We start from the raw sequence: 115,343 nt of genomic DNA, 5'->3' as shown, positions 1-115,343 counted from the left end.
GAACCTGCACCCGCCGGTGCTGCGCGCTCTCGGCATGAAGCGCAAGCTGCGGCTGGGCCCGTGGTTCCGGGTGGTCTTCCGGGTGCTGCGGTCGATGCGGTTCCTGCGCGGCACCCCGTTCGACCCGTTCGGCCGGGCGCACGTGCGCCGGGTCGAACGGGAGCTGGCGCGGGAGTACCTCGCGGTGCTGGACGAGCTGGAGGCGCGGCTGGACGCCGGGTCGCTCGGGCCGGCGGCGCACGTGGCGGGACTGCCCGACATCGTGCGCGGCTACGAGGACGTCAAGCTGGGCAACGTCGAGCGGTACCGCGCCGAGCTGGCGGCGGCGATGACGGCGTTCAGACGGCCTTGATCAGGTTGTCGCCCATCGAGAACGCGATCTGCCCGATGCGGGCGTGGTCGTGCAGGCGGCGGGTCACGTAGGCGACGGCGTGGTCGTTGCTGAACGACCAGTAGCCCGCGGAGCCGCCGAGGCCGCCCATGCCGATGAAGTTCTCGGTGCGGAACATGCCGAGCGTCCAGTTCACCCGCTCCTGGACCGTCTGGTCGACGTCGGTGACCTGGGTGGTGACGAACTCGGCGTGCAGCTTCTCGCCGAGCAGCTCGCGCAGCGGGCCGTCGGGGTCGGTCACCGTGGCGTAGAAGCCGGCCAGCGCCCGCGCCGACGTGTGCAGGTTGATGGCGCCGAACGTCGACTGCCGGAACGCCGTCGAGTTGATCCGCTCCATGTCCATCGCGCCGTGCGGCCGGGACAGCGTGCGGTCGTAGGTGGGGCAGACGTCCGTCAGCATCTGCGCGGCGCCGCCGGGCAGGCCGTGTTCCAGCTCGGCCACCCGCGGCAGCTCGCTCGTGGGGACGCCGAACCAGGCGTCCATGCCCAGCGCCGGCCGGGCGACGTCGTTGAACCAGTGCCCGAGCGGCCGGCCGGTGGCGGCGCGCAGCACGCCGTCGAGCAGGTGGCCGTAGGTGAGGGCGTGCTCGGCCAGCACGGTGCCGGGCGGCGTCTCGGGCGGTGCCGCGGCGAGGGTCTCGCGCAAGACGTCCTCGTCGATCAGGTCGACGGTCTCGGCGGCGGGCGGGAAGGCCGGCTGGCCGGCCCGGTGCGTCAGCACGTCGCGCAGCGTCGTCCGGTCCTTGCCGGAGCGGCCGTACTCGGGCCAGTAGGCCGCGACCGGACGGTCCAGCTCCAGCGCGCCCGTGGCCGCGGCCGTCAGCGTGGCCAGGGCGGCGAACGGCTTCGAGGTCGAGTAGGTGTGCGCCAGGGTCTCCGGGGACCACGGCCGGGTCCGGCCGGCGTCGCTCCAGCCGGCGGTGAGGTTGACGACCTCGGTGCCGCCCGACCAGATCGACAGGCCCGCGCCGGTCTCCTGCCCTTCGGCGACGAACCTGGTCAGCAGCTCGGTGACGCCGTTGTAGCCGTCGCCGGCGAATCCCTGGACCGACATGTGCCCCTCCTCGCTGGCCGTGTAATCAAATTACAGTCTGGCACCTCTGGTGCCGCCCCGCCAGCCTATGTAATCTGATTACAAGGACTCGTTCGACCGGAAGGGGAAGGCACGTGCAGAACCAGGCAGCCGGGCAGGCCGACGACGTGGAGCAGCTGCTGAAGCTGCACCGCGACTGGTACTTCTCCAACTTCGAGATCAACATCCCGCTGATGCGGACGCTCTTCCCGCCGAAGCGCGACCAGTTCCTCATGCTCAACCTCAACGCCCACCCGTACTTCGGGGTCGACGACCTCGACGCGCTGTGGTCCTTCTATGCCCGCACCGACCGCTGGGGCCTCTGCGAGGACCACGTCATGCGCGTCGACGTCGCCGGCGACATGGGCTACGTCGTGTCGGAAGGCATCTACCCGTCCTGGGTGATCAAGGACGACGACGGCAACCCGCTGGCCGAGGAGGTCGACGTGACCTTCCGGTACCGCTCCACCGAGATCTACAAGCGCGACGACGGCGAGGGCGGGCGCGAGTGGAAGATGTGGCACTTCCACTGCTCGACCCGGCCCGAGGACGACGCCGTCCCGGACGCGAAGACCGCCGAGGACACCTCGCGCCGGCGCGGGCTCGGCAACACGCCCTACAGTCAGGGAACCCTCGTCGAGTACTGAGCCGTGTCCGACGCGACGGAGTGCGACCTGCTGCTGACCGGCGGCACCGTCGTCACCATGGACCCCGCGACCGGCGTGGTCGAGGACGGCGCCGTGGCCGTCCTCGGGGACCGGGTGACCGCCGTCGGGACGGCCGCCGAGCTGGCCGGGCTGCGGCCGGTGCGCACCGTCGACTGCCGCGGCACGGCGGTGCTGCCGGGCCTCGTCGACACCCACACGCACCTCTACCAGGGCCTGGCCCGCAGCCTCGGCGAGGGCATGCCGCTGTGGTCCTGGCTGGCCGACTTCATGTGGCCCTACGCCGCGGCGCTGACCAGGGAGGACGCCCGGGTGGCGGCGCTGCTGGGCGCGGTGGAGGCGGCCCGGGCCGGGACGACGGCGCTGCTGGACCACCACTACGCCCCGGCCGACCCGGAGACCGTGCTCGCCGTCGCCGCGGCCGTCGAGGAGGTCGGGCTGCGGGGTGTGGTCGCCCGCGGGATGGCGGGCAGTCCGAGCGCGGTGGCCCGGGAGAACGGGCTGGCCGGCGGCCTGTTCGCGCACACCACCGGTGCGGAGGTCGAGCTGACGCGCGAGTGCGTCACCGCCCGGCCGCCGGGCAGCCGCGTCGGGGTGTGGCCCGGCCCGCACAACGTCACCTATGCCGATCAGGAGCTGTTGCGCGGGTCCGCCGAGCTGGCCCGCGAGCTGGGGACGGGCTGGCACGCGCACTGTGCGTCGACGCCGCGCGACCCCGAGGTGTACCGCGGCGCCTACGGCACGACGCCGGTCGCCTGGCTGCACGAGCAGGGCCTGCTCGGACCGCGCACGACGCTCGCGCACGGCATCCACCTGAGCGACGCCGAGGTGCGGATGGCGGGCGAGACCGGCACCGCGGTGGCGCACTGCCCGGTGTCGAACCAGTACGGCGCCGACGGCGTCCTGCGGCTGCGCGAGCTGCGTGCGGCCGGCGCGGTCGTCGGACTGGGCACCGACGGCGCGGCCTACAACCACCGTCAGGACCTGTTCGAGTGCATGAAGCAGGCGGTCCTGGTGCAGCGCTTGCACCGGCTGGACCCCGACGCGTCGCACAGCGGCGAGGCACTGGCGCTCGCGACCAGCGAGGGCGCGCGGCTGCTCGGCGTCGACGCGGGCGTCCTGGCGCCCGGGCGGCTGGCCGACGTCACCGTGGTCGGGCTCGGCGCGCCGCACCTGACGCCGCACCATGACGTCCCGGCGGCGCTCGTGTACGCGGCCCGCGGGTCGGACGTGCGCATGACGATCGTGGGCGGCGAGGTGGTGGTCGAGGACGGCCGCTGCGTCCGCGTGGACGAGGACGCGATCGTCGCGGAGGCGCTGGACCGCGCCCGGGCTGTGGTGCGCCGCGCCGGGATCGCCTGAGAAGGGACCGGACATGAGCCCAGCCGACGCCGTCCGCGCGATGATCGCGGACCGCCGCGACCTGCACGCCCACGCCGAGCCCGGGTGGTGCGAGGTGCGGACCGCGTCGCTGGTGGCCCGCCGGCTGGCCGGCCTCGGCTACGCCCTGCGGGTCGGGCGCGAGGTGGTGGCCGCGGACCGGCCGGGCCTGCCGTCCGCCGCCGAGCTGACCGCGGCCTACGACCGCGCGCTCGCCGCCGGGGCCGACCCGGAGTACGCCGCGCTCGTCCGCGACGGGTTCACCGGCGTGGTGGCGACGCTGGCGACCGGGCGCCCCGGACCCGTCGTGGCGCTGCGGTTCGACATCGACGCGAACTACGGGCACGAGTCGGCCGACCCCGCGCACACCGCCGAACGCGGCGGCTACCGCTCCCGCACCGACGGCGTGCACCACAGCTGCGGCCACGACGCGCACACCGCCATCGGCCTCGCGGTGGCGCGCGAGCTGGCCGACGCCGTCGCCGCCGGCCGGCTGTCCGGAGAGATCCGGCTGATCTTCCAGCCCGCGGAGGAAGGGCTGCGCGGCGGCCCGGCGATGGTGGCCGCCGGTGTCGCCGACGGCATCGACGTCCTGCTCGGCTGCCACATCGGGGTGCAGGCCCGCGCGACCGGCGAGGTGGTCGCCGGCTACCGGCGCATCCTCGCCAGCCACAAGTTCGACGTGCGCTTCCGCGGCCGCAACGCGCATGCGGGCATCTCCCCGCACGAGGGCCGCAACGCCGTCCAGGCCGCAGCTATCGCCGTCCAGAACCTGCTGGCGATCAGCCGCCACGGCGACGGCGAGACCCGGGTCAACGTCGGCACGATCGAGGGCGGCGAGACCCGCAACTCGGTGCCGGCGCACGCCCTGCTGCGGTGCGAGGTGCGCGCCGACGACAACGCCATCCTGGGCTACCTGCGCGACCGCGTCGACGGCGTCGTGCTCGGGGCCGCCGCCGTCACCGGCGTCGAGGCCAGCGTCGAGACCGCCGGGGGAGCGGCGGGCGCCGACAGCACGCCTGCCTTGGCCGCCGTGGTGGCCCGGGCCGCGGCCGGGGTGGACGGCGTCACGCGGGTGCGCGACACCGCGGACTTCAAGGGCAGCGACGACATGAGCAGCTTCATGAACGCCGTCCAGGCCGCCGGCGGCCAGGCCGTCTACTTCGGGCTCGGGTCGCGGCTCGGCGACGTGCACCACGCGCCGGGCTTCGACGTCGACGACGACGCGCTGGTCATCGGCCGCGACGTCTTCCTCGGCTGCCTGCGCGAGCTGGGCGTGCTCGGGTGAGCGCCGACGTCGTCTTCCGCGGCGCCACGGCGGTGCTGCCCGGTGGGACGGCGCTCGCGGACGTCGCCGTGACGGGTGGCGTCATCGCGGCCGTGGGCGGACCGGGCACGCTGAACGCCGCCGAGGTCGTCGACGTCCGCGGCCGCGTCCTGCTGCCCGGCGCCGTCGACGTCCACGTGCACTTCCGCCAGCCGGGGTTCGAGCACAAGGAGGACTTCGGCACCGGCAGCGCCGCGGCCGCCTGCGGCGGCGTCACCACGGTCTGCGACATGCCGAACACGCACCCGCCGGTGACGAGCGCCGAGCGGTTCCGGGCCAAGCGCGACCTCGTGCGCGGCACGTCGCACGTGGACTTCGGGCTGTGGGCCGGCGGCACCGACGTCGCGGAGCTGGCGGCGATGGCCGGGCTCGGCGCCGTCGGCGTCAAGGTGTACCTGAACCGGTCGCACCGCGACGACGACCCCTACGCCGACGAGCTGTCGACGCCCGACGACGAAACCCTGCGGTCGGTCTTCCGGGCCGGCGTGGACCGCGCGCTGCCGGTCGCGGTGCACGTCGCCGACCACGAGCGGGAGGTCGTGCTGCGGGCGCGGCTGCGGGCCGCGAGCACGTCCGACGCGCGGCTGGTGTGCCGGTCGTACCGGGGCGACGGCGTCCTCGACGCGCTCGCCCGGGTGCTGGCGGCCGCGGCCGACACCGGCTGCCGGGTCCACATCGCGCACGCGTCGCTCGCTCCGGTCGCCGCCCTCGACCTGATCGCCGCGGCCCGCCGGTCCGGCGTCCGCGTCACCGCCGAGTGCGGCCCGCCCGCGCTGCTCGAGGACGACCTCGATCGCCTCGGCGTCTTCGGGGTGCCGTTCGCCTTCCCCGCGGACGACGCCGCCGCCTACTGGTCGGCGCTCGCCGACGGGCGGGTCGACCTGGTGGCCACCGACCACGCGCCGCACTCGCCGGCGGACAAGGCGGCCGGTCGCGCCGACGTGTGGGCGGCCCCGCCGGGCTACCCGGGCGTCGAGACCGTCCTGCCGCTGCTGGTCGACGCCGTGTTGGCCGGACGGCTGAGCTGGTCCCGGCTGGCCGAGCTGACCAGCGCCGCGCCGGCCCGGTTGTGCGGCCTGGCCGGCAAGGGAACGATCGCTCCCGGCGCGGACGCCGACCTCGTCGTCGTCGACCCCGCCGCCAGCACGACCGTCGACGCGGCCCGGCTGCACAGCCGCGCGGGCTGGTCGCCGTTCGACGGACGTCGCCTCGCCGGCGCGGTCGTCGCCACCTACCTGCGCGGCCGCGAGATCGCCCGCGGTGGCGAGCTGCTGCCCGGACCGCCGTCCGGCCGGTTCCTGACCCCGGAGGGACGCTCGTGAGGATCGGGCTGCACTACAGCTTCCAAGTCGGACCGGACGAGTCCGGTCACCGGGTCGTCGAGCGCGGGCTGCGCGACATCGCCGCCGCCGACGCGCGCGGCTTCTCGTCGGTCCTCTTCGCCGAGCACCACTTCCTCGACGACGGCTGGCTGCCGCGCCCGATGCTGCTGGCCAGCGCGGCCGCCGCGGTGACGACGCGGATGCGGATCGGCACCGACATCGTGATCCTGGCCCTGCACCACCCCGTCGCCGTGGCCGAGGAGGCGGCCGTGCTGGACCTGATGTCCGGCGGCCGCGCGATCCTCGGCGTCGGCCTGGGCTGGGTCGAGGCCGAGTTCGACGGGTTCGGCGTGCCGTACCGGCGGCGGGCCCGGATCTACCAGGAGTCCATCGGCCAGGTCCGCCGGCTGCTGGCCGGCGAGGTCGTCGACGGCGACGGCCACTACACGTTCCGCGGCGCGCGGGTGCGGCCACTGCCCGTCAACCCCGCTGGCGTTCCGCTGTGGCTGGGCGCCCTGGAGGACCCCGGCGTCCGGCGGGCCGCGGCCAGTGGTGACGCGTGGGTGATGCCGCCCGGTCACTCGCTCGACCGGCTGCATCGGCAACTCGCGCTGTTCCGCGCGGACCGCGAGGCGGCCGGGCTCCCGCCGGTGCTGGAGCAGCCGCTGCGGCGCGAGGGCTTCGTCGCCGAGACCGACGAGCGGGCATGGGAGCTGTTCGCGCCGGGGCTGCGGCACGAGTACGGCACCGTCTACCGCCCCCTGCACCCCACCTACCCCGACGACGACTCCCTCGACAACCTCCGCCGCTGGGCCGACGGCCGCTTCCTCGTCGGTTCCCCGGAGACGGTGGCCGCCGACCTGCGCCGCTACGAGTCCGAGCTCGGCGTCACCGAGTGCCTGGTCCGGTTCCAGCTCCCCGGCGTCAGCGCGGAGGCGGTCGGTGATGCGCTGGACGGCTTCGCCGACACGATCGCCCTGCTGGACGCGTGAGCCGGGTTCCCTACCGTTGGCCGTCCCCCTGGCGCCCATTTTCTTAGCCGCGTGACCGCGCCTCAAGCGGACCCGAGTGGCGCTTCGCGCGTTGGGTGTCCGCTTGACCCGCGGTCCCGCGGTCTAGGTACGGGCAGCTATCAGGGGGACGGGGGGAGTCTGGGCACGCCTCACTTCACGCGCGCCGGGGGCACCTCACCCGCGTCAGCACCGCATGGCCGCCGATGACGACCGTCATCCGGTGCTGCGGCGGGTGACGTGCTCCCCACGCGAGTGACGTCGATGCCCTGGGCCGTCTTCGATGGCGAGAAACGTCCGAAAGGCCCCTCGAACACGACCCCCGCCATCGAAGACGGCTCCGGGAGTCGAGGACAACCGGTGCACCGGCAGCAACGACGAACGCCAGCCAGCCGACGGTGCACCCGGGCGGGCTCTGCCCGCACTTCCCCGTCCCCCTGATAGCTGCCCGTACCTAGACCGCGGTGCCGCGGGTCAAGCGGACCTTCGCCGGCGCGAAGCGCCACTGGGCTCCGCTTGAGGCGCGGTGCCGCGGCTAAGAAAATGGGCAGCAGGGGGACGGCCCACTGCCGCAAAGCGGCGAACGGCCGCACAACGGCCAACGGCCGCACAACGGCCAACGGCCGCACAACGGCCAACGCGGCAGCCAAAGCGGCGAACGGTTCAGGCGGGCTCGTACATCGAGCGGACCAGCGCCTCGCCGCCGGCCACCATGCGGCGGCCGCGGGCGAACACGTCGACGATCCGTAGCTCGTCGTCGACGATGAGCAGGTCGGCGTCGCCGCCGACCCGGATACCGCCCTTGCGGTCCAGCCCGAGCGCCCGGGCCGGGTTGCTGGTCACGAACGACAGCGCCAGCTCCAGCGGCACCCCATGCTCGCACAGCAGCTCGACCACCGTGTCCCAGAGCCAGCCGAGGCTCTTCTCGTACACGTCGCGGGTGCCGTCCGGCCGCAGGATCGGGACGCTGGCGTTGCCGTCGGTCGTCATCGTCACCAGGCTCGGGTCGACGCCGGCCGCGAGGGTCCGGACGACGGCCTCGGCGGCAGGCACCGCGCGGGGGTGCCCGAAGGCGGGCGTCAGGATCGGGTTGAAGTCGACGTAGCCGCCCGCCGCCGCGACGTCGAGCACCGCCTGCATGGTGTGCTCGGTGTAGTTGCCGTGCGTCGCCTGGAACCGGTGGGCCGGAACGCCGGACGTGCGCATGGCGTGCAGGAACTGCCCGGCCGGGTCGGGCGACTGGCCGAGGTGCGCGTGCAGCAGGCACGCCTTGCCGGTGGCGCCGGCGAGGTAGTGCAGCTGCCCGGCCAGCTGGACCAGTTCCTCGTCGCGGAACGGGGTGGCCTTGACCTCGCCCAGCGCGACCTTCACCCCGATGAACTTCTCGATGGTGAAGAGGTCGCCGAGCAGTGAGCCGGTGACGGTGCGGAACGGCCGCTGGAACCCGCCGGCCATCGCGTAGGCGGAGATGCCCTCGCTCTCCAGCGCGTACGTCTTCGCCAGCAGCCCTTCGAGGTTCTTGGCCACCATGTCCAGCCCCGGCGGCGCGACGACGGTCGTGATGCCCGCGAGCGCCAGTTCACCGGCCCACAACTCGGGGATCCGCGAGGCGTAGCCCTCGTTGCCGCCTCCGCCGATGACGTGCAGGTGACCGTCGACGAGACCGGGCACCACCCGGCGGCCGGCGGCGTCGAATTCGACGGCCTCCAGGCCGCCCAGATCGAGGCGGTCCTCCATCGCGACGACGCGCCCGCCGGCGAGCAGCAGGTCGCGGACGCCGATGTCGCCGGGCGCGTGGACGTGGCCGTTCCGGATGACACAGAGCTGGTTCACGAGTGCTAATGTAATCGGATTACAAAACCCTGCGCAAGGGAGCCGTCATGCCGGACCAGCTCACCGCGGTGGTCGCGCGCTGGACCCTGCTGCCGTCGCCGTCCGGGGGAGTGGAGGCGGCCGAGGACGTCACGGTGCTGGTCCGCGGCAACCGCGTCGAGGACGTCGTCCGCGGCCGGGTGGTCGAGGCGGACCGGCGGATCGAGCTGCCGCACGGCGTCGTCCTGCCCGGCTTCGTCAACCTGCACAACCACGCGCTCAACGGCCCGGTCTTCCGCGGCATCGTCGACGACGTCGGCGCCGGCACGCCGGGCGGGGTCGCGGCCGACGCCATCGTCTACGGCCTGCTGCTGCCGCTCGGCGACCTCGCGAGCGAGGTGCTGACGGACGACGAGCTGCGGGCGGTGTACCGGCTGGCGGTGCTCGAACTGCTCCGGTCCGGCACCACCAGCGTCCTGGACATGCCGCGCGCCCAGCACCACGGGTTCCTGGACGCGGCATCCGAGCTCGGGCTGCGCCTCTTCGCCGCGCCGTACATCTTCAGTACCCCCAGCCGGGGCCTCGACGACCGCGGCCGCCCGCGCTACGACGACATCGACGAGGACGCCTCGCTGGCCGCCGCGCTCGCCGTCGCGGACCGGTACGACGAGGGCCCCGGCGGGCGCACCCGGGTCGGGTTCGGGCCGCACGCCACGGACACCTGCTCACCGCGGCTGCTCCGCCGCATCGCCGCGCTGGCCGCCGAGCGCGACACGTTCGTCACCATCCACGTCGCCCAGAGCCGCAACGAGGTCGAGCGGGTGCGGGCCCGGCACGGGCGCACCCCCGTCGAGTACCTGCACGACACCGGGCTGCTCGGCCCGCGCACGGTGGTGGCGCACGGCGTGTACGTCGAGGACGGCGATCTCGACCTGCTCCGCGACTCGGGCACGACGCTGGCGCACTGTCCGCTCACGTTCGCCCGCAGCGGCGTCACGGTCGCGTTCGAGCGGTTCCACCGCGCCGGGGTGCGCACCGGCATCGGCACCGATGCCTACCGCTTCGACCACTTCGGCGAGCTGCGCGCCGCGGGCCTGATCGCGAAGCTCACCAGCGGCGACGGGGCCGTGGCCGACGCGCCGACGCTGCTGGCCGCCGCCACCAGCACCGGCGGCGCCGCGCTGGGCGGGCACACCGGGCGGATCGAGCCCGGCCGCCTCGCCGACCTCATCGGCGTCGACCTGTCCGCGCCGCACCTGCAGCCGGTCCGCGACCCGCTGCGCAACCTGGTCTGGAACGCGACCCCGGCCGACGTCGCCTTCGTCATGGCCGACGGCCGGATGGTCGTCGACGGCGGCACGGTGGCCGGCTGCGACGAGCGCCGAGTCGTCGACGAGGCCGCCGCCGCGGTGGACCGTCTCTGGCACGCGGCCGAGGCCGCCGGCGTGCTGCCGCCGATCGAGAGGACCCCCGCATGACCTCCGCCCGTCCACCCGACTTCCTGACCGCGCTGGCCGTCGGCGATCTCAGCGTCTTCCAGCCCGACGACGTGCGGCGCGACGAGCTGCTGGCCGACCTCGTCGCGGCCGCGTGGGGCACCCACGGCGAGTTCATCGACGCCGACCAGTTCCTCACCAAGCCGACGGTGCTGCGGCGGCTGGCCTCGATCCTCGCCGGACGGGTCCCGGCCGGCGTCGACCGCCTGGTCGGCCGCGATCCGCACTCGCTGGTGCTGGGCGCGGCGCTGGCCCTGGAGACCGGGCTGCCGCTGGTCGTCGCCCGCGTGGTGGAGTCCGGCGACGGGCCGCGGCTGGGCCTGCACGGCGAACTGCACGCCGGTGAGCGCGTGCTCGTCGTCGAGGGCGTCACGGGCACCGGCGCCTCGGCCGCCGAGGCGGTGCGCGCGGTGCGCGAGTGCGGCGCCGTCGTGGCCGGCGTGCTGGCGGCCGTCGACCGCGGCCACGGCGCCGCGGAGCTGCTGGAGGGCGTCGCGGTGACGCTGGACCGGCTGTTCTCCGACGACGAGCTGCGGCACACCGCGAACCGCGGCCGGACGGCGTCATGAGCACGGTGCGCCCGGCCGACCCGGACCGGCTCTGGTCGACGCTGCAGACGATGGCCGCGCTGAGCGAGCCGGGTCCCGGCGTGACCCGGCTCGCCTACACGCCGCTGGAACGCGAGGCGCACGCCCGCTTCGCCGAGTGGATGGCCGCCGCGGGCTGCGAGATCGCCGTCGACCCCGCCGGCAACACCATCGCGACCCGCCCGGGCCGCGCCGCCGGTCCCGCCACCGGCACCGGCAGCCACCTCGACTCCGTCTACAACGGCGGCCGCTTCGACGGCATCGCCGGCACGATGGCCGCCGTCGAAGTCGCCCGGCTGCTGCACGAGGCGGGCGTCGAGACCGCGCTGCCGCTGCGCTTCGTCGCGTTCGCCGGTGAGGAGGGCGCCCGCTTCGGCCAGGCCTGCTGCGGCTCGAAGCTGGCCGCCGGGCTGTCGTCGCGGGACGAGCTCGATGCCCGGCGCGACCGTGACGGCGTCTCGCTGGCCGAGGCGATGGCCGGCGTCGGGCTGGACCCCGACGCCGCCGCCCGGACGGCGTGGGCCGCCGCCGAGTGGTCCGCCTTCGTCGAACTGCACGTCGAGCAGGGTTCCGTCCTGGAGAGGGCGAAGCTCGACGTCGGCGTCGTCGACCTCATCTCCGGCTCCACCCGCATCGAACTGACCGTCACCGGGCAGGCGTCGCACACCGGGGGCACACCGATGCCGGGCCGCTCCGACGCCCTGGCCGCGGCCGCTGAGGCGGTGCTGCTGGCCGAGCAGGTGGCGCTGGACCCCCGTCACCGCGGGACCCGGGCGACGGTCGGGCGGCTGAGCGTGCTGCCCGGCTCGATCACGACCATCCCCGGGCAGGCGACCTTCTCCCTCGACGTGCGCGACGTCGACGCGGACCGGCAGCGGCACTCCGCGGCCGAGATCGTCACCCGCATGCGGGCCGCGTGCCTGCGTCGCGGCACCCGGCTGGACGCCCGGCTGCTCGCCGACACGTCCGCCGTCGTGCTGCCCGACTGGGTCCGCGCCGAGGTGACCGCGGCGGCGACGGACCGGGGCCTGCGCTACCGGGTGCTCACCTCCGGCGCGAGCCATGACGCGCAGATGGTGAACCGCCTGGTGCCGACCGCGATGATCTTCGTGCCGAGCCGGCACGGACTGTCCCACGTCCCGGAGGAGTGGACCGAGCCGGCCCAGCTGGCGGCCGGCGCCGACCTGCTGCTCGCCGCGCTGCTCCGGCTGGACGCCCGGGCCGCGGCCGCGGTTCTCGAGCCCACCGGAGGTGCGTCGTGAGGACGGTCGTGACCGGGGGAGAGCTGATCACCGAGCAGGGGCCGATCCCGGCCGACCTGCTGCTGGCGGACGGACGGGTCGAGGCATGGCTCGACCGCGGCTCCGCCGTCGCGGCCGACGAGCGGGTGGACGCGGCCGGGCTGCTGGTGTTCCCCGGCTTCATCGACCCGCACGTGCACTCCCGCGACCCGGGGCACACGCACAAGGAGACGTTCCACCACTCGACGCTGGGCGCCCTGTGCGGCGGCACCACGACCGTGCTGGAGATGCCCAACGCCGTGCCCGCCGTCACCGACGTCGCGACGTTCGAGCAGCGCCGGGCCGCCCACGCCGCCCGCGCCTGGACCGACTTCGGCCTGTGGGGGATGGCGCTGGGCCCGGCCAACCTCGACCAGGTCCCGCTCCTGCACGCCGCCGGCGCCGTCGCGGTGAAGTTCTTCTGGGGCTACGCGCTGGACAAGGAGACCAAGGGGCTGGTCTACAACTTCGCGGCGGCGCCGCCGGAGTCGCTGCTGCTGCCGCCGGAGAACGGCGAGGTGTTGGAGCTGTTCCGCACGGTGGCCGGCTACGGCGGGCTGTTGGCCGCGCACTGCGAGGACCGGCACGTCCTCGCCCGGTCGGCCGAGCTGCTGGGGCACCCGATCACGACCTACGACGACCTGCTGGCCGCGCGTCCGGCCGTGGCCGAGGCCGCCTCGATCGCCGTCGGCGCCCAGTTCTCGCTCGCCACCGGCTGCCGGTTCCACGTCGTGCACATGGCGTCGGCCGCGGGCGCGACCGTGGTGCGCGAGGCGCGGGCCGCCGGCGCCGCCGTGACGGCCGAGACCTGTCCGCAGTACCTCACGCTGACCGACGCGGACGCTGATCGGCTCGGCCCGGCGATCAAGGTCTATCCGCCGGTGCGGTCGCAGGCCGACCAGGACGCGCTGTGGGCCGGGATCGCCGACGGGACGATCGGCTCGGTCGGCTCCGACCATGCGCCGCACCTGCTGGAGGAGAAGCTGCGCGGGTTCGAGGACGCGCCCGCCGGCGGGCTGGGGGTCGAGACGCTGGCGCCGCTCATGGTGGACGCGATGGTGCGCGGCCGGATCACGCCGTCGCGGCTGGCGGAGGTGCTCTCGGCCGGGACCGCGCGGCTCTACGGCCTGTGGCCGCGCAAGGGCAGCCTGCGCCCCGGCGCGGACGCCGATCTCACGCTGGTCGACCCGCGCGGCTCGGCCCGCATCGCCAACGAGCGGATGCACGCGCTGAACCCCGTCACGACGTGGGACGGCTGGGAGCTGCGCGGCCGGGTCGTCGCGTCGCTGCTCGGCGGTGAGCTGGCGATGCGCGACGGCGAGCCGGTCGGTGAGCGCCGCGGCCGCTTCGTCGCGGCCCGGCACGAGGCGCCGGTCGCGTGACGGACGAGCTGATCGCGCTGCTGGAGCGCCGCGTGGCGGAGGCCGCCGCGTTGCGCTGGACCGACCTGCCGGACGACCTGCGCGAGCACGCCGCAATGGTGCTGGCCGACACCGTCGGCGTCATGGCCGCGGGCGCCGGCACCGCCGAGATCGGGGCGCTCGTCGGCGACCCGCTCCTCGGCCTCGGGCCGGCCGGCCCGGCCCGCACCCTCGGGCCGGGACGGCCGCGCGGCGACCCGGCGACGGTGGCCTGGGTGAACGGCACGGCCGGCACCTTCCTGGAGCTGGACGAGGGCTACCGGCCGACCGGGCATCCCGCGATCCACGTCCTGCCGGCGGCGCTGGCCACAGCCGAGACCGTGCACGCGGACGGCGCCCGGCTCGGCGCCGCGCTGGTCGCCGGGTACGAGGTGGCCGCGCGGCTGTTCGAGTCGTTCCGCCTCCCGCAGCCGATGCACCCGCACGGGCACTTCGGCGCGCTGGGCGCCGCCACCGCCGTGGCGATGCTGCGCGGCGACGACCCGGTCGCCCTGGTCCGCGTCGCGGCGACGCAGCCGCTGCTCACCGGCTGGTCGGCCTGCTACGAGGGCGCCACCGCGCGCAACAGCTGGACCGGCCACGCCAACCGCGCCGGCGTCCAGGCGTCGATGCTGCACCGGGCCGGCTTCACCGGCTCGCTGAGCTCGCACCTCTCCGTCGTCGCGCCCTACGCTCTCGACCCCGGCGGCCTGCGCGATCCGGTGCAGCCATCGACGCTGCGGATCCGGCGCAACTACGTCAAGCTGCACTCCGCGTGCGCGCTGACCCACAGCGCGCTGGACGCCACCGTCCGGGCCTGGTCGCGGTTGTCCGGCGACCCGGACGAGGTGGCCGAGGTCGTCGTCGACACCGTCAGCGCCAACCTGCGGGTCGACCGTCAGGCCGCGCCCAACGCGTTGTCGACCCGGTTCTCGCTGCCGTACGCCGTCGCCGCCGCGATCCGCACCGGCGCGACGGGGGTCGCCGCCTTCGACTGGCGGCCGGACGTGGCCGCGCTGGCCGCCCGCGTCCGCGTCCGGGCCGACCCGGAGCTGGACGCCCGATGGCCCGACGCCGCGCCGGCCCGGGTCCGGATCAGCCTCGCCTCGGGCGCTGTCGCCGAGGTCCGGGTCGACAACCCGCACGGCCACCACAGCGACCCCGCGACCCGCGACGAGCTGCGGGCCAAGTTCGTCCGCCTCGGCGGCGCTGCGGGGGCGTTCGACGCCCTCACCGGGTTCGCCGACGCCGACGACTGCGCCGCCCTGCCCCTCTAGCTTTCTCCCCATGATCAACGGCGATCGCTGGCGCCAGGACACCAATGAACGTCGGTGATCATCAACGGTCCCGCGTTCCAGAGGGCTAGTCAGCACCCGCCAACGTATGTAATGTGATTACAAGTTTCGGCCGGAAGGAGACGTCGCATGGCCACCCAGGCATCGGACGAGGAGCAGATCCTCCGCCTGCACCGCGACTGGTACTTCTCGAACTTCCAGATCAACATCCCGCTCATGCGCACGGTCTTCCCGACGGGCGACGAGAGCTTTCTGATGTTCAACCTGAACGACCACCCGTACTTCGGGGTGGACGACCTGGCGAACCTGTGGTCGTTCTACGCGCGGACCGACGAGTGGGGGCTGTGCGAGGACTACGTCATGCGCGTCGACGTGAGCGGCGACCTCGCCTACGTCGTCTCCGAGGGCAGCTTCCCGGCCTGGCGGGTCCGCGACGACGAGGGCGGCGAGCTGCCGGAGCGGATCGACCGGCCGGCGTACTACCGCTCGACGGAGGTCTACAAGCGCGACGACGGCGACGGCAACCCGGAGTGGCGGATGTGGCACTTCCACTGCTCGACCCGGCCGCCGGACGACGAGGCGCCGGCCGCGAAGACCCGCGACGACGCCGCCGACCGGCGCGGGATGGGCAACACGCCGCACTCCCGCGGCGTCCGCACCGACTACACCGCCCTCGCCGGCGCACCCGCGAGCTGAGCCATGACGTTCTCGCTGCTCGCCAGGGACGACGCGACCGGCCGGCTCGGGCTGGCGACCGCCACCCACGCGTACGGCGTCGGGCCGGTGGCCGACCACACCCGGCCCGGCGTCGGAGTCGTCGCCACCCAGTCGTTCGTCGAGGTGTCGTACGGGCCGCTCGGCCTCGACCTCATCGAGCGGGGAACCCGCGCGGACGAGGCGCTGGCCAAGCTGGTCGCCGACGACCCCGACAGTGACATCCGCCAGGTGGCGTACGTCGACACGGCGGGCACCGTCGCCCACCACACCGGCGTTCGCTGCGTGCCGTCCTGCGGCGCCGTGGTGGACGGGCCGGTGGTCGCTGTCGGCAACATGCTCGACAACGACGGCGTGCTGCCCGCGGTCGTCGAGGCGTTCCGGGGCGCGGGCGGCGACTTCGCCGACCGGCTGCTGGCCGGCCTCGAAGCCGGCGACGACGCCGGTGGCGACGTGCGCGGCCGGATGTCGGCCGCGCTTCGGGTGGTGACGGGGGAGAAGCCCGCGCACCCGTGGCAGGGCACCGTCGTGGACCTGCGGGTCGACCTCGACCCCGACCCGGTGCGGCGGCTGGCGGAGAGCCTGCGCATCCACCGTGCGTACGGCGTCTTCTTCGAGTCGGTCTTCAAACCGGGGCTGGTCACCGGCGCCGAACCGGTGCTGGGCGACGAGCTGGAGAAGGCGCTGGCCGGCCTCGCCGCGACGCAGCGCGAGCTCGGCGACGACCTCGAGCCGACGCTGTGGCGCGGCGTGCTGCTGGTGCGGGCCGGACGGGTCGAGGAGGGCGCCGCGCTGATCGCGCAGGCCATCGCCGCCCGGCCGCGGTTCGCCCGCTTCGTCGACGGGATGGCCGCGACCGGGATGCTGCCGGCCGGCTCCGCGGAGATCCTGAGGAGGGCCGATCGATGAGAAAGCGTGTTGGATTCGCCCTGGGCAGCACCTTCCACCCGAGCGAGCTGGTGCCCGTCGCCCGGGCCGTGGAGGAGAACGGCTTCGCCAGCATCTGGTCGTCCGAGGACTACTTCGCCACCGGCGGTGTCGCCGGGGCCGCGACCATCCTCGGGGTGACCGACGAGATCCGGGTCGGCACCGGCGTGCTCTCCGTCTACGCGCGGCACCCCGGCCTGCTGGCCATGGAGGCCGGCACGCTCGCGTCGATCCACCCCGGACGGTTCGTCCTCGGCGTCGGCGCCGGCGGCGGCTGGTGGCTGGACCAGCAGGGTATCGAGCACCGGCGGCCGCTGGGCGCCGTGCGCGGCACCATCGAAGCGGTACGGGCGCTGTGGGCCGGCCAGACCCTCACCGGCGAGCACGGCGGGTTCGCATTCGAGGGGATCCACCTCGAGTACCCGCCGCCGCAGCCGCCGCCGATCCAGCTGGGCGCGACTGGCCCGAAGATGACGGCGCTGGCCGGGGAGATCTCCGACGGGCTGGTGCTCTCCGTCTTCAGCAGTCCCGCCTTCGTCCGCGTCGAACGCGACCTGCTGGCCGCGGCCGGCGGCGCGGACCTTCCGATCACGACGTTCGCCTTCATGTCGGTGGCCGAGACCACCGCCGAGGCCCGCGCTCGCATCCGTCCGCTGCTGGGCACCTACCTGGCCGACGGCGAGAGCACGGCGATGACCGACGCGATCGGGATCACTGAGGAGCTACGCGCGCTCGCGCGGACCGGCGGTCCCGAGGGACTCGCCGCCGACATGCCGGACGAGTGGATCGACCAGCTGAGCGTCTGCGGCGACGTGGACACCTGCGCCGGCCGGATCCAGGCACTTCTCGCCGCCGGCTCGGACGAGGTCGCCCTCGCCCCCATCCACGCCGAATCCCTGCTCGGGGACATCAAGAAGCTCAGCGCGGCCGTCGACGCCGGCTGACACTCATCGGGAGACTCCCTCATGGCGCACAGAAGTCGCACGCTCGGCGCGCTCGCCGCCTCCGGCCTGATCCTGGCGGCCACGGCCTGCGGAGGCGGCGCCGCCTCCGACGACGACGGTGGCGGCGGTGACGGCGGCAGCGCTGCCGCCGACGAGCTGGTCGTCGCCTACAGCCAGGACATCGACACGCTCGACCCGCACCAGTTCAAGACCGACGCCGGCTATGGCGTCGGCGGGAACATCTACGGGACGCTGCTGCAGGAGAGCTACACCGACGGCGGCGACGGCGTCCTGTCCTACGCCGGCGAGAGCGCGCCGTTCCTCGCCGAGTCGGCCACCTGGGACGATGCCCAGACGACGCTGACGTTCGTGCTGAAGGACGGGCTGACCTTCGCCGGCGGCGAGCCGGTCACGTCCGAGGACGTGGTCTGGTCGCTGCAGCGGGCGCTCTCCGACGTCGGCTACGTGCAGGCGATCGGCCAGTGGCTGAACGTCACCGACCCGGCCACCGACATCGTCGCCACCGACGAGCGCACGGTGCAGTTGCACGTGACGCACTACTCGCCGCTGATCGAGCAGTTCCTCGCGTTCCAGATCTTCGCGATTCTGGACAAGTCGGCGGTCGAGGCGCAGGCCGGCCCCGACGACCCGTGGGGCGCGGTCTACCTCGCCGACGAGGCCACCGCGTCCGGCCCGTACGTCGTCGAGAGCCGGGTGCCGGGCCAGAGCATGACGCTCACCAAGAACCCCGACTTCACCGCCGCCGACCTCGCCGACGCGCCGGAGCGGATCGTCGTCCAGAGCATGCCGGACCCGCAGCAGGCGTTCCTCGCCCTGCAGAACGGCGCCGTCGACGTGATCTTCGGGATGACCCCCGACACCGCCCAGGCGCTGGAGCAGGATCCCGGCCTGCGGCTCTACGACCTCGAGTACAGCCTGGTCGCCTACGTCGGCTTCAACTACGAGGACCCGGCGCTGCAGGACGTGCGGATCCGTCAGGCGCTGTCGTACCTGATGCCGTACGACGCGCTGCGTGAGGACGTCATGAAGGGGTACGCCGGCGCGGCCTACGGCGCGGTGCCGTACCCGATGCGCGACGCCCTGGACGAGTCCGGCGAGAAGGTGGCGTACCCGACCGACGTCGAGAAGGCGAAGGAGCTGCTGGCCGAGGCCGGCTACGGGCCGGGCGAGCTGTCGCTGACGCTGTCGGTGCCGGCCACCGACGAGGCACTGAGCCAGTCGGCGGTGTTCATCCAGAGCGCCCTGCAGGAGGGCGGCGTGAACATCGAGGTCAACGAGATGAGCGACGCCGACTACAACGAGAACCTCGGGTCCATGCAGATGTTCCTGGACTCCTGGTACTCGTGGGGCCAGGACTCCGTCTACCAGATGTTCTTCCTGCTCACGAGCGGCGTGTTCACCAACTACACCAACTACAGCAACGCCGAGGTCGACGAGCTGGTGCGGCAGGCGATGGCGACCACCGACCCGGACGAGCGGCGGGAGCTGTCGCAGCAGGCCCAGCAGCTGATCATCGACGAGGCGCCGTGGGCGTTCCTGTTCACCCGCGACTACCTGGTCGGCGCCAGCGAAGGGGTGGAGGGCATCACCCACTCCAACGACGCCAACCTGCGCTTCGACCAGCTCCGGGTCGCCAACTGAGCCCGCCGGTCCGCGAGCGAGGGAGGACGCCATGCTGACCACCGCCGGGAAGCGGGCCGGTGTCGCGCTGCTCAGCATCCTCGGCGTGGCCGTCCTGACGTTCTTCATCACCCAGCTGCTCCCGGGCGACCCGGCCCGCATCGCGGCGGGGCAGTACGCCTCGGACGAGCAGGTCGCCCAGGTGCGTGCGACGTACGGGCTCGACCAGTCCGTCCCCGTGCAGTTCGGCCAGTACGTGGCCGACTTCTTCCGGCTGGACCTCGGCACCTCGATCCGCACCGGCGAGCCCGTCCGCGACGAGCTCACCAGCCGGCTGCCGGCGACGCTGGAGCTCGGCCTCACCGCGCTGCTGATCGCCGTGCTGCTCGGCGTCGGGCTGGGCGTGACGGCCGCGGTGTACCGGTACCGCCTCGGTGACCGGCTGGTGCAGGTCTTCGTGGTGCTCGCCTCGGCCACCGCCGTGTTCTGGATCGCGCTGGTGGCGATCACGACGCTGGTCAACGGGCTGGGCGTGTTCACCAGCCCGACCGGGCGGCTGCCCCGCGGGTTCACGCCGCCGGACCAGATCACCGGCTTCTACGTGCTGGACGCGCTGCTCGCCGGCGACCCCCAGACCGCGGGGGCGGCGCTACGGACGCTGCTGCTGCCGGCGCTGCTGCTGGGCGTGCTGGCGTCGCCGTCCATCGTGAAGATCGTCCGCTCGGCCACGATCCGGGCGCTGGAGTCGGACTTCGCCCGGACGTCGCGCTCCTTCGGGTACCCGGCCCGCTCGATCCTGGTCCAGGACGGGCTGCGCAACTCGCTGCTGCCGGTCATCACCAACATCGGCCTGGTCGCCGGGTTCGTGCTGGCCGGCGGCGACGTCATCATCGAGCAGCTGTTCGCCTGGCCGGGCATCGGCGGGTACGCGTACTCGTCGCTGCAGGAGAACGACCTGTTCGCGCTTCGCGGTTACGTCATCGCGATCGGCGTCGCCTACGTGCTCATCAACACCACGCTCGAGTTCGTCTACGGCTGGGCCGATCCGCGGGTCAACCTCGCGGAGGGGAGGAGCTGATGGCCGTCGCCGACGCCGGCACCGCCCTGCGCGGCAACGTCGTCTCCCGGCTCCGGGTGGGCAACCCGGTCGCGGTGGCCGCGTTCGCGATGCTCGGGACGATCCTGCTGCTCGGCATCGTCGTCCCGATCGTCGCCGGCAGCGGCGACGTCGCCCAGGAGTACGCCAGCCTGCTGCCGCCGTCGCTGGACCACCCGTTCGGCACCGACAAGTACGGGCGCGACGTGTTCCTGCGCTGCATGGCGGCGGCCCGCATCGACATCGCGCTGGGACTGTCCGTCGCGGTGGCGGTCCTCATCATCGGGTCGGTGATCGGCGCCGTCAGCGCGACGTTCGGGCGTGGCGTCGACGCGGTGGTCATGCGCGCCACCGACGTGCTGCTGGCGTTCCCGGGTGTCGTCCTCGCGCTGGTCATCACGGCGTCGCTGGGGAAGAACCCGTGGTACGCGGCGATCGCCGTGGTCATCGCGTTCGTCCCGCTGCTGGTGCGGCTGGCCCGGTCCAAGGCGCTGGAGGTGCGCTCGGCCGACTACATCGCCGCCGCCCGGCTCAGCGGGGCCAGCACCTGGCAGGTCGCGGTCCGGCACGTCCTGCCGAACTCGTTCAAGTACCCGTTCGTGCAGTCGACGTTGGTCGCGTCGTGGGCGATCCTCGACTTCGCCGCGCTGTCGTTCCTGGGCGTCGGCGTGCAGCCACCGGACGCGGAGTGGGGCGCGATGATCGCCGAGGGCGTCGGCGACAACCTGCTGGGGTCCTGGTGGCCGTCCTTCTTCCCGGGCCTGATGATCCTGCTGACGGCGGCGTCGTTCCAGGTCATCGGCGACTGGCTGGACCGGAGGCTGCGATGAGCCTGCTGAGTGTGCGCGGCCTGAGCATCCAGACCCGGACCGGGACGAGCCTGGTGCGCGACCTCTCCCTCGACGTCGGCGAGGGCGAGGTCGTCGGGATCGTCGGGGAGTCCGGGTCGGGCAAGACGATGACGGCGCTGTCGCTGCTCGGGCTGCTGCCCGACGGCGTCCACGTGTCCGCCGGCGAGGCCGAACTGGCGGGACGGCGGTTCCTGGACGGCCCGCGGCTGCTCGCCCGGCCGAACGCCACGATGATCTTCCAGAACCCGACGGCGGCGCTGAACCCCACGATGCGCATCGGCGCCCAGCTGGCCCGGCTGCTCCGGTTCCTCGACCGTCCGGACGGCCGCCGCCGGGGCGGTGACGTGCGCGACCGCGCGGCCGGCCTGCTCTCGTCCGTGGGCATCGACGACCCGGCGGCCGTGCTCGGCCGCTACCCGCACCAGCTGTCCGGCGGCATGAACCAGCGCGTCATGATCGCGATGGCCATCGCCGCCCGGCCCGCCCTGCTGGTCGCCGACGAGCCCACCACCGGCCTCGACGTCACCGTGCAGGCGCAGATCCTCGGCCTGATCCGGGCCACCGTCGCCGAGCACGGCATCGGCGTCCTGTTCGTGTCGCACGACATGGGCGTCATCGCGCAGCTGTGCCAGCGGGTGGCCGTCATGTACGACGGCGAGGTCCGCGAGTTCGCCCCGGTGGACGACATCTTCCACCGGCCCGGCGACGCCTACACCCGTGAGCTGCTGGCGTCGGCGCACGACGAGCCGCTCGCCGACGAGGAGGTGGCCGATGGAACTCGTGCTCGCTGACATCGAGGTCGTGTACGGCAAGCGCCGCCGCAACCACGCCGTCCGCGGCGTGAGCCTGCGCGTCGGCCGGGGCGAGACGCTGGCCGTCGTCGGCGAGTCCGGCAGCGGCAAGACCACCATCGCCAAGGTCGCCGCGGGCCTGCAGCCGGCCACGTCGGGCACGGTGTCCTGGCGGGCGACCGGCGACGACGGCCCGGCCGGGCCGCAGCGCGTGCACATGGTCTTCCAGCACCCCGTGCAGTCGCTCGACCCGTCGTGGCGGATCCGCCGCAGCGTCCAGGAGCCGCTGCGGTACCTGGGCGTGACCGGCGACGACGCGGACCGGCGGGTGCACCGGCTGATCGCCGAGGTCGGCCTCGACCCGGAGATCCTGGACCGCTACCCGCGCGACGTCTCCGGCGGCCAGGCGCAACGCGTGGCGGTGGCCCGGGCGCTGGTGGCCGACCCGCAGATCGTCATCCTGGACGAGCCCACCGCCAGCCTCGACCAGACCGTCCGGGGCCGGATCCTCGCGCTCCTCGCCGAGCTGCAGCAGCGCACCGGCGTCGGCTACCTGATGATCACCCACGACATCTCCAGCGTGCGGCGGCTCGCGACCCGGATCGCCGTCATGTACCGCGGGTTGATCGTGGAGAGCGGCCCGGCGCCGGCCGTCCTGGCCGACCCGCGGCACCCCTACACGCGGGCGCTCATCTCCGCCGTGCCGGTCGCCGACCCGCGAGTGTCCTGGGACGGCGTCGTCGCGCTGCCCCGCACGTCCTGCCCCGTGCCGGGGCCGTGTCACGAGCACGGGCCCGGACTGCACGAGGTCGGCCCTGACCATGTGGCCGGCTGCACGAAGGCCGACGACCCCCAGAAAGTAGCGACCACGTGATCGACCTGATCGACCTGCGCCGGACCCTCCACCGCACCCCGGAGCTCGCCCTCGACCTGCCGCGGACCCGGCAGCTGCTGATGGACGCGCTGGCGCCGCTCGGGCTGGCGATCCACACCAGCACGACCTGCTCGTCGCTCGCCGTCGTCGTGCCCGGCGCCGGGCCCGGCCCGACCGTCCTGCTGCGCGCGGACATGGACGCCCTGCCGGTCGTCGAGGAGTCGGGGGAGGAGTTCGCCTCCGACAACGGCGCCATGCACGCCTGCGGCCACGACCTGCACATGGCCGGGCTGGTCGGCGCGGTGCACCAGCTGCACGAGCGGCGCGCGGAGTTCCGCGGCGACGTCCTCGCCGTCTTCCAGCCGGGTGAGGAGGGCGCCGGTGGCGCCGAGCTGATGATCAGCGAGAAGACGCACCTGATCACCGGCCAGAAGCCGGTCGCGTCCTACGGCCTGCACGTGCTGTCGTTCGTCGAGCCGGGGACGTTCCTCTGCCGCGAGGGCGCGGTGATGGGCGCCGTCATCCTGTTCGAGCTGGAGCTCCTCGGCCGCGGCGGCCACGCGGCCCGGCCGCACACCGCGCTCGACCCGGTCTCCACGGCGGCGCTGGTGGTGCAGGCGATCCAGACGTTCGTGGCGCAGAACAGCTCGCCCGGCGACCCGATCGTGGTGACGGTGGGCTCGATCACCGCGGGCACCGCGGCCAACGTCATCCCCAGCCGGGCGCTGCTCAAGGTGAGCCTGCGGGCCGCGAGCCACGAGACCGCGCGGGCGGCGTACGAGAAGGTCCGCGGCATCGCGACGGCGATCGCCGAGAGCTACGGGCTGCGGCTGCGGGCCGAGGTCGGCCCCGATGTCGGCCCGACCATCACCGGCGCCGAGGACGCGGCGCTGGTGCGCTCGACGGTGACGGGGCTGTTCGGCGCCGGCCGCTACCGGGAGCTGGTCGTGCCCGAGATGATCGCCGAGGACTTCTCCCTGTTCCTCACGGAGACCGGCGGGGGGTTCGTGCTGGTCGGCGCCGCCGTCGGAGACCCGTCGCACTCGCTGCCGGCGAACCACTCGCCGGAAGCGCGATTCGATGACTCCGTGGTGCCTGATATGTCTAGCCTGTTGGCGGAACTCGCCATCGGACGGCTCACCGCGGCAACGAACGGGACGGCATGACGACGACTCGGCCCAGGCCATGACACGCGCACAGCTCAACAACGTCAAGGCCGAGGAACTGCTCGGCCGCATCATCGAGATCGTCCGCAGCCAGGGCCTGGCCGGCTTCTCGCTGGACAACCTGGCGCCCCAGCTGGGCACCAGCAGCCGCATGCTCGTGTACTACTTCGGCAGCAAGGACGAACTGCTCGGCCGCATCGTCTACACGCTGCGCAACGACATCGTCACCCAGCTGGAGAACGAGCCGGTCGGCACCATCACCCAGGCCGTCGATCGCTGGTGGGACCACTACCGGGCCAACCCGGTCGACATGCAGTTCTTCTTCCACCTGACGTCGCGCAGCTTCGAGGAGCCGGACAAGTTCCAGGAGTTCGCCAGCACGGCGGTCGGCCAGTGGGAGGCGTACTTCGTGCGCAGCCTCCAGGGCCACGTCACGTCCCATGAGGAGGCCGAGGCGATCGCCCGGCTCGTGCTCGCCACCGTCCGCGGCCTCATGGCCGACCTGCTCATCACCTCCGACCAGCCGCAGGCCGAGCGCTCGCTCGCCGTCTTCAAGGACATGCTCGAGGCGAAGCTGGCGGCGTCGGCCGACAATCTGTAATCTGATTACATGCTGCGGCTGAGCACCATCCGGACCACGAGGGGCAACTCGCTGAGCGTCGCGACGGTGTCGCCTTTGCGCGACGGCGCCGCGCGCCCGCCGATCCTGCTGCTGCACCCCATCAACATGCGCAAGGAGTGCTGGCTCGGCCTGCTGCCGGCGCTCGCGGCGGAGCGCAGTTGCGTGCTGGTGGACCTCGCCGGCCACGGCGAGTCGACCGACGACGACTTCTCCCTCGACGCGTGGGTGAGCGACTGCGTCGACGTCGTGCGGTCGCTCGACCTGACCGATCCGCACGTGGCCGGCGGGTCACTCGGCGGCGCCATCGCAGTCGGGCTCGCGGCCGCCCTGCCGGACCGCGTCCGGTCGGTCACCGGGCTGGGCAGCAGCGTCGCCTCCGCGACCGGCGACTCGCCCGCCCCGGCCGACGACGACGCCGTCGACGCCCTGTTCGCCGGGCTGGCCCGCGAGGCCGTGGCGCCCGGCCGACCCGACGACGTCGTCGACACCGTCCGCCTGCTGACCAACCGCCACGGCCCCGACGTCGTGACCCGGGTCCTGCGCGCGGCCTACGCCGCCGACGCGTCCGGCCGGCTGGAAGAGGTGCGCTGCCCGGCCCTCTGGGCGACCGGCGAGCACGACGTCACCTGCTCGCTGGCGGAGAGCGAGCGGATCGCCGGACTGCTCGCCGCCGGCGTGCACGTGCCGCTGCCCGGGGTGGGGCACCTGCCGATGATCGAGGACCCGGCGCTCGTGCTCGAGCACCTCGTCCCGCACCTGCGCGCCGCGGACGCCGCCTGACGGTCGGCCAGGATCCCTAGATGAACGGGACCTGTTGATCTATGCAGCTTGGTGGGCTGATCGCCGCGGGTGCCTTGGCACTGCTGGCCATGCTGGATACCGGGATGAACCGGACGTTCGGGCGGTGGTCAGCCTAGCCAAGGTGATGGCCGGTGACCGGGTGAGGCCACTGTCGCCGGGCGACCGTCGCCTCACGTTGGCTGGCCGGCCGTGCGCCCGGGCCTGCCGCGTTCGCCGGGTTCCGTGCCGTTGGCCGTCCCCCTGCCGCAAAACGGCGAACTGCGGGACAACGGCGAACCGTTACGCGATCCCCACCTCACCGTGTGGACTCGCTGCGTCGAGTGGGGCGGATCACTGTTCCCCTGGCAACAGCAACGCCACCCAGCAAGCACAGTGATCCCACCCAGCGGCGTACCAGGGGGCGCACAGTCGTCGCGGCCCAACGATGCGGGGATCGATGTGAGATCGCTGCGGAAACGACGCGGCATCACTGTCGCTGACACGACAGTGTTCCCACATCGATCCACACCGTTGCGCCGGGCCGGCGACCGAACGTGGCTGGTCAGATGCTGCGTCTACACCTGTAGAACCGGGACCAGCCACTCGACGCCCGCTCAAACTCGGTTCGAGTGCCGGAGACCAAGCGAGGCTAGAAGCGGTCGAGGCGGCAGCCGGCCAGCTGCGGCTCGACGGCGCCGTCGACCAGTTCGCGCGCGACCAGGCGGCCCACCGCCGGGGCGAGCGTGACCGCGGCGTGGAACACCGCCAGGTAGAGGCCGGGCGCCTGGGCGACGGGCCCGACGATCGGCTCGCCGTCGGCCGGCATGGGGCGTTGGCGGACCCGGGTGCTGAGCAGCTCGACGTTCGCGGCGCCGCGGAAGGTGGACCGGACGGCGGCGAGCGTCCGTTCGGGCGAGTCCGCGGCGGCGATGAGGCGGTCCGCGGCGACCTGCCGGAGATCGAAGTCCAGATTGTTGACCACGGTGCGGACCAGGCCGGCCGGAGCGCGGAACCGGAAGAGCGTCGCCGGCGACGGGCCGGCCGGGACGCGGACGCCGACCGACGCGGCCAAGGCGGCCGTGGCCACACCTGCCGCGAGCACCACCGTCGCGCCGGAGAGGGGCCCCGCGGCGGTCTCGACCCCGGTGACCCGGCCCGCGGCGTCCCGGCGGATCGCCGTGACCGGGGTGTCCGGATGGACCTGGGCGCCGTGGGCGCGGGCACCCGCGACCAGCCGTTCGGTCACGCCCACCGGGTCGGCGGCGCCGTCGCCGGGTGTCCAGACGGCCCACTCCGGGGGCTGCCGCAGGGCGGGCTCGAGCGTCGCCACGGTGGCCGCGTCGACGATCTCCTGCCCGGGCCCCGCCTCCGGCGCTGCGTCCGTCGTCCCCCAGGACAGCGAGCCGGACCAGGTCACCGGGAGCCCCGGCAGCTCGGCCTCGAGCCGCCGGTACTCGTCCGTCGCGATGGTCCGCAGCGCGGCGGCCGGACCGGTGCGGAGGCCGGCCGATCCGATCCAGGCGAACGAGTCCGCCGTCACGCCGCCGCCCGGCCGCCCGGCATCGACGAGCGTCACGACGGCACCGGCCCGGGCCGCGTGATAGGCCACCGAGGCGCCGGCGATGCCGGCGCCGACGACCACGAGGTCGTTGCTCATCGCCGGCTCACCCGCGGGCCGGGTGCCAGGGCTGGGTCGGGTCGGGGAGGCTCATGTCGTGTCTCCTGGCAGTCGGTCGGGCAGCCTGGCGCCACGCGTACTCGACGGAGGCGAAGTCGGACCAGTCGAGCCTACGGCCCATCGGGGTCAGCTTCAGGTGGTCGCCGAGCGACGCAGTCTGGGCACGCCTCACTTCACCCGCGCCGGATGCACCTCACCCGCGAAAGCACCGCACAACCGCCGCCGACGACCGTCATCCGGCGCTGCGGCGGGTGACGTGCTCCCCACGCGAGTGACGTCGACGGCCTGGACGGGTGAACGGCCACCGGACATCGGCGAACGGTGCACCCGGGCGGGCTGTGCCCGCACTTCCCCCGGGGACGGCCCACTGCCGCAAACGGCGAACCGCCGCAAACTCGCCTCAACGCTGCCACAGCGCACGAGCCGCCGTCAGCCGCCTCAGTGGTCCGACCCGGGACCGGGCGGCCACGGCGATGCTAGATCAGGACGTCGCCGGCGCGCTGAACCACCTGGCCGCCGGCGACGACGAGGGCGCGCGGCGGGCAGCGGACCAGGGCGTCCTGGACGTTCTCGGCCTCGAGCAGCACCACGTCGGCCCGCGATCCGGGTGCGAGGTCGTGGGCGGCGCGGCCGAGGTACCCGCCGGCGTGCGAGGTCGCCAGCCGCACCACGTCGACGAGGTCGTCGTCGGCGCGCAGGGCGTGCAGCCGCGCGAACCCCAGCGCGATGCGCAGCAGGTCGCCGTCGCCGAACGGGGACCACAGGTCGCGGATGCCGTCGGTGCCGAGGCCGATGGGGATGCCGCGCTCGCGCATCTCGCGCCAGGGCAGCGGCGTGCTGCGCACTGGCGCGGCCGTCGCCCAGCCGATGCCGGCCTCGGCGAGGACGTCGAGCAGTTCGGTCTGGCGACCCGGTGGCAGCTCACCGAGGGCGAAGCCGTGCGAGATGGTCACCCGGCCGTGCAGCCCGGCGCCGCGGGTCCGCTCGGCGATCAGCTCGAGCTGGAAGGCGCCGAGCTCGCCGCCGTCGTGCAGGTGGATGTCGATGCCGACGCCGCGCCGCTCGGCGATGTCGAACAGGCCGTCGAGCTGACGGACCGGGTCGCGGTCGATCGACGCCGGGTCGATGCCGCCGACGTGGGTGGCGCCGGCCGCGGCCGCCTGGTCGAGCAGGTCGAGCACGCCCGGCCGGCGCATGACGCCGTCCTGCGGGAAGGCCACGACGTCGACCTGGACGGCGTCGCCGAGGGCGGCCGCCGCCGTACGGACGACGTCGATGCCACGCAGCCCCACGCCGAGGTCGACGTCGACGTGGGTGCGCACCCCCGTCGTGCCGTGCCGGACCAGCTCCCGCAGCACCGCGGTGGCCGACTCGACGCTCGGGATGCCGAGCGCGTCGCGTTCGGCGCGCTCGTGGGCGATTCGGCCGGCGGTCCCCGGCGCGCCGCCGGCGGCTACCCAGGGGCGGCCCCACCAGCTCTTGTCCACGTGCGCGTGGACGTTGAGGAGTCCGGGAAGGGCCAGCCGCCCGCCGCCGTCGATGGTGGTCTCGCCGTCGTTCGCCGCCGTGCCGGCAGGGACGACGTCGAGGATCCGCGCCCCGGCCATCACCATGTCGGCGGCCGCGCCGCCCCACGGCCGGACGTTGGTCAGTCTCACGGTTGCCATGCCACGACGGTATACCAAATCAGGAGGACGTCTCGCGCCGAGAGGTCGCGGCGGCCCGGCCGGTCTCCACGTGGGCCCGGACGAGCGCGTCGACGCCGGCGGCGTCGCGGTCGGCGATGGCGTCGTACAGCGCCTCGTGTTCGCGGGCGATCCGGAGGAGGTCGTCGTGCTGGGCCAGCAACCATCGCATCCTGCTGCGGAGCGTGAGTTCGAGCTCGCTGAGCAGGTCGTTCGCCGCCAGCTCCGTCACCGTCTCGTGGAAGTCGGCGGCGCGCCGGCGTGCGGTCACCGCGTCACCGCCGCCGGCGGCCGCCAGCTCGGCGTCGAGCACCGAGCGCAACCGCACCAGGCCGGCGCTCGTGCGTCGCTGGGCCGCGAGGGTGAACGTCAGCGTCTCGAACGCCGAGCGCACCTCGATCAGGTCGGCGACGTCGCCCGGGGTGAACTCGCGGACGATGGCCCAGGTCCGTGGCCGCATCGTCACGAGACCCTCGCCGGCCAGCGTGCGCAGCGCGTCGCGCACCGGCACCCGGCTCACGTCGAGTTCGGCGGCCAGGTCGCGCTCCACCAGCCGGCTGCCCGGCGCCCGCACGCCGTCGACGATGTCGTCACGCAGGCGCCTCGTCACGCGCGCGACCTCGGAGCCGGAGCCACTGAGCTCTGTCATGGACTTGGTATACCATATCTGCATGCGTGGAACCCGGACCCTCGTGGCGGCGCTGACGGCCGTCCTGCTCGCCGCCTGTGCCGCCGGGCCCGCCGACGAGCCGGTGGGGGAGTCGGCCACGACCCCCGACCGGACCCCATCGCCGACCCTGACGGCCACGCCGACCCCGACGCCCACCACGCCCGCCTACACCGAAGAACAGGCCACCGCCATGCTCCTGGACGCCGCCGCCGCGAACGACGCCGGTTCCATCGCGACCGCCGTCACCAACGGCGCCGACCTCGAGGTGCGCGACGGCTCCGGGCGGACGCCGCTCGTCGTCGCCACGAAGGCCGGCCACGTCGAGGCCGCACTCGAACTGCTCGCGGCCGGGGCCGACCCGAATGCCAAGGACGACATCGAGGACTCCGCGTTCCTCTACGCCGGCGCCGAGGGACTGGACGAGATCCTGGCGGCGACCCTGCGCCACGGCGCCGACGTCACGAGCACCAACCGCTTCGGCGGCACCGCCCTCATCCCGGCCAGCGAGCACGCCCACGTCGAGACCGTCCGCACGCTCATCGCGGCCGGCGTGCCCGTGAACCACGTCAACGACCTGGGCTGGACCGCCCTGCACGAGGCGATCGTCCTCGGCAACGGCTCCGACCGCCACGTCGAGACGGTTCGCCTGCTCATCGCGGCCGGCGCCGACGTCACCATCCCCGACCGCGACGGTGTCTCCCCGCGCCGCCTCGCCGCCGGCCGCGGCTACACGGCGATCGTTGCCGAGATCGACCGCGCCACCGCCTGAGCGCCGGGCTCAGCCGAAGGCGATGAACGGTGCGAGGACGAGCAGGGAGACGACGAGTGTGGTGGTGAGGTGGCGGGTCGGCAGGGTCCTCGCGATCTTCCAGCCGAGCAGGACGCCGCCGAGTTCGGGGATGCCGACGATCGCGGCGAGCGGCCAGTCGATGGCGTCGCTGGCGAGGTAGCCGAGGGTTCCGGTCGTGGCGATGACGATGGACTGGGCCTGGGCGGCGGCGAGGGATTCGAGCAGGGGGACGCCGGCGGCCACGAGTAGCGGTACCGACAGCATGGGGCCGCCGATGCCGACGACGCCCGCGGTCGTGGCGACGCCCAGCCCGATCCCGGCCACGACGGCCGGCGGCGGTTGGTTCGACGGCGCCTGCCGCGTGGAACCGAGTTGCCGCCGCCAGACCAGCGCGGCGACCAGGATCATGAGGGCCGCCAGGATCAGCCCGAAGACCTGGGTGCCGACCGCCGAGTTGATCAGCACACCGGCGGGAGCGCCGGCGAGTGCGGTGCCGGCCAGGATCAGCGCGGTGCGCCGGGTGCGTGGCTCCCGGAGGTGACCGGAGTGGGTGTAGGCCGCTGTTGCCAGCGCGCCGGTGGCGACGTGGGTGATCATCGCGGTCCCGGCGACCTCGGCCGGGGACAGGTCGGTGAGCAGGAACAGGCCGATCGTGGGCAGCACGCCGCCGGGGCCGACGGCGGCGATGCCGATGCCGCCGATCAGCCCGAACGCCGCCAGCAGGACGAGCAGGGACACCGGCATGCCGGATCAGCCGGCGGCCGGGCCGCGGTACATGGTGGCCCGCAGGGTCAGCCGGTCGGCGCGGATGCGGATCGACTCCACGTCGACGACCCGGCCGTCGGGCAGGGAGGTGTTGCGTTCGATGGCGAACACCGCGGCGCCGGCGGGGATGTCCAGTAGCCGGGCGGTGTCGGCGTCGGCGTTCACGGCGTGGACGGCGACCTCGGCGCGGCCCAGGCGAGTGCCGGCCACCTCCTCGATCACGGCGAAGAGGTCGCGGTGCACCAGGTCGGCGTCGAGCACGCGGCGTCCGAGGTCCGCGACGAGGTAGCTGGTGTCCAGCGACAGCGGCTGGTCGTCGAGGCGGCGCAGGCGCTCGATCCGGACCACGCCGTCGCCGGGTTCGACCTGGAGCCGGTCGGCGACCGCCGCCGGCGCGGCCACGGCCGCGGCGACACGGACCTCGTTGGTGACGGTCCCGTGCCCGGCCAGGGTCTCGGCCAGTCCGGCCAGCCGGTCCAGTCCGTGCCCGAGCTTGGCGGCGACGACCGTGGTGCCGACCCCGGGCCGCCGGGTGATGAGTCCTTCGCCGCGCAGCAGGCCCAGCCCTTCGCGGACGGCGTTGCGCGACGCGCCCAGGCGGCGTCCGAGCGTCCCTTCGTCCGGCAGCAGGCCGCCGGGGTAGGCGCCTGCGGTGATCTGCTGGCGGAGGAGGTCGGCGACCTGCCGGGCCCGCTCGGCCCGCGGCCGCATCGACCGTTCGCTGTACTGGCTCACGCCTCCCACGCTAGGCGATCACAGATTACGCCGGAGTTACGCCACCAGTGGTGACCAGCGCAAACGCCTGACCAGCGGTGGCGTGGGCCGGGATCGGCGCTGCGCCGCCCGAGCTACGTGGTGCGGCGGCGTTCGAGGAGGACGGTGTCGTGCCAGGCGCCGTCGCGCTGGGCGATCTTCTCGCGGATGCCGACGGTGCGGTAGCCGGCCTGGTGGTGCAGCGAGAGGCTGGCGCGGTTCTCGGTGAAGATCGACGTCTGGAGCGTCCAGATGTCGTCCTTGTCCGCGGCGGTGACCTGCTGCCGCAGCAGTGCCTTGCCGACGCCGCGGCCGCGGAACGCGGTGTCGACGTAGACGGAGGTCTCGCCGACGCCGCGGTAGCAGTCGCGGTCGGAGGTGGGCGTGATGGCGGTCCAGCCGGCGACGGCGCCGTCGATCTCGGCGACCCACCGGTGGCCGGGCAGCCACTTCGCCGCCAGGCGGGTGCTGGCCGGGACCTGGGTCTCGAAGGTGGCGATGCCGGTGTCGATGCCGTCGCGGTAGATGCGCCGGACATCGGCCCAGTCGTCGTCGGCAAGGGCCCGGACGGTGACGTCGGCGGGGATGTCGTCGGGGCAGCAGGGGCGGTCGGCGGCGGTCATGCCCATGACGACGTCGGCCATGTGCGGCAGGCCGGTGCAGCAGGCCTCGTTGACGGTGACGCGCGTGCTGGTGCCCACCTTGGCGACGTGCACGAAGCGCGCCTCGGCGAGCTTGCGCACGTGGTGCGAGGCGGTCGACTGGCTGATGCCCAGCAGGTCGGTGAGCTCGCCGACGGTCATGCCGCCGTTCGAGGCGGCGACGGCGTGCAGCACCCGCACCCGGGTGGGGTCGGAGAGGGCCGTGAAGCACTCGGCATAGTCCGCCGCGGCGTCGGCGGGGAGCAGCTGCAGCGGACCGGCCAGTGTCGTCATGCCGGGAGTCTATCGACCAATGTCGATGGTTGCCATCATCGATACGCGTCGATAGAGTCGGCGGCAACGATCGATGAAGTTCGATGAAGGAGTCGTGTGATGGCGTACCCCGTAGTGGTGGTCGGCGCCGGCCCGGTGGGCCTGGCGGCCGCGGCCGAGCTGGTCGAGCGCGACGTCGACGTGCTGGTGTTCGAGCGTGGCGCGTCGGCGGGGGCGGCGGTGTCCGAGTGGGGGCACGTCCGGTTGTTCTCGCAGTGGTCGGAGCTGGTGGCGCCCGCGGCCGGCCGGATGCTGGAGGCGCGCGGCTGGGCCCGTCCGGCCGGCGACGGCTACCCGACCGGCGGCGAGTGGGTGCGCGACTTTCTCGCCCCGCTCGCCGACGCGCTGGGGGAGCGGGTACGCACGGGTGCCGAGGTCGTCGGCGTCGCGCGGCGCGGTCGCGACCGGGTGGTCGACGATGGCCGCGACGATGAGCCGCTGACCGTCCACGTCCGGTACGACGACGGCCGCGAGGCGCGCATCCTCGCGCGCGGTCTGGTCGACGCGTCCGGCACCTGGGTCGCGCCGAACCCGCTCGGCGGCGACGGACTGCCGGCGCTGGGGGAGCCGGCTGCCGTGGCGGCGGGCCGGCTGGACTACCGCGGTCCCGACCTGTCGGTGCCGGAGGAGCGGGAGCGGTTCGCCGGCCGGCACGTCGTCGTCGCCGGCAGCGGGCACTCCGCGCTCACCGCGCTGGTGTCGCTCACCGGTCTGGCCGACGGCACCGCCATCACCTGGGTGCTGCGCCGCGGCGCCATCGGCGACACGTTCGGCGGCGGCGACGCCGACGAGCTGCCGGCCCGCGGGCGGCTCGGCCAGCGGGCACGGACGGCGGTCGAGGCCGGCCGGGTCCGCGTCGTCACCGGCTTCCGCACCGAGGTCGTCGAGGCCCGGCCCGACGGGCGGGTCGCGCTGGTGTCGTCCGGCGGGCAGCGCATCGACGACGTCGACCAGGTGATCGCGCTGACCGGGATGCGCCCGGATCTTTCCTGGCTGTCCGAGCTGCGGCTCGAGCTGGACGCCACGCTGCAGGCACCGGTGAAGCTCGCGCCCGTGATCGACCCGAACGTCCATTCCTGCGGCAGCGTCTCGCCGCACGGCGTCCGCGAGCTGGCCCACCCCGAGCCGGGCGTCTACCTGGCCGGGATGAAGAGCTACGGCCGGGCGCCGACGTTCCTGGCCATGACCGGCTACGAGCAGGTCCGCAGCATCGCCGCCGACTTCGCCGGCGACCGCGCCGCCGCCGAGCGGGTCGAGCTGGTGCTGCCCGAGTCCGGCGTCTGCGGCGGCTCCGGCGGCTACGACGACGACGGCGGCTGCTGCGGCACGTCGACCGGCCCGGAGCTGATCACGCTCGGCGCGCCGGTCCGCACGTCGAACTGACCGGGCCGCGTGGCGAAGTCGTCAGGCGGCGCCCAACCACCGGCTGAGGTAGGCGTGGACGCCGCTGAGGTCGGCGTCTCCGCGGAGTGCGAGGTGCCCGTCGGGTCGGACGAGGAGATGGGCGGCTGAGGAGCCGACGTGGAGTCGTCGGCTCGCTCGGCCGGTGCGGTCGAGCATGCCGTCGTTGCCGTCGGTGCGGCTGAGCCGGTGAACCGTGAGCAGGCCGGGGTAGCGGGCCGCCAGGCCGTCTCCGGTCGACGGCGGCCACTGACCCGCCGATCCGCACAGCAGGAGGTGGAAGCCGGGCGCGCCGAGTTCGGCATGGAGCGTCGTCGCCCGGCCATCGCGGATGACGGGAGCATCGGGGAGCCGGTCGCCGGGGCGCGGGCCGCGCTCGAGCCGGGCTGTGCGGCCGGCGGAGAGCGGGCTGCGCCGGTAGCGGATGGCGAGCTGGGCGAGGATGCGGAAGCCGTAGCCGCGGATCCGCCGGAATCGGGTGGCCAGCGGCGCGACTGACGGGACGATGCGGGCGCGCGCGGTGCGGATCACCGGGCTCGACGAGGTGCCGATGGTGAAGGCTCGGTCGGTGAAGCGCAACACGCGACGCCCGACCGGTGCGCGCTCCGGCTCGTAGGTGTCCAGCAGCTCGGGCGTGCCGTGGCCGGTCACGACGAGGCCGAGCTTCCAGCCGAGGTTGACGGCGTCCTGGATGCCGGTGTTCATGCCCTGCGCGCCGGCCGGGCTGTGGATGTGTGCGGCGTCGCCGGCCAGAAAGACCCGGCCCGAGCGGTAGCGGGTGGCGCCGCGGTTGGCGATCCGGAAGTCGGTGCTCCAGATCGCATCGTGCAGCCGCACCGGGATCGTGGTGGCGGCGTCGACCAGCGCCTGCAGCTCCGTCAACGCCACCGGCCCGCCGCTGGGCGCGAGCTGATCGGGCGGACGCATGGCGAGCAGTCGCCACGACGCCGGAGTGGCGAGCGGGAAGAAGAACAGGATGCCGCTCCCGCCGACGAACGCGTGGGCGGCGCCGGGCTCGATGCCGTGGGCTTCCAGGTCGGCCAGCACGAACGTCTGCGGATATGCGAGGCCCTCGAAGCCGATGCCGGTCAGCCGGCGGACGGCGCTGTGCGCGCCGTCGCAGCCCACCACGTACCGGGCGATGACAGACTCCACCGTACCGGCCGACCGCAGTCTGCACGTCGCTGTGTCGTCGTCCTGGTCGAGGGCGATGAGCTCGGTCCCGCGCTCAGGCTGGATGCCGTGTCCGGTGAGGTGGTCGACGAGGATGCGTTCGGTCTCGGCTTGCGAGAGGAACAGCAGGTAGGGGTAGGCGGTGTCGTCGAGGCCGATGTCGAACAGCGGTATCGACACCGTGCGGCGGCTCATGTGTATGCGCAGGCGAACGGTCCGGTTGCCCTGGGCGACCAGCCGGTCGGACACTCCGAGGCCGGCGAGGACTTCCAAGGTCCGGGGCTGGATGGCCAGTGCACGCGACTCGTGCACCCGGTCCGGCGCGCGGTCGACGATCCGGAACCGCGCCCCGTACTGCTGGAGCGTGGCAGCCAGCGCCAGCCCGGTCGGCCCAGCGCCGACGACGAGCACGTCAACGACCTCGCCGCGCTCCATGGCGGCACCATGCCACTTTCGGGCAACTGACGGGAAGTGGCCGCGCTCGCTACCGAGAGACTGGCACCTGGAGCTCGCCGAGGAGGGCGAGGACGCGGCGCTCGATGTCGTCGCGGATGGGCCGGACGTCGGTGAGGCCCTGGCCGGCGGGGTCGTCGAGGGTCCAGTCCTCGTAGCGCTTGCCGGGGAAGACGGGGCAGGCGTCGCCGCAGCCCATGGTGACGACAACGTCGGCGGCGCGGACGATCTCGTCGGTCCAGGGCTTGGGGAACTCGGCGGAGATGTCGATGCCGCGTTCGGCCATGGCCGCGACGGCGACGGGGTTGACCTGGTCGCCGGGTTCGGAGCCGCCCGACCACGCGATGGCCGCGTCGCCGGCGTGGTGCTGGAAGAAGCCGAGCGCCATCTGCGAGCGGCCGGCGTTGTGCACGCACAGGAACAGCACGGTGGGGCGGCCGTCGTGGCCGCGGCCTTCGACACGGGCGAGGGCGCGGAGGCGTTGCCGGGCGAACCGCTCGGCCAGTAGCGGCAAGAAGTTGGCGACGACGGCGCGGTCGGCGAACTGGTCGTAGGAGGTGTGCAGGAACCGTTCGATGGTCTGTTGCCCGAAGGTTCCGTCGAACTCGCCGGCCAGCCGGGTGGCGGCGGTGGTGAGGGCGACCTGCTGGTCGAGCGTGAGTGGCGGTCCTTCGTCGGTATGCGACATGGCGGGTCTCCTGTCAGGACGCGGCGAGGCGCGGGGCGAGGGCGTGGACGCGGTCGGTGAGGGTGGTGACGGTGGTGTCGAAGGCGTCGTCGGTGCCGGCGCGGACGGGGTCGGGGATGGACCAGTGCAGTCCGCCGCGGTCGCCGAGCTCCTCGTGGGCGTGGTCGCAGACGGTGATGACGAAGTCGTCGTCGGCGGCGATGTCGGCCAGGCGCTGGGGCCGGGTCGCGCGCAGTACGAGGCGGTGCCGGCGGGCGGCGGCGACGGCGCCGGGATCGACCCGTTCGGCGGGATGGGTGCCGGCCGAGGTGGCGGGGATCTGGCTGGCTTGCCGCCAGAGCGCGGCGGCGAGCTGGGAGCGGGCGGAGTTGGCGGTGCAGACGAACACGACCCGATGGGCGTCGCCGGCAGCGCCGGGGATGAGCCCGTCGAGCGCACCGGGGGTGAGCCGGACGTAGCTGCGCCGCCGATCGGCCTCGGACCGGTCGCGGGCGAGCAGCCCGGCGGCCTGAAGGGTCTTGAGGTGGTGGGCGAGCAGGTTCGACGGCATCCCGAGTCTGGCCTGTAGCTCGCTGGGGGAGAGGTCGCCGAGGCTGAGCAGGTCGACGATGTGCAGCCGGGACGGGTCGGCCAGGGCCGCGTGCTTGGCGGCTCGCCGCTCCAGGGCTGTTCGCTCAGCGCTCATTGCCTCAATCTTGACTGAGCTATCCCACGTCGTCAAGGCTTGGCGCCGTGATGACGCGACGACTGCTGGCCGAGTTCCTCGGCACGGGTCTGCTGGTGACTGTGGTGGTGGGTCCGGGACCGCCGCGCAGCGGCTGTCGCCGGACGACGTGGGGCTGCAGTTGCTGGAGAACAGCACCGCGACCGTGCTGGGGCTGGCGGTGCTGATCCTGCTGTTCGGGCCCGTGTCCGGGGCGCACTTCAACCCGGTGGTGACGCTGGCCGACTGGTGGCTGGGCCGGCGGTCCAGTGCTGGCCGGCCGCCGGCGGAGGTGGCCGCGTATGTGGTTTCGCAGTGTGCCGGCGGGATCGGCGGGGCGCTGCTGGCGAACGTGATGTTCTCCGTCGACGCCGGGCTGGCGGCGACCGAGCGCACCGGCACGGGGCTGCTGGTCGGTGAGGTGGTGGCGACGGCCGGGCTGGTGCTGATGATCTTCGCGCTCGTCAGGTCCGGCCGCGCCACGCTGGTCGCCACTGCCGTCGGCGCCTACATCGGGGCGGCGTACTGGTTCACCAGCTCGACGTCGTTCGCCAACCCCGCCGTCACCGTCGGGCGGACGTTCACCGACACCTTTGCCGGCATCGCGCCGTCGTCGGTCTCGGCGTTCGTCGGCGCCCAGCTGGTCGGTGGCGCCGTCGGCGTGCTGCTCGTTCTCGCCCTGTTTCCCGCTACCGCCCGCAGGGCTGACGCCGTCGACGCAGTCGAGCCCGAACCTGCCCGAGCCTGAGAGGCAACCCGTGCACATCGTCGCCGTCGGCGGCAGCGACGCCGGCATCTCCGCCGCGCTGCGCGCCCGCGAGCTGGACCCGACGGCCGAGGTCACCGTCGTCCGGGCGCCCAGCCCATCACCATCCGCATCACCGGCGACACCGACACCGGCCGGCTGCTCGGCGCGCAACTCGTCGGGCCGCGCGGCACCGAGACCGCCAAGCGCGTCGACACGTACGCGACGGCCCTGTTCCACGACATGACCGTCGAGCAGTTCAGCGAGCTCGATCTCTCCTACACCCCGCCGCTCGGTTCGCCGTGGGACGCCACCCAGATGGCCACCCAGGCGTGGGTGCGCGAACACCTCCTACCGGGACAGGTGGCTCAGGTCGCGCGCTGAGATCTCGTCGTCGTCCCGGCTGCGACGACGGCGGCGACGCACGCGGTCGCGGTGAGCACGGCGAACATGGCCGGGTAGGAGCCGACGGCGGAGGCGAGGGCGCTGCCGGCCCAGGGGGCGATGGCCATCGCGATGGTGGTCGGGGCGTTGAGGATGCCGTAGAGGGTGCCGAAACCGGCGATGCCCCAGCGGTCGCTGACGGCGGTGGACTGCAGCAGGGTGAACGCACCCCGCGCGATGCCGAGGACGATGCTGGCGGCGACCAGCGCGGCGGCGGGCCCGGGGAGCAGGCCGACGCCGGCGATGGTGGCCGCGACGGCGGTCAGGATGAGGACGGACCGCAGGCGTGGGGTGGTGCGCCGGGAGAGCGGGGCGTAGCCGATGCGGCCGAGCAGCTGCCCGGCACCGGACAGGCCGAGCGCCCAGGCGGCGAGCGTCATGGACAGGCCGCGGTCGGTGAGTAGCGGGATGAGGTGGATGGTCGCGGCGAACATCGCGAACGCGGTGAGCGCCGAGGCGACGGTGAGGCACACGAACGCCCGGCTGGTGGCCACCGCACGGACGTGGCCGTTGCGCAGCCGGGTGCGTGCCGCATGGTCGGTGGCCGGCCAGGTCGCGTTCAGGCCGAGCGCGTGGCCCGGGATCGTGGTGACCGCCAGCAGAACGGCGAGCGCGACGTAGGTCTGCCGCCAGGAGAGGTGGTCGAGCAGGGCCGCGGTGGCTGGGGCGAAGATCGTGCTGGACAGGCCGGCGACGAGGGTCAGGGCGGTCAGCGCGCGAATCCGGGCCGGCCCGTACCAGCGGGTCAGCGCGGTGAACGCGGGCGCGTAGAGCGTTCCGGCCTGGGCGATGCCGGCGACCACCCAGGCGGCGGCGAACCAGCCGACGCTCGGTGCGGCGGCGACGGCGAGGGTCGCGGCGACGCCGGCGACCGACCCGAGCGTCATCACCCAGCGTGGGCCGTGTCGGTCGATGATCCGGCCGACGGCGATGCCGGCGACGGCCGCGACGAGGAGGGCGGCCGAGAAGGCCGCCGTCGTCGACGACTCGGACCAGCCGGTGTCGGTGGTGATGGCCGGCAGCGCGACCGGGAACGAGTAGTACAGGACGCCCCAGCCGACGATCTGGGTCAGGCACAGCGCGGCCAGCACGCGGCGGGGACCAGCGCGCTGGCTGCTGCGCTGGTCCCCGGCCGGGTGGGCTGGTCTCACAGGCCGATGATCGCGTGTGCCTGCTGGACGTGCGCGGTCAGTGGCCGCACGACGTGGTCGGCGTCGCGACTGACCCCGCGCACGGTGTTGGAGGAGAAGGAGCGCTGGAACTCCAGGCCCAGGTAGACCAGCCCGGGGTGGGTGGTGGAGATGCCCTCGGCGTGCAGCGGCAGGCCGTTGTCGTCCAGGGCGCCGAGCGGTGCCAGGTAGGCGAGGTTCGGCCGGTACCCGGTGGCGAAGATGACGGCGTCGACGTGCTCGCGCTCGCCGTCCGGCCAGACGACGCCGTCGTCGTCGAAGGCGGTGAACATCGCCCGCCGGTCGATGCGGCCGGACTCGATGCCCTCGCGGTAGCGGCCGGTGTCCAGCACCAGCGGCTTGCGCACGATGCGGCGCAGCCAGGCCGCCGGCAGGTGGTCGAAGCGGGTGACTTCCAGCCAGTGGTGCAGGTCGTGGCCGCGGATCACCTGCGGGAGGAACGAGATCGGCGCGAGCGTGGCGAGGGTGAGGTCGGCGACGCCGGCGAGCTCGTCGGCGATCTGGACACCGGAGTTGCCGCCGCCGACCACGACGACGCGTCTGCCCGCGTACGGGGCCGGGTGGCGGTAGGCGGCGACGTGGAGCAGCTCGCCGGTGAACCCGTCCTGCCCGGGCAGGACGGGGACGGTGGGGTTGCCGAACGACCCGGACGCCGCGACCACACCCGCGGCCGGGACAGCGTCGCCGTCGGCGGTGTGCACGACGAACCCGGTTCCGTCGGCCTCGACCGCGCTCACCCGGGTGCGGGTGCGGATCTCGACGCCGAGGTGCTGGGCGTACCGGTCGAGGTAGTCGGCGACCTCGTCGCGGGTGGGGTAGCGGCCGGGATCGCCGTCGATCGGGAAGCCCGGCATGGCGCTGTAGCGCGCGGGGGAGAACAGCCGCAGGCTGTCGTAGTAGCGCGGCCAGGACCCGGCCGGGCGGTCGCTCGCCTCGAGGACGACGGGGTGCAGGCCGGCGTCGCGGACGGCGCGGGCGGCGGCGAGGCCGGACTGGCCGGCGCCGATGACGATCACGGGGTGTGTTGGGGTGGTCACCACGCCAACGTATCGTCGAATCGCGATATGTCAAAATGACGATACGTTGCGTATGCTCGGTGGTGTGAGCGATGTCGTGACGGCGGGGGAGCGCAGGTCGTTGCCGCTGGTGACCGACGACCTGGCCGAGCTCAGCGCCACCACTCTCGAGTTCCTCAAGGCGCTGGCCAGCCCGGCCCGGCAGAAGATCCTCCTCCTGTTCGCCCGTGGGGCCGAACTGTCGGTGGGGGAGCTCGCCGAGCTCGCCGACATCGGCCAGTCGACCGCATCGGAGCAGCTCAAACTCCTGCGTCGCGGCGGCATCGTCACCTCCCGCCGCGACGGCAAGACCGTCTATTACCGCGCCGACAAGGACGGCATGGCACGCGCCCTCGACGACCTGCAGAACTACCTCAAGGTCTGCTGCTGAGCTCCGTCCAGCGCCTCGGGCGTCACTGGCCCAGCGTCAGGGCGTCGCGGATCGCGGTGAGACGCTCGGGGATGACGCGGTAGTAGATCCAGGTGCCGCGGCGGTCGCCGGTGATCAGGCCGGCGTCGCGCAGCAGCTTCAGGTGGTGGCTGGTGGTGGCGGCCGTCTTGCCGATGCTGGCCGAGAAGTCGCAGGCGCAGACCTCGTCGGCGTTGAGCAGCATCGACAGGATCTTCACCCGCGCCGGATCGGCCAGCGCCTTGAACATGCCCGCGAGCAGCGACGCGTCGTCGTCGCTCATGGCCGAGCTCGGGGCGCAGCAGTCATTGAGCACCGGCAAGGCTCGGGTGCTCGCCGGTGCGGCGGGGCTGATGGTCACGGTGGTCATCGTGGCTCCAAGGCTACCCGGGACGGCCGGCTGATTCCATGATTGTCGAAGTTTGTTTTGATATCTTTCGAATCAGTGATGAGATGAACATCGAAACAAGGAGGCGTCATGGATCCGTATCTGCCCGAGACGATGGCTGCCGAGCGCCGGCGCGACCTGTTCGCCGAGGCTGCTCGCCAACGGCTCGTCGCGGTGGCGACCTGCTGCCGCCGTAGCGCCCTGGGTCGCGCGGTGTCGCGGGTGCGCGACGCCTGGCCCGCGCGGTCCGCTCGCCGCGGCACCGCCTGCTGCGCGACCGTCTGAACCTCCACCCACCAGCCAGTGCGCGAGGGGGTGACCTCGATGGACTGCTGTGACGACCAGATCACGGACTGCTGCGACGAGACCGGCTGCTGCTGACGCCGGGATGTACCCGTTGTAGGGCGGCTCGACTGCTGGCCGCCTGGGTCCGGTGAGGCTTCCCTTGTGTACGTCGGTATGCGATCGTGTCCGCCACGTTCGGGTGGCGGAAGGGGCTGCATGGAACTCGCGCATGACGTCGTCCGATTGGGGTTCGTCGGTCTGGGCGAGGCCGCCGGTGCGATCGCCGCCGGCCTGCCCGGGCCGGCGGCGCAGGTGTACGCGTTCGATGCCAGGGCCGACGACGCCACGGTGCGCGAGCGCGCCACGGCCGGCGGCGTCGCGCTGGTGAGCACCCCGGCCGAGCTTGCCCAGCGCTGCGAGGTCGTCATCGCTCTCACCAGTGGTGCGTCCGCCGTGACGGTGGCGGAGGAGCTGGCCGGTGCGCTGCGGCCCGAGCACGTCTACGCCGACTGGAACTCCGCCAGTCCGGACACCAAGCGGCGAGTGGCCGCCGTGGTCGAGCCGAGCGGTGCCCGGTTCGCCGACGGCGCCGTCATGGCGGCGGTGCCCGCGCACGGCCACCGGGTGCCGGTGCTGCTCAGTGGCGGCGGGGCGGAGGAGTTGCGCTGCCGTTGCGCCGGCCTGGGGATGAACCTGCGGGTCATCGGCGCCGAGCCGGGGCAGGCGGCGGCGGTGAAGATGCTGCGCAGCCTGATCGTCAAGGGCCTGGAATCGCTCGTGGTGGAGTGCGTCGCGGCCGCCGATCACTATGGCGTCACCGACGAGGTGCTGCTGTCGCTGGACGGCACGCCGGACACGTCGGACTGGCGCGCACTGTCGGCCTACCTGCACTCCCGGGTCCGCGAGCACGGCGGCCGCCGGGCGGTCGAGCTGGACGAGGTGGCGAGGACGGTGTCGGCGGCCGGCGTCGAGCCGTGGCTCGCCGAGGCGGCAGCACGCCGTATGCGCTGGGCCGCGGAGACCTCTTGACGCCTCGGCGGCGCCGCCGTACGCTGCCGCATACTTCGGTATGCAATGGTCTACGGACGGCGCGGCGAGGACGCGCTCGCCGATCGAGATCCCCACCGTCAGGCGAGAGCGAGGTGTTCATGCTCCGCTTCACCGCACGCCGGCTCCTGCACGCAGTCCCCCTGCTCTTCGGCGTCGTGACACTGATGTTCTTCCTGCTCCAGCTCGCGCCCGGTGACCCCATCCAGGCGCTCATCGGCGACTACCCGGCCACGCCGGAGTACATCGCCCAGGTCACCGAGGCCTACGGCCTGGACCAGCCGCTGCTGGTGCGCTACTGGGAGTACCTGCAGCAGATCTTCACGCTGAACCTCGGCGAGTCGCTGGCCGGCCGGGTCCCGGTGGCCGACCTGATCGCCGACCGGCTCGGCAACACGCTCATCCTGACCGTCACCGCGATGACGTTTGCCGCGATCGTCGGCGTGGCCGTGGGCGTCTGGGCCGGCGTCTCCCGCTCCCGCACGCTCGACCACCTGGTCACCGGCGTCGCCGTCGGATCGCTCTCGATCCCGATGTTCTGGCTCGGCCAGATGCTGGTGCTGATCTTCGCGATCAAGCTGTCGGTGCTGCCGTCGCAGGGCATGTACTCGACGCGGTCGACCGCCGAGGGCCTGGACCGGCTGCCGGACCTGCTCACGCACCTGCTGCTGCCGGCGCTAGTGCTGGCGATGCGTGAGATCGGCGTCGTGGCGCGCATCGTGCGGACCAGCGTGCACGACGTGCTGACACTGCCGTACGTGGAGACCGCCCGGGCCAAGGGCTTCAGCCGGGCGACGATCATCCGCCGGCACGTGGTGCGCAATTCGCTGCTTCCGGCCGTCACGGTCATCGGCTACAACTTCGGCTTCATCCTGGCCGGGTCGGTGCTGGTCGAGACGGTGTTCGGCTGGCCGGGCATGGGCCAGCTGCTCTACGAGTCGATCCGCAACCGCGACAACGCGGTGACCATCGGCATCGTCCTGCTCATCGCGGTCGCGGTCGTCGTGGTGAACCTCCTCACCGACCTGGTCTACGGCCTCGTCGACCCGCGGATCCGGGCCGGCGCCGGCGCGGGAGGTCGCGCATGAGCCTCACCAGAGACGTCGTCCCGGGCACCCGGCGGTGGAGGACGGGCCGGCGGCCACCGGTCCCGGGCGGCCGGCAGGCCTGGCGCCGCTTCCTCGGTCACCCGCCGGCCGTCGCCGGACTGGTGATCCTGATCGTCGTCGTGCTGGTCGCCGTGGCCGCCGACTGGATCGCGCCGTACGACCCGCAGGCGGTCTCGCAGGCGTTGCTCGAGCCGCCCAGCGGCGAGCACCTGCTGGGCACCGACACCGTCGGCCGCGACATCCTCTCCCAGATCATCCACGGCGGCCGCGTCTCGCTGATCGTCGCGCTGGTCACCGGGCTGGGCACCCTCGTGATCGGCTCGCTGGTCGGCGCCGTCGCCGGCTTCTACGGCGGCCGGGTCGACGCCGTGCTGATGCGCATCGCCGAGGTCTTCCAGGTGATCCCGAGCTTCGCGCTGGCGCTGATCATCGTCGCCGTGCTCGGCGCGAACCTCGCCTACATCTGCGCCGCCCTCGTGATGGCGCTGTGGCCGCAGATGGCCAGGCTGGTGCGCGGCGAGGTCCTGCGGATCATGACGACGGACATGGTGGCCGCCGCGCGGACGGTGGGCCATTCCAACCGGCGGATCATCATGTCCGACGTCCTGCCCAACGCGCTGCCGCCGCTGATCGTGCAGACGACCATCGATCTGGGCAGCGCGATCCTGCTCCAGGCCGGGCTGGCGTTCCTCGGCCTGGGCGACCCGAGCAACCTCAGCTGGGGCGACATCCTCCAGCAGGCCCAGCGCGACCTCTCCGCGTGGTGGATGAGTGTCCCGGCCGGTGTCGTGATCTTCCTCGTCGTGCTCGCCGCCAATTTCGTCGGTGACGGGCTCAACCGCGCGCTGCGGCCGACGAGCAGTCACCTCTGACCATTCGACGAGACGGAGCCGGCGATGAGCACAGGACTTGCGGTCCGCGACTTCTCGGTCGCGCTGAAGACGCCGGCCGGGGTGATCCGGCCGGTGGACGAGGTGAGCATCGAGGTGCGGCCGTCCCAGCGCGTCGCGCTGGTGGGGGAGAGCGGCTGCGGCAAGTCGATGACGCTGCGCGGCATCCTGCGGTTCATCCCGCCGTCGGTGCTGGACGGCGTCAGCGGCGAGGCGAGCTACGACGGGGTGGACCTCGCGCAGCTGGACGACCGCCGGTTGCGCGACTACCGCGGTCGCCGCATCGCGATGGTCTTCCAGGACGCGCTGGCCCGGCTGAATCCCACGATGACCGTCGGAGCGCAGGTCGAGGAGGTGCTCGCCACCCGGGACCGCCGGGCGCGAGAGACCCAGGTGACCGCGCTGTTCCGCTCCGTCGGGCTGGACAACTCGCGCGCGTTCCGCCGGCGCTACCCGCACGAGCTCAGCGGCGGCATGCGCCAGCGGGTGCTGATCGCGATCGCCCTGGCCGGCGACCCCGAACTGCTGGTGGCCGACGAGCCCACGACGGCGCTCGACGTCACGGTGCAGGCGCAGATCCTCGACACCATCACCGACGTGGTGCGCGAGCGCGGCATGGCGCTGCTGGTGGTGACGCACGACCTCGGCGTGGTCTCGGAGACCTGCGAGTTCGTGTACGTCATGTACGCCGGGCAGATCGTGGAGTCGGGCCTCGTCGACGCCGTCTTCGACGACCCCGGCCACCCCTACACGCAGGGGCTGCTCGCGTGCGTGCTCGACGTCGACGAGCCGGTCGAGCAGCGGGTGCGCACCATCCCCGGGGTCGTCCCGCCGCCGGGCAGCGTCACGACGGGCTGCCGGTTCCGGTCGCGGTGCCCCGCCGCCCACGACCGGTGCGCCGCCGACCCGCCGGTCGTACGGCTGGACGGCGACCGGACCGCTCGCTGCTGGCTGCCGTCCGACACCGCCGGGGAGGCCTCGTGACCGGCGAACCCGTGCTCAGCCTGTCCGGCGTGAGCAAGCGCTACGGCGTCCGCCGCGGCATCCTGTCCCGCGGGCCCGGCCATGCCCTCGCCGTCGACGGCGTCGACCTGCAGCTCCACCGCGCCCGGATGCTCGGGCTCGTGGGGGAGAGCGGGTGCGGCAAGAGCACCACCGCGCGGGTGGCGCTCGGCCTGCTGCGACCCGACACCGGCACGGTGGCACTGCACGGCCGGCCGATCGACCAGCTGAGCCGCCGCGACTACCGGCGCGCGTTCCGGCCGAAGGTGCAGGCGGTCTTCCAGGACCCCGGTTCGGCGCTCAACCCCCGCAAGACCGTCTTCGAGACGCTGCACAGCGCGATGGCGCTGTACGGCCACACGTCGCGCGGGTCGGCCCAGGACGACGTGGCCCGGCTGCTCGACCAGGTGGGCCTGCAGCCGGGACGCCAGTTCCTGGCCCGGCGCCCGCACGAGCTCAGCGGCGGGCAGCTGCAGCGGGTCGGCATCGCCCGCGCGCTGGCGGTCGAGCCGGACGTGATCATCGCCGACGAGCCGGTCTCCGCGCTGGATGTGTCCATCCGTGGCCAGATCCTCAACCTGCTCGCCGACATCCGCGCCGAACGCGGCATCAGTGTCCTGCTGATCACCCACGACCTGTCGGTGGTCGCGTCGACCGCCCAGGACGTCGCGGTCATGTACCTCGGCCGCATCGTCGAGCAGGGTCCGACGGAGCGGGTCTTCCAGTCGCCCCGGCACCCGTACACCCAGGCCCTGCTGGCCGCCACCCCGCGGATCCGGCGGGGTGGCTCCACACCGTCCCGGCGCACGCTGTCCGGTGACCCGCCGTCAGCGCTCGCCCCGCCGAGCGGCTGCCGGTTCCACCCGCGCTGCCCGTACGCCATGGAGGTCTGCGCGAGCGTCGACCCCCCGTTGCTGCCGGTCCCGGATCACGGGCTGGCCGCGTGTCATCTGCTGTCCGAGCCGGCGGTACCGCCGGCCCATGACCGCCGCACCGTCGGTGCGGCAGAGAGCGACAGATCATGACCATCACGTTTGCGCGGCGGGCCGGCATCGTGCCGGCCATCGCGGCCGCGGCGCTGTTCCTGGCCTCCTGCGGCGGCTCCGGCACCGAATCCACCGGTGGCGACGGCGAGACCACGTTCGTCACCGGCCTGGCCAGCCAGCCGGAGATGCTCGTGCGCAGCTTCACCTCCGACGCCCTGACGGCCACGGTCGGCCTGGCCGTCGGCGAGGGCCTGGTGCGCACGACGAAGGACAAGGAGGTCGTGCCGGCGCTGGCGGAGAGCTGGGACATCTCCGACGACGGCCTGAGCTACACCTTCCACCTCCGCCAAGGCGTCACCTGGCACGACGGCGAGCCGTTCACCTCGGCCGACGTCCTCTTCAGCTTCCAGGAGGTGCTGCCGCTCTCGCCGACCGGGGCGGTGCTGACCAGCACCATCGCCTCCGTCGCGGCGCCTGACGACGCCACCGTCGTCGTCACGCTGAAGCAGCCGCTGGCGCCGTTGCTGCTGGCGTTGGGCCCGCAGGATTTCAGCATCCAGCCCGAGCACATCTACGCCGGCACCGACCTGCTGACCAACCCGAACAACCGCGCCCCGGTGGGCACCGGTCCGTTCGTCTTCGACAGTTGGAGCGGCGACACCATCACGCTGACCGCCAACGAGGACTACTGGGACGGCGCACCGGCCATCGGCCGGCTGATCTACAAGGTGATCCCGGACAGCAACTCGCGCGCGAACGCACTGGTCAATGGCGAGATCGACTACATCAACAAGTTCGACGTCGACGACACCATCGTCAAGGCCCTCGAGGGCAACGACGAGATCACCCTGCAGAACGGCCGGGTGTCGGCGACGTTCATGACGATGTGGCTCAACCAGAACGAGGAGCCGCTGAACGACCCGGAGGTGCGCAAGGCGCTGTACCTGGCGCTGGACCGCGAGCTGATGTCGAAGTCGGCCGACCCGGAGTTCACCGAGCCGGCGGCGGGGTCGTTCCCGACCGGGCTCTGGGCGACCGACACCGGGATCGACTACCTCGACGAGTACGGTTACGACCCCGACGCGGCCGCCGCGCTGCTGGACCAGGCGGGGTACCCCGAGCAGGGCGACGGCACCCGGTTCAGCGTCAGGCTCCGCTACGTGGCGACCCAGCCGTACACGCAGGCGCTGGCCGCCATCATCACGGACAACTGGCGGGCCATCGGGGTGGAGACCGAGCCCACCCAGGACGAGGCGACGGTCAACAGTGACGCGCTCTTCGCCCAGCAGGACTTCGGCACCAACCTGCTCTCGCTCGACACGCGCCCGGACCCGGAGTTCGGCATCGGGAGGGTCTACAAGTGCAACCCGGACAAGCTGGCGTTCAACAACCCGACGGGCTACTGCAACGAGGAGTTGGACGCCCTCTTCGCCGAGGCCGCCCGCACCCAGGACCAGGCGGCCCGGGCCGAGATCTACGCCCAGGCCCAGGAGATCATCGCCGCGGACCTGCCGGCGCTCACGCTGCTGCAGGCCGATCAGCCCGACGCCATCCGCTCGAGCTTCGGCGGCATCGACGAGTTCCTGTCCGGAGCGCTCTCCGGCGACCTCACCTGGAGTGCGCTGGAGCCGTGACGATCAGGCAAGATCGGCTACTCTCAAATGCTCATCCTGAGAAAGGCAGCACCCGATGGTCACGGTCCCAAGCGACGATCAGCGACGATTCCCGCCACCGGACCGCCGGCCGAACCCCTACGAGAAGATCAGGCAGGCCATCCTCTCCGGGGAACTGGAGCCGGGGCAGCCGCTCGTCGAGGCCACGCTGGCCGAGTGGTGCCAGGTCAGCCGCACGCCGGTGCGCGAGGCGCTGACCCGCCTGGAACAGGACGGCCTGATCCGCCGCGGCGACCGCGGCCTGGTGGTGCGGGAGAGCAGTCCCGAGGAGATCCTCGACATCTACGAGACCCGCATCGTGCTGGAGGCCACGGCGGCCCGGTTCGCCGCCGACCGCCGCAACCAGAACGACCTGTTGCTCATGCGCCGGATGATCCCGCGCATGGCCGCGCTCGCCGATGCCGACGCCACCACCAAGGCAGCGATCAACGCCGACTTCCACCGGCTGGTCTGGCGGGCCAGCCACAACGGCTCGCTCATCGACCTGCTCGGGCGGCTGAGCATGCACCTGGGCCGGTACCCGGCGACGACGCTGGCCTACCCGGGCCGGTGGGAGACCTCCAACCGCGAGCACGAGCAGCTGGTCGACGCCATCGAGGCCCGCAACGGCGAGCTCGCCGCCGAGCTGGCGGGGCAGCACTTCACCGCTGCCCGGGACATCCGGCTGAAGCTCTGGGAGACCGACCTGAGCTAGGCCGCGGGGCGCGCTCCGGGCGGGCCTGGACGTCATTGCGCGCGACGGTATACATTGGGATGCAATCGTAGACACGGAGGTTCGAGCGCATGCGTTTCGGAGCAGCCATACCGAACTGTCGCGAAGGGAAGGTCTATCCGCCCGGGTTCACGACGCCCGACGTGCTCACCGACATCGCGGTGACCGCCGAGGCGAGCGGGTTCGACTCGCTCTGGGCCAACGACCTGCAGTCCACCTTCGACGAGGCGTTGTCGGGCCAGGCCCGCGCGACGCCGAACTTCTTCGAGGCCCAGACGACGCTGGCGTTCCTGGCCGCTCGCACCGAGCGGATCCGGTTCGTCACGTCGGCCGTCACGGTGCCGCTGCGCGACCCGATCCTGCTGGCCAAGCAGGTCGCCACGCTCGACGTGCTGTCCGGCGGGCGGTACGCGCTCGGTCTCGGGCTGGGCGGCAAACGCACTGAGCTCGACCGCCTGCGTGGCCGGTTCAGCTCGTCGATCAACCGCGGGCGCTGGCTGGAGGAGTCGCTGGAGCTGCTGGAGAAGCTGCTCACCGAGCAGGTCGTCGACCACGACGGCGAGTACTTCAGCGTGCAGGGCGCGGAGGTCTTCCCGAAGCCCGTGCAGCGTCCGTTCCCGCTGTACATGACCGGAGCCGGCGACGAGATGCTGCGCCGCACCGCCCGGTGGGGCGCCGGCTGGATCCACATGCACATCACGCCGGAACAGCTGACCGAGCGGATCCAGGCACTGCACGCCGCGTGCGCGCAGGTCGGCCGCGACCCGGACGAGATCGAGGTCAGCCTGCAGTTCGACGTGCTCGTCGCGCCGACGCGCGCACAGGCGCAGGAGCGGTGGGAGAACTCCCTGGCCCGGGGTCTGGGCGCGGCCCGCGGCCGGTCCGCGGAGACGTCGTACATCGTCGGGTCGCCGGACGACGTCGTGGCCCGGCTGCGCGAGTACGAGCAGGCCGGCATGCGGCACGTCGGGCTCATCCCGAGCGGGAACACCCCCGAGCAGGTGCTCGAGCAGATCCAGCTGCTCGGGAAGGAGGTCATCGCGCAGTTCGCGTAACGCCGCCGGCACACACGCATCGAGACGACCGATGGGATGGGGAATGAAGAGGATCGAAGTCCGGGTGGGCGGCGCCGCCGCGCGCTACACCCTGCTCGAGGACGCGCCGAAGACGGCCGACGCCTTCTGGGAGTCGCTGCCGATCGAGGGCACCATCACGCACGCCCGGTGGGCCGGGTCGGCGGTGTGGGTGAAGACACCGAACCAGCCGATCGCCGCGCTCGACGACATCGAGCTGCCGGTGACGTCGATCTATCCGGGCACGATCGTGATGCGGCCGAACCCGCGCGGCGTCGCCGAGCTGTTCCTGTCGTACGGCGTCGCCGAGTCGCGCGGCCCGGTGGGCCGCACCTACGCCACACCGGTCGCCGAGCTGGACGGCGACGGCGCCGAGCTGCTGGCCGCCTTCGGCGCCACCTGGCGGGACGGTTCCACCGAGGTGTCGATCACCCGAGCGGAGGACGAGTCGTGACGAAGCTGCGCATCACGATCGACGGCATCACCGCCGTCGCCGAGCTGAAGGACGCCGCCGCGCCGAACGGCGTGGCCGCGGTCCTCGCCGCGTTGCCCCTGCGGACCCGGGTGGTGCACGCCAGCCGCAGCGGCAACTGCGCCGTCGTGCACGACGCCGCGCTGCGCGACGAGACGGCCGGTATCGAGGGCCAGGTCTCCATGTACTACCCGGGCATGGTCGCCTACGACCCCGTCCGCGGCTACCTGGTGTTCGCCTACGGCCAGGGCCAGGCGCGCAGCAACACCGGCACCCACTGGGTGACCTACCTGGGCGACGTCGTCGAGAACGCCGCCGAGCTCGCGGGGAAGCTCCAGGACACCCGCGACCGTGGAGCGCTGGACGTGCTGATCGAGCAGGGGGAGCGACGATGACGGAGAAGCGGATCCGGCTGGAGTCCGGCGGCGTGACCGCGGAGGCGCTGCTGCTGGAGGCGAACGCGCCGAAGGCCACCGCCGCCTTGTGGGAGATGCTGGCCGAGCCGATCGAACGCAGGCTGATCTCGGCCAAGTGGTCCGGCGATGTCGGTGTGCTGCACCCGGGCGAGGGCCCGCTGCGCGAGGTCGCCGAACTGGAGAACCCGGTCACGTCGATCTACCCGGGCACGCTCGTGATGCGCCCGCGGGGCAGCGAAATCCTCATCGGCTACGGCGTCGGCGAATACCGCTGGGCGGTCGGCGTCGACTACACGACCCGCCTGGCCAAGATCGTCACCAACCGGACGGAGTTCCTGTCCGTCGTGGCCCGCACGGCCGACCAGGGCCCGTCGGCCATCACCGTCGGCCGGGTCTGAAGGGAAGAGCGCATGGTCAAGTTCGCCTGGTTGTGCAGTCACGAGTCCTACCAGCCGGAGGACCTGGTCGAGCAGGCCGTCCTGGCCGAGCAGGCCGGGTTCGACACCGTCCTGGGATCCGACCACTTCCACCCGTGGGTCGACGACACCTCCGCCGCGGGGTTCGTGTGGAGCTGGCTGGGCACGGTGGCGGCCCGCACCGAGCGGGTCGAGCTCGGCACGTCCGTCACCTGCCCGCTGTTCCACTACCACCCGGGCCTGGTGGCGCAGGCCTCGGCCACCGTCCAGCGGCTGTCCGGCGGCCGCCTGCTGCTGGGCGTCGGCAGCGGCGAGGCCATCAACGAGACGCCGCTGGGCTGGGAGTTCCCCGGCTACGGCGAGCGGATGGGCCGCATGCGCGAGGCGCTGGAGATCATCCGGCGGCTGCACGCCGGCGAGAAGCTGGACTTCGCCGGCGACCACTACACGACGACCACCGCCAAGCTCTACAGCCCGCCGACGGCGCCGGTGCCGACGCTGCTCGCGGCCGGTGGGCCGAAGTCGGCCGCGTTCGCCGGCGCCCACGCCGACGGCCTCATCACCAGCGTCAAGAACCCGCAGGACACCATCACCAAGGTCATCGAGCCGTTCCGGGCCGCGGCCGCCGAGCGCGGTAACCCCGACCCGCGGATCCTCGCCACCCGGTGGACCGTCCTGGCCGGTGACGACGAGGAAGCCTGGCGCGCGCTCGGCCCGATGCGCGGGTTGCGGGCGCCCGGCCGGCTGGAGGCGGCCGACCCGGCCGTGCTGCGCGAGCGGGCCGACGCGATGGACCGGAGCGAGGTGCTCGGCAGCTACACGGTCGTCCCCGACGCCGACGCGCTGGTGGAGGCGTACCGGCCGCTGGTCGAGCAGATCGACGCGGAGTGGGTCTCGATCCAGGTGGCCAGCAACGACCCGGTGGGCACCATCAAGCTGATCGGCGAGAACGTGCTGCCGCGCCTGCGCGAGCTGGCGGCCTGACCGATGACGACCGAAGCGGCGAGCACCGCGGACGTGATGGCGGCCTACCTCGCCGAGGCGGGCACCGAGGCGATCTTCGCCTATCCCGGTGATCCGATCATCGAGTTCATGGAGCGCTCGCGGGTGCGCGGCATCGACGTCGTGCTGGCCCGCCGCGAGGGCACGGCGGCGTTCATGGCCGAGGCGTACGGCATGGTCACGGGCCGGCCCGGCGTCTGCCTGTCGACGCTGGGCCCGGGCTCCACCGCGCTGGTCAACGGCGTCGCGGCGGCCACGCTGGACCGCGTGCCGATGCTCGCGGTGTCGGGCCAGATCGACTCGGCCAGGGAGCCGTTCTTCACCCACCAGGTGGTCGATCACCAGGCGCTGTTCGGGCCGGTCACCAAATGGGCCGGTCGCATGGACGCCGGCGCCGTGGCCACCGTCATGCGCAAGGCGCTGCGCACGGCGACGGCCGAACGGCCCGGCGCTGTGCACCTGACGGTCGGCTCGGACACGTTCAAGGCCACCGCGCGCGACGCCGAGGTGGCGGTGCCGCCGTTCGGCCCGGCGCGCGGGGGAGCCGGGGTCACCGGCCCGGACCCCGCCCGGGTGCTCGCGGCGGCGCGGCGCCCGGTGCTGCTGGCCGGTATCGGCGCGGCCCGCTGCGAGGCCACCGAGCAGCTGCTCCGGCTGGCCGAGACCGCCGGGATGCCGGTGGTCGTGGCGCCCATGGCCAAGGGCGTCGTGCCGGAGGACTCGCCGATGTTCGCCGGCGTGCTCGACATGGCCTGCAACCAGGTGGTCTGGGACTTCCTCGGCTCGGCCGACCTGATCGTGGCCGCCGGGTTCGACCCGGTCGAGCTGATCAAGCCGTGGCGGCTGACCACCCCGGTGCTGCACGTCGACACCACGCCGAACACCGACCAGATCTACGCCGCCGCCACCGAAGTGGTCGGCGACATCGCGGCCGGGCTGGACCTGCTGGCCGACGGCTGGACCGGCGAGCCGCGGTGGACCGAGCGGGAGGTCAAGGAGCAGCGGTCCCGGCTGCGCGACGCCTACTACGACGGCCGGGTGGCCGGTCGGCTCAACCCGACCGACGTCGTCGACGTGGTCGCCGGCCGGCTGGCCGCGACGGCGATCGTCACCTCCGACGTCGGGTCGCACAAGCTGCTGGTGGGCCAGGGGTGGCCGGCCACCCGTCCGCGCAGCGTGCTCATGACCAACGGTCTCTCGGCCATGGGCTTCGGCGTGCCGGCCGCCATCGCCGCGAAGCTGCTGCGCCCGGACCAGCCGGTGGCGGCGCTCGTCGGCGACGGCGGCTTCGCCATGGTCGCGACGGAGATGCGGCTGGCGGCGGCGCTCGGGTTGCCGATCGTCGTGGTCGTGTTCGTCGACGGCAGCCTCAACCGGATCGAGCTCAAGCAGATGGCCGTCAGCTACCCGAGCGTCGCGACCCGCATCGAGGACACCGACCTCGTCCAGCTGGCCGGGGCGATGGGCTGCGACGGGGTCCGGGTGGAGTCCAGGGCCGAGCTCGACCGCGCCCTCGAGGGCGTCGCCGGGCTGACCCGGCCGCTGGTCGTCGAGGCCCGCATCGACCCGGCCCAGTACGCGTCGCAGTTCTGACACGGAGGAGAACCATGAAGCAGCTGCGCCCGTTCGTCGACGGCGACTGGACCGACGGCGAACAGAGCGCCGTCGCCCGCGACACGTACACGCGCGAGCCGGTGGCCGAGGTCCAGTCGCCCGGCCGCGCGCAGGTCGCGGCGGCCGTCCGGGCCGTCGCCGCCGCGCAGGCCGGTCCGTCGCTCTCGCCCTACGACCGCTACCGCATCCTCGCCCGCGCCGGCGAGCTGGTGCTCGAGCGGGCCGGTGAGCTGGTCGAGTCCATCGTCACCGACACCGGCTTCACCACGGTGGACGCCCGGCGCGAGGTCGAGCGCACGGCGCAGACCCTGCTGTTGTCCGGTGAGGAGGCCAAGCGGCTGCGCGGCGAGATGGTGCCCATCGACGCCGACCCGAGCCGGCCCGCGCGGGTCGCGTTCACCGTGCGCCGCCCGGTCGGTGTCGTGTGCGCCATCACCCCGTTCAACTCGCCGCTCAACACCGTCGCGCACAAGGTCGCGCCGGCGTTGGCAGCAGGGAACGGTGTCGTGCTGAAACCGGCCGAGCTGACGCCGCTCACCGCGGACCTGCTGCTGCGCGTGCTGCTCGACGCCGGGCTGCCGCCCGGGCTGATCAGCGTCCTGTACGGCGACGGTCCGACCGTCGGCCAGTGGCTGCTCGAGGACGAGGTGCCGGCGTACTACGCGTTCACCGGCAGCACGGCCGTCGGCGAGCACATCCAGCGCACCATCGGCGTGCGCCGTGCCCAGCTCGAGCTGGGCAGCCTGGCCAGCACCATCGTCTGCGAGGACGCCGACCTCGCGCGGGCGGCGCAGCTGTGCGTCAACGCCGCCTTCCGCAAGGCCGGCCAGGTGTGCACGTCAGTGCAGCGGCTCTACGTGCACGACGCCGTCGTCGCCGACTTCACGGCGGCGCTGCGGGCGGCGCTGGACGGGCGGAAGGTCGGCGACCCGCGCGAACCGGGTACGTTCATCGGCCCGCTCATCGACGAGCAGGCGGCCGAACGGGTCGAGAGCTGGGTGGCGGCCGCGGCCGGCGACGGCGCCGAGATCGTGACCGGCGGTACCCGCAGCGGCGCCGTCGTCCAGCCCACCGTGCTCACCGGCGTCGCGCCGGACATGAACGTCATGTGCCGCGAGATCTTCGGCCCGGTGGTGTCGATCCGCCCGTTCACCGACGTCGACAAGGCGATCGACGAGGCCAACGACACCCCGTACGGCCTCGCGGCCGGCCTGTTCACCTCCGACATCGGGCGAGCGCTGCACGTCGCCGGCCGGCTGCGGGTCGGCACCGTGCACGTCAACGAGACCTCCAGCGCCCGCGTCGACCTCATGCCCTTCGGCGGCGTCAAGGCCAGCGGATTCGGCCACGAGGGCCCGGCGTACGCCATCCGCGACATGACCGAGGAGACGCTGCTGACGCTCGGCCCATGACGCCGCGCCCGCGCGTCAGCCCGTCCACGGAGAAGCGGAGAACACCTTGAACCGACTGGGAACCGCCCGGCCGTACGCCGACGTCGTCGTCGTGGGCGGCGGCAACGCCGGCTTCTGCGCCGCGCTCGCCGCCGCCGAGCGTGGCCGCTCGGTCGTCCTGCTGGAGAAGGGCGACCGTGAGCACGCGGGTGGCAACAGCTACTACACGGCTGGCGCGACCCGCATCGTGCACGACGGGCTGCCCGACCTGCTCGACATCGTCGAGCCCGACGACCGGCACGACGCCACCGAGGTGCCGCCCTACTCCGCCGAGGAGTACGCCGCCGATCTCGCCAAGGTGACGGGCGGGCGCAACGACCCCGATCTCACCCGCGTTCTGGTGGCGCAGAGCCGCCGCGTCGTGCGGTGGCTGCACGGTCACGGGCTGCGCTACCGGCTGATGTACGAGCGCCAGGCGTACCAGCGCGACGACGGCACATACCTGTTCTGGGGCGGCCTGCACGTCGGCAACGTCGACGGCGGGCAGGGCCTGATGGCCGACCACGCCCGGGCGGCCGCCGCTCTCGGCGTCGACGTCCGTTACGGGCACGCCGTGCGTGACCTCCTGGTCGACGACTGCGCCGTCACCGGGGTGGGCTACGTGACCAGCGACGGTGTCGAGGGCGAGGTGGCGGCCGCGTCGGTGGTGCTCGCCGCCGGTGGGTTCGAGGCGGACCCGCGGCTGCGCGAACTCCACCTGGGCCGCGGCTGGGCCAACGCGCGCGTGCGCGGCACGTCGAACAACACCGGTGAAGTGCTGGTCGAGGCGTTGCGGATCGGCGCCGGGAGGGCCGGCGACTGGTCCACCTGCCACGCCGTGGCCTGGGACGCCGGACACCCGCAGAACGAGAGCAACCGCGAGCTGACCAACCGGCTGACCCGGCAGAGCTACCCGCTCGGCATCGTCGTCAACGTCGACGGCGAGCGCTTCATCGACGAGGGTGAGGACTTCCGCAACTACACCTACGCCAAGTACGGGAGCCAGATCCTCGAGCAGCCCGGCTCCGTCGCCTTCCAGTTGTTCGACGCCGAACTGCGGCCCATGCTGCGGGCCGAGGAGTACGACATGCCCGGCATCAGCGTCGTCGTCGCCGACACGGTCGACGAGCTCGCGCGGGAGGCCGGCATCGACGAGGCGGGACTGCGCAAGACGGTTGCCGAGTACAACGCCGCCATCGACACCACGGCGCGGTTCGACCCCACCGTCAAGGACGGCCGGCGCGCCGACGTCCGCCCGCCGAAGAGCAACTGGGCCGCGCCGCTGCTGACGCCGCCGTTCTACGCCTACCCGGTGACGTGCGGCATCACCTTCACCTTCGGCGGGCTGCGGGCCGACACCCACGGTCGCGTTCTCGCCGACGACGGCTCGCCGATCCCGGGCCTGCTGGTCGCCGGCGAGATGCTCGGTGGCCTGTTCAGCGGCAACTACCCGGGTGGCACCGGCCTGGCCGCGGGCGCGGTCTTCGGCCACCGCGCCGGCAGCGTCGCCTGACCCGGGCGAGTACGACTCCAGGCGCATGCCGGGGGGCCTCCCATTGATCCTCGGGCGGCTGGTCGACCGGTAGGGGGTGCACCTCACCCGCGGCAAGGACCCGGAGGAGTCCCGCGTCCTCGAGCCGGAGCCGTCACTGATCGGCTGGCCCGACGACATGTTCACACAGCCGTTCGCCCGGCTGCTCGACGAGTTCACGGGTTGCGTGCGGGCCGGGACGCAGCCCGTCGTAGCGTCGACCTTCGAGGACCGCTCGGCGCGGGTGGGGGGAGAAGCGTGACGAGGACCGTGATCCGCTGTGGGCTGCTCTACGACGGCACGCCGGCGCCGCCGCGCGAGGACGTCACGCTGCTGGCCCGCGCCACGCTGGAGTCGCGGTGAGCCGGTTCGACTGCCTGCTCGCGGGCGGCACGGTCGTGCGCGGCGACGGCACGCCGCCGGTCGCCGCCGACCTGGGCGTCCGCGACGGGCTCGTCGCCGAGATCGGTGACCTCGCCGGCGCCGCCGCCAGCACCGTCATCGACTGCGCCGGGGGCACCCTGTTCCCCGGGTTCGTCGACGCGCACAGCCACGCCGAAGGCAGCATCTTCCGAGACGACGTGCAGCTCGCGCTGCTGCGTCAGGGCGTGACCAGCATCGTGCTCGGCCAGGACGGCGTCTCGCTGGCGCCCGGCGACGGCCGCTACGGCCAGACCTACTTCGGCGCGCTGAACGGCGTCCACCCGAGCTACCAGGGGTATCGCGTCGCCGACCTGCTGGCCGGCTATGACGGCGCCGTCCCGGTGAACGTCGCCTACACCGTCCCACTGGGCACGGTGCGGCACGAGGTGCTGGGCCACGACCCGGCCGCGCCGGACGACGCCGCTCTGCGCGCGATGCGGCGACTGGTCGAGCAGGGCCTGGAGGACGGCGCCGTCGGCGCCTCGTCCGGCCTCGACTACGTGCCCGGCCGGTTCGCCGGGGCCGCGGAGCTGGCCGCCGTCCTCGCCCCGATGCGCGGCACCGGCGCGGTCTACGTCACCCACCTGCGCGGCGGCTACGAGGAGCGCTCCGGCGAGGGCCTGGACGAGGCCGCGGGCATCGCGCTGTCGGCCGGTGTGCCGCTGCACGTCTCGCACCTGCACGCGCGCCAGGCGCTGATCGAGGAGGCCATCGAGGGCCTCGAGCGCCGCGGTGTCGACGGCTCCTTCGACGCCTACCCGTACCGGCGCGGCTTCTCCCTGCTCGCGATGCCGATCGTCCCCGAGGACTGGCTGACGGGGGCAGCCGCGGCGGTGCGGTCCGCGCTGGCCGGGCCGCGCGGGCGGGCCAGGCTGGTGGAGGAGTGGTTCCCGCGCACGCTCGCCGACACCGGCGGCCGGTTCCTCCAGACCCGGCTGGCGCACGTCCCCTCCGCGGACCATCGGGACCTGGAGGGCCGGACGATCGCCACGGCCGCCGCGGCGCGCCGGGCCGACCCCGCGGCGCTGGTGCACGAGGTGCTGGTCGCGACCGAGCTGACGGCCACGGCGATCTTCGCGGCGTCGCGGCACACGACCGCCGCCGACTACACCGGCCTGCTGACCCATCCCTGGCACCTGGCCGGGTCCGACGGCATCTTCGTCGGAGGCGCGCCGCACCCACGCGCGTGGGGCACGTTCGCGCGGCTGCTGGCCGAGCACACCGGCCCGGGCCGGGCGTACACGCCGGACCAGGCCGCCGAGCATCTCTCCGGCCGGGCCGCGCGGCGGTTCGGGCTGGCCGGACGGGGAACCCTGGCGCCCGGGCAGGCCGCCGACATCGCCGTCGTCGACCTCGGGCGGGTCTCGGACCGGGCCACCTACGACCGTCCGCGCGAGCCGGCGGCCGGCATCGCCACGGTGCTGGTCAACGGCGTCGTCGTGCTGGCGGACGGCCGGCTGACCGGCCGGCGGCCCGGCCGGTCGCTGCGGCGTCGCCCACCATGATCATCAACCTTTTGAGCTGCTATGACAGCCGAAAAGGTTGATGATCATGGCTGGCCGCTGCCGACCGCGACCTGAGCGTCCTGCATGGTCACGAGGGCCTGATGAGTTGCCGAACGGCCTGTCCGGTGGCCAGCGCCTCCATCGCCTGGTTGATCTCACCGAGGGTTAGCTCCGCCGTCGCGAGCCGTTCGACCGGCAGCCGGCCGTCGCGCCACCAGCTGACGTACATCGGCACGTCGTGGGACGGGACGGAGGAGCCGAGGTAGCTGCCGATCACGCTGCGTCCCTCGGCCACCAGCGCAAGCGGCGAGATCCGGGCCAGCCGGTCCGGCGGCGGCAGCCCGACGGTCACCGTGCGCCCGCCGGGTGCGGTGGCCGCCAGCGCCGCCTCAAAGGCCGGCACCGAGCCGGTCGCATCGACGACCAGATCGGCGAGCCGCCCCGCGGCGGCCGCCTGATCTGGCGTCATCGCCGCGGTGGCGCCGAGCCGCAGCGCGAGGTCGCGCTTGTGTTCGACGGGGTCGACGGCGACGAGGCGGGACGCCCCGGCCGCGGCGGCGACGAGCACCGCGGCCAGCCCCACCCCGCCGAGCCCGACAACGGCCACCCGGTCGCCTGATCGCATCCGGCCCGCGTTGACCACCGCGCCGCCGCCGGTCAGCACCGCGCAGCCGAGGAGCGCGGCGACCGGCGCCGGCACGTCGTCGTCGACGGGGACGACCGAACCCCGGTCCACCACCGCATGCGTGGCGAACGCGGAGACACCGAGGTGGTGCAACACGGGGCGGCCGTGCCGGGACAGGCGCGTGCCGCCGCCGATCAGTGTCCCCGCCGCGTTGGCGGCCGATCCCGGCTCGCACGGGATCCGCCCGCCGGACCGGCATCCGGCGCACGCGCCGCAGGCCGGCAGGAACACCAGCACCACCCGCCGGCCCGCCGCCAGGTCGTCGACGCCGTCCCCGACGTCCACGACCCGTCCGGCCGCCTCGTGCCCGAGCAGCATCGGGGTGGGGCGAGGGCGCTGGCCGTCGACCACCGACAGATCGGAGTGGCACACTCCGGCGGCTTCGATCTCGATCAGCACCTCGCCCGGACCGGGCGGAGCCAGGTCGAGCTCGGCCACGGTCAGCGGCCGAGTCGACCCGTACGGGCGCCCGCGGCCGGGCTCGTCGAGCACGGCGCCCGTGATCCTCATCGGAACCTCACAGCTCGGCGCACTGACCACTCCTGCGGCCGGTGACGACATTGTCGTCCCCGTCGATCTCCGGCGTGTTGTCGCCGCAGCTCAGCCGCCCGATGATCCGGTTGCCGCCGAGGTAGGCCGAGGACGCGAACGTGTTGGCGGTCAGCGTGACCGCCCCGACGATCCGGTTGCCCGCCACCCGGATCGTCGACGTGTTCGCATCCAGGCTCACCGGGCCGGTGATCGTGTTCGGCCCGCAGTCGTGCCCGTCGGCCTGGCCGATCAGCACCGGGCCGGTGCTGCCGCTCACCGCGACCCGCCCGGTCAGGGTCGAGTCGCAGACGGAGATCGCGGCGGCGCCGCCGGAGGTCAGCGGCCCGGTGATGCGGCTGTCGCGCACCGACGCGGACGCGCCGGCCTCGACGGTGACCGGCCCGGCGATGGTGGCGCCGGTGACGCAGGTGGTGCCGTCGCCGTCGATGCTCACCGGCCCGGTCACGCTCCCGGTGACGACGGTGTCGCAGGCCCGCGCGGCGAACTCGAGGGAGATGTCCTCACGCGGATCGTCCAGGACGAACGTGTACGCCGCGTCGGTGTACGGGTGCGACACCTTGAGGTACCGGTCGGTGACGGCGAGGTCGCCGAACCGGTGCACGATCCGGCCGTCCTCCACGCCGGACGTGAACGACCAGCCGGTCACCTCGGTGAAGTGCACGTTGTCGGGGCTCGTCCACAGCCGGTAGTCGGCCTGCTTCAGCCGGGTGGTGCCGGCGCTGTCACGCAGCTCCAGCGCGGAGATCACCTCGCCGGCCGGGATCGCCACGTCCAGGCCCAGGCCGCGGGACCGGTAGTCCAGCGCGATCGGGGTGGGTGCGCAGGCGTCGTCCCAGTTCGCGACGTGCCGGGTGGCTGGTGACACGTCCAGCTCGGACGCGCCGATGCGGAACGGCCGGGCCGTGGGCTCCGCGCCGGCCAGCTCGAGGGAGTCGCCGTTGCGGACGCCCGCTTCGGCCAACGTGTCACCGGGATCGAGGATCCGGCTCTCCTCGTCGCGCAGTCGCAGCGGCTGGTCGGGACGGCAGCTCAACGCCCCCGCCTGGGTCGCGACGAACTCGCCGACGGTCGTGCCGGCCGGCTGGACCGCGTTCTTCGCGGACAGCGCCCAGGTCCACTCGGCGCGGTCGGCCCGGTGGACGAAGACGTTCGGGCTGCTCTCCTGCCGCTCGCCGGCCGCGGCGGCCTGCGCCCGGCACTCGTCGGGCGTGGCGTCCTCGAGGACGTTGGCCATGATGTGCCACGGCTTGCCCGGGTCACCCGGCGGGATGTACGGCCGGTCGTCGTCGGACGCCTGGAAGACGACGAGGACCCGGCGGTCGTCCAGCCGGAGGAAGTCGGGCTCGCCGCCGAGGGTGCCGTAGAAGTCGTTGCCGTCGGGGTGCTCGAGGGGGAACGGGTCCTGCCAGGTCACGCCCTCGTCGAAGGACACCGCCATGATGGCCTTGCCGAGCCGGGTGATGCCCCGCGCGCCGAGCACGAGCTTGGTCTGCCCGCCGGCCAGCTCATCGGTGCACGGCGCGAAGGCGAACGAGTACGCCGGCGCGACGTAGCCGACCGGCTCCGGCGCCGACCACGTGGCCCCGTCGTCGTCGGAGTAGGTGCGGTAGAGCTGCCAGCGGACCGGGTCGACGGCGTTCTCGTAGCGGATCTCGGCGACGATGCGGCCGCTCGGCAGTTGCTGCAGGGCGAACTCGGTCGCGCTGGCGCCGAACACGTACGGGTAGAACGGCGGCGAGTGTACGGGGTCGTGCGGGTCGTAACCGATGACCGAGAACTCGGTCCACGTCCTGCCGCCGTCGAAGGAGCGCAGCACACCCGACTCGCTGCGCCGCGGGTTGGTCTCCCAGTCGTCGGCGAGCTCCCGGGTGCCCCAGACCGGCAGTAGCAAGGTGCCGTCCGCGGTCTCGATCATCCGGCCGCCGGCGTCGAACTGCTCGCGGAACGGCACCGGGAACTCGATCGGCTCGTCGGTGCCTTCCCAGGTGTGGCCGTTGTCGGTGGAGCGGGCGACGAACTTCACGCCTTCCCGGTTGTTGAACCGGGTGTGGTTGACGGCCTCGCCGTAGGTCATGACGATCGTGCCGTCGCGCAGGGTGGTCATGCCGCGCGACGACGCGATGCTGCCGTTCTCGTACCGGTCACTCGGGCCGGCGATGACCTCCGACGGGCTCCAGGTGCGGCCTCGGTCGGTCGACCGGATCAGGCGGATCTCACCGCCGGGGTTGGCGTCGGTGGAGGTGTTGAAGGTGAGCAGGAAGTCCCCGTTGGGCGCTTCTGCGATGGCCGGGCGGAAGGCCGACATCGTGTCCGGGTGCTCGACGTCCGGGTAGGTGGCCTCGCTGGTCACCTTCCAGGAGTCGACCACGTCCAGCGCCGCGCCGGGGTCCGGTTCGCCGGCGGTGCCGAAGAGGTGGACGTCCTCCACCGGGTTGTTCACCGCGAAGGTGAAGGCGGTGTCGTCGTACCGGGTGTTGATCTTGACGTAGCGAGCCTCGGCGGACAGCCCGGTGAACTCGTGCACGAGCCGGCCGCCCTGCTGCCGGGTCTGCAGCGTCCAGCCGTCCAGCTGCTGGTAGGCCTGGTTGTCGCGGCTGCTCCACAGCGTGTAGTCCGACGCGGTGAGGCGGCTGGTGGCGTCGCGGTCGACGAGCTCGATCCGGTCGACGGCCGAGACCGTGCCCAGGTCGGCCACCAGGCTGCGACGTAGATAGTCCAGGGCGACGGCAGCGGTGGTGCTGAAGGCGCCGCCGATCCGGCCGGTCGCGGGATAGGGGTCCGGGCCGAGGACGGCGAAGCTCGCGGTCAGCCGCTCGTCCTCGGCATCGGCCGCACTGGAGGCCGGCGCCGTCACGGCGACGGCGGCCAGCGTGGTGAGCGTGGCGAGCAGCAGCGCAACGATCGAGCGTGGTCGCGAGAGCCTGGTCATGGGTGTCTCACTCCTGCCCTTCAGGGGACGGGGACGGTGGTGCCGACGCTGCTCACCGCGGGCATCCCGCCGGCGGTGTCCTGCACGATCAGCTCGTCGACGGCCACGTCACCGGCCGTCGACGCCGCGTCGAACGCGAGGAACAGGTGGCTGACCACCTGCGCTGGGTGGACCAGGGGGAGGGTGGCCCGCAGCGTGCCGTCGACGGAGACGGCGATGGCGCCGCCCTGGAGGTCGACGTCGACGAACAGCTGGTGCCAACTCCCCGTGGTCAGGCTGGTCGGGGTGGTCAGCGGCGCGAACGCCTGGGGACTGCCGAGGTCGGGCAGCACCCGCAGGATGCGTGACCGCTCGTTGGCGAAGGTGAACGCGGTGTCGCCGTATGGCTGGGACACCTTGACGTAGCGTGCGCTGAACGACGGCCCGGACAGGGTGATCACCGAGCCGGTCTCGACACCGGTCCACCCGGTCACCTCGGTCCAGGCCGCGTTGTCCGAGGACCGCCAGATGCGCAGCTGGCTGGGATCGAGGCGGTTCCCGGCCGGCCCGACGAGGTCGTTGTCGACCACCTCGATGGACGAGACCGTCCGGGTCGTGTAGAGGTCCGCGCCCAGGCTGCGGTTCTGGTAGTCGAACCCGACGGCGCCGTACTGGCCGAGGGCGATGAGCCGCCCGTCGGCCGGAGTGGTGTCGTCGTTCTGGTGCCCGATGTCGGCGGTGGTGACGAACGTGTCCGAGGTCGTGGCCCGCACCTCGCCGGACGGCGTGACCAGCAGCGACAGCGCCGTTCCCGGCGCGTTGTCCGAGTCGGAGAAGCCCTCCTGCAGGCACAGCCGGAAGCCGCCGCCGTTGGCCGTCAGCCGGATCGCGGCCCGGACGTAGCCGCGGCGGATCGCCGGGAACAGCCGGGACGCGCTCGCGTCGGCGTTCGCCGACGACCGCAGCCGGACCGCGCGGCGGCTGGCCCGCTGCCCGGTGATGAAGTCGAGGGTGCCGGTCCGGCTGGAGCGCCACCAGCGCCAGTCGGCCAGCTCGGTGCCGTTGGCCGTGCCAGTGGCCTTGCGGTAGTTGACGGTGTCCAGCGCGCCCTGACTGTCCCGGACGTAGCGGTCGAACTCCTCCACCAGCATGGTCTTCGGGGTGTCGCCGGGGGTGATCCAGCCGAACAGCCGGTCCCCGGTCCCGGACGGCGCGGAGTCCGCGTTCTGCACCTGGCGCAGGTCGGTCACGGCTGCCCAGCCGGGCGCGGACAGCTCGGTGGCGCCGAGCAGGTCCTGGTAGCCGTGCCAGCTGGCGCCGTCGTCGTCGCTGTACGCCGCGGTGAGGTTGTTCCGGTAGTAGCTGGTCTGGCTGAACCCGTTGTGCCCGGACCAGGTGAGCACGTGGCTGCCCGCGGCGGTGCCGGGGAACATCGCCGGTTGGGTGTTGCTGGAGAGCACGGTGCTGTCGGTGACGGCGCTCCAGGTGACGCCGTCGTCGATGGACCGGCTGGCGGCGAGGTAGGACTTCCGGCCGAGCTGCTGCCGGGCCAGGATCGCGATCGATCCGTCGCCGAGCTCGGCGATGGCCGGTTCGGTGATGCCCTTCTCGAAGCCGAACTGGCCGGGCAGGGCCAGCTCGTCAATGCTCTGGGTCCAGGTGAGCCCGCCATCGGCAGACCGGATGACGTTGCTGACAAAAGTCCCGTCCGGCCGCACGATGTACGACATCGCGTGCAGGTAGGCGCCGGACGACGTGCGGATCGGGTTGGTGTAGGACAGCGCCCAGGCGACCGGGCTCCCGGTGGCCTGGTTGACCAGCGGGACGTGCCGTGCGGTGCCCCACACCGGCCGTCCGGTCGCGGTGAACGAGCTCGCCTGGATGACGTAGGTCTGGACGTTGTTCTGCGCCGGGTCGGTGAAGTCGCCGCCCTCGGTGTAGGCGAAGGAGATCCGGAAGAAGAAGGTGAGCACGCCGCGGACCGGGTCCCAGAGCAGGCCCTGCGGGCCCTCGCCCTTCGCGCCGGGCGCCCCGGTGAACGCCTTGAACGTCTCCAGCGCGCCCCAGCTCCGGCCCCCGTCGGTGCTGTACCGGGCGTTGATCCCGCCGAGGCTCGGGGCGGTCGAGACCGTGATCATCCGGCCGCTGGGCAGCTGGGCGACCTTGATCGCGTCGGCGGAGGCCGGCTGCCTCTGGAGGATCCGGTGCCCGTACTGCACCTGCAGGGCGCCGGTGTCCCGGTCGATCCGGTTGGTCGCGCCGGGGTTGCCGGAATACGCGTAGACGGTGACCGAGCTACCGGCGGCGATCTGCGGGACCCGGATGTACACGCCGAACGAGTTCGAGTAGGCGTGCAGCTCCCGCCCGGAGGCGTCGGCGATGCGCAGGTCGCGCAGGTCCGGCGCGAGCTTGCCCGCGGCGATCAGCGCGGCCGTGCCGAGCGTCTGGAAGGACAGGAACGCGGCCCGGTCCCGCAACGTCGCGGGATTCGCGTTGGTGATGACGACGGGGGTGCGGTACGCCCAGCTGCCGCCGTTGCCGCCGACGAACTCGTGCGGGCCGAGGTCGTACACCCGCAGGCCGGCCTGGAGGTCGGTGATGACGCAGGTGAAGCCGGTGGTGTCGCCCCGGTGCGAGTGCAATTTGACGTAGCGGGCGGTGCGCGCGGTGCCGAGGTAGTGCCAGGTGCTGCCGCCCAGGTCGACGTGCTCCGCGTCGGCGCGTTCCCAGGCGGCGTTGTCGTTGCTGACGTACAACGCCAGGTCGCGGCTGTTCAGCCGGGACAGCGTGCTCTCCTGGACGATCTCGACGGCGGTGAACGCCTTGACGCTGCCGAGGTCGGCGCCGACGCTGCGGTGGTCGTAGTCCAGCGCCAGCCGGGAGGCGGCGCCCAGGCCGGTCAGCGACGACGCGAACGGGTTCACGTCGGTCGCTGTCCATCCGTTGGTGCTGGCCAGCGCCGTCGGCGCGGCGGCGGCCCGGCCGGCCGTGACGGCGGGCAGCGCCGCGGTGGCCATCGTGGTGGCGGACAGGGCGAGGAAGGTGCGGCGGGCGATGGGCTGGGACATGGTCCACCTCGTCTCGGGCTGCGTCTAGGCGGTGGTGACCTCGAGCATCCGGGCCACCTGGTTGGTGAAGGTGAACGCGTCGTCGGCGTAGGGCTGCACGACCTTGACGTAGCGGGCGGTCACGTCGAGCCCGGTGAAGGTGAAGCCGTTGGAGATCCGGGCGACCTGGACGCCCTCGACCCGGCGCCAGTCGCCGTCGTTGGTGTCGCTGACGTAGACCGAGAGGTCCCCGGCGGCGAGCCGGGTGCTGCCGTCGACGTCGCGCAGCGTCAGCGCGGTGATGGTCACCGGCTCCCAGAACGCCGCACCGACGCTCCGGTTCCGGTAGTCCAGCGCGATCAGCGACGTGGACAGTCCGAGGTTCTCCAGGTTCCCGGTCGCCGGATCGACGTCGTTGCCCAGCCAGCCGTACCGGGTGGGCCACGGCTCGGCCGTCAGTTCCCGGACGATGCGGCGCAGCTCCGCGGCGGCGGTGGCCAGCACGTCCCGGGCGGCGTCGTCGGGGATCTCCCGCACCACCTCGGCGAAGTCGTCGAGGGCCTGACCGGCCTCCTCGGCCTGGCCCTGCTCCGCGCTGCTCTGTGCGTCCGACAGGTGTGCCAGCAGCCGGTCCCGCTGGTCCGTGGTCAGCGTGCCGTCCTGGTGGTACGCCGTGATCTGCGTCTTCGTGCTGTCGAAGGTGATGGCGGCCCGGAACCGGAACGAGTACACGTCCGCGTCGTTGATGGCGAACCGCAGCCGGACGGGGCGGCTCGCCAGCGAGCCGAGGTCGGTGTCGCCGCCTCGCCACGAGACCACCCGGGCCAGGTCGTCACCGAACAGCGGATCGCACTCGTCCAGGCCGAAGCCCGGTATCGGCGTCCCGGCCGGGTTCTGCACCTCGACCCGCACGTGCCCGGCGGCCGAGGTGGCCAGGTTGAGGACCAGCTGGTCCCCGATGAACCGCACCGCCTTCGTCACGGCCTCGCCGCCGGAGCGAGGTGCGTTGAGCGACACGAACCCGTCGACGCGCAGGGTGTAGCGGACGACGTCCAGCTCGTCACCGGTCCAGTAGCCCTCGGTGGCGTAGACGGACAGCTCGTCCGGCGCCCCGTGGATGTGGGACGGGGTGACCGCGATGCCGCAGCCGGTGCTGTTGTCGGCGTACTTCCAGTTCTCCGTGCCGGGGCCGGGCTGGATGAACGCCTCGTCCCAGCGGTCGAAGACGACGCCGTCCCGGCTGCTCATGAACAGCGTGTCGGTCATCGCGGTGCCATAGCGCTCGCTGGCCAGCGCCCGCTCCCGGCGATGCTCCGGGTTGGGGAGGCGGAAGTGCGACTCCTGCCAGCCCTGCGGCTGGACGTAGCGCATCGGGAAGCCGAGGAGGACGCCGGGGGATCGGTAGTAGGGGACGACGTTGCTGGTGTAGAGGTGTTCCTCCGGCGCGGGCGAGCCGGGGTACTCCAGCGGCACCGGCGTGGTCCAGGTGAGGAAGTCCGCCGAGGTCGACACCATGGTGCCGCGGTACGTGCCGCCGTCTTCCGCCCGGTCGTGGTAGTAGCGCAGGTAGAGCCGGTACGTCTCGGCCGACGGGTCCCAGAACGCGACGTTGAGGGTGTCGAAGGCCATGTTGACCAGGCCGTGGCTGCTCGACGGGCCCCAGGTCATCATCGGCGTGCCGCTCATCCGGGTGAACGTCGTGCCGTCCGCCGACTTCAGCGCGTAGATGGCGGTGGCCCGGTCGGCCAGCTCGATGCCCTTGTACCGGGCGTCGGCCGGGGTGTCCGGCCTGGTGTCCTTGAACACGAAGGCGTGGCCGTCACCGGTGCCGGCGGTGAGGTTGTTGTCCGTGCTGCCGCCGTCCTGGACCAGGCCCAGACTGGGCCGGCTCCAGGTGAGCCCGTCGGTGCTCTCGGCCATCGCGACGCGGCTCGGATGCGGGATGTCGACCCTGCCGCCGCCGACGTTGTAGTCCAGCGCCGTGTAGTACATCCGGTACGTGTCGCCGTCCCTGAAGACGTGCCGGTAGTGGCAGGCGCTGCCCTCCCACGGCCGGTCGGTGGTCATCGCCACCTCGCGGCGCACCGGCTGGTGCAGCCGGAACGCGGCGCCGTCCAGATGATCGACGGTCGACGTCCCGGCGATCAGCTCCAGCCGGTCGCCGAGCTCGATCGGGCGTCCGTCCGGTCTGACGGGCGCCGCGGCGGCGGATGGCGTGGCCGGGCCTCCCACTACCGCGGGGGCGGCGCTGAGCGTGGCCCCGGCACCGAGCACTCCGGCGGCCTTCAGCAGTCCACGGCGGGTCACATCGGTCATGGGCTCCTCCGATCGGTGCGGCGGGATCTCAGCGGGGGACAGCGGTCGTCGGGCCGACGCCGGCCGGCTCGGGCAGGCCGAGGGCGGTGTCCTGGACGATCAGCTCGTCCAGCCTGATCTCGCCGGCCGGTGCGGCGCCGGTGCTGAGCAGCAGGTGGGTGACCACCTCGGCCGCGTGCAGCGGGGGCAGCGTGGCCCGCCGGGTGCCGTCGACGCTGACGGTGACGGTGCCGCCGGGCAGATCGAGATCGACGACGATGGCGTGCCACTCGCCGGGGGTGAGCCGGGTCGGGACCTCCAGCGGCCTGAAGACCTGCTCGTCGTTGCCGTCCGGGAGCACGCGCATGATGCGCTGCTCGTCGTTGGCGAGCGTGAACGCGCTGTCGGCGTACGGGTGCGCGACCTTCACGTAGCGGGCGCGCACGGCCGGGCCGGCGAGGGTGATGACCGCGCCGTCCTTGCTGCCGCTCCAGCCCTCGACCCGTTGCCAGTCGCCGCGGTTGGTGTCGGAGGTCCAGACGCTCAGGTCCTCCGGCTTGACCCGGTTTCCGGCACCCGTGCCGATCAGGTCGTTGTCGACCAGTTGGACGCCGGTGACCTCGCGGACCTCGAACAGGTCGGCGCCGACGCTGCGGTGCTGGAAGTCCATCGCGACGAGCTGGTGCAGCCCCAGCGCGATCAGGTTGCCGATGGCCGGGTCGGCGTCGAGGTTGGCGTGCCCGATGTCGGGGAAGGTCCCGAAGACGTCGTCACTGGTGGCCAGCAGCTCGCCGTCGGGCCCGAGCACCAGCGACAGCACTGTGCCGTGGGCGTTGTGATGCGCGGCGAACCCCTCCTGCAGGCACAGGTGCAGTCCGCCGGCGAGCTGCGAGCTGCGCAGCCCGAAGCTGATCCGCGCCTGCCGCACAGCTGGGAAGAGGCGAGACGCCCCGGCCTCGCCCTGCGGCGCGGCCCGCAGCCGGACCGCCTGCCGGTGCGTCCGGGCGCCGACGGCGAGGTCCAGCGCCCCGGTCCGGGTGGTGCGCCACCATCGGTGCGCGGCCAGCTCGGTGCCGTTGGCGGCGCCGGCGGTGTCGCGGTGCGCGATGACGTCCAGCGCACCGTGGGTGTCGCGCACGAACGCGTCGAAGTCCTCGACCAGCATGAGCTGGGCCGGCTTCGACGGGCGGGTCCATGCGAACATCCGGTCGGTCCCGGCGGCGGCCCAGGAGTCCGCGTTGACGGCGGTGCGGACCTCGCTGATGTGCGCCCATCCCGGCGTGGACAGCGCCGATCCGGCCAGCAGGTCCTGGTAGCCGTGCCAGCTCTCGCCGTCGTCGTCGGTGTAGGCGGCGGTGAGGTTGTTCCGGTAGTAGCTGGTCTGCCCGAAGGCGTTGTGCCCGGACCAGGTGAGCACCTGGCCGTCGCTGGAGTCGGGGAAGAGGCCCGGCGCGGTGTTGCTGGACAGGATCGCGCTGTCGGTGACCGGCGTCCAGGTGCGCCCGTCGTCGGCGGACCAGCTGGCGGTGAGGTAGTGCCGCTTCGGCGCCTGCTGCCGGGCGAGCAGCAGGATCCGGCCGTCGCCGAGCTCGCTGATCGCGACCTCGGTGACGCCCTTCTCGAAGCCGAACGTGTCCGGCAGGGTCAGCTCGCTGGTGCTCTGCACCCAGGTGCGGCCAGCGTCGGTGGAACGGATGACGTTGCTGGCGAACGTCCCGTCGGAGCGGATCATGTACGCCATCGGGTACAGGTGGCTGCCCGCGCGCGTGACGATGCCGTTGGCGTAGGCCAGCCCCCAGCTCACCGGCTGGTCGGTGCCGACGGTGCGCAGCGGGATGCGGCGGGGCGTACCGAAGACGGGGCGGCCGTCGCCGGTGTAGGTCTCCGCCTGGGCGATCCACTGCTGGACCTCGTTCTGTTCCGGGTCCATGAAGTCGCCGGTCGGGGTGTACGCGGTGGCGACCAGGAAGAAGAAGCTGAGCACGCCGGTCCGCGGGTCGACGATGAAGCCGCCGGGGCCGGCCGTCCGGGTCTTGGGCACGTCGAGCGGCGGCAGGATGCGTTCCAGCTCCGACCACGTCCAGCCGCCGTCGGTGCTGAAGCGGGCGTGGATGCTCTGGGCGGACCCGGCCGCGGCCGCCGCCATCATGGTGCCGTTCGGCAGCCGCACGACCTTGATGCCCTCGCCCCAGGCCGGGCCGTCCGGGTGGGTCATGCCCTGCTGTTCCAGCAGCGTCCGGCGGCCGTACTCGACCTGCAACGCGCCGCCGTCGTGGATGACGCGGTTGGCGGCCGCCGGGTTGCCGCTGTAGGCGTAGATCAGCACCGAGCGCCGGGCGCCGATCTCCGGAATGCGGATGTGGACGCCCGTGGCGTCGGCGTAGGCGTGCAGCTCGGCACCGTCGCGGGTGGCGAAGCGGAGGTCGCGCAGGTCCGGCTCGAGCCGTCCGGCGGCGATCAGCGCCTCGGTGCCGAGGTCGGCGAAGCTGACGTGAGCGGCGCGGTCGCGCAGCGACCGGTGGTGGGGGTTGCGGATGCGGATCTGCGTGCGGTGGCTCCAGGAGCCGCCGCCGGCTCCGACGAAGGTGTGCGCCGGGAGGCGGTGCACCCGCACCCCGGTCTGGAGATCGGTCAGGGTGAAGGTCCAGCCGGCGACCTCGGCCCGGTGGCAGTGCACCTTGACGTAGCGGCCACGAGCCCGGAAGCCGTACAGCCAGAGGCTGGCGCCGGCGTCGACCAGTTCGACGCCGCCGACCTTGGTCCACGTCGCGTTGTCATCGCTGACGTAGACCGACACGTCGCGGCGGCCGAGGCGGTGCGCCGGGCCGGCGGCCGGGGGCGGGGCGGTGCCGTGGACCCGGACGTCGGCGGGCGGGTCCTGCAGCACGAAGGTGAACGCGGAGTCGGCGTAGCGCGTGTGCACCTTGAGGTAGCGGGCCTGCACCTCGAACCCGCCGAAGGTGTGCACGGCGCGTCCACCCTCGCTGCTCGCGGTGAAGGACCAGCCGGTCAGCTGCTGGTAGGTGACGTTGTCCTGGCTGGTCCACAGCGTGTAGTCGGCCTCGGTCAGCCGAGTGGCGGCGTCCCGGGCGACCAGCTCGACCCGCCGGACGGTGGCGGCGCCGAAGGTGTCCACCCCGAGGCTGCGACGCTGGAAGTCCAGCGCGGCGGCGGTGGTCACCGAGAAGTTGGCGAAGGCGCCCGTCGCCGGTGCGGCGTCATTGGTGAGCAGGCCGATCGCGGCCGGCAGCCGGGTGTCGCCGCTCGCGAGGTCCCTCGCGAGCTCGATGGCGTTGAGGTCCTGGACGGAGCCCAGGTCGGCGCCGACGCTGCGCCGATTGTGGTCGAGCGCGACCTTCAGGTGCTCACCCCAGCTGCCCAGCGGCGATCGCGGCGCGGCGAAGTCGGCATCGGCATACCCGATGGCGGCCCCGAGCGCGGTGCCGGCCGCGGGTGGCGTCGCGGCGGTCGCGATCCGGGACGGGAGTAGTGCGCCGGCGCCCACGGTGGCGGAGAGAGCCAGGAACGAGCGGCGGCTGACGTGCTGCGACGGCTGAGCCATACTGCGCCTCGATTCGGTCCGTTGAAGCTGCGGTGCGCCTGACGGCGGAGGTCCAGCGGGCCGCGTTCCAGTGAATGGAACGCTGGGTTTCAGAACGTGGAGGCGAGTTTGGCGGGCCGACGTCGGCCTGTCAATGGCTCGGGTTGGTCCATTCGCCGGAGGCGGCGGACGCGCGCAGGGCGTCGGACACGGCGAGCGCGGCCAGGCCGTCGTCCAGCCCGACGACGGGTGCGGCCGTGCCGGCGGCCACCTCGAGCAGGTGGTCGAGCTGGCGGCCCAGCGCGGCGGCGGGCGGTTCGGAGAAGCTCTGCAGCCGGTCGACGTCGTCGCCGGCGCGGCGCAGCGTCAGGGTGCCGCGGCCCACGTCGGCCAGCAGCGATCCGCCGGTGCCCAGGACGTGGATCGTCCGGGTGCCCCGAGGCTCGACGTAGTCGAGGTGGAACGCGCCCGTCACCCCGCCGGCGTGAACCAGGAGGCCGTCGACGACGTTCGGCTCCTCGATGTGCGGCACGCCGGACACAGTGCGGGCGACGGCGAGGCAGCGCGTGACGGGGCCGAAGAACCAGCGCAGGTAGTCCCACTCGTGCGAGTAGTCGCGGTAGAGGCGATCCGGTTCCGGGGTTGCGAACCGCGATACCGCGGCGGTGATCGTCGTGTAGGCGCCGAGCATCACCTGGAACGACGTCGGCGTGCCCACCAGGCCGTCGTGCAGGGCCGACCGCACCGCCCGCACGACCGGCCGGTGCCGCAGGACGTAGCCGACGAGCACCGGCGTCCCGGTGGCGCGGATGCGCTCGGCCGCGACGGCGGCCTCGGTCACCCCCGGCGCCAGCGGCTTCTCCACCAGGGTGGGGATGCCCCGGCCGGCCGCCGCCTCGAGCTGGGGCAGGTGGAACTGATCCGGCGCGGCGATCACCAACGCGTCCGGGCGCAGGTCGAGCAGCGCGTCGAAGTCGTCGACGGTCCGCTCGACGCCTCGGTCGGTCGCGCGTTGGCGCAACTCCGGGTCGGGGTCGAAGGCGACGACCCGGACGCCGGGGCGTCCCACGAGCACGTCGAGGTGTTGCCGACCGATGGATCCAAGCCCGCTGACCGCCACCCGCGCCACTGGCATGTGCCGCCTCCAGTTCCAGTGAATGAAACAATCCATACTGACTGTTGGAACTCACTGCTACCATCCCGCCATTGCCACGTCAACGAGAGGTGGACGGCGGATGAGCGTGCTGGAGCGGTTCCGGCTGACGGGCAGGGTCGCCGTGGTGACCGGTGGGTCCGGACTCTACGGGCAGCCCTTCGCCGCCGCACTGGCCGAGGCCGGCGCGCACGTGGTCGTGACCTCGCGGCGGGCCGAGACCGCCGAGAAGGCGGCCGGCGAGCTGCGCGACCGCGGCTGGTCGGCCAGCGGCCTGCCGCTGGACCTCGCCGACCCTGCCTCCATCGAGGCGTTCCACCGCTCCGTCATCGACGCGCACGGCCGAGTCGATGTGCTGGTCAACAACGCCGTGCACCGCGCCGGCGGCGATCTCTTCGGCACGACGGCGGCGGACTGGGACGCGACCTCCGCGGTCAACTCGCGCGGGATGTTCCTGCTCACCCAGGCCGTCGCCGAGACGATGGCCGCCCAGCGCTCCGGGTCCATCGTCAACATCGGCTCCATCTACGGGCTGGTGGGCCCGGACTTCCCGATGTACGAGGGCACCGAGATCACCTCGCCGCTGTTCTACGCCTACGACAAGGCCGGCATGGTGGGCATGACCCGGTACCTCGCCTCGGCCCTCGGCCGGTCCGGGGTGCGGGTCAACTGCCTGTGCCCGGGCGGGCTGTACAGCGGGCAGGAGCAGGCCTTCGTCGACGCCTACTCGGCCCGCGTCCCGCTGGGCCGGATGGCCACCGAGGACGACGTCACCGGCGCGCTGGTGTTCCTGGCGTCCGACGCGTCGGCCTACGTCACCGGCGCGACGCTGCCGGTCGACGGCGGCTGGACGGCGCGGTGAGCGGGCCGGACCCGGGGCCGGCCGGGATCGCGGTGCTCGGATCGGGCGGCATCGCCCGCGCGCACGTCGCGGCGCTCAGCCGGGTGCCGGGGGTGCGGGTCACCCACGTGCTCGGCTCCGACCCGGCCCGCGCGGCGGAGGTCGCTGCGCTGGCGCCCGGCTGCCGTCCCGCCACCTCGTTGGACGACGTCCTGGCCGACCCGGGCACCCACGGGGTGTACGTCTGCGGGCGGACGGAGGACCATCCCGGCCGCACGCTGGCCGCGGTCGCGGCGGGCAAACACGTCGTCGTGGAGAAGCCGCCGGCCCGCGACGTCGCCGACTTCGACGCCATGGTGCGTGCGGCGAAGTCGGCCGGCGTCCGCCTGATGGTCGGGCAGACGGTCCGATTCCAGCCGGCCGTCGCGACCTTGGAGGCGGCCAGCCGGTCCGGACGCGTCGGCGACCCGCGGCTGCTGCACCTGAACTGGTACGTCGGGCACGTCTGGCCGGGTGCGTGGCGCAGCTGGCAGCTGGACCCGCGGCAGTCCGGCGGGCACCTCGTCCACAACGGCATGCACCCGCTGGACCTGGCGATCTGGCTGCTCAGGGCCCGGCCGGTCCGGGTCTTCACCCGCGGCTGGTGCACGCACGCTCCCGACATGCCGACGCCGGACAGCTTCCACCTGACCGTCCGCTTCGCCGATGGCGGCCTGGCCATGATCGAGGTCTCCTACGGGCTGCGCGACCCCGGTGACGTGCTGCGCCGGATGGTGCTCTGCGGCACCGAGGGCACGCTGGGCCACCACACGTCCGACGACGCCGCGCCGTCGGACGGCGGGCCGCCGGTGCCGCTTGCCTCGGTCGGTGACGCCGTCCAACGGCAGGCCGAGCACGCGGCCGCCGTCGTCTCCGGGCGCGCCGAGCCGCTCATCGAGCTGCGGCACTCCAGGTGGGCGCTGGCGGCGGCGATCGCGGCCCAGCGGTCGTTGGACACCGGCCGGCCGGTGGACGTGCCGGACGGTCCGGACGGGGGAGGAGTGGGCGATGAGTGAACCGGGACCGCTGCGGACGGTGCTGGTGAGCGCGGTCCGGCACGCCGCCGGGTACGCCGAGTTGCTGAGCGCGCACCCCGGCTACGCCCTCGCCGGCGTCGCGGAGAGCGACGACGCCGGTGCGGACGCCTGGTCCGACGCCCGTGCCCTCGCCGCCGCGCGGTCGGTGCCGCTGTGGCGGCTCGACGACCTCTCGCCGGACCGGGCCGACGTCGCGGTGATCTGCTCCGAGCCCACCCGGCACGCCGTCCTGGCCGAGCGGATGCTCGGGCTCGGCCTGCACGTCCTGGTCGACAAGCCGCTGGCCACCGACGTCCCCTCGGCCCGGAGCGTGGTCCAGGCGGCCCGCGCCGCCGGACGCCACTGTGCCGTGGTGACCCGCGCACTGGCGCCACCCGTGCGCCGGCTGCGCGCCTGGGTCGACGCCGGCCGGCTCGGGCTGCCGCGCAGCGTCGACGCCGAGTTCCTGTCCAGCGGGACGCACTTCGCCGCCTCGGTCGAGCGGCCCGAACTGCTGACCGACCCGCGGTTGTCCGGCGGCGGCGAGATGATGAACGTCCTCGGCTACCCGGTCGACGACATCCGCGCCATCACGGGCTGCGAGCCCGTCGACGTGTTCGCCGAGGCCGGGACGCTGTTCTGGGACGAGCACCGGTCGTACGGCGTGGAAGACGTCGCCGTCGTCTCGGCGCGGTTCACCCACGGCCTGGCGGTGTCGATCGTGGTTGGCCGGGTGCCCGTGGCGCCAGGTCCGGGGCCGGGCACGTACACCCTGCGGGTCATCGGCTCGCACGGCCACGCCGAGGTGGACGCGGGCGCGCCGGCCGTGCACCTGTACTCCGCCGCCGGCGCGGAGCCGATCCCGATCGACCGGCCGCCCGTGGCCGCGGTCCTGGACGACCTGCAGGCCAGCATCCGCACCGGGCGCCGGCCGTCCTACGACTGCGCCGACGCGGCGATCGCGGTGGCGACCATCGACGCCGCTTACCGCTCGCTGGCCAGCGGCGCGCCGGTCCCGGTCGACACCGGGCCCGGCACCGAGCCCGTGGCGAACGTCTCGCCACGCAGTAGAGAGGATGGACCATCTTGATCGAGCATTTCGCGCCGGATCCCGAGGCGCCGTACTCGCCGGCGGTACGGGCGGGCGGCTGGCTGTTCATCTCCGGCCAGGCGTCGACCGATCCGGAGACCGGTGTGTTCGTCCCGGGCACCTTCGACGAGGAGTTCGCCCGCAGCGTGGAGAATCTGCGTCGCGTGCTGGCGCAGGCCGGTGGGCGGGAGGACCAGATCGTGAAGATCGCCGCCTTCGTTCGCGACGAGGCGAGCCTGCCTCGTTACAACGAGCTGTACCGGGAGACGTTCAAACACCCGCGGCCGGCCCGCACGACCTCGTCGATGGGGTTCGACTTCCTCCAGATCGAGCTGGAGTGCGTCGCTTACGTCGGCGACGAGGTTCCAGTAAGCGAAACGTAACGGTCCAATTTCGTGCGCCCGGAACTCTTGACACCGGAGCCCGGGTCGACAGACTACTGAAACAACCCGTTCTGATTGGTGGAACGCAGGTGTCGGTCGCAAGACCTTGAAGTGTCCCCCGTCCGACCGAATCTTCGTGTGGAGAGATACATGACCGACCGAGCCCTACCGACCGGCGTCGTGACTCCGCTGGTGGTGTTCCGCACCGAGGACGGCGCGCCGGATCGCGCCGCCACCAAGGCCCTGGTCGAGCACCAGATCGCGGCGGGCGTCCGCGGCCTGCTGGTCAACGGCTCGACCGGGGAGCTGGGCAACCTGGCCCCGGCCGAGCGGTCGGCCGTGCTGCGCGCCGTCGTGGAGACGGCGGCCGGCCGGGTGCCGGTCTGGGCCGGCGTCGCCGGGCTCGGCACCGCCGACGCCGTGACGGCCGCCCGCGAGGCCGAGGACGGCGGCGCCGACGCCGCGCTGGTGCTGCCGCCGCTGTTCTTCGACACCAGCGACAACGAGCTGGCCGAGCACTTCCGCACGGTCGCCGCGGCCATCGGCATTCCGGTGCTGGCCTACGACGTGCCGGCGCGAGCGCCGCGGAAGCTGCCGGTGCCGCTCGTGCGCGACCTCGCCGAGGAGGGCGTGCTGCGCGGCCTGAAGGACTCGTCGGGCAACCTGACGGCGGGACGGCAGCTGTGCGCGGCCACCGAGCACGTGGCCGGCTTCGCCACCTACCTCGGGTCGGAGATCACCCTCGACCTCGCCGCCTACCTCGGCTTCGACGGCGTGGTGCCGGGACTGGCCAACATCCTGCCCGGGTCCGCGGTCACGGTGTTCGACGCCGCGCGCTCCGGCGACCCGGCTCGCGCCGCCGAGGCCCAGCGCACCTACCAGCGGCTGCTGGGCATCCTGGACGTGCCGCTGGACGGCGCCGGGTTCTCGGCCCGCGCGATCGCCGCGATCAAGGTGGCCGCCGCCGTCGTCCTCGACCTGCCGGCGCCCGGCACGACGGCGCCGTTCACGCAGCCCGACGCCGCGTTCGTGGCGGCGGTGACGGACCTCGTCCAGCAGGCGCGGACGCCGTGATGACGGCCCTGACGTCTGAGGTGGAGGTCACCGGGAGTGGTGTCGTCGTCGACGCCGTGCCGGCCATGTTCCCGGGTCTCACCTGGGCCGGCGACGAGCTGCTGGCGAGCTACTCCACGGTGCCCGACGGCTGGCCGGGCGGCACCGTCGGCGTAGTACGGTCCGCTGACGGCGGCCAGAGTTGGTCGCCGCCGCACACCGTCGCGGAGCCGGCGGACGGCCTCGATGCCGTGCTCAACGCCGTCGGTCTGACGACCCTGCGTGACGGCACCGTCCTGCTGCCGTACAACGGCGTGCGCTGGACGCCGGGGGAGGGCGTGGGCGGCCGGGTCATCAGCCTGCACCTGCTGCGCTCGGCCGACGGCGGCCGGTCCTGGACCGGCGGCGCGCCGATCGACCTCGGCTTCCACGGGCCGTGCGTCTACGGACGGCTGATCGAGCTGCCCGGCGGCCGGCTGCTCTGGCCCGTCTGGGGTCAGCGCAGCGTCGCCGAGCGGTGGCGGTCGGCGCTGCTGGAGTCCGCCGACGGCGGCCACGAATGGTCCGTCGGCCCGACCATCGGCTACGACCCGGACGCCCGGCTGGCCGGCGCGTACGCGACGCCGGCCGAGGGCGGTCTCGGCGCCGACGGGAACCCGGATGTCGCCCGCGCCGCTGACCCTGACTTCCGCCCGCACAGCCCGATCGACGGCTTCACCGAGACCACGGTGGTCCCCACCGGTGACGGCCGGCTGCTGGCCGTCCTGCGCCAGCAGGGCGTCGGCGGTGACGACACCATGCAGTTGTTCCGCTCCGAGTCGGCCGACGACGGCGCCACCTGGACGACGCCGGAGCTGATCGGCTTCGCCGGGATGTCGCCGCTGCTGCACCGCGCGGCGGACGGGACGATCCTGCTGGCCACTCGGCGGTTCGCGCCCGAGGGCGGTCCGACGCCGCCGGGCGTGGAGGTGCGGGTCAGCCGGGATGCCGGCGGTTCCTGGTCCGCGCCGCTGCCGCTGCATGACCCGCACGGCTACCAGCACACGGCGGAGTACCAGTGCGGCTACCCGGCGATGGCCGATCTCGCCGACGGCTCCGTGCTCACCGTCTTCTACAGCTACGCGCCCGGCCGAGGCCGGTTCCTGGCCTGGAACACCCTGCGCTTGGGAGGAACCCGATGACGCGTTCGCCCGCTCTTCTCGCGCTGGCGACCGGCGTGGCGCTCGCGCTCGCCGGTGCCGCGCCCGCTCCGATCGCCGCCGATGCCGTCGAGGCGCCCGACCCGGCGCTGCGTGTCGTCGACGCCTGGGACGTGACCGGCCCGGAGACCTTCCCGGACGAGCCCGCGCCGCTGCCGGCCCAGCGCCCCGCGCTCACCCGCGCGCCCAACGGCGACCTGCTGGCCGCGTTCAACACCTCCGGCGACGCCCACCCGGGTGGTCAGCTGCGGATGATCAGGTCCACCGACGAGGGCCGGACCTGGGGACCGTCCGAGGTCGTGGCCGAGCCGAGGCTCTTCGGCCCGCGCGGCAGCATCTCGGCCACCCGCGGCATCGCCACGCTGTCCGACGGCACCATCCTGCTGCCGTACAACGACGCGGTGAACCACACGAACTACAACAACCGCGAGTCGGTGCTGTTCGTGGCGCGGTCCACCGACAGCGGACAGACCTGGACGGGGCGCGACGAGCCGGTCGCGCTGCCGATCCCGATCCGCGAGGCGCACGTCGGCGGCAGCCGGATCCTCGAACTGGACGACGGCACCCTGCTGCTGCCGATCTGGGGCGCGCTCGAGCTGGTCGACGGGTGGGAGACCGACCCGATGCGCTGGCGCTCCGGCGTGCTGCGCTCCTTCGACGGCGGCCAGACCTGGTCCGACTACCGGACGATCGCCTACGACCCCAACAACCCGCCGCAGTTCCCGCCGTTCCACAGCGCCAACTACACCAGCGGCGCGAACGAGCTGGCCCTGCACGAGCTGCCGGACGGCCGCATCGTCGCGGTGGTCCGCTATGCCACGGGGGTCGGCCCGAACCGCGCCCAGGTGTACCTGTCCTACTCGTCCGACGCCGGCGCGACCTGGACGGCGCCGGTGGCCACCGGCCAGCAGGCGGAGGCGCTGTCGCTGACGTACGCGCCCTGCACCGACCGGCTGGCCGAGGGCCAGGCCAAGCTGATCATGGGCCATCGCGAGCTCGACGCCGCGGGCACCCGGATCGGCCAGGCCGCCCTGCACACCTCCTTCGACGGCGGCGTGACGTGGACCGGCAAGGTGCGGCTGCGTGACCCGTCCGGCGCGACGAACCTGGGTGCCGCCACCGGCGAGCCGGACTTCCTGCGGCTCTCCGACGACCGGCTGCTCGTGCTGTTCCAGGTCTTCCTGCCGGGGCAGCCGTCGAAGGTCGTCGCCAACGTCGTCGAGGACGCCTCGGACGCCGCGACCTGCCAGGCGCAGGCCGACGCCGCGGCCGCGACCGCGGAGACGACACCCACGTTCTTCGTCGACCGCGCGGACCGGGACCAGTGGGCCTGGCCGTTCGCCAGCCGCAAGGTCAGCCACCCGGCGACGACCACCGTCGGCGCCGTGATCGATGCGACCGCCGCCGGCCTGTCCTGCGCCGGCCCCGGCCTCCGGCTGACCCTGGACGGCCGGACCCTGGACCGGTCGGACACCCTGGCCGCGGCCGGTGTCGGCAACGGATCGGTGCTGCAACTGAGCGGGCCGCCGCCGAGCCGGCCGTGGCGGGTCGGGTTCGCCGAACTGGACACCGCACCGGAGACCCGGCACGTCTACGGCTGGGACCGGGCCTGCGCGCCCGCGTCCCTGGCGCTGGACTACCGGGCCCGCTCGCTCGGCCTGGACGTCCGCATCCCGGCCGCCCACGGCATCAGCGCCGTCGAACTGCGCGACCGGGATGCCGCGACCCGGCTCACCGGCGCGGACTACCGGCTGTTCAGCAGCCCGGACAACGAGACCTACACCGAGATCACCGGCTGGTCGTTCAGCTCCCGCGTGGTCGACGGCCGGGTGGTGCACCGGTTCGACGGCCTCGCGGTGACCGACCGCTACCTGAAGATCCATCAGCCGCACACGACCACGTCGTACAGCTTCGTGCTGGCCGACGCGCGCGCTGACGTCAACGTGGAGTTCGCCAGCCGGCGCCGTTGAGGCGCCCGGCTCGACATTGGAGGGGCACTACCGTGATTGGACGACGTAATCGGTCGATCGCCGCAGCACTGGCCGGCCTGGCCCTGCTGGCGGCGGCCGCCTGCTCCGGTCCCGACGAGGACACCGGTTCGACGGGCGGCGAGTCCGGCGCGCCCGCCGGCGACCGCGAAGTGACGGTCCAGCTCTACCAGGCGCCGCGCGGCTTCAGCCCGCTGCTCGCCTCGATCGGCCCGGACCACTTGATGGAGCAGCTGCACTGGGACTCGCTGGTGTCGGCGACCGCCGACGGCGAGTACGGCCCGCGCCTGGCCGAGAGCTGGGAGGTCTCGCCGGACGGCAAGACCTGGACCTTCCACCTGCGCGACGACGTGCTGTGGAGCGACGGCGAGCCGTTCACCTCCGAAGACGTGCTGTTCACCTACAACGTGTACGCCAACCCGGCCACCGGCAGCGCCTACGCGGGCAAGTTCGGCACCGTCACCGGCGCCGCCGCACTGGCCGACGGCACGGCCGACGCCGTCGCCGGCTTCCAGGCGCCGGACGAGCACACCTTCGTGATCCAGCTCGACGCGCCGAACGTGGCGCTGCTGGACGAGCTGGTGCAGCCGATCCTGTTCATCCTGCCGCAGCACGTGGTCGGCGAACTGCCGCTGGAGGGCCTGGCGGACAACCCGTTCTTCCGCGAGCCCACCGTGGGCCTCGGGCCGTACGTGTTCCAGCGCTGGGTCACCGACGACCAGGTCGAGTTCGCGGCCAACCCGGAGTACCGCGACGAGCTGGGCCTGGACCGGATCTTCACGCAGTACGTGACCACGGACGTCGCGACCGCCCAGCTGGAGACCGGCGAGATCGACTTCGCCCAGGTGGCGGCGCCCGACGTCGCCCGGGTCGAGGGCCTCGACGGCGTCACGCTGCACCGCGCCGACGGCCCGGGCGTGCTGGCGCTGCACACCGCAATCGACTCCGGCAAGCTCGCCGACCCGCGCGTCCGCCAGGCGATCATGTACGCCATCGACCGCGAGTCGTTGGTCGAGGAGGTCCTGGCCGGCGAGGGCAAGGTCGTCGACACGCTGGTGCACGGCCCGGAGTGGGCGATGCCCGACGACCTGACGCACTACGGGTACGACCCGGACAAGGCGCGGGAGCTGCTGGCCGAGGCCGGCTGGGACCCGGCAACCCCGGTCCGCCTCGAGATCGTCCCCGGCCAGCGCGACCGGGACACCACGATGACGATCGTCGCCGCCCAGTTGCAGGAGGTCGGCATCAACGCTCAGGTGCAGCCGTACGAGGCCGCACAGCTGTCCGAGTCGATCGGCAACCGCGACTTCGACCTGCTCATCTCCGGCTACGGTCTGTTCACCATCGACCCGGCGTCGATGAACGCCCGGCTGATGTGCGCGCAGGTCGGCGGCGCGAACATCTCCGCGTACTGCAACGAGGAGCTGGACGCGCTGCTCCAGCAGGGCATCGCCACGACGGACCAGGCCGAGCGCGAGTCCATCTACGCGCAGGCGCAGAAGATCGTGAACGAGGAGGTGCCGATCTTCGTGCTCTACGTGCCGAACACGCTCGCGGCCACGAGCGACCGCCTGCAGGGCTTCGAGCTGAACCCGTCAGTGGTCGACGCCTTCTGGAACGCGGCCGACTGGACCGTGAGCAGCTGACGTGCTCGCTTTCATCGTCCGCCGCCTGGCGATCTCCGTCGTGGTCCTCGCCGGCATCAGCGTGCTGCTGTTCGTGCTGCTGCAGCTGATGCCGGGGGACCCGGCGGAGATGATGGTCGACCCGTTCAGCTTCAGCGGCGACCGCGCGGCAGCCGTCCAGCAGCGGCGCGAGGAACTGGGCCTGGACCAGTCCATGTTCGTGCAGTACGTGCGCTGGATCGGGGAGTTCGTCCAGGGCAACCTCGGCTTCTCCTACAGCACCCAGCGGCCGGTGACCGAGGTCATGCTGGAGCGGTTCGGGCCGACGGCACGGCTGATGGGGACCGGGCTGGTCATCGCGCTGCTCGTGGGCATCCCGGTCGGCATCCTCGCCGCGATGCGGCGCAACACCGCCGTCGACTACGGCGCGACGGTGCTCAGCCTGGTGGCCATCTCGATCCCGAGCTTCTTCGTCGCGCTCATCGGGATCTACGTGTTCGGCCTGAAGCTCGGCTGGCTGCCGACGGCCGGGATCAACAGCCCCGGCGGCGGCGGGTTCGTGGACTCCGTCCGGCACCTGGTACTGCCGGCCGCGATCCTCGGCCTCGCGCTGGCCGGGCCGTACGTGCGCTACGCACGCGCGGCGATGCTGGAGGTCCTCGGCCAGGACTTTCTGACGACGGCCCGCTCCAAGGGCCTGGCGCGACGGCGGGTGATCGGCCGGCACGCGTTGCACAACGCGCTGATCCCGCTGGTCACCGTCGTCGCGGTCCAGATCCCGACGCTGTTCGCCGGCGCCGTGATCATCGAGCAGATCTTCGCCTGGCCGGGGATGGGCCGCATGGCGCTGGACGCGGTGCGCGCTCGCGACTATCCGATCCTGCTCGGGTTCGTGATGGCGGTCGCTGTCCTGGTGCTGCTGTGCAACCTGATCGCCGACGTCGCCTACGCGATCATCGACCCCCGCATCCGACTGTCTGGAGCACGCGCATGACCGCACTGGACACCATGACGACGTCGGCCGGGCCGCCGGAGGGGCAGGGCTCGCTGTCGCCGGGTCAGCTGGCCGTCCGGCGGTTCCGGCGGCACAAGGTGGCGGTGGCCGGGCTGGTGGTGCTGGTCCTGTTCGGCCTGGCCGCCATCGTGCTGCCGTTCTTCCTGGACGACCCGAACGCGGTGGACCCGACGGCGATCCGGCAGGGCCCGGGCGACGGGCACCTGCTGGGCACCGACTCGGCCGGACGCGACGTGCTGGCTCGCCTGGTCGCCGGTGGCCGCGTGTCGCTGCTGGTCGGGCTGAGCGTCGCCGCCCTGACGACGACCATCGGGCTGGTGCTCGGCGCGGTCGCCGGGTACTACCGCGGCTGGGTCGACGCGGTGCTCAGCCGCGTCACCGATGTCGTCCTGTCGTTCCCGACGCTGATCATCGTGATCGTCGTGGTGGCCTTCGTCGGGCCCAGCGTGCCGGCGCTGATCCTGGGCATCGGCCTGTTCCACTGGCCGGTCGCGTTCCGGATCGTCCGCGGCCTGACGCTGTCGCTGCGCGAGCAGGACTCCATCCAGGCGGTCTCCGGGCTGGGCGCCGGCCCGGCCCGGGTGCTGCGCAAGCACGTCGTGCCCGCCGTCGTCGCGCCGCTCACGGTGGTCGCGACGCTGGAGGTGGCCCAGGCCATCCTGCTGGAGGCGGCGCTGTCGTTCATCGGACTCGGCGTTCCGCCGCCGACCGCCAGCTGGGGGAACATGCTCAACGAGGCGCAGTCGCTGACCATCCTGGAGTCGATGCCGTGGCTCTGGCTGCCGCCGGGCATCGCGATCGCGCTCACCGTCCTCGCCGTGAACTTCGTCGGCGACGGCCTGCGCGACGCCGCCGACCCGAGGGCGGCCCGATGAGCGAGCCGCTGCTGTCGATCGAGAACCTCGTCACCGAGTTCCGGGTGGAGGGCGGCACCGTCCCGGCCGTCAACGGCGCCGGCTACCAGGTGATGCCGGGCGAGACCGTCGGGGTGGTGGGCGAGTCCGGCTCCGGCAAGAGCGTGACCGTGGCGTCCGTGCTGGGCCTGCTGCCGTCGTCCGGCCGGGTGGTGTCCGGCACCGCCCGGTTCGCCGGACGCGACCTGCTCGCGATGCGCGAACGCGAACTGGAGCAGGTGCGGGGCCGGGACATCGGGCTGGTCTTCCAGGACCCGATGACGGCGCTCAACCCCGTGATGACCATCGGCGAGCAGATCGCCGAGAGCCTGCGCCGGCACGCGTCGATCTCCCGGCGGGCGGCGGCCACGAAGGTGGCCGAACTGCTCGCGGAGGTCGGCATCCCGTCGCCCAAGGAGCGGGCGCGGCAGTATCCGCACCAGTTCTCCGGCGGGATGCGCCAGCGGGCGATGATCGCGATGGCCATGGCGAACCGTCCCCGGCTGATCATCGCCGACGAGCCGACAACCGCGCTGGACGTCACCATCCAGGCACAGATCCTGGACCTGCTCCGGCGGGTCCAGCGCGAGCACGACGCCGCGCTGGTGATGATCACCCACGATCTCGGCGTGATCGCCGAGATGACAGAGCGGGTGGTGGTCATGTACGCCGGCCGGGTGGTGGAGACCGCCGACGTCGACTCGATCTTCCACCATCCCCGGCACCCGTACACCCGGGGCCTGCTCCGCAGCCTGCCCCGGCTGGGGGAGCGGCGGGACGAGCTGCCCGCCATCGGCGGACAGCCGCCGGACCCGCGCCGGCTCCCGGACGGGTGCGCGTTCCGGGTGCGCTGCGACCTGTCCGGCGGACGGGCGGAGTGCGGATTCCAGCCGGCACTGTCGGAGGTCGCCGCCGGCCACGTCAGCGCCTGTCACTTCCACGGTGAGCTGGCTGAGGAGGGGGTGGCATGAGCGGCAACGATCCGCTGCTGGCCGTCGACGGGCTGGTGAAGCACTTCCCCGTGCGCGGCGGGGTCCTGCAGCGCCAGGTCGCCACGGTCCGCGCGGTCGACGGCGTGTCGTTCGAGATCGGGACAGGGGAGACGCTGGCCCTGGTCGGCGAGTCCGGCTGCGGCAAGTCGACCGTGGGCAAGACGATCATGCGGTTCCACCCGCCGACGGCCGGCACCGTCCGGTTCGACGGCCGTGACCTCGCCACCATGAAGGCGCGCGAGTTGCGTGCCGTCCGGCGCGACATCCAGTTCGTCTTCCAGGACCCGTTCGCCTCGCTGCCGGCCCGCATGCCGGTGGGCGACATCCTGGCCGAGCCGCTGGAGATCCACGGTGTGGGCGACCGCCGGTCGCGCCGGGCCCGAGTGGTCGAACTGCTCGAGCTGGTCGGCCTGGGCGCCGACTCCGTCAACCGCTACCCGCACGAGTTCTCCGGCGGGCAGAGGCAGCGGGTCGGCATCGCCCGCGCGCTGGCGCTGGAGCCGCGGCTGCTCATCCTGGACGAGCCGGTGTCCGCGCTGGACGTGTCGATCCAGGCCCAGGTGATCAATCTGCTCGCGCGGCTGCAGCGCCAGCTCGGCGTGGCGTACCTGTTCATCGCCCACGACCTGGCCGTGGTCCAGCACCTCGCGCACCGGGTGGCGGTCATGTATCTCGGGCACATCGTCGAGTACGGCGATGCCGGCACCGTCTTCACCCGGCCGGCGCACCCGTACACGCAGGCGCTGCTGTCCGCCGTGCCGGTGCCGGACCCGCGGCTGCGTGACCTCGACCGCCGGATCCTGCTCAGCGGCGACCTGCCCAGCCCGGCCGACCCACCGGCCGGCTGCCCGTTCCACACCAGGTGCTGGAAGGCCGAGGACCGGTGCCGGGAGGAGCGGCCGGTGCTGGAGATCCGCACCCCCGGCGGCGCGGGCACGGCCTGCCACTTCGCCGCCGAGGCGGAGTTGACCAGCGGACCGGCCGGGAGGACGGCGTCGTGAGAGAGGGAATGTGGCGCTACGCGGACCGGTTGCCGGCTGTCGCGCCCAAGAGCATCGTCAGCCTGGGCGAGGGCGGCACCCCGGTGCTGGACCTCACCGAGTCGCTCGGCCGCCGGCTCGGCGTGGCGTCGGTGGTGGCGAAGGCAGAGGACCGCAATCCGACCGGCTCGTTCAAGGCGCGCATCGCGTCGGTCGCGTACTCGCTGGTGAACGAGCGCGGTCTGGCCGGGACGGTCGGGACCTCCTCGGGGAACGGCGGTGCGGCGGCCGCCGCCTACGCCGCGGCGGCCGGGTCGCGGGCCATCCTGTTCACGCTCACCGACACCGCGCCGGTGAAGCTGCGCGAGATCCTGGTGATGGGCGCGACGGTGCACCGTGTGGCCGGGGTCGGGCACGACGCCGCGTCCACCCGCGCCGTCGCCGACGCCATCGCCGAGCAGGCGGAGCAGCGGGGCTTCGCGCCGATGCTGACCGCGTTCCACTACGCCCCCGAGGCCATGCAGGGGGTGTCGACGATCGCGTTCGAACTGGCCGAGCAGGCCCCGGAGCTGACGGCGCTGTACCTGCCGGTCGGCGGCGGCGGCCTGCTCACCGGGGTGCACCGCGGCTACCGCGAGCTCGGCCGGACCCCGCGCCTGGTCGGTGTCCAGCCATCCGGGTCCGCGGCGCTGCGCCGCGCCCTCGACGGGTTCCCCGGCGGCATCGCCGGGACGGTGCGGACGACGGTATCGGGGCTGCAGATGGCGGCGCTGTACGACACCGACGGCGCCGTCGGCGCGGTGCGCGAGTCCGGCGGGCACGCCGTCGAGGTCGCCGACGAGGAGATCTGGCAGGCGCAGCAGGAACTGGCGCGGTGCGGCCTGCTGGTCGAGCCGGCCGGCGCCACCGCACTGGCCGGGCTGTTCGCCGACGCCCGGGCCGGACGGCTGCGGCCCGACGACCGGGTGGCGATCGTGCTCACCGGCGCCGGCTACAAGGACCGGGACGCGCTGCGGCGGATGGCCCCGGCCGACGACGCGCCGGTGATCCCCGCTGGTGACGTCCCCGCCCGGCTCGACGCGCTGCTCGGGCGGACGCGATGACCGCGGCGTGGCACGAGCACCGGGTCCTGGCTGGCTCGGATGGGCCGGGGCTGGACGTCCACGAGCTGGACAGCGGCGTCCCCGGACCGACCGTCGTGATCCTCGGCGGGGTGCACGGCAACGAGGTCGGCGGCATCGTGGCCGCGGCCCGGCTGACCCGGCTGGCACTGCCGCTGCGCGCCGGCCGGTTGCGCGTCGTCCCCGTCACGCACGAGGCGGCCTACGAGGCGGACAGCCGGGTCGGCCCCGGCGACGGCCTCAACCTGGCCCGGGTGTTCCCGGGCCGGCCCGCCGGATCGGCCACGGAACGGCTGGCGCACCTGGTGACCGAGCAGCTGCTGCGCACCGCCGACGTCCTGGTCGACCTGCACACGTCCAGCCCGGACACGGACATGCCGCTGTTCGCGGGCTGCCTCGACGACGGGTCGGACGCGGCGAGCCGCGCGGTGCGGCTGGCGGTGGCCTTCGGCGCTCCGGTGGTGTGGACGCACGGCAGGCTCGGTCCCGGGCGCACCCTGACCGTGGCCCGAGAGCTGGGCGTCCCGGCCATCTATGCGGAGTCGCCGGTGGGCGGTGTTCTCGACCAGCGGTACCTCGACGCGTACGTGTCCGGCGTGCGGCGGGTACTGGCCGATCTCGCGATGCTCCCCGGCGAGGCGGCGCAGGGCGCTACGGTGCCGGTATGGCTGCACGGCGACGGTGACGTCGACACGTTCTCTCAGGTCGCCGTGGGCGGGATGTTCCACGCGGAGGTCGCACTGATGGACCGGGTCGAGGCCGGCCAGCTGGTCGGAACCGTCGTCGACACTCGTGCGCGGGTGCTCGAGCACGTTCACGCCGCAGCCTCCGGTCACGTCGTCACCCTGCGCCGCGCCGCGCACGTCCATCCCGGTACGCCGGTCGCCGGAATCGCTGCCGCCCGACCCGCGCTGCTGGGCCTACCGTCCGACTCGCTCGTCCCCTCTGGAGCACTCCGATGAGCAACGACTCGTCCTATCCGATCCGCGCCGTCGAGCGCGTCTGCGACATCCTCGACCTGGTCCAGCAACGGCCCGACGGCTTGACGCTGGTCGACGTCACCCGGGCCACCAAACTGCCGAAGAGCTCGGCGTTCCGCTACCTCACCGCGCTCGAGGCGCGTGGCTACGTCGAGCGCGGCGAGGACGGCCGCTTCCTGGTCGGGCTGGCCCTGAACTCCGAGCGGCTCGACGTCATCACCCAGCGGGTCCGCCCGTACCTGGAGAAGCTCCGCGACGAGTTCGGCGAGACCGTGAGCCTCGGCATGTTCGACCGCGGCGGCGTGTACTACCTCGCGATCGTCGAGAGCCAGCGGGCCACCAGGACGGTCCAGCGGCCGAACGTGCGGTACCCGATCCACGCCTCGGCGTTCGGCAAGGTGTTCACCGCGTGGCGCCCCGACGCCGACGTGCGCGAGCTGCTGGAGCGCGAGGGCATGCCGCGCTACACCGAGCACACGATCACCGACCCGGACGCCTACCTGCGCGAACTGGCTCGGATCCGGGAGCGCGGCTACGCCATCAACGATCGCGAGGGCGAGCCGGACAGCCGCTGCGTCGCCGTGCCGGTGCACGGCCTGCGGCTGCCGATCTCGATGAGTGTGTCCGCGCCGCTGTCCCGGCTCAGCATGGACGACGTCCCGATGGTCGCCGAGGCGCTCACCGAGGCGGCCCGCGAGTTCTCGGCGCTCTCCACCCGGCCGCGGGACCAGTCGGCGCCGGACGAGTCGGCCACCACCCAAGGGGGTGGCTGACGGAGCTGGAGCGGTCCGGCGACGCGGTGCCGCTGGTGTCGTTGTTGCGGCACATCGCGGAGCTGCCGGAGCCGCGCGTCGTGGTCGTCGAGGACCTCGACGAGCGCCCGGTCGGTGCCCTGTGGGGTGAAGTGATGGCGAACATCCACCGTGCTCACGGCTGCGTCGGCGCCGTCACCAACGGCGGCGTCCGCGACATCGACGAGGTCGGCTCCCTGGGTTTCCGGTTCTACGCGAGTTCGGTGCTGGTGTCGCACGCCAACGCCCACCTGGTCGAGGTCGGGGTGCCGGTGCGGGTCGGCGGGATGGTCGTCGAGCCCGGCGCGTTGCTGCACGGCGACTCGCACGGGGTCGTCGAGGTGCCACGCGCGATCGCTGGTGAGGTCGCGGCGGCGGCGCACTCGGTGGAGACGACCGAGCGGGAGATCATCGGCCACGTCCGGCAGGGACGACTCGACGTCGAGAGGTTCGGCGACTTCCTCGCCGCCTACGAATAGCTGACTGGCGACGGTCCTGCCCACCCGCCGCGATGACGGGTAGGCAGGACCGTTTTCGTCCCGTATGCTTCAACAGTTAGAACCGAGCGTTCCAGCTAGTGGAACATTTGCCGATTCGCCGGCAGCTGGCTCGGTTTCCCGTCACCGCCTGGGAGGCGAGGTTGTCCACCGTTCTCGAGCGCTCCGCTGCGTTCTCCAGCCGTGCCCGCGAGCTCACACCGGGCGGGGTGCATTCGAATGTCCGTCTGAGCGCGCCGTCGATCTTCTTCGAGCGGGGCGAGGGTGCCTGGCTCTACGACGCCGACGGCAATGACTACGTGGACTACCTGCTGGGGCAGGGCCCGAACTTCCTCGGCCACGCCCCGGCACGGGTGAACGACGCGGTGGCGGCCGAGGCCCGGCGCGGATCGGTGTTCGGCGCCAACCACGTCCTCGAGAACGAGGCGGGGGAGCTGTTCCTCGACACCATCGGCTGGGCGGAGCGGGTGCGCTTCGGCGTCACCGGCACCGAGTCCGACCAGGCAGCGCTGCGCTTGGCCCGCGCGGCCACCGGCCGGAGCCGGTTCGTCCGCTTCGCCGGCACGTACCACGGCTGGTTGGACAACGTCCTGATCGCCATGGTCGACGGCAAGCCGCAGCCGGCGAGCGCCGGCCAGCTGTCGCACGGCCTCACCGAGTCGTACGTGCTGCCGTTCAACGACGCCGCGGCGCTGGAGTCGACGCTGGCCGAGCACGACGACATCGCCGCGGTGATCGTGGAGCCGGTCATGTTCAACAACGGCGCCATCCCGCCGTCCGAAGGGTTCCTGGCGCAGGTGCGCCGGCTCTGCGACGCGCACGGCGTAGTGCTCATCTTCGACGAGGTCATCACCGGGTTCCGGGTCGCGCTGGGTGGCGCCGCCGAGCGGTTCGGGGTGCGGCCCGACCTCGCCGTCTACGGCAAGGCGATGGCCGGCGGCTGGCCGGTGTCGGCGCTGGCCGGCTCCGCCGCGCTGATGGACCGGTTCGCCAACGGCGTCGTTCATGCGGGCACCTTCAACGGCTCCGTGCCGGCCTGCGCCGCCGTCATCGCCAGCCTGAAGGCGCTGCGCGAGGACCCGCCGTACGCGCGACTGGAGGAGTACGGCGATTCGCTGATGGACGCGATCGTCGAGATCGGCCGCGACCACGGCCTGCCGCTGCGTGCGCAGGGCCTGCCGATGGCCTTCCACGTGTCCTTCGGCGACCCCGCCCCGGTGCACGACTACGCCGGCCTGGCCGGCCTCGACCTCGAGCGGTACGCGGCGTTCTCGCACACCCTGGCCGACCACGGCATCTGGGTCGCCGCCCGCGGCATCTGGTACGTCTCGGCCGCACACGCGGACAAGGAGTTGGCGGCGACGCTGGAGCGGTTCGACGCCGCCGCGGCGCAGGTGTCCGCTTGATGCGGCTGGCGATGGTGGGTTTCGGCCACGAGGCGAACACGTTCGCCCCGTCCGCGGCGACGCTGGCGGCGTGGGACCGGGCCGGCATCCTCGAGGGAGAGGCGATCCGGCAGCGCTACGAGCGGTCGGAGTCCATCCTCGCCGGCTACTTCGCCTACGCGGCCGAGGACCCCGCCGCCGAGGTCGTCCCGCTCGTGTTCAGCTGGATCACGCCCACCGGTGCCAGCACGGCCGAGGCATTCGAGCACTTGACCGGCCTCATGGTGGCGCGGCTGCGCGACCAGGGCCCGTGGGACGGCGTCCTGCTGCCGCAGCACGGCGCGGCCGTCGCGGACGGCTACCCCGACGCCGACGGCGAGTTCCTGCGGCGCGTGCGCGATGCCGTCGGCCCGGACGTCGCGATCGGCGTCACGCTCGACCTGCACGCGAACGTCTCGCGGCAGCTGGTCGACCACGCCGACGTCGTCACCGTCTACCAGACCAATCCGCACGTCGACGCGCGTGAGCAGGGCCTGGCCTGTGCCCGGCTGCTGGGCCGGACGATCCGCGGCGAGATCCGGCCGGTCACCGCGCTGGCCGAGCTGCCGCTGGCGGCCGGCATCCTGCGCATGGGCACCAGCCAGGAACCCATGCTCAGGCTGCTCGCCGGGGCCCGCGAGCACGAACGCCGTACCGGGGTGCTCTCGGTGAGCCTGGTCGAGGGGTTCCCGTACGCCGACGTCGCCGAGATGGGCATGTCGGTGATCGCCATCGCCGACGGCGATGCGGCGCTCGCCGCCGACGTCGCCCGCTCCGTCGCGGCCGACACCTGGGAGCACCGCGCCGGCTTCGTCGGAGCGGCACCCGGTACCGACGAGGCGATGCGGCAGGCCGGCGCGGCGGACGGCGGCCCCGTGGTCGTCCTCGACATGGGCGACAACGTCGGCGGCGGCAGCCCCGGCGACTCCACCCACCTGCTGCACGCGGCCCGCCGGCTCGGCGTCACCGGAGTGGCCCAGTGCGTCTACGATCCCGCGGTCGCGCTGTCGTGCGCGGCCGCCGGCGTCGGCGCCCGGGTCGAGCTCGCCGTCGGCGGCAAGGTCGACGACCGGCACGGCAGCCCGTTCCCGATCCGCGGCGAGGTCATCGCGGTGACCGACGGCCGGTTCGAGGACCCGTCGGCCACCCACGGCGGCGCCCGCGTCTTCGACCTGGGCAGGTCGGCGGGCGTGCGCACCGACGACGGCTTCCTGCTGGCGCTGCACTCGCGGCCCGAGGGCACCTGGAGCCGGCTGCAGTTCAGCACCCTCGGCATCGAGCCGGCCGACGTGCCGATCATCATCGCCAAGGGGGTCCATGCGCCGCGGGCGGCGTTCGAGCCGATCGCCAGCCAGTTGATCTGGGCCGACACACCCGGCTCCACCAGCGCCGACCTCACCGCGTTCGACTTCCACCATCGCCGCCGGCCGATGTATCCGTTCGAGCCCGACGCCCGGTTCGACCCGGAGTCGGTCCGATGAGCCGGCTGGCCGGCCGGGTGGCACTCGTCACCGGCGCTTCGCGCGGCATCGGAGCCGCCGCGGCGCGTGCCTTCGCCGCCGAGGGCGCGGCCGTGGTCCTGGCCCACGAGCCGCGCGTCGACCGCAAGACCGAGGCGGCCCAGCTCGCCGACGAGCTCGCGGCCGACGGCGCTCGGGTGGTCACCGCGGAGGCGGACCTCGGCGACCCGCGCGGGCCGTCGGACCTGGTGGAACAGGCCCGGCGCGCGCTGGGCCCGATCGACATCGTCGTGGCGAATGCCGCGGCCGGCGGGCACGCGCGCTGGCAGGACATCACCGTCGAGCAATGGGACCACGTGCTGGCGGTCAACCTGCGCGCCACGTGGCTGCTGGCCCGGGCCGCGCATCCGGACCTGGCCGCCTCCGGGCACGGCGCCATCGTCACCGTCACCAGCATCATGGCGGAGACCGGCCAGCCCGGATCGCTGCACTACACCGCGAGCAAGGCGGGCATCATCGGGATCACCCGGGCGCTGGCCCGCGAGCTCGGGGCCGACGGCATCCGCGTCAACGCCGTCATGCCGGGAGCGATCCGGACCGAGCAGGAGACGGAGCTGTTCGCGGACGAGCGGGTGCTCTTCGACGAGGTCGTGCCGCAGCAGTCGCTGTCACGCCGCGGCTACGCCGCCGATCTCGCGCCGACCTTCGTCTACCTCGCCAGCGATGACAGCGCGTTCGTGACCGGCCAGGTCGTCACCGTCGACGGCGGCTGGGTGTTCCGATGAGGGCAGGGGGAGAACCATGAGGGACGAGATCGACATCACCGGCGCGCCCGATCCCGCGACGGCGACGCCGGAGCAGATCCGCAAGTACAACAACCGCTCCGTCGAGCGGGTCGTGTCGATGCTCAACGTGCTGCAGGAGTCGCCGGAACCGATGGCGCTGGTCGAGGTCCACCGTTCCATCGACATGGCCAAGGCCACGGCGTTCCGGTACCTGTGGACCCTGGAGCGGCACCGCTACGTCGAGCGCGACGCCCAGGGGCGCTACCGCCTCGGCCTCGGCTTCGTCGGCATGCAGTCGCGGGACCTGGACATGCTGAAGGAGCGGGCCCGTCCATGGCTGGAGAAGCTACGCGACGAGACCGGCGAGACGGTGAACCTCGGCGTCCTCGACGGCAACACCGTGCGCTACGTCGAGGTCGCCGAGAGCCTGCGTCAGGTGCGGATGGTGAGCGCGCCCGGCGCCCGCGACCCGCTGTACTGCACGGCGCTGGGCAAGGCCATCGCGGCGCAGCTGCCCGAGGCCAGGGTGCGCGAGCTGCTGCACCAGGTCGAGATGCCGCGGCGCACCCCCAGCACCATCACCTCCCTCGACCGGTTCCTCGAGGAGCTCGAGCTGGTCCGCCAGCGCGGCCGCGCCCTCGACGATCAGGAGAACGAGGAGGACGGCCGCTGCGTCGCCGTCGGCATCGTCGGGACACGGGTCCCGGCCGCGTTGAGCCTGAGCGCTCCGGCCAGCCGCTTCCCCGTCAAGGACGTCCCGAGGATCGCCAGGACGCTGACCTTCGCCGCCGCGCGGCTCATGGGTGATCCGCGGGCCGCTCAGCAGAACGAGGGTTGAACGCGCCCCTCACCTACGCGAGCGCAGGTGAGGGGCGCGTCCACGTGCCGATGGCCGGATCAGCTCAGTTCGTTGTAGGGCGCGCCGAGCTCGGCGATGACGGGCTTGGCCACGGTGAGACTCTTGCCTGCGGCGTCGGCGGTCATGCCGATGCCGAAGGTCACCGATCCGCTGGCCGGGAACAGGCAGACCTGGGAGATCTCGCGCCAGGCCGTCGACGACGCGGGTTGGGTGTCGATGCCGGACGGGCCGGTGCGGAGGCTGGTGCCGACGCCGGCGGCCGATTGCTTGACGGAGATGCCGAAGTAGACGTGCTTGCCGGCCAGCTCCGGATGGTCGGCCGCGTTGAGCGTCACACCCCAGCGGGCACTCTGCGTCGAGCCGGCGATGACGTAGGTCGGCGCGCCGCGGAACTTCCCGGTTCCGGCGGTGAAGGTGCCCGGCACCGTGGCGGTGTCCACCACGGTGAACTGGCTCAGCTCCGGGCAGTAGTCGTGGCGGTGGACGTGGCGCATCGTGGTGTCGTGCAGGGTGGTGTGGGCGCCGCTCAGATTCAGCACCTCGACCGGCTGGGTCGGCACCTGGGTGCCGAGACAGACGACCTGGTTGTCGTCCAGGCGCACCCCGCGGACGAGGCTGCCGCCGCCGGTCGCGCTCGATCCCACGCGCAGGACGATGAACGGGGTGGTGTCCGTGGGGCGGAAGTCCGAGTAGCGATTGATCGCGTTGTTGTGCAGGTTCAGCGACCGGTCGACGGCGTAGGCGTGGACGAAGCTGTTGGTCCGGAAGCTCGCGACGAAGTTGTTGGCGATCGTGACGTCGTTGTTGGGCTTCGCCGCGGCGACGGTGGTGGCCGGGGTGGCGGAGGCGTTGCCGTTCAGGATGATGTCCGCGCGCACCAGGGTGCCGCTCATGTCGAGGCCGTCCTCGGCGTTGTCCTCGATGTAGCAGCTGGAGATGGTCAGCGAGGTCAGCCCCTGCTGGGCGTAGACGCCGGTCTTGCGGTTCCCCTCGATGGTGCAGCCGGTGATCCGCGTCGACAACGTCTCGAAGGGGAAGTTGAGGCCGATGCCCTCGTTGAAGTAGATCTTGGAGTTGACCACGTTGAGCTGGTTGACGGCCGGGCCGGTGAAGCGGATGCCGTCGCCCTTGTTGATCGACAGCTCGCATTCGAGGACGTCGTTGCACCACCCGTACCCGATGCCGAGGCAGGCGGTCAGCGTCTGGTTGATCCAGAGCCGCCGGAAGACGGAGTGGGTGATCTTCTCCGAGTAGATGCCGTAGCGGGCCCGCAGCGATCCGTCGATGCAGAGGTTCGCGAACTCGTAGCGAGAGTTCTCCGCGGTGTCGGTGAACGCGAAGACCGCGTTGATCGGCGTCGCCGGGTTGACGCTCGAGGAGACCTTGATGGTGGTGTAGCGCCAGGTCCCGACGCTGCGCATGGTGTCGCCGAGGATGCGCAGCCCGGCCTTCGCCGAGTCGATCATCAGCGGGGCGGAGACGATGTAGGGCCGGGCGGTGGGGAAGTGCAGGACCGCGCCCTCGACCTGCGCCGTGTTGATGGCGAGCTGGATGGCCGCGGTGTCGTCGGTGCTGCCGTCGCCCTTCGCGCCGAACCACCGGACGCTGAGCTGACCTTCGTAGATGCGCTTGAACCGCAGGCCGGACGTCGACACCACGACGGTTCCGGTGTTGTCGGCGCTGGTGGTGTCGGCGGCGGTGTGGCGGAAGTGGCCCTCCTGCCCGGGCGAGGTGACGTAGAAGACGTCGCCGTCGGCGACGCCGCTGGTGGTGGCGCGCAGGTCGGCCAGGGTGCAGCCCGTGACGGGCGCCGCCGCGGCCACCGCCGTGCGCCGGCGCTCGGGGGTGGAGCGTTCGGCCGCGGTGGCGGACGCCGTGGGGAGCATCGCCGCGACGGTGACGCCGCCGGCCGCGGCGAGTACGGCACGGCGGCCCATGGCCGAACCCGCCGGCTTCGGCTCCACCGGGACGGGACGAGCGGTTCCATCGGACATAGCAGGCCTCGCTTCCTTGAGGGGACATTGCCGGTCCTGACCCGGACCGGCGCCGGGGGACGGCGCCGGCCCGGCTGGTGCTACCGGGTCGTCGCGCTGGCGCCCCGGATGCGCCGCAACAGGTCGAGCCGTGCGTCCCGGCCGGAGGCGAAGCCGCTCTCCCGCAGCCGGGCCAGCTCGACATTGGTGCTCGGGCCCTCCCGCACCGGTCCCGCCCCGAACCACCAGGCCTGGTCCGGCTGGTGCCGGTGCAGATCCTCGACGTCGATGTCCCACGACTCCGTCAGCGGGATCGGCAGCGGCCAGCCGCCCTCATGCGGATAGGTCATCAGCCCGCGGGCCAGGAAGGCCGAGCTCAGCCCGACGGACTTCGGCTGGACGATGCACAGGTCGGTGCCGGCGAGGCGGTGCTGCCAACGCCAGTAGTCGTAGCAGATGACCTGCCAGCCGGGCGTGTCCGCGAGCAGCCGGTCGAGGTTCAGCTCGTGCTGGACGAGGTACTTCTCGTTGGCCGTCTCCGCGATGGTCGACAGCCGGCCGTGGAAGTCGTTCGCGCGGCAGACGTCCTCCAGCTTCGTGAGGAACGCGATCCGCAGGTCCGTGACGAAGTCGCGCCAGGCGGGGAAGTCGAAGTTCCGCGCATGGAGGACGCGGGTGGTGCCGACCCCCTTCGCCCGGGCCCAGGTCTCGAACCGGGCCGCCGACTCGTCGGTGTACTGACCCGAGGACTCCAGCTCGAACATCATGCCGTCGGCCTGGGGGAAGAGCTGGCACAGCTCGGCCGCGACCTGCAGCCCGGCGTCGAGGACCCGGGGGTCGGTCAGCGTGTACACGCCGACGTCGGTGCCGAGGCCGAACCCGCCGCACTCGTCCACCACGGTGTGCGGCTCGCCGAACGGGAACCGGTCGCGGACGTAGAAGCTGAGCACGGCGCCGAGCGTGACCTTCAGGCCGGCGGCGTGCGCCAGGTCGATGATCGCGTGGATCAGCTCGTTGTCCGAGGCGATCGCCGCGTTGTCCGGGTCCTGGTCGAGGAAGTCGAGCCGCGACCGGTACCCCGTCGTCCACCATTTGACCATCAGCAGCAGGTCGTCCATGCCGTGCTCGGACATGTCCGCGATCAGCGTGCGCCAGTCGTCGAGGGTGTAGAACTCGGCACCACCGCAACCCGGAGTGGTGTACTCCCAGAAGCCGTGCCGGGTCGCCGTCACGAGGCCGGCCGCTCGATGGCGATCAGCTGATGGCCGTCGATCTTCGGCACCGTGAACTCGACGAACCCGTCGACGTGCTTGAACGCGACCTGCTGCTCGCCGGGGGCGAGGAGCACGGCGCTGGGCGCCGCGGCACAGCGGACCCGCACCGGAACGTCGTACAGCGGCAGCGTGTCCTCGACGACCTCGACCTGGGGCGCTCGGGTCTGCGGCACGTAGTGCATCAGGTGGACCAGGAGACGGCCCGGCTGTTCGGTCACCGTCGCCTGGAGCGTGGTCGGCCCGCCGGCCCGCACGACGGGGTCGGGCAGCAGCTGCCCGAGGAGAGCGGCGACCACGTCGCGATGCTGGGGGTAGGCGTAGGTCGCGTAGTCGGTGAACAGGTTCGGCCCGATGTAGACGGTGCTGTCCGTGCCGACGATCGCGGCGCTGTCCGTCGGCGCCTGCGGGGGCACCTGCGCCACCTGGAAGTGCTCGTAGTCGTTGGCGGCGAAGTACGGAGCCCAGTAGCGCGCAAGGGTTCGCCCGTCGTCCGCGGGCACGGGCACCTGCCCGGGCAGGTAGGCGATGTGCACCCCGGGCGCCGGCGTGTCCGCGTCGGCGAGCAGCTCGAAGTACTGGTGCTCGTACGGCCAGTCGGTGATCTCGTCGACGCCGAACAGCGACCGGGCCGACGGGTCCGCCTCGGCGCCGAGCGAGCGGCCGGTCGCGAGCAGCTTTCCGCCACCGGCGACGAAGGCGGCCAGGCGAGGCAGCAGCGTCGCGGACACCTCGTGCCGGTCCGGCAGGATCAGCACCCGGTAGGGGCTGAAGTCCGCCAGGTCATCGACCAGGTCGAACTGGTGGCGTAGCTGGCTCAGCATGGCGTTCGCGCCGCGGATCTCCGCCGACTCCGCCGACTCGGGCTTGATGAGCACCCCGATGTCGGCCACCGGGCGAGCCGCGTCCGTCCACGGCTGCAACTGCTGGATCCGGGCGAACGTCCGGCCGATCCGGTCGTAGGTGGTGGCGTTGAGCACGCCGTGCGGGTGGAGATGATCGCCGACGGCGACGGTCGTGCCGTGGGCGATCATCGCCGCGCACTCGTAGTCGGTGGCGGCCTGGTTCCGGACGCTGCCGAAGTCGCCCCAGCTCCGATGGAAGGCGCCGGTCATGCCCATCAGCTCGACGTCGTACTGACGCATCGCGCGGGCCGCGAGGGGGAAGTGGCCGTAGCCCCAGTCGCCGCCCGGCAGGGATTCGATCTCCAGGTGCCGGTACCGGCGCGAGACGCGGCGCAGGTACTCCGGGGGCGACCCCATGACCAGCTGGCCGTTGACGAACACCGAGGCGTCCGGCCGGGTGGTCAGGACGCTGCCGAACATGCGGGCCAGGGACCGGTCGATCATGTCGGCCATGTGCGCCTGGTTGCCCTGGCGGTCGTCCGGGTCGATGCCGGCGGCCCGGCGCTCCGACGTGCAGTACTGGCAGAAGCAGATGGAGGCGTCGCTGAGCGCGCGGCCGTACTGGACGTTGTCGAAGAAGAGGCCGTCCACGTCGTAGCGGCTGACCACCTCACCGGCCATGGCGGTGACCTCGTCCAGGTACGGCGTGTTCAGGCAGATCTTGCCGAGCTCGCCCGCCACCGGGCCCGCGGGGCCGAACAGGCCTCGTGCCAGCCCGCTGCGGTCCAGGACCCGCCAGCCGCCCTCCTGATTCCAGACCCGCTGGTCGTACATGACGCTGAGGTACGCCGTGACCTGGATGCCGCGGCCGTGCAGCGCGGTGATCTGCTCGCCCAGCAGGTCCCGGTCGAGTCCCGGATGGCGGACGCCGATCTCGGTGGGGTAGTAGGCCATCCCGTGATGGCACTTGGCGAACACGGTGATCGACGAGACCGAGGCCTTGACCAGCGTGTCGGCGAACTCCTCGGGGTCGAAGTCCCGGCCGACGCCGGGGATGGCCGGAGACGTGTGGAAGTCGAGGTGGATGTGCCTCGACGGCAGGGCGCGCCCGGGGCGTACGGCCGGTGCGGTCTCGGGAGCTGTCATGGAACGGTCCACTCCTTCATGGCCAACAGGTTCAAAGCGACGTATGGTCGTGAACCCTAGGGCTGGCCCAATGGCCAGTCAATAGCCTGAACTCAGTGAATATGACGCTTGACGGGGTTTGGCGCCGCCCCTATATTCATGACCGCTTCGACGTTTGGTACTGCTACGACCAACCTGGATGGGCAGAGCCCGCTCACGGCGAGAAAGGATCGTGATGTCGGACGACACCAGCGCAGCGATGAACGCGGGAAGGGCGCCGAGCGGCGCCACGCGGCGCGATTTCCTGCGGTACTCCTCGATTCTGGGGCTGGGTGCCGCCGGCCTGCTGACGGCGGCCTGCGGAGGCCAGCAGCGGCAGGCCAGCGAGCCGCCCGCGGGTTCGCCCGCGACGGGCGGTTCCACCGAGCTGTACCCGGAGGCCGAGGCCAAGGCGATGCTCGAGAGCCTCGACTGGCCGGAGACGATGATCGCGGAGCCGGGTGAGCCGGTGAAGCTGACGGTCGCCGGTACCTGGTCCCCGACGCTGCTCGAGCGGCAGCGGCAGTTCGACGAGTTCTTCATGAGCCGGCACCCCAATATCGAGGTCGTCATCGAGGTGACGCCGTTCGCCGACTACCTGCAGAAGTACCTGACCCAGATGGCCGGTGGCACCGCTCCCGACATCATGGTCGTGCAGTACGCCTGGGTGCAGCAGTTCGTGCGGGCCGGCTGGTTCCGGCCGTTGGACGACTACATCGCCCAGCAGACCGACTTCGATCGGGACGACTTCACCAAGCCGGCGACGGCGTTCTACGAACAGGACGACCAGCTCTTCGCGATTCCGTACGACTGCGGCCCGCTGATGCTGTTCTACAACCGCGACCTGTTCGCGAAGTTCGGGATCGACGAGCCGGACGAGAACTGGACGCTGGACGACCTGAAGCAGGCCGCGCTCACCATGAGCACCGGGTCCGGGGTGGACAAGACGTTCGGGCTGGCCGGCGTGCCGTACCCGGACGGCTTCTTCAGCGCCAACTATCTCGCGCCGTTCGGGGGCCGCTACCTCGACGACGACGAGACCAGCTGCCTGCTGGGCGAGCAGGCCTCCATCGACGCCGCGAACTTCTGGCTCGACCCGTTCCTCAACAACGCCATGATGCCCGGCGACGCCGACAACAAGGCCATGGGTGCGGACGCCTTCACCCTCGGCCGGGCCGGCATGGCCATCCAGGGGACCTGGGCCGCGGCCGGGCTGCTCGACCAGGCCGATTTCGACTGGGCCATCGCGCCGTACCCGAAGGGTCCGAAGCGGCACACGACCGCGGCGGCCGGGAGCGGCTTCGCGATCACCGAAGAGGCGAAGAACCCGGACGCGGCCTGGATCTACCTCAACGAGTACCTCTCCTCGGCCGGCCAGACCTTCATGTGGGCCAGCACCGGCCTCGGCAGCCCGTCCCGCTCCTCGGCCTGGCCCGCGTACCTCGAGTCGCAGTACGCGCCGGACGGCGCCGAGTACGCGCTGGAGGCGTTGAACTCGTACGCGACGACCGAGGGCGTCAACTTCGGCCCGGCGACGCCGCAGGTCGACGCGACCGCGTTCCCGATCTGGGACCGCGTCGTCAACGGCTCGCTGTCGGTGGCGGACGGCTGTCAGGAGATCACGGAGTCGGTGACTCCGCTGCTCGAGCAGAACCGCTGAGAGCGGCGGGGGACGAGATGCTCAGAATCGACGACCGAGCGAAGACGCGACGAACCGCGCGACCGAAGGGCACTCGTACTCCGCTGGCACGTGCCGAGGCTCGGAACTTCTACCTGTTCCTGTCACCGTGGCTGATCGGGCTGGTGGTGTTCACCGGCGGCCCGATCCTCGCCTCGGTCGGCATCAGCTTCACCGACTGGTCGTTGCTGTCGGACCCGAGCTTCATCGGGTTCGACAACTACACCCGGATGTTCACCGACGAGCTGCTGCTCAGCTCGGTCTGGGTGACGTTGTACTTCGGCGTGGGCGCGACGCTGGCCAGCGTCGCGGCGACCTTCTTCATCGCCATCCTGCTGAACCAGAAGGTGCGCGGGGTCGGCATCTTCCGGGCGATCTTCTACATCCCGGCGGTCGTGGCCGGTGTCGGTACCGCGCTGCTGTGGACCAATCTGCTGCACCCGGACTACGGCCTGGTCAACCTGGTGCTCGGCTGGGCCGGAATCCAGGGCCCGGGCTGGTTGACCAGCACGTCCTGGGCCATCCCCGGCCTGATCATCATGAGTGTCTGGGGCGCCGGCAACACCGTCGTGATCTACCTGGCGGCCCTGCAGAACGTCTCCGTCACGCTCTACGAGGCGGCCACCATCGACGGCGCCGGCTGGTGGGGACGCACCTGGCACGTGACCATCCCGATGATGTCGCCGGTCATCTTCTTCAACATGATCACCGGGTTCATCGGCAGCCTGCAGGCGTACGCGCTGATTCTCATCATGACCGACGGCGGCCCGGAGAACTCGACGATGGTCCTCGGCCTCTACATCTACCGGCAGGCCTTCAACTACTTCGACCTCGGGTACGCCTCGGCGCTGTCGGTCGGGCTGTTCGCGCTCATCCTGGTCATCACCGCCATCCAGTTCGCGGCCGCTCGCCGCTGGGTCCACTACGAGGCGAAATGAGGGAGGGTGTCGTGGGAACGCCACGGGCATCGAGCTCCGGACCCGCGCAGTCCGCCCGGGTGGTCCGGGCGCAACGGAGAACGGCCTACGTGCTGTTGATCGCGGGCGCGGCGGTGTACCTGCTGCCGCTGTTGTGGATGTTCAGCACGTCGCTGAAGTCGAGCCAGGACGTGCTGTCGTTCCCGCCGCAGTTCTTCCCGACGTCATGGCTGTGGCAGAACTACCCGGAGGGCTGGAACACGCTGCCGTTCGGCCGGTTCACGGTCAACACCGTCCTGGTCACGGTGCTGGCGGTGGTCGGCACCCTGATCTCGTGCGTCCTGCCCGCCTACGCGTTCGCCCGGATGCGGGCTCGATCGCGCGGCTTCCTCTTCGCCCTGACCCTGGCGACCATGATGATCCCGGGGGAGGTGCTGCTGGTTCCGCAGTTCATCATGTTCAGCGAGGCGGGACTGGTGAACACCCTGTGGCCGCTGTTCCTGCCCGCGTGGTTCGGGACCGCGTTCTACATCTTCCTGCTGCGTCAGTTCTTCCTGACGATCCCCCGGGAGCTCGACGACGCCGCGCGGCTCGACGGGGCGTCGTCGCTGCGCATCCTGTGGTCGATCATCCTGCCGCTGTCGAAGCCTCCGCTGGTCGCCGTGACGGTGTTCGCGTTCGTCGCGAACTGGAACAACGTGATCGGGCCGATCGTGTACCTGCGCAGCCTCGACAAGTACACCCTCGCCGTGGGGCTGCGGCTCTTCCAGGGCCAGCACGCGACCGACTACAACCACCTGATGGCGGTGTCCATGCTGACCATCATCCCGATCGTCGTGGTGTTCCTGCTGCTGCAGCGGGCGTTCATCCAGGGCGTCGCGTTGTCCGGGATGGGCGGCCGGTGATGCACGCGGTGGAGCAGGAGCCGACGGAGCTGGACCGGGTGCTGCTCGGGTCGGAGCCGAGGACACCGTTCCTCGCCCTGGACCTGGCGATCTTCGAAGCGAACATGCGCGACCTGGCGGCCCGGTGCGAGGCCGCCGGGGTCGAGCTGATCCCGCACGCGAAGACGCACCGCACGGTGGAGCTGGGCGTCAGGCAGCTGCGGCTCGGTGCCCGCGGCCTGTGCGTCGCCACCGTCGGCGAGGCCGCGGCGTTCGCCGCGGCCGGAGCGCCGTGGATCGTGCTGGCCTATCCGGTGGTCGGCGCCGCGGTCGAGGAGGCGTTCGCCGTCGCGCAGACGGCGCGGCTCACCCTGGCGACGGACAGCGTCGTCGCGGCGCGAGCGATCGGCGACAGGTTCGCCGCCGCGGGTCAGCGGGCCGACGTCTACCTCATCGTCGACACCGGTCTGGGCCGGGCCGGAGTGCGACCCGACGACGCAGCGGAGCTGGCGGCGGCCGTGGCGGCGCTGGACGGCGTGACGGTGACCGGGATCATGACCCACGAGGGCTCCGTCTACGACGCGGCCGGCCCCGACGATCGCGACGCCCGCGCGGTGGCGGCCGCCGAGCTGATGACCGGCGTCGCCGCGGCGATCCGGCGCCGGGGGGTCCCGGTGCGCGACGTGTCCATGGGCGCCAGCGCGTCGGCCCGGGCGGTGCTCGCCGTGCCGGGGGTCACGCACATCCGGCCCGGGATCTTCGCGTTCAACGATCTCGGCCAGATCGGGCTGCGCAACGCCGGCCTCGCCGACTGCGCGGTCCGCGTCGTGGCCACCGTGGTGAGCCGGCCGGAGCCGGGCCGGGCCTGCATCGACGCCGGGTCCAAGGCACTGGGTCAGGACCTGCTGCCGAGCGAGACCCTCCGGGCGTGGCATCCGGGGCACGGGCTGATCGTCGGGGCGCCGGGATGGCGCCTGGACCGGCTCTCGGAGGAGCACGGCTGGCTGCGCCCCGCGGACGGGGTCGCGCCGGCGCCGCTGGCCGTCGGGCAGCGTGTCACCGTCGTGCCCAACCACGTCTGCACCGCGTTCTTCTGCAGCGGCTTCGTGCACGTCTACCGTGACGGCGAGCGGGTGGCCGGCTGGCCGGCGATCGATCGGGCGGCGCGCTGATGGCCGGCGCGAACGGGCCGCGCGTCGGCATCATCGGCCTGGGCGGGTTCGGCCTGGCGCACCTGCGCTGCTACCTGAAGCTCGGGATCGTGCCGGTGGGGCTGTCCGACCCGAGTCTGGACCGGCTCGCCGAGGCGGCCCGGCAGTGCCCGGGAGCGGCGACGGCGGCCGATCCGGTCGCCCTGCTCGACGAGGTCGCTCTCGACGCGGTGTCGATCGCCAGCCCGAGCAGCACCCACACCGCACTCGCGCTCGCGGCGGCCGGCCGGGGCATCCGGGTGCTGCTGGAGAAGCCCGTGGCGCTGTCGCTCGCCGAGGCTCGCCAGGTGCTCGCGGCCGGTCTCGCGCCGTTGGTGACGCCCGGCCACGTGCTGCGGTTCTCCGAGCCGCACCGCTGGCTCCGGTCGCAGCTCGCGTCCGGTCGCATCGGCGCCGTCCAGCGGTTGCGGGCCGAACGAGCGCGGGAGGCCGGTCACGTCCGCTACGGCGATCCGGACCCGATCTTCCTCACCCAGATCCACGACCTCGATCTCGCCAGCTGGCTCACCGGCGGGTCTCTCCCGCAGGTCAGCACGGTCCTCGAGCCCGACAACGGCGTGGCCACCCTCGCGACCACCCGGGGCCGCGCCGACAACGACGTGGACTGGGAGCTGGTGAGTTCCTGGCAACGTCCGGCCGACACGCCCGGCTACGACGACATCGAGCTGGTGGGCCCGGCCGGCGCACTCGGCCTGACCGTCGACGGCGCCCGCACCACCGGGTGGATCCGCCGGGGGAGCGGGCAGCGCGAGGACGTCCGGACGTGGACGACCGAGGACGCCCCCGGGCTGGAGACCGAGATCTCGGAGTTCGTCGAGGACGTGGCCGGACGACGGCCGAGCGGCACGATCCGCTTCGCCGACGCGGCCACGGTGGTCGCGATGGCGGAGGCCGCGCGCCGGTCGGGACGGTCCGGCGGACGAGCCAGGAAGGTCGAGGCGCCGTGATGGCCATGATCGACAGCCACATCCATCTCTTCGAGCACGGTTTCGGCGGCACGGCGCCCGCCGCGGACCACGACCTCGCCGGCTACCGCGAACTGCGGCGGCGTCACGACATCGACACCGCCGTCGTCGTCGGCTATCAGGGCGAGCCGTGGTGCCGGACGAACAACGACTACCTGCGTCGCGTGCGCGAGCCGTGGATGCGCCTCCTGGCCTACGTCGACGTCGCCGATCCCGCACCGGCGCCGGCCGCGGTCGACCCGGCGTTCGACGGCATCGCGATCTACCCGCCGGACGGGGCGGACCCCCGGCACGTGGCCGCCCGGCTCGCAGGGCTGCTGGAGGTCGTCGACGCCGAGCGGCTGATCGTCTCGATCAACACCGGGCCGGGCAACGCGGACCTCGTGACCGCGCTGGCCCGCGCGTGCCCGCGGGCCACCGTGCTGTGGAGCCACCTGGGCCTCCCGGCCGGGCGGGAGTCCGGGTCCCGCAGCCGGCGCGCGGTCGTGGCCACCGCCGAGTCGCCGAACGTCATGGTGAAGCTGTCCGGCCTGTATGCGCTGGGCGTCACCGGCTCGTCGCATCCGCACGAGGAGCTCCGGCCGTACCTCGGCGCGCTGCTGCGGTCCTTCGGGCCGGAGCGGATCGCCTGGGGCTCGGACTTCGCCCCCTGCCTCGAGCACCAGACCTTCGCGCAGGCCGTCGACGTGCGTCACCTGCTCGATCTCCCGGATCGGGACTGGGCGCTCGTCGCCGGCGGCAACCTGGCAAGGGTCCTCCGCAGCGTCCGCAACCCCGTCGAAGAAGGGCATTCGTGATCTCCCGAGTATCCGATGGCAACGGTGAATCCGCTCCGGCCGAACCGCGGCCGCGAGTCCTGGAGCTGCTCCAGGACCTCGTGGCGATCCGCAGCGTCAATCCCCGCGCGGGCGGCGATCCGCACGGGGAGACAGCGGTCGCGGAGTACGTCCGCGCGTGGGCGGCCGCTCGGGGCTGGCGGGCCGACCTGATGGAGGTCGTCGACGGGCGCCACAACGCGGTCGTCGTCATCCCCGGCGAGCTTCCGGGCGCGGTCCTGCTCCAGACCCACACCGACACCGTCGAGACCGCCGGGATGAGCGCGCCGTTCACCGTCGTCGAGCGGGACGGCCGCTGCCATGGCCGCGGCACCTGCGACGCCAAGGGACAGCTGGCCGTGTTCATGGCCGCGATCGAGCAGCTGGCCCGGCGCCGCCACCACACGGTCGTCCTGGCCGCGTGCGTGGACGAGGAGGACCGGTTCGCCGGCGTGACCGCACTGATCGAGCAGGGCATCCCGGCCGCGGAGCCGGTGATCGGGGCCGTCGTCGGGGAACCGACCGAACTGCGATGCGTCGTGGCGCACAAGGGGGTGCTGCGGGGGACGATCACCGCCAGCGGCCCGGGCGGGCACAGCTCGGTGGCCGAGTCCGTGCCGAACCCGATCGCTCAGCTGTCCGAGGTGGTGGCGTTCCTGTCGGGGGAGTACCCGCGGCAGCTGACGGCACAGCACCCGCTGCTGACCGCGCCCGCCATGACGGTCACCCAGATCCGCGGCGGCGAGGCGATCAACCTGATCCCGCGGTCGGCCGTCCTCAGCTATGACCGCAGGCTCATCCCGTCGGAAGGGGCCGAGCAGGTCTGGGCCGCGTTGCGCCGGCAGGTGGGCGAGCGCTGGCCGGACGTCGTCGTCGACCCGCCGCTGCTGCTCGACGACGGCCTCGACACGCCGCCGTCCGACGGGTTCGTCCGGCGGTTCGGTGAGCTGCTCGGCCGTCGCGGCCTGGACGGCTCGCCCACCGGCGTGCCGTTCGGCTCGGACGCCTCCAAGCTCGTCCGGTGCGGGTTCCCGTGCGTCGTGTTCGGCGCGGGCAGCATCCGGCAGGCGCACTCGGCCGGCGAGTACGTCCCGATCCGGGAGCTCACCGACGCCGTCGGCGTCATCGGCGACCTGCTGGCGGGCACGTCATGACCGCGCGGCTGCCGGTCCTGGCCGACGTCGTGGCCGCCGCCGATCGCATCCGCGGCGTGGTGCGGACGACGCCGTTGTGGCCGGCCGAGATCGAGACCCCGGCGGGTCCGGTTCCCGTCCTGCTCAAGCTCGAGCAACTGCAGCTGTCCGGCAGCTTCAAGGCCCGGGGCGCCTTCAACAGCGTGCTGCGGCTGGTCGAGCTCGGCCGGTTGCCGGCTGCCGGCCTGGTCATCGCCTCGGGCGGCAACGCCGGCATCGCGGCGGCCCTGGCCGGCCGGCACGCGGGAGCACCGGTCACCGTGTTCGTGCCGACGGACACCCCCGCGGTCAAGGTGGACCGGCTCCGCTCCCTCGGCGCCACGGTCCGGGACGGCGGGCCGACCCACCCGGACACCCATCTCGCCGTGGCGGAGTTCGTGTCCCTGACGGGTGCGGCGGCGATGCACCCCTACGACACGTTCGACATGGTGGCCGGCGCCGGCACCCTCGCCCTGGAGCTGGACGGCGCCGATCACGGACCCGTGGTGGTCGCGGTCGGCGGTGGCGGGCTCGGCGCGGGCATCGCCGCGGTCGGCCGGGACCGGGACTTCGAGGTCATCGGGGTGGAACCGACCGGCGCGCCGAGTCTGCACGAGGCGTTGAAGGCGGGACGGCCGGTCCCCGTGGTGATCGACACGATCGCGGTGGACTCGCTGGGCGCCCGGGTGATCGGTGACTTCGCCTTCGCCGCGGCGGCCGCCGGTCACGTGCGGTCCGTGCTGGTCAGCGACGAGGAGATCGTCGCCGCTCGCGGCTACATCTGGGACCAGTTCCGGCTGGCGGTGGAGAACTCCGCCGCCGCGGTCGTCGCGTCGGTCCTGAGCGGCAGCTGGCGGCCCGATCCCGTCGCCGGCCCGCCGGTGCTGGTGCTCTGCGGCGCCAACCTCGACGACCCGCATCGCACGCAGCCGGCTCGGGACGCCGAACCCCTGGTGAGCCTGCGGAGTTCGCCGTGAGCCGGGGCCGGGTCGTGCTGATCGGGGTCGGCCGGCGGCTGAGCGACGCGATCGGCGCCGGCCTGCCGGGTGCCGCTGAGCGGCACGGCGACCTCACGGTCGTGCTGGGCACCCGCGATGACGGTGCGGCCGAGGACCGGATCGAGCGGATGGGCCGGCAGACCTGGTCCGAGCTCGTGCGCCTGCGGCCGCGGCGGGTGATCCTGCTATCCAGCCTGCGCGTCTTCGACGGCTACGAGCCCGGCTGGCGCATCACCGAGAACTGGCGCCCGCGGCCCACGACCGATCCGGATTCGCTCGCGCCCTACGTGGCCGAGCTGGCGGTCGTCGAGACCGCCCGGTCCCTGGACATCGACGTGGTGATCCTGCGGCTCGCCGATGACGGCGCGGACGAGTCCGGCGGCGACGTCGCGGCGCGGATCCTGGACCGGGTGCGCGCACCGCTGGCCTCCTACCCGCGGGCCGCCCTGACGGTGGAACACCTCGGCTCGCCGTCGCCCCGGGGAGGCGCGCCGCGCCGGGAACGGCACGAGGAGGCGTGGGACCCGCGGGAGATCCTGGTGACCGGAGCGGGCGGGCCGCTCGGGGCCGCCGCCTTCGACGCCCTCGCCTCCGCCGGCCGGGTGACGCTGACGGATGCGGCCTCGTTGGCGGACTGCGCCGCCCGGGCGCCGCAGTCGCCAGGCGCGCCGCTGCTGCCGGACCGGATCCCGGACCCGCACCGCTTCCGCACCGTCGACCTGACCGATCCGGCCGCCGTGCTGGCCGCGATGACCGGGATCGACTGCGTCGTCAACTGCGCCGTCGTGCGGGACGGCGCGCCGGCGTTCGCCGTCAACCTGCGGGGCGCGTACCTCGTCCTCCGGTCGGCGGTCCGGCTCGGCATCCGCCGCGTCGTCCACACCGGGCCGGCCCAGGTCATCGAGCCCTATCCGGACGGATACCTGGACGATGCCGCCGTCGACGAGAGCGCGCCGGCGCGTCCGGGCGCGAATGCCTACCTCCTGTCGAAGTATCTGGCGCAGGAGGTGACCCGGGTCTTTGCCGAGCAGCACGGTCTCGACTGCCCGATGCTGTTGTTCTGTGGTTTGGTGTCGCCGCGGGCGGTGTATCACTCCGAGGTGCATCCGTTCGCCGTCACCTGGGCCGACGCGGGCCGTGCGGTCTCCGCGGCGGTGCGCCGGAGTCCGTTGCGCGAGGCAGCGCCGATCGTGCACATCGGTGCTCCGTCGCCGCATGGCCGGTACCGGTTCGACCGGGCCGACGAGGTCATCGGGTTCCGGGCCCAGGATGCCCTCGACCATTACTGGCGCAACTGAAGGAAGTCAGAGGAGAGGTTCCAGCCGTGCCGAAGAAGGAATCCGATCGCCCCCGTGTGCTGGGGGTCGCGGTCAGTCTGGTGAACTCCGCGGAGTCCCGGGACGCACCGGACCAGCTCCAGACGCTGAAGCAACTCCGCACTTTGATGGAACAGTGGGTGGTGACCGACGCGCCGCCACCGGAGGAGCGGGACCTCGTGGAGTTGCGCATTCTCCGCGACCAGTTGCGGGCGGCGTTCGCGGCTCCGGACGACAACCGCCGGATGCAGGTGGTCAACGAGCTGCTGGCGCAGGCTGACATCCGTCCCCGGCTGAACGCGCACGACGGACTGGGTGTGCACATCCACTATTTCTTCCCCTTCGTCGCCGTCTCGGCGCACCTGCGCGCCGACTGCTCGATGGCGCTCGCGCTGCTGATCGAGGACGGGGAGGGGGATCGCTTGAAGACGTGCGCGAACCCCGACTGCGCGCGGGTCTTCCTGGACGGTTCGAAGAACCGGTCCCGGCTCTACTGCGACAACCCGAGCTGCGGTAACCGCGTCCACACGGCCGCCTATCGCGCGCGGCAGGCGAGCGGCTGAGGGAGATCGCATGCCCGACCCCACGTTCCTGGTCGCCTGCCGAGGACGACGGCCCGACTCGGGGCTGCGTTGCGCCACGCCGGCTCCACGGGTGGCACCTGGGCGGTGCCGAGATCGAGGAACTGTTCACGGTGCCGAGCGGCGGAGGCGAGCCGTGCCACGTCGCGGTCGATCCGACCGGACGCCTGCTGGTGGCGACCAACTATGCCGGTGGCTCGCTTGCGATACTCACCCTGGACCCGGCCGGCGGGCCGGCGGCGGACGGCCTGTATCCACTGCCCGCGGGCGGCTCCGGCGTCGACGCGGCGCGGCAGGACGCCCCGCATCCACACCAGGCCGTGTTCGACGGCGACCTGCTGTACGTCACCGACCTCGGCGCCGATCTCATCCGCCGCTACCCGGGTGCACGCGGACCGGCCGGTCAGCGCGGCGCTGGAACCGCTCGAGGCCCTTGCCGTGCCGCCGGGCACCGGCCCGACCTCACCCGGACACCGGACGGCGGCCACGTCATCGTCGCCAACAGGGGCGTCGACACGCTCGGGGTGGTGGCGACGGGGCCGGAACCGCGACAGGTCGCGGAGGTCGACGCGGGCGTGAAGTGGCCGCAGCACCTCGCCTGGTCCGGGTCCCGGCTCTACGTCGCCGGCTGGGACTCCGATGCGGTGTCCTGCTTCGACTGGGCCGGCTCGAGCCTCCGGCCGGCCGGCATCGCCGTTCGTTGTGGCGAGCCCGGCTGGCTGCTGGCGGAGTAGCCATGATCATCAACCGGTGGCGACGTCATGATGTCGCCGATCGTTGATGATCATGTCGATGCGTCGGGGGATGCGTCCTCAATGGCCAAACGCCACCCGCCCCCATCCCCGGGTTGCAGGGGCCGGTCACCCGACACCACCACGAGTCACGTGCCGCACTCGCAACGCCCCGACCGCGAGCTTCATCGAGACACCTCACCGGGAAGACGGTGGTGAAGCCGGGAGGCAGACGCGGGGTGTGTCGATGCCGGCACAGGTGTAGACGGAGCTGCCAACTGTTGGCGCTGGTGTCACCATCGCTCTCCCGCACAAGGCCGGCCGGGCCGGTGCGAACGGACCCACGGACCTCATCGAGGAAACTGCTGATGACAGACACACCTGACCGACCTCGCGGCCGACCCGTCACCGCCGTCGTGCTGAGCGCGGGGGCGTGGTCGCAGACCGCCCACCTGCCGGCCCTGACGTCGGATCCGGAGGTCGAGCTGCTCGCGGTCACGAGTCCGCGCCAGGCGACGGCCGAACGCCTGGCCGCGGAGTTCGGCGCCCGTCACGCCCTGGCCGACTGGCGGGACGCGCTCGGCCTCCGGCCGGACATCACGGTGGTGAGCAGCCCGCCCATCGCGCACGTCGACCAGGTGACCGCGGCGCTCTCGGCGGGTTCGCACGTCCTGGTGGAGAAACCGTTCGCGCTGGGCAGCGCCGACGCCGAGCTCATGTGCGCGGCCGCGGAGAGCAGCGGCCGCCGGCTGCTGGTCGGCTACGGGTGGTCGGCCACCCCGGTCTTCCGGCATGCGCGCGCGTGCGTGGAGTCCGGCCGGCTCGGGCCGTTGGAGCAGCTGACGATGCAGCTGGCGGTCAACACCCGCGCGCTGCTGCGCGGTGGCAGCGACGGCGGCTGGGCCGGCGCCGGTGCGTCGGAACCGTCCACCTACACCGACCCGGCGGTGTCGGGCGGTGGCTCCGCGGCGGTGTCGATGTCCCATCAGCTGGGCCTGGCCTGCTGGATCACGGGACAGCGCATCGCGCGGCTGGCCGCGTTCACGACTCCGTCACGGTCCAGGACGGACCTGCACACCAGCGTCGCGGTCGAGTTCGCCGACTCCGGCGCCGGGGTGCTGTCGGCGGCCTCGACCCAGCCGTTCCCGCAGCCGCCGCAGTGGCGGCTCTCGCTGTACGGGCGGGACGGGCAGCTCGACGTCGAGACGAGCCGGGACGCGGCCCGCTGGATCTCCGATCGAGGGGTCGCGACCGATCTTCCGCCCGAGGTCGCCGACGGGCGGTACGACGCCGGGGCCCCGACGAAGGCCCTGATCCGCTGCGCCCGCGGGGAGCCGCCGCCCGAGGGGATGACGCACCAGCTGGCCCGGCACGTCGTGGCGGTGACCGACGGCATCTACGAGTCGGCGCTGACCGGAACGGCGGTCGAGATCCGTGGCTGAGCAGCCGCGCACGCTGCTGACCGGTGCGCAGGTCGTCGACGGCACCGGCCGGCCCGCCGAGCCGGTGGTGATCGCGATACGCGGCGACCGGATCGCCGCGGTCGCGCCGCGCATCGACGCCGCACCGGACGACGTCGTCGTCGACCTCGCGGGCTGGACCGTCGCACCGGGCTTCATCGACATGCACTCGCATTCGGACCTGCGGATCCTGCTGGATCCGGACTGCCCGGCCAAGGTCACCCAGGGCGTCACGACCGAGCTGCTGGGCCAGGACGGCCTGAGCTACGCGCCCGTCGACGACACCACCCTGCCGAACCTCCGCGACCGCATCCGCGGCTGGAACGGCGACCCCGACGACTTCGAGTTCACCTGGCGGGACGTGGCCGGCTACCTGGATCGGCTGGCGGCCGGGGCCGGGTGCAACGCGGCCTACCTCGTGCCGCACGGCAACGTCCGCGAGCTCGCGATGGGGACGAGACAGGGGCCCGCGAGCCGGGCCGAACTCGCCCGTCAGCGAGACGTCGTCCGAGCCGGGCTGGACCAGGGCGCGTTCGGCATGTCCGCGGGCCTGACCTACGTGCCGGGCATGTTCGCGTCGACCGAGGAACTGGTCGGGCTACACCCACCTGAGCTGGCCGGTCAACGAGCACCGCATGCCCGAGCTGCTCGACCTGTTCGCCCGGGCCGAACGCGACGGCGTCGACTTCAGCTTCGACTCGTACCCGTACCGAGCCGGGATGTCGACGCTGAGCGCCCAGTTCCCCGGCTGGTCCCAGGTCGGCGACCACGCCGAGCGGCGCCGGAGGTTCCTCGACCCCGTCGCCCGCCGCCGCATCGTCGCCGCCGTCGACCGGGACGGCTCCGACGGGCACAGTGGCCTGGTGGTCGACTGGAGCACGATCGTCATCGCCGGCGTGCCGGACGGCGACTGGACCTGGACCGTGGGACGCAGCGTCGCCGACGCGGCCGCGCAGGCCGGAACGGGCGCGTCGGAGTTCGCGATCGAGGTGTTGCTGGGCACCGGCTTCAGCGCGACGTGCGTCATGTTCATCGGTTTCGAGGCGAACGTCCGCGAACTGATGCGGCACCCGAGGCACACGGTGGGCACGGACGGGCTCCTGGTCGGAGCCCGCGTGCATCCACGCGCCTGGGGATCCTTCGCGCGGGTCCTCGGCGAGTACGTGCGACGGGCGGGCGTGCTGACGTTGCCGGAGGCGGTTCGGCACCTGACCAGCGCGCCGGCCGATCGGTTGCGGCTGCCGGACCGTGGGCGGATCGCCGAGGGGGCGTTCGCGGATCTGGTCGTGTTCGATCCGGACACCGTCGACAGCCACGCCGACTACGACCATCCGACGGTGCCGGCGACCGGCGTGCGGGACGTGTGGTGCAACGGGGTCCGGACGCTCCAGGACGGCAAGCTCACCTCTGAGCGATCCGGCCGCCCGCTGCGATCCGGTGGTGCGGGCGCCGGTGGGTAAACTGATGGGTGATGGCGTTGGACACGGAGACCATGCATGGATCCAGCCGCGCCGGTACGAGGTAGGTCGGCCGCAGAGGCCGAAGACGGGCGTGGTCATGCGACTGCCCGACACAGAATCACCTGATTCCGCCGTCAGAGCGGCGCCCATCCGCAGCGAGGCCGTGCCACGGCGGGTGCGGTACGTGAGCACGTACACGGAGCTGTCGCAGCAGGTTCAGGCCGCCGGGCTGCTCCGCCGCCGCTACGGCTACTACTGGACCAAGATCATCACGACGATCACGGTCCTCGCCGGCATCTGGGTGCTCTTCGCGTTCATCGGCGACTCGTGGTTCCAACTCATCCTCGCCGGAGGGCTGGGGGTCGTGCTCACCCAGCTGACGTTCCTGGGCCACGACAGCGCACACCGGCAGATCTTCAAGTCGCACCACTGGAACGACTGGACCTCGCGGGTGCTCGCGGGGGCGTTCGTCGGCCTCAGCCACGGCTGGTGGATGAACAAGCACAGTCGTCACCACGCCAACCCGAACAAGGAGGGCGCGGATCCCGACATCGGGCCCAGCGCCTTCGCCTTCACCCCCGCCATCGCGGCGAGCCGGCGCGGCCTGGCGGCCCGCCTCACCCGGTGGCAGGGCTATTTCTTCCCCCTCGCCATCTTCATGGGTCTCGCCCTGCATGTCGCGAGCATCCAGCGGCTGCTGCACGAGCAACAGCTCAAGCACCGGTGGTGGGAAGTCGCGTTCATCGTGGGCCGGTTCGGCGGGTACCTCACCGTGCTGCTGCTGGTCCTGCCGCCGGGCAAGGCCGCCGCGTTCCTCGGTGTCCAGATGGCCCTCTTCGGCCTGCTGCTCAGCGGGGCGTTCGCGCCCAACCACCTCGGCATGCCCATCGTCCCGCCGGACCTGAAGATCGACTTCCTCCGCCGCCAGGTCCTGATGTCACGGAACATCAGCGGTGGCCGCTTCACCACCTTCGCCATGGGCGGGCTCAACTACCAGATCGAGCACCACCTGTTCCCCAACATGCCCCGCCCGAACCTGCGCAAGGCACAGGCCCTCGTCCGCGAGCACTGCGCCAAGCACGACGTCCGGTACACCGAGACCACGTTCGCCGGCGCCTACCGCGTGATCGTCCGCTACCTCAACACCGTCGAGCACGCCGCGACGGACCCGTTCCGCTGCCCGCTCGCCAGCCAGCTCCGGCCCTGATCGCACCGGCGGCCGCGCTCAGATCGTGATGGCGAGCTTTCCCCGCACCTTCCCCGACTCCAGATAGCGCATGGCGTCGGCGACCCGTTCGAGCGGGAAGGTCCGGTCGACGCTGGGCGTCACCGCGCCCGCCTCGATGAGCGGGGTGAGCCGGACGAGGTCGCCGGCGCGTTCCTTGGAGGCCAGCATGACCAGCCGCTGCCGGACGAACAGCGAGACGATCGGCGCCCGCAGCTGACGGCCGAAGCCGCCGGTCCAGGCGCCGCCGCTCTCCCCGCCCACGATCACGGCCGTCCCGGACGGGGTGAGCGCCCGGCGCAACCGCGACAGCGACGGGTTGCCCGCGATGTCGAGGATCAGGTCGTAGCGGTGCGTGCCGTCGGCGAAGTCGTCGTGGGTGTAGTCGAGGACGTGGTCGGCGCCCAGAGCGCGCACCAGGTCCGTCTTCGCCGGGCTGCACACGCCGGTGACCTCCGCGCCGGCAGCCTTG

Annotated in this window: 101 protein-coding genes and 3 pseudogenes (1 of these 104 running past the window's edge); 80 read left to right on the top strand and 24 right to left on the bottom strand. The window is 72.8% G+C overall.

Features of this window, described 5'->3' with window-relative positions; all coding sequences use genetic code 11:
- Window positions 1–352: the end of an indolepyruvate ferredoxin oxidoreductase family protein gene (locus ACW62_RS24145; protein WP_205629558.1), read on the top strand. It extends 3,041 nt beyond the left edge of the window; only the last 352 of its 3,393 coding nucleotides appear in the window; its start codon lies off the left edge, out of view; its stop codon occupies window positions 350–352.
- Here the strand turns inward: ACW62_RS24145 and ACW62_RS24140 are convergent.
- Window positions 339–1,445 carry a serine hydrolase domain-containing protein gene (locus tag ACW62_RS24140; protein WP_053206663.1) on the bottom strand — a complete coding sequence of 369 codons (1,107 nt, stop codon included), beginning with the start codon at window positions 1,443–1,445 and terminating at the stop codon, window positions 339–341. The genes ACW62_RS24145 and ACW62_RS24140 overlap by 14 nt on opposite strands.
- A gap of 113 nt (window positions 1,446–1,558) precedes the next feature.
- Between ACW62_RS24140 and ACW62_RS24135 the strand changes: the two genes are divergently transcribed.
- The 5 genes from ACW62_RS24135 to ACW62_RS24115 are packed head-to-tail and all read left to right on the top strand — an operon-like array spanning window position 1,559 to window position 7,149.
- Window positions 1,559–2,110 carry a Cif family virulence factor gene (locus tag ACW62_RS24135; RefSeq protein WP_053206662.1) on the top strand — a complete coding sequence of 184 codons (552 nt, stop codon included), beginning with the start codon at window positions 1,559–1,561 and terminating at the stop codon, window positions 2,108–2,110.
- A gap of 3 nt (window positions 2,111–2,113) precedes the next feature.
- Entirely contained in the window at window positions 2,114–3,490 is a 1,377-nt protein-coding gene (locus ACW62_RS24130; RefSeq protein WP_240477404.1) for an amidohydrolase family protein, read from the top strand.
- Between the two features lie 13 nt (window positions 3,491–3,503).
- Window positions 3,504–4,796, top strand: a complete 1,293-nt coding sequence (locus ACW62_RS24125) for an amidohydrolase (RefSeq protein WP_053206661.1) — start codon at window positions 3,504–3,506, stop codon at window positions 4,794–4,796.
- A complete protein-coding gene (locus ACW62_RS24120) occupies window positions 4,793–6,157 on the top strand; it encodes a dihydroorotase (protein WP_053206660.1) in 1,365 nt (454 codons plus the stop codon). The genes ACW62_RS24125 and ACW62_RS24120 overlap by 4 nt, the downstream gene beginning before the upstream one ends.
- Entirely contained in the window at window positions 6,154–7,149 is a 996-nt protein-coding gene (locus tag ACW62_RS24115) for an LLM class flavin-dependent oxidoreductase (protein ID WP_053206659.1), read from the top strand. Before ACW62_RS24120 ends, ACW62_RS24115 begins: the two co-directional genes overlap by 4 nt.
- Before the next feature lie 681 nt (window positions 7,150–7,830).
- Here the strand turns inward: ACW62_RS24115 and ACW62_RS24110 are convergent.
- Window positions 7,831–9,000, bottom strand: coding sequence for an amidohydrolase family protein (locus ACW62_RS24110; RefSeq protein WP_053206658.1), 1,170 nt, complete (start codon window positions 8,998–9,000; stop codon window positions 7,831–7,833).
- A gap of 47 nt (window positions 9,001–9,047) precedes the next feature.
- Between ACW62_RS24110 and ACW62_RS24105 the strand changes: the two genes are divergently transcribed.
- The 16 genes from ACW62_RS24105 (at window position 9,048) to ACW62_RS24030 (ending at window position 25,443) form a co-directional block, all read left to right on the top strand.
- On the top strand, window positions 9,048–10,457 hold the full coding sequence (locus tag ACW62_RS24105; protein WP_053206657.1) for an amidohydrolase family protein: 1,410 nt from the start codon (window positions 9,048–9,050) through the stop codon (window positions 10,455–10,457).
- Window positions 10,454–11,044: a phosphoribosyltransferase family protein gene (locus tag ACW62_RS24100; protein WP_053206656.1), complete on the top strand. Its 591-nt coding sequence runs from the start codon at window positions 10,454–10,456 to the stop codon at window positions 11,042–11,044. Before ACW62_RS24105 ends, ACW62_RS24100 begins: the two co-directional genes overlap by 4 nt.
- The gene (locus ACW62_RS24095; RefSeq protein WP_053206655.1) at window positions 11,041–12,324 is read left to right on the top strand and encodes a Zn-dependent hydrolase; all 1,284 of its coding nucleotides are present in this window, start codon (window positions 11,041–11,043) and stop codon (window positions 12,322–12,324) included. Before ACW62_RS24100 ends, ACW62_RS24095 begins: the two co-directional genes overlap by 4 nt.
- Entirely contained in the window at window positions 12,321–13,724 is a 1,404-nt protein-coding gene (locus ACW62_RS24090) for a dihydroorotase (protein WP_169792120.1), read from the top strand. The genes ACW62_RS24095 and ACW62_RS24090 overlap by 4 nt, the downstream gene beginning before the upstream one ends.
- Complete coding sequence (locus ACW62_RS24085) at window positions 13,721–15,019, top strand: MmgE/PrpD family protein (protein ID WP_053206653.1); 1,299 nt, start codon at window positions 13,721–13,723, stop codon at window positions 15,017–15,019. Before ACW62_RS24090 ends, ACW62_RS24085 begins: the two co-directional genes overlap by 4 nt.
- A 147-nt stretch (window positions 15,020–15,166) precedes the next feature.
- Window positions 15,167–15,733, top strand: coding sequence for a YybH family protein (locus ACW62_RS24080; RefSeq protein WP_053206652.1), 567 nt, complete (start codon window positions 15,167–15,169; stop codon window positions 15,731–15,733).
- Window positions 15,734–15,736: 3 nt separating this feature from the next.
- Window positions 15,737–16,660, top strand: a complete 924-nt coding sequence (locus tag ACW62_RS24075) for a DUF1028 domain-containing protein (RefSeq protein ID WP_053206651.1) — start codon at window positions 15,737–15,739, stop codon at window positions 16,658–16,660.
- Entirely contained in the window at window positions 16,657–17,622 is a 966-nt protein-coding gene (locus tag ACW62_RS24070) for an LLM class flavin-dependent oxidoreductase (protein ID WP_053206650.1), read from the top strand. The genes ACW62_RS24075 and ACW62_RS24070 overlap by 4 nt, the downstream gene beginning before the upstream one ends.
- A gap of 21 nt (window positions 17,623–17,643) precedes the next feature.
- Window positions 17,644–19,284 carry an ABC transporter substrate-binding protein gene (locus ACW62_RS24065; RefSeq protein ID WP_053206649.1) on the top strand — a complete coding sequence of 547 codons (1,641 nt, stop codon included), beginning with the start codon at window positions 17,644–17,646 and terminating at the stop codon, window positions 19,282–19,284.
- A gap of 31 nt (window positions 19,285–19,315) precedes the next feature.
- Entirely contained in the window at window positions 19,316–20,341 is a 1,026-nt protein-coding gene (locus ACW62_RS24060) for an ABC transporter permease (RefSeq protein ID WP_053206648.1), read from the top strand.
- A complete protein-coding gene (locus tag ACW62_RS24055; protein ID WP_053206647.1) occupies window positions 20,341–21,189 on the top strand; it encodes an ABC transporter permease in 849 nt (282 codons plus the stop codon). Before ACW62_RS24060 ends, ACW62_RS24055 begins: the two co-directional genes overlap by 1 nt.
- A complete protein-coding gene (locus ACW62_RS24050; RefSeq protein ID WP_053206646.1) occupies window positions 21,186–22,001 on the top strand; it encodes an ABC transporter ATP-binding protein in 816 nt (271 codons plus the stop codon). The genes ACW62_RS24055 and ACW62_RS24050 overlap by 4 nt, the downstream gene beginning before the upstream one ends.
- A complete protein-coding gene (locus tag ACW62_RS24045) occupies window positions 21,982–22,875 on the top strand; it encodes an ABC transporter ATP-binding protein (protein WP_053206645.1) in 894 nt (297 codons plus the stop codon). The genes ACW62_RS24050 and ACW62_RS24045 overlap by 20 nt, the downstream gene beginning before the upstream one ends.
- The gene (locus tag ACW62_RS24040) at window positions 22,872–24,041 is read left to right on the top strand and encodes a M20 metallopeptidase family protein (protein ID WP_053206644.1); all 1,170 of its coding nucleotides are present in this window, start codon (window positions 22,872–22,874) and stop codon (window positions 24,039–24,041) included. The genes ACW62_RS24045 and ACW62_RS24040 overlap by 4 nt, the downstream gene beginning before the upstream one ends.
- Window positions 24,042–24,060: 19 nt before the next feature.
- Complete coding sequence (locus ACW62_RS24035) at window positions 24,061–24,642, top strand: TetR/AcrR family transcriptional regulator (RefSeq protein WP_053206643.1); 582 nt, start codon at window positions 24,061–24,063, stop codon at window positions 24,640–24,642.
- A 9-nt stretch (window positions 24,643–24,651) separates the two neighbouring features.
- The gene (locus ACW62_RS24030) at window positions 24,652–25,443 is read left to right on the top strand and encodes an alpha/beta fold hydrolase (protein ID WP_053206642.1); all 792 of its coding nucleotides are present in this window, start codon (window positions 24,652–24,654) and stop codon (window positions 25,441–25,443) included.
- Window positions 25,444–26,092: 649 nt separating this feature from the next.
- Here the strand turns inward: ACW62_RS24030 and ACW62_RS24025 are convergent.
- The 3 genes from ACW62_RS24025 to ACW62_RS24010 all read right to left on the bottom strand — a co-directional run bounded on the left by ACW62_RS24025 (window position 26,093) and on the right by ACW62_RS24010 (window position 29,455).
- Complete coding sequence (locus ACW62_RS24025; protein ID WP_053206641.1) at window positions 26,093–27,100, bottom strand: NAD(P)/FAD-dependent oxidoreductase; 1,008 nt, start codon at window positions 27,098–27,100, stop codon at window positions 26,093–26,095.
- Window positions 27,101–27,597: 497 nt separating this feature from the next.
- A complete protein-coding gene (locus ACW62_RS24015) occupies window positions 27,598–28,788 on the bottom strand; it encodes an amidohydrolase family protein (RefSeq protein ID WP_053206639.1) in 1,191 nt (396 codons plus the stop codon).
- A gap of 19 nt (window positions 28,789–28,807) precedes the next feature.
- Window positions 28,808–29,455, bottom strand: a complete 648-nt coding sequence (locus ACW62_RS24010) for a GntR family transcriptional regulator (protein ID WP_053206638.1) — start codon at window positions 29,453–29,455, stop codon at window positions 28,808–28,810.
- 22 nt (window positions 29,456–29,477) lie between these two features.
- Here ACW62_RS24010 and ACW62_RS24005 point away from each other — a divergent pair, with 22 nt between their 5' ends.
- Window positions 29,478–30,245: an ankyrin repeat domain-containing protein gene (locus tag ACW62_RS24005; protein ID WP_083460108.1), complete on the top strand. Its 768-nt coding sequence runs from the start codon at window positions 29,478–29,480 to the stop codon at window positions 30,243–30,245.
- Between the two features lie 9 nt (window positions 30,246–30,254).
- Here the strand turns inward: ACW62_RS24005 and ACW62_RS24000 are convergent, their stop codons facing one another.
- The 3 genes from ACW62_RS24000 to ACW62_RS23990 all read right to left on the bottom strand — a co-directional run bounded on the left by ACW62_RS24000 (window position 30,255) and on the right by ACW62_RS23990 (window position 32,719).
- The gene (locus tag ACW62_RS24000) at window positions 30,255–31,010 is read right to left on the bottom strand and encodes a sulfite exporter TauE/SafE family protein (protein WP_053206637.1); all 756 of its coding nucleotides are present in this window, start codon (window positions 31,008–31,010) and stop codon (window positions 30,255–30,257) included.
- Between the two features lie 6 nt (window positions 31,011–31,016).
- The gene (locus ACW62_RS23995) at window positions 31,017–31,742 is read right to left on the bottom strand and encodes a GntR family transcriptional regulator (RefSeq protein ID WP_053206708.1); all 726 of its coding nucleotides are present in this window, start codon (window positions 31,740–31,742) and stop codon (window positions 31,017–31,019) included.
- Between the two features lie 137 nt (window positions 31,743–31,879).
- Window positions 31,880–32,719 carry a helix-turn-helix domain-containing GNAT family N-acetyltransferase gene (locus ACW62_RS23990; protein WP_053206636.1) on the bottom strand — a complete coding sequence of 280 codons (840 nt, stop codon included), beginning with the start codon at window positions 32,717–32,719 and terminating at the stop codon, window positions 31,880–31,882.
- Window positions 32,720–32,815: 96 nt separating this feature from the next.
- Between ACW62_RS23990 and ACW62_RS23985 the strand changes: the two genes are divergently transcribed.
- Window positions 32,816–34,141 carry an FAD-dependent oxidoreductase gene (locus ACW62_RS23985; RefSeq protein WP_157574948.1) on the top strand — a complete coding sequence of 442 codons (1,326 nt, stop codon included), beginning with the start codon at window positions 32,816–32,818 and terminating at the stop codon, window positions 34,139–34,141.
- Window positions 34,142–34,162: 21 nt separating this feature from the next.
- Here ACW62_RS23985 and ACW62_RS23980 read toward each other — a convergent pair whose 3' ends face one another.
- The 3 genes from ACW62_RS23980 to ACW62_RS23970 are packed head-to-tail and all read right to left on the bottom strand — an operon-like array spanning window position 34,163 to window position 37,158.
- Complete coding sequence (locus ACW62_RS23980; protein WP_053206634.1) at window positions 34,163–35,767, bottom strand: FAD-dependent monooxygenase; 1,605 nt, start codon at window positions 35,765–35,767, stop codon at window positions 34,163–34,165.
- A 49-nt stretch (window positions 35,768–35,816) separates the two neighbouring features.
- Window positions 35,817–36,473: an arsenate reductase ArsC gene (locus tag ACW62_RS23975; RefSeq protein WP_053206633.1), complete on the bottom strand. Its 657-nt coding sequence runs from the start codon at window positions 36,471–36,473 to the stop codon at window positions 35,817–35,819.
- A gap of 13 nt (window positions 36,474–36,486) precedes the next feature.
- Window positions 36,487–37,158, bottom strand: a complete 672-nt coding sequence (locus ACW62_RS23970; protein ID WP_053206632.1) for an arsenate reductase/protein-tyrosine-phosphatase family protein — start codon at window positions 37,156–37,158, stop codon at window positions 36,487–36,489.
- Between the two features lie 50 nt (window positions 37,159–37,208).
- Between ACW62_RS23970 and ACW62_RS23965 the strand changes: the two are divergent.
- Window positions 37,209–37,924, top strand: a pseudogene (locus tag ACW62_RS23965) (aquaporin).
- 99 nt (window positions 37,925–38,023) lie between these two features.
- Window positions 38,024–38,305: pseudogene (locus tag ACW62_RS36275) on the top strand (CoA-disulfide reductase); the annotation flags it as partial.
- Here ACW62_RS36275 and ACW62_RS23960 read toward each other — a convergent pair.
- Both ACW62_RS23960 and ACW62_RS23955 read right to left on the bottom strand, forming a co-directional pair.
- Entirely contained in the window at window positions 38,290–39,516 is a 1,227-nt protein-coding gene (locus ACW62_RS23960) for an MFS transporter (protein WP_053206631.1), read from the bottom strand. The pseudogene ACW62_RS36275 and the gene ACW62_RS23960 overlap by 16 nt on opposite strands.
- Complete coding sequence (locus ACW62_RS23955; protein WP_053206707.1) at window positions 39,513–40,592, bottom strand: flavin-containing monooxygenase; 1,080 nt, start codon at window positions 40,590–40,592, stop codon at window positions 39,513–39,515. The genes ACW62_RS23960 and ACW62_RS23955 overlap by 4 nt, the downstream gene beginning before the upstream one ends.
- Window positions 40,593–40,656: 64 nt before the next feature.
- Between ACW62_RS23955 and ACW62_RS23950 the strand changes: the two genes are divergently transcribed.
- Complete coding sequence (locus ACW62_RS23950; protein ID WP_205629556.1) at window positions 40,657–41,001, top strand: ArsR/SmtB family transcription factor; 345 nt, start codon at window positions 40,657–40,659, stop codon at window positions 40,999–41,001.
- A 22-nt stretch (window positions 41,002–41,023) separates the two neighbouring features.
- Here the strand turns inward: ACW62_RS23950 and ACW62_RS23945 are convergent, their stop codons facing one another.
- Entirely contained in the window at window positions 41,024–41,389 is a 366-nt protein-coding gene (locus tag ACW62_RS23945; protein WP_083460105.1) for an ArsR/SmtB family transcription factor, read from the bottom strand.
- 108 nt (window positions 41,390–41,497) lie between these two features.
- Between ACW62_RS23945 and ACW62_RS23940 the strand changes: the two genes are divergently transcribed.
- The 18 genes from ACW62_RS23940 (at window position 41,498) to ACW62_RS23855 (ending at window position 58,993) form a co-directional block, all read left to right on the top strand.
- On the top strand, window positions 41,498–41,692 hold the full coding sequence (locus tag ACW62_RS23940) for a hypothetical protein (protein WP_053206629.1): 195 nt from the start codon (window positions 41,498–41,500) through the stop codon (window positions 41,690–41,692).
- Window positions 41,693–41,908: 216 nt separating this feature from the next.
- Complete coding sequence (locus ACW62_RS23935; RefSeq protein WP_053206628.1) at window positions 41,909–42,721, top strand: NAD(P)-dependent oxidoreductase; 813 nt, start codon at window positions 41,909–41,911, stop codon at window positions 42,719–42,721.
- A 119-nt stretch (window positions 42,722–42,840) separates the two neighbouring features.
- Window positions 42,841–43,827: an ABC transporter permease gene (locus ACW62_RS23930; protein ID WP_157574946.1), complete on the top strand. Its 987-nt coding sequence runs from the start codon at window positions 42,841–42,843 to the stop codon at window positions 43,825–43,827.
- Complete coding sequence (locus tag ACW62_RS23925; RefSeq protein ID WP_053206626.1) at window positions 43,824–44,720, top strand: ABC transporter permease; 897 nt, start codon at window positions 43,824–43,826, stop codon at window positions 44,718–44,720. The genes ACW62_RS23930 and ACW62_RS23925 overlap by 4 nt, the downstream gene beginning before the upstream one ends.
- A gap of 24 nt (window positions 44,721–44,744) precedes the next feature.
- On the top strand, window positions 44,745–45,722 hold the full coding sequence (locus tag ACW62_RS23920; RefSeq protein ID WP_053206625.1) for an ABC transporter ATP-binding protein: 978 nt from the start codon (window positions 44,745–44,747) through the stop codon (window positions 45,720–45,722).
- On the top strand, window positions 45,719–46,765 hold the full coding sequence (locus tag ACW62_RS23915; protein ID WP_053206624.1) for an ABC transporter ATP-binding protein: 1,047 nt from the start codon (window positions 45,719–45,721) through the stop codon (window positions 46,763–46,765). Before ACW62_RS23920 ends, ACW62_RS23915 begins: the two co-directional genes overlap by 4 nt.
- A complete protein-coding gene (locus ACW62_RS23910; protein WP_053206623.1) occupies window positions 46,762–48,360 on the top strand; it encodes an ABC transporter substrate-binding protein in 1,599 nt (532 codons plus the stop codon). Before ACW62_RS23915 ends, ACW62_RS23910 begins: the two co-directional genes overlap by 4 nt.
- A 55-nt stretch (window positions 48,361–48,415) precedes the next feature.
- Window positions 48,416–49,093, top strand: coding sequence for a GntR family transcriptional regulator (locus ACW62_RS23905; RefSeq protein ID WP_053206622.1), 678 nt, complete (start codon window positions 48,416–48,418; stop codon window positions 49,091–49,093).
- 89 nt (window positions 49,094–49,182) lie between these two features.
- Complete coding sequence (locus tag ACW62_RS23900) at window positions 49,183–50,166, top strand: LLM class flavin-dependent oxidoreductase (protein ID WP_083460103.1); 984 nt, start codon at window positions 49,183–49,185, stop codon at window positions 50,164–50,166.
- Between the two features lie 43 nt (window positions 50,167–50,209).
- Window positions 50,210–50,638 carry a DUF3830 family protein gene (locus ACW62_RS23895; protein WP_053206620.1) on the top strand — a complete coding sequence of 143 codons (429 nt, stop codon included), beginning with the start codon at window positions 50,210–50,212 and terminating at the stop codon, window positions 50,636–50,638.
- A complete protein-coding gene (locus tag ACW62_RS34865) occupies window positions 50,635–51,051 on the top strand; it encodes a DUF3830 family protein (RefSeq protein ID WP_053206619.1) in 417 nt (138 codons plus the stop codon). Before ACW62_RS23895 ends, ACW62_RS34865 begins: the two co-directional genes overlap by 4 nt.
- Window positions 51,048–51,470: a DUF3830 family protein gene (locus tag ACW62_RS23885; protein ID WP_053206618.1), complete on the top strand. Its 423-nt coding sequence runs from the start codon at window positions 51,048–51,050 to the stop codon at window positions 51,468–51,470. Before ACW62_RS34865 ends, ACW62_RS23885 begins: the two co-directional genes overlap by 4 nt.
- 12 nt (window positions 51,471–51,482) lie before the next feature.
- A complete protein-coding gene (locus ACW62_RS23880; protein ID WP_053206617.1) occupies window positions 51,483–52,472 on the top strand; it encodes a TIGR03557 family F420-dependent LLM class oxidoreductase in 990 nt (329 codons plus the stop codon).
- Between the two features lie 3 nt (window positions 52,473–52,475).
- Entirely contained in the window at window positions 52,476–54,083 is a 1,608-nt protein-coding gene (locus tag ACW62_RS23875; protein WP_053206616.1) for a thiamine pyrophosphate-binding protein, read from the top strand.
- A gap of 14 nt (window positions 54,084–54,097) precedes the next feature.
- The gene (locus ACW62_RS23870; protein WP_053206615.1) at window positions 54,098–55,516 is read left to right on the top strand and encodes an aldehyde dehydrogenase family protein; all 1,419 of its coding nucleotides are present in this window, start codon (window positions 54,098–54,100) and stop codon (window positions 55,514–55,516) included.
- 55 nt (window positions 55,517–55,571) lie between these two features.
- Window positions 55,572–57,047, top strand: coding sequence for an FAD-dependent tricarballylate dehydrogenase TcuA (gene tcuA / locus ACW62_RS23865; RefSeq protein ID WP_053206705.1), 1,476 nt, complete (start codon window positions 55,572–55,574; stop codon window positions 57,045–57,047).
- A gap of 76 nt (window positions 57,048–57,123) precedes the next feature.
- Window positions 57,124–57,327, top strand: coding sequence for a hypothetical protein (locus ACW62_RS23860; protein ID WP_053206614.1), 204 nt, complete (start codon window positions 57,124–57,126; stop codon window positions 57,325–57,327).
- Window positions 57,328–57,424: 97 nt separating this feature from the next.
- The gene (locus tag ACW62_RS23855; RefSeq protein ID WP_053206613.1) at window positions 57,425–58,993 is read left to right on the top strand and encodes an N-acyl-D-amino-acid deacylase family protein; all 1,569 of its coding nucleotides are present in this window, start codon (window positions 57,425–57,427) and stop codon (window positions 58,991–58,993) included.
- An 88-nt stretch (window positions 58,994–59,081) separates the two neighbouring features.
- On the opposite strand, the gene ACW62_RS23850 is transcribed toward ACW62_RS23855, so the two are convergent.
- From ACW62_RS23850 to ACW62_RS23825, 6 genes are all read right to left on the bottom strand, one after another.
- On the bottom strand, window positions 59,082–60,188 hold the full coding sequence (locus ACW62_RS23850) for a zinc-binding dehydrogenase (RefSeq protein ID WP_053206612.1): 1,107 nt from the start codon (window positions 60,186–60,188) through the stop codon (window positions 59,082–59,084).
- Between the two features lie 7 nt (window positions 60,189–60,195).
- The gene (locus tag ACW62_RS23845; RefSeq protein ID WP_053206611.1) at window positions 60,196–63,159 is read right to left on the bottom strand and encodes an exo-alpha-sialidase; all 2,964 of its coding nucleotides are present in this window, start codon (window positions 63,157–63,159) and stop codon (window positions 60,196–60,198) included.
- A gap of 20 nt (window positions 63,160–63,179) precedes the next feature.
- On the bottom strand, window positions 63,180–66,206 hold the full coding sequence (locus ACW62_RS23840; RefSeq protein ID WP_053206610.1) for an exo-alpha-sialidase: 3,027 nt from the start codon (window positions 66,204–66,206) through the stop codon (window positions 63,180–63,182).
- Window positions 66,207–66,230: 24 nt separating this feature from the next.
- Window positions 66,231–68,501 carry an FIMAH domain-containing protein gene (locus ACW62_RS23835; protein WP_053206609.1) on the bottom strand — a complete coding sequence of 757 codons (2,271 nt, stop codon included), beginning with the start codon at window positions 68,499–68,501 and terminating at the stop codon, window positions 66,231–66,233.
- Window positions 68,502–68,529: 28 nt separating this feature from the next.
- Window positions 68,530–72,042 (bottom strand): sialidase family protein, encoded by a 3,513-nt coding sequence (locus ACW62_RS23830; protein WP_053206608.1) that lies wholly within the window; start codon window positions 72,040–72,042, stop codon window positions 68,530–68,532.
- 130 nt (window positions 72,043–72,172) lie between these two features.
- The gene (locus ACW62_RS23825; protein ID WP_169792119.1) at window positions 72,173–73,156 is read right to left on the bottom strand and encodes a Gfo/Idh/MocA family protein; all 984 of its coding nucleotides are present in this window, start codon (window positions 73,154–73,156) and stop codon (window positions 72,173–72,175) included.
- Between the two features lie 100 nt (window positions 73,157–73,256).
- Between ACW62_RS23825 and ACW62_RS23820 the strand changes: the two genes are divergently transcribed.
- The 20 genes from ACW62_RS23820 (at window position 73,257) to ACW62_RS23725 (ending at window position 94,184) form a co-directional block, all read left to right on the top strand.
- Entirely contained in the window at window positions 73,257–74,036 is a 780-nt protein-coding gene (locus ACW62_RS23820; protein ID WP_053206606.1) for an SDR family oxidoreductase, read from the top strand.
- Complete coding sequence (locus ACW62_RS23815; RefSeq protein WP_205629554.1) at window positions 74,033–75,070, top strand: Gfo/Idh/MocA family protein; 1,038 nt, start codon at window positions 74,033–74,035, stop codon at window positions 75,068–75,070. Before ACW62_RS23820 ends, ACW62_RS23815 begins: the two co-directional genes overlap by 4 nt.
- The gene (locus tag ACW62_RS23810) at window positions 75,063–76,160 is read left to right on the top strand and encodes a Gfo/Idh/MocA family protein (protein WP_053206605.1); all 1,098 of its coding nucleotides are present in this window, start codon (window positions 75,063–75,065) and stop codon (window positions 76,158–76,160) included. Before ACW62_RS23815 ends, ACW62_RS23810 begins: the two co-directional genes overlap by 8 nt.
- Window positions 76,157–76,543 carry a RidA family protein gene (locus ACW62_RS23805; RefSeq protein WP_053206604.1) on the top strand — a complete coding sequence of 129 codons (387 nt, stop codon included), beginning with the start codon at window positions 76,157–76,159 and terminating at the stop codon, window positions 76,541–76,543. Before ACW62_RS23810 ends, ACW62_RS23805 begins: the two co-directional genes overlap by 4 nt.
- Before the next feature lie 150 nt (window positions 76,544–76,693).
- A complete protein-coding gene (locus tag ACW62_RS23800) occupies window positions 76,694–77,617 on the top strand; it encodes a dihydrodipicolinate synthase family protein (protein ID WP_053206603.1) in 924 nt (307 codons plus the stop codon).
- Window positions 77,617–78,777, top strand: coding sequence for a sialidase family protein (locus tag ACW62_RS23795; RefSeq protein ID WP_053206602.1), 1,161 nt, complete (start codon window positions 77,617–77,619; stop codon window positions 78,775–78,777). Before ACW62_RS23800 ends, ACW62_RS23795 begins: the two co-directional genes overlap by 1 nt.
- Window positions 78,774–80,765 carry an exo-alpha-sialidase gene (locus ACW62_RS23790; RefSeq protein ID WP_083460098.1) on the top strand — a complete coding sequence of 664 codons (1,992 nt, stop codon included), beginning with the start codon at window positions 78,774–78,776 and terminating at the stop codon, window positions 80,763–80,765. Before ACW62_RS23795 ends, ACW62_RS23790 begins: the two co-directional genes overlap by 4 nt.
- 32 nt (window positions 80,766–80,797) lie before the next feature.
- Window positions 80,798–82,429 (top strand): ABC transporter substrate-binding protein, encoded by a 1,632-nt coding sequence (locus tag ACW62_RS23785; protein WP_053206600.1) that lies wholly within the window; start codon window positions 80,798–80,800, stop codon window positions 82,427–82,429.
- Window position 82,430: 1 nt separating this feature from the next.
- A complete protein-coding gene (locus ACW62_RS23780) occupies window positions 82,431–83,402 on the top strand; it encodes an ABC transporter permease (RefSeq protein ID WP_053206599.1) in 972 nt (323 codons plus the stop codon).
- A complete protein-coding gene (locus ACW62_RS23775) occupies window positions 83,399–84,298 on the top strand; it encodes an ABC transporter permease (protein ID WP_083460097.1) in 900 nt (299 codons plus the stop codon). Before ACW62_RS23780 ends, ACW62_RS23775 begins: the two co-directional genes overlap by 4 nt.
- Entirely contained in the window at window positions 84,295–85,287 is a 993-nt protein-coding gene (locus ACW62_RS23770) for an ABC transporter ATP-binding protein (RefSeq protein ID WP_053206598.1), read from the top strand. The genes ACW62_RS23775 and ACW62_RS23770 overlap by 4 nt, the downstream gene beginning before the upstream one ends.
- Complete coding sequence (locus ACW62_RS23765; RefSeq protein ID WP_053206597.1) at window positions 85,284–86,309, top strand: ABC transporter ATP-binding protein; 1,026 nt, start codon at window positions 85,284–85,286, stop codon at window positions 86,307–86,309. The genes ACW62_RS23770 and ACW62_RS23765 overlap by 4 nt, the downstream gene beginning before the upstream one ends.
- The gene (locus ACW62_RS23760) at window positions 86,306–87,391 is read left to right on the top strand and encodes a pyridoxal-phosphate dependent enzyme (protein ID WP_157574944.1); all 1,086 of its coding nucleotides are present in this window, start codon (window positions 86,306–86,308) and stop codon (window positions 87,389–87,391) included. Before ACW62_RS23765 ends, ACW62_RS23760 begins: the two co-directional genes overlap by 4 nt.
- A complete protein-coding gene (locus tag ACW62_RS23755) occupies window positions 87,388–88,371 on the top strand; it encodes a succinylglutamate desuccinylase/aspartoacylase family protein (protein WP_053206595.1) in 984 nt (327 codons plus the stop codon). The genes ACW62_RS23760 and ACW62_RS23755 overlap by 4 nt, the downstream gene beginning before the upstream one ends.
- A complete protein-coding gene (locus tag ACW62_RS23750) occupies window positions 88,368–89,162 on the top strand; it encodes an IclR family transcriptional regulator (protein ID WP_053206594.1) in 795 nt (264 codons plus the stop codon). The genes ACW62_RS23755 and ACW62_RS23750 overlap by 4 nt, the downstream gene beginning before the upstream one ends.
- Before the next feature lie 35 nt (window positions 89,163–89,197).
- The gene (locus tag ACW62_RS34860; protein WP_169792118.1) at window positions 89,198–89,659 is read left to right on the top strand and encodes an RraA family protein; all 462 of its coding nucleotides are present in this window, start codon (window positions 89,198–89,200) and stop codon (window positions 89,657–89,659) included.
- Between the two features lie 161 nt (window positions 89,660–89,820).
- Window positions 89,821–91,083 (top strand): aspartate aminotransferase family protein, encoded by a 1,263-nt coding sequence (locus ACW62_RS23740; RefSeq protein WP_053206592.1) that lies wholly within the window; start codon window positions 89,821–89,823, stop codon window positions 91,081–91,083.
- On the top strand, window positions 91,083–92,582 hold the full coding sequence (locus ACW62_RS23735; protein ID WP_053206591.1) for a M81 family metallopeptidase: 1,500 nt from the start codon (window positions 91,083–91,085) through the stop codon (window positions 92,580–92,582). Before ACW62_RS23740 ends, ACW62_RS23735 begins: the two co-directional genes overlap by 1 nt.
- The gene (locus ACW62_RS23730) at window positions 92,579–93,346 is read left to right on the top strand and encodes an SDR family NAD(P)-dependent oxidoreductase (protein ID WP_053206590.1); all 768 of its coding nucleotides are present in this window, start codon (window positions 92,579–92,581) and stop codon (window positions 93,344–93,346) included. Before ACW62_RS23735 ends, ACW62_RS23730 begins: the two co-directional genes overlap by 4 nt.
- 16 nt (window positions 93,347–93,362) lie before the next feature.
- Window positions 93,363–94,184, top strand: coding sequence for an IclR family transcriptional regulator (locus ACW62_RS23725; RefSeq protein ID WP_053206589.1), 822 nt, complete (start codon window positions 93,363–93,365; stop codon window positions 94,182–94,184).
- A 59-nt stretch (window positions 94,185–94,243) separates the two neighbouring features.
- On the opposite strand, the gene ACW62_RS23720 is transcribed toward ACW62_RS23725, so the two are convergent.
- From ACW62_RS23720 to ACW62_RS23710, 3 genes are all read right to left on the bottom strand, one after another.
- On the bottom strand, window positions 94,244–96,142 hold the full coding sequence (locus ACW62_RS23720) for a right-handed parallel beta-helix repeat-containing protein (RefSeq protein ID WP_169792117.1): 1,899 nt from the start codon (window positions 96,140–96,142) through the stop codon (window positions 94,244–94,246).
- 137 nt (window positions 96,143–96,279) lie between these two features.
- Window positions 96,280–97,410, bottom strand: coding sequence for a hypothetical protein (locus tag ACW62_RS23715; protein WP_053206587.1), 1,131 nt, complete (start codon window positions 97,408–97,410; stop codon window positions 96,280–96,282).
- On the bottom strand, window positions 97,407–99,440 hold the full coding sequence (locus ACW62_RS23710) for an alpha-amylase family protein (protein ID WP_053206586.1): 2,034 nt from the start codon (window positions 99,438–99,440) through the stop codon (window positions 97,407–97,409). Before ACW62_RS23710 ends, ACW62_RS23715 begins: the two co-directional genes overlap by 4 nt.
- A 214-nt stretch (window positions 99,441–99,654) precedes the next feature.
- Between ACW62_RS23710 and ACW62_RS23705 the strand changes: the two genes are divergently transcribed.
- The 15 genes and pseudogenes from ACW62_RS23705 to ACW62_RS23640 all read left to right on the top strand — a co-directional run bounded on the left by ACW62_RS23705 (window position 99,655) and on the right by ACW62_RS23640 (window position 114,853).
- Complete coding sequence (locus tag ACW62_RS23705; RefSeq protein WP_053206585.1) at window positions 99,655–101,118, top strand: ABC transporter substrate-binding protein; 1,464 nt, start codon at window positions 99,655–99,657, stop codon at window positions 101,116–101,118.
- A 17-nt stretch (window positions 101,119–101,135) separates the two neighbouring features.
- Complete coding sequence (locus tag ACW62_RS23700) at window positions 101,136–102,074, top strand: carbohydrate ABC transporter permease (RefSeq protein ID WP_053206584.1); 939 nt, start codon at window positions 101,136–101,138, stop codon at window positions 102,072–102,074.
- A gap of 89 nt (window positions 102,075–102,163) precedes the next feature.
- Complete coding sequence (locus ACW62_RS23695) at window positions 102,164–102,958, top strand: carbohydrate ABC transporter permease (protein ID WP_205629553.1); 795 nt, start codon at window positions 102,164–102,166, stop codon at window positions 102,956–102,958.
- On the top strand, window positions 102,958–104,109 hold the full coding sequence (locus ACW62_RS23690) for an alanine racemase (RefSeq protein ID WP_053206582.1): 1,152 nt from the start codon (window positions 102,958–102,960) through the stop codon (window positions 104,107–104,109). Before ACW62_RS23695 ends, ACW62_RS23690 begins: the two co-directional genes overlap by 1 nt.
- Window positions 104,109–105,095, top strand: coding sequence for a Gfo/Idh/MocA family protein (locus ACW62_RS23685; protein WP_053206581.1), 987 nt, complete (start codon window positions 104,109–104,111; stop codon window positions 105,093–105,095). The genes ACW62_RS23690 and ACW62_RS23685 overlap by 1 nt, the downstream gene beginning before the upstream one ends.
- On the top strand, window positions 105,095–105,910 hold the full coding sequence (locus tag ACW62_RS23680; protein WP_053206580.1) for an amidohydrolase family protein: 816 nt from the start codon (window positions 105,095–105,097) through the stop codon (window positions 105,908–105,910). The genes ACW62_RS23685 and ACW62_RS23680 overlap by 1 nt, the downstream gene beginning before the upstream one ends.
- Window positions 105,907–107,082, top strand: a complete 1,176-nt coding sequence (locus ACW62_RS23675; RefSeq protein WP_053206579.1) for a M20/M25/M40 family metallo-hydrolase — start codon at window positions 105,907–105,909, stop codon at window positions 107,080–107,082. The genes ACW62_RS23680 and ACW62_RS23675 overlap by 4 nt, the downstream gene beginning before the upstream one ends.
- Window positions 107,079–108,077 (top strand): pyridoxal-phosphate dependent enzyme, encoded by a 999-nt coding sequence (locus ACW62_RS23670; RefSeq protein WP_083460095.1) that lies wholly within the window; start codon window positions 107,079–107,081, stop codon window positions 108,075–108,077. The genes ACW62_RS23675 and ACW62_RS23670 overlap by 4 nt, the downstream gene beginning before the upstream one ends.
- The gene (locus tag ACW62_RS23665) at window positions 108,074–109,396 is read left to right on the top strand and encodes an NAD-dependent epimerase/dehydratase family protein (RefSeq protein WP_053206578.1); all 1,323 of its coding nucleotides are present in this window, start codon (window positions 108,074–108,076) and stop codon (window positions 109,394–109,396) included. Before ACW62_RS23670 ends, ACW62_RS23665 begins: the two co-directional genes overlap by 4 nt.
- A gap of 26 nt (window positions 109,397–109,422) precedes the next feature.
- Window positions 109,423–109,977 (top strand): CGNR zinc finger domain-containing protein, encoded by a 555-nt coding sequence (locus tag ACW62_RS23660; protein WP_157574941.1) that lies wholly within the window; start codon window positions 109,423–109,425, stop codon window positions 109,975–109,977.
- Complete coding sequence (locus ACW62_RS23655; protein WP_338033152.1) at window positions 109,974–110,729, top strand: lactonase family protein; 756 nt, start codon at window positions 109,974–109,976, stop codon at window positions 110,727–110,729. Before ACW62_RS23660 ends, ACW62_RS23655 begins: the two co-directional genes overlap by 4 nt.
- A 365-nt stretch (window positions 110,730–111,094) precedes the next feature.
- Window positions 111,095–112,168 (top strand): Gfo/Idh/MocA family protein, encoded by a 1,074-nt coding sequence (locus ACW62_RS23650; protein ID WP_083460094.1) that lies wholly within the window; start codon window positions 111,095–111,097, stop codon window positions 112,166–112,168.
- 181 nt (window positions 112,169–112,349) lie between these two features.
- A pseudogene (locus ACW62_RS36610) lies at window positions 112,350–112,679 on the top strand (D-aminoacylase); the annotation flags it as partial.
- A gap of 142 nt (window positions 112,680–112,821) precedes the next feature.
- A complete protein-coding gene (locus tag ACW62_RS35370) occupies window positions 112,822–113,646 on the top strand; it encodes an amidohydrolase family protein (RefSeq protein ID WP_053206574.1) in 825 nt (274 codons plus the stop codon).
- 184 nt (window positions 113,647–113,830) lie between these two features.
- Window positions 113,831–114,853, top strand: coding sequence for a fatty acid desaturase family protein (locus tag ACW62_RS23640; protein ID WP_205629552.1), 1,023 nt, complete (start codon window positions 113,831–113,833; stop codon window positions 114,851–114,853).
- Window positions 114,854–114,871: 18 nt separating this feature from the next.
- On the opposite strand, the gene ACW62_RS23635 is transcribed toward ACW62_RS23640, so the two are convergent.
- Window positions 114,872–115,343, bottom strand: a 472-nt coding sequence (locus tag ACW62_RS23635; RefSeq protein WP_157574940.1) for an NAD(P)-dependent alcohol dehydrogenase, incomplete at its 5' end; no start/stop codon positions are given.

This window comes from Jiangella muralis (assembly GCF_001270745.1).
GTDB lineage: Bacteria > Actinomycetota > Actinomycetes > Jiangellales > Jiangellaceae > Jiangella > Jiangella muralis.
This window is presented reverse-complemented; position numbering and strand designations above follow the sequence as displayed.

Bases quoted from the DNA above. Each gene is read 5' to 3' on its own strand.
- ACW62_RS24070 (WP_053206650.1), top strand. From the start codon at position 16,657: ATGAGAAAGCGTGTTGGATTCGCCCTGGGCAGCACCTTCCACCCGAGC.
- ACW62_RS24025 (WP_053206641.1), bottom strand. From the start codon at position 27,100: ATGAGCAACGACCTCGTGGTCGTCGGCGCCGGCATCGCCGGCGCCTCG.
- ACW62_RS23970 (WP_053206632.1), bottom strand. From the start codon at position 37,158: ATGAGCGCTGAGCGAACAGCCCTGGAGCGGCGAGCCGCCAAGCACGCG.
- ACW62_RS35370 (WP_053206574.1), top strand. From the start codon at position 112,822: ATGCCCGAGCTGCTCGACCTGTTCGCCCGGGCCGAACGCGACGGCGTC.
- ACW62_RS23710 (WP_053206586.1), bottom strand. From the start codon at position 99,440: ATGACAGCTCCCGAGACCGCACCGGCCGTACGCCCCGGGCGCGCCCTG.
- ACW62_RS23975 (WP_053206633.1), bottom strand. From the start codon at position 36,473: ATGTCGCATACCGACGAAGGACCGCCACTCACGCTCGACCAGCAGGTC.
- ACW62_RS23835 (WP_053206609.1), bottom strand. From the start codon at position 68,501: ATGACCGATGTGACCCGCCGTGGACTGCTGAAGGCCGCCGGAGTGCTC.
- ACW62_RS23720 (WP_169792117.1), bottom strand. From the start codon at position 96,142: ATGGGCCGCCGTGCCGTACTCGCCGCGGCCGGCGGCGTCACCGTCGCG.
- ACW62_RS23850 (WP_053206612.1), bottom strand. From the start codon at position 60,188: ATGAGGATCACGGGCGCCGTGCTCGACGAGCCCGGCCGCGGGCGCCCG.
- ACW62_RS23810 (WP_053206605.1), top strand. From the start codon at position 75,063: ATGAGTGAACCGGGACCGCTGCGGACGGTGCTGGTGAGCGCGGTCCGG.
- ACW62_RS24065 (WP_053206649.1), top strand. From the start codon at position 17,644: ATGGCGCACAGAAGTCGCACGCTCGGCGCGCTCGCCGCCTCCGGCCTG.
- ACW62_RS24055 (WP_053206647.1), top strand. From the start codon at position 20,341: ATGGCCGTCGCCGACGCCGGCACCGCCCTGCGCGGCAACGTCGTCTCC.
- ACW62_RS23680 (WP_053206580.1), top strand. From the start codon at position 105,095: ATGGCCATGATCGACAGCCACATCCATCTCTTCGAGCACGGTTTCGGC.
- ACW62_RS24045 (WP_053206645.1), top strand. From the start codon at position 21,982: ATGGAACTCGTGCTCGCTGACATCGAGGTCGTGTACGGCAAGCGCCGC.
- ACW62_RS23700 (WP_053206584.1), top strand. From the start codon at position 101,136: ATGCTCAGAATCGACGACCGAGCGAAGACGCGACGAACCGCGCGACCG.
- ACW62_RS23690 (WP_053206582.1), top strand. From the start codon at position 102,958: ATGCACGCGGTGGAGCAGGAGCCGACGGAGCTGGACCGGGTGCTGCTC.
- ACW62_RS23895 (WP_053206620.1), top strand. From the start codon at position 50,210: ATGAAGAGGATCGAAGTCCGGGTGGGCGGCGCCGCCGCGCGCTACACC.
- ACW62_RS23795 (WP_053206602.1), top strand. From the start codon at position 77,617: ATGACGGCCCTGACGTCTGAGGTGGAGGTCACCGGGAGTGGTGTCGTC.
- ACW62_RS24010 (WP_053206638.1), bottom strand. From the start codon at position 29,455: ATGACAGAGCTCAGTGGCTCCGGCTCCGAGGTCGCGCGCGTGACGAGG.
- ACW62_RS24140 (WP_053206663.1), bottom strand. From the start codon at position 1,445: ATGTCGGTCCAGGGATTCGCCGGCGACGGCTACAACGGCGTCACCGAG.
- ACW62_RS23820 (WP_053206606.1), top strand. From the start codon at position 73,257: ATGAGCGTGCTGGAGCGGTTCCGGCTGACGGGCAGGGTCGCCGTGGTG.
- ACW62_RS24050 (WP_053206646.1), top strand. From the start codon at position 21,186: ATGAGCCTGCTGAGTGTGCGCGGCCTGAGCATCCAGACCCGGACCGGG.
- ACW62_RS23725 (WP_053206589.1), top strand. From the start codon at position 93,363: ATGAGGGACGAGATCGACATCACCGGCGCGCCCGATCCCGCGACGGCG.
- ACW62_RS23770 (WP_053206598.1), top strand. From the start codon at position 84,295: ATGAGCGAGCCGCTGCTGTCGATCGAGAACCTCGTCACCGAGTTCCGG.
- ACW62_RS23990 (WP_053206636.1), bottom strand. From the start codon at position 32,719: ATGACGACACTGGCCGGTCCGCTGCAGCTGCTCCCCGCCGACGCCGCG.
- ACW62_RS24095 (WP_053206655.1), top strand. From the start codon at position 11,041: ATGAGCACGGTGCGCCCGGCCGACCCGGACCGGCTCTGGTCGACGCTG.
- ACW62_RS23730 (WP_053206590.1), top strand. From the start codon at position 92,579: ATGAGCCGGCTGGCCGGCCGGGTGGCACTCGTCACCGGCGCTTCGCGC.
- ACW62_RS24075 (WP_053206651.1), top strand. From the start codon at position 15,737: ATGACGTTCTCGCTGCTCGCCAGGGACGACGCGACCGGCCGGCTCGGG.
- ACW62_RS24125 (WP_053206661.1), top strand. From the start codon at position 3,504: ATGAGCCCAGCCGACGCCGTCCGCGCGATGATCGCGGACCGCCGCGAC.
- ACW62_RS23750 (WP_053206594.1), top strand. From the start codon at position 88,368: ATGAGCAACGACTCGTCCTATCCGATCCGCGCCGTCGAGCGCGTCTGC.
- ACW62_RS23840 (WP_053206610.1), bottom strand. From the start codon at position 66,206: ATGTCCCAGCCCATCGCCCGCCGCACCTTCCTCGCCCTGTCCGCCACC.
- ACW62_RS24005 (WP_083460108.1), top strand. From the start codon at position 29,478: ATGCGTGGAACCCGGACCCTCGTGGCGGCGCTGACGGCCGTCCTGCTC.
- ACW62_RS23650 (WP_083460094.1), top strand. From the start codon at position 111,095: ATGACAGACACACCTGACCGACCTCGCGGCCGACCCGTCACCGCCGTC.
- ACW62_RS23790 (WP_083460098.1), top strand. From the start codon at position 78,774: ATGACGCGTTCGCCCGCTCTTCTCGCGCTGGCGACCGGCGTGGCGCTC.
- ACW62_RS23935 (WP_053206628.1), top strand. From the start codon at position 41,909: ATGGAACTCGCGCATGACGTCGTCCGATTGGGGTTCGTCGGTCTGGGC.
- ACW62_RS23765 (WP_053206597.1), top strand. From the start codon at position 85,284: ATGAGCGGCAACGATCCGCTGCTGGCCGTCGACGGGCTGGTGAAGCAC.
- ACW62_RS23980 (WP_053206634.1), bottom strand. From the start codon at position 35,767: ATGGAGCGCGGCGAGGTCGTTGACGTGCTCGTCGTCGGCGCTGGGCCG.
- ACW62_RS23925 (WP_053206626.1), top strand. From the start codon at position 43,824: ATGAGCCTCACCAGAGACGTCGTCCCGGGCACCCGGCGGTGGAGGACG.
- ACW62_RS23880 (WP_053206617.1), top strand. From the start codon at position 51,483: ATGGTCAAGTTCGCCTGGTTGTGCAGTCACGAGTCCTACCAGCCGGAG.
- ACW62_RS24035 (WP_053206643.1), top strand. From the start codon at position 24,061: ATGACACGCGCACAGCTCAACAACGTCAAGGCCGAGGAACTGCTCGGC.
- ACW62_RS24105 (WP_053206657.1), top strand. From the start codon at position 9,048: ATGCCGGACCAGCTCACCGCGGTGGTCGCGCGCTGGACCCTGCTGCCG.
- ACW62_RS24015 (WP_053206639.1), bottom strand. From the start codon at position 28,788: ATGGCAACCGTGAGACTGACCAACGTCCGGCCGTGGGGCGGCGCGGCC.
- ACW62_RS23875 (WP_053206616.1), top strand. From the start codon at position 52,476: ATGACGACCGAAGCGGCGAGCACCGCGGACGTGATGGCGGCCTACCTC.
- ACW62_RS23930 (WP_157574946.1), top strand. From the start codon at position 42,841: ATGCTCCGCTTCACCGCACGCCGGCTCCTGCACGCAGTCCCCCTGCTC.
- ACW62_RS23900 (WP_083460103.1), top strand. From the start codon at position 49,183: ATGCGTTTCGGAGCAGCCATACCGAACTGTCGCGAAGGGAAGGTCTAT.
- ACW62_RS23830 (WP_053206608.1), bottom strand. From the start codon at position 72,042: ATGGCTCAGCCGTCGCAGCACGTCAGCCGCCGCTCGTTCCTGGCTCTC.
- ACW62_RS23755 (WP_053206595.1), top strand. From the start codon at position 87,388: ATGACCGCGGCGTGGCACGAGCACCGGGTCCTGGCTGGCTCGGATGGG.
- ACW62_RS23885 (WP_053206618.1), top strand. From the start codon at position 51,048: ATGACGGAGAAGCGGATCCGGCTGGAGTCCGGCGGCGTGACCGCGGAG.
- ACW62_RS23845 (WP_053206611.1), bottom strand. From the start codon at position 63,159: ATGACCAGGCTCTCGCGACCACGCTCGATCGTTGCGCTGCTGCTCGCC.
- ACW62_RS24000 (WP_053206637.1), bottom strand. From the start codon at position 31,010: ATGCCGGTGTCCCTGCTCGTCCTGCTGGCGGCGTTCGGGCTGATCGGC.
- ACW62_RS23870 (WP_053206615.1), top strand. From the start codon at position 54,098: ATGAAGCAGCTGCGCCCGTTCGTCGACGGCGACTGGACCGACGGCGAA.
- ACW62_RS24030 (WP_053206642.1), top strand. From the start codon at position 24,652: ATGCTGCGGCTGAGCACCATCCGGACCACGAGGGGCAACTCGCTGAGC.
- ACW62_RS23905 (WP_053206622.1), top strand. From the start codon at position 48,416: ATGGTCACGGTCCCAAGCGACGATCAGCGACGATTCCCGCCACCGGAC.
- ACW62_RS23775 (WP_083460097.1), top strand. From the start codon at position 83,399: ATGACCGCACTGGACACCATGACGACGTCGGCCGGGCCGCCGGAGGGG.
- ACW62_RS23735 (WP_053206591.1), top strand. From the start codon at position 91,083: ATGCGGCTGGCGATGGTGGGTTTCGGCCACGAGGCGAACACGTTCGCC.
- ACW62_RS23995 (WP_053206708.1), bottom strand. From the start codon at position 31,742: ATGCGGCCGCGGGCCGAGCGGGCCCGGCAGGTCGCCGACCTCCTCCGC.
- ACW62_RS23685 (WP_053206581.1), top strand. From the start codon at position 104,109: ATGGCCGGCGCGAACGGGCCGCGCGTCGGCATCATCGGCCTGGGCGGG.
- ACW62_RS23825 (WP_169792119.1), bottom strand. From the start codon at position 73,156: ATGCCAGTGGCGCGGGTGGCGGTCAGCGGGCTTGGATCCATCGGTCGG.
- ACW62_RS24060 (WP_053206648.1), top strand. From the start codon at position 19,316: ATGCTGACCACCGCCGGGAAGCGGGCCGGTGTCGCGCTGCTCAGCATC.
- ACW62_RS23910 (WP_053206623.1), top strand. From the start codon at position 46,762: ATGACCATCACGTTTGCGCGGCGGGCCGGCATCGTGCCGGCCATCGCG.
- ACW62_RS23705 (WP_053206585.1), top strand. From the start codon at position 99,655: ATGTCGGACGACACCAGCGCAGCGATGAACGCGGGAAGGGCGCCGAGC.
- ACW62_RS24080 (WP_053206652.1), top strand. From the start codon at position 15,167: ATGGCCACCCAGGCATCGGACGAGGAGCAGATCCTCCGCCTGCACCGC.
- ACW62_RS23670 (WP_083460095.1), top strand. From the start codon at position 107,079: ATGACCGCGCGGCTGCCGGTCCTGGCCGACGTCGTGGCCGCCGCCGAT.
- ACW62_RS23945 (WP_083460105.1), bottom strand. From the start codon at position 41,389: ATGACCACCGTGACCATCAGCCCCGCCGCACCGGCGAGCACCCGAGCC.
- ACW62_RS24100 (WP_053206656.1), top strand. From the start codon at position 10,454: ATGACCTCCGCCCGTCCACCCGACTTCCTGACCGCGCTGGCCGTCGGC.
- ACW62_RS23920 (WP_053206625.1), top strand. From the start codon at position 44,745: ATGAGCACAGGACTTGCGGTCCGCGACTTCTCGGTCGCGCTGAAGACG.
- ACW62_RS23940 (WP_053206629.1), top strand. From the start codon at position 41,498: ATGGATCCGTATCTGCCCGAGACGATGGCTGCCGAGCGCCGGCGCGAC.
- ACW62_RS23800 (WP_053206603.1), top strand. From the start codon at position 76,694: ATGACCGACCGAGCCCTACCGACCGGCGTCGTGACTCCGCTGGTGGTG.